The sequence below is a fragment of the Roseateles sp. GW821-FHT09G03 genome, from assembly GCF_059416045.1.
In genome coordinates, this window is record NZ_JBWKOK010000004.1 from 79,165 (window position 1) to 184,961 (window position 105,797).

General features: G+C 69.1%; 79 protein-coding genes and 2 tRNA genes. 35 read left to right on the top strand and 46 right to left on the bottom strand.

Annotated elements, in window-relative coordinates:
• Positions 1 to 2: 2 nt before the first annotated feature.
• From AC07OZ_RS15875 to AC07OZ_RS15900, 6 genes are all read right to left on the bottom strand, one after another.
• Positions 3 to 74, bottom strand: a tRNA-Val gene (locus AC07OZ_RS15875).
• Positions 75 to 149: 75 nt separating this feature from the next.
• Positions 150 to 224, bottom strand: a tRNA-Val gene (locus AC07OZ_RS15880).
• Positions 225 to 372: 148 nt separating this feature from the next.
• A complete protein-coding gene (gene dnaQ, locus AC07OZ_RS15885) occupies positions 373 to 1,089 on the bottom strand; it encodes a DNA polymerase III subunit epsilon (RefSeq protein WP_495468059.1) in 717 nt (238 codons plus the stop codon).
• Positions 1,090 to 1,117: 28 nt separating this feature from the next.
• Positions 1,118 to 1,954 carry a prolipoprotein diacylglyceryl transferase gene (gene lgt / locus AC07OZ_RS15890; protein WP_495468060.1) on the bottom strand — a complete coding sequence of 279 codons (837 nt, stop codon included), beginning with the start codon at positions 1,952 to 1,954 and terminating at the stop codon, positions 1,118 to 1,120.
• A 196-nt stretch (positions 1,955 to 2,150) separates the two neighbouring features.
• Positions 2,151 to 3,206 carry a tetratricopeptide repeat protein gene (locus AC07OZ_RS15895; RefSeq protein WP_495468061.1) on the bottom strand — a complete coding sequence of 352 codons (1,056 nt, stop codon included), beginning with the start codon at positions 3,204 to 3,206 and terminating at the stop codon, positions 2,151 to 2,153.
• A 145-nt stretch (positions 3,207 to 3,351) separates the two neighbouring features.
• On the bottom strand, positions 3,352 to 4,263 hold the full coding sequence (locus tag AC07OZ_RS15900) for a LysR family transcriptional regulator (protein WP_495468062.1): 912 nt from the start codon (positions 4,261 to 4,263) through the stop codon (positions 3,352 to 3,354).
• A 103-nt stretch (positions 4,264 to 4,366) separates the two neighbouring features.
• Here AC07OZ_RS15900 and ilvD point away from each other — a divergent pair, with 103 nt between their 5' ends.
• Entirely contained in the window at positions 4,367 to 6,100 is a 1,734-nt protein-coding gene (ilvD, locus tag AC07OZ_RS15905; protein ID WP_495468063.1) for a dihydroxy-acid dehydratase, read from the top strand.
• A gap of 22 nt (positions 6,101 to 6,122) precedes the next feature.
• On the opposite strand, the gene AC07OZ_RS15910 is transcribed toward ilvD, so the two are convergent.
• Positions 6,123 to 6,371: a TIGR04438 family Trp-rich protein gene (locus tag AC07OZ_RS15910; protein WP_495468064.1), complete on the bottom strand. Its 249-nt coding sequence runs from the start codon at positions 6,369 to 6,371 to the stop codon at positions 6,123 to 6,125.
• A 161-nt stretch (positions 6,372 to 6,532) separates the two neighbouring features.
• On the opposite strand from AC07OZ_RS15910, the gene AC07OZ_RS15915 reads away from it, so the two are divergent.
• The gene (locus tag AC07OZ_RS15915; RefSeq protein ID WP_495468065.1) at positions 6,533 to 6,844 is read left to right on the top strand and encodes a c-type cytochrome; all 312 of its coding nucleotides are present in this window, start codon (positions 6,533 to 6,535) and stop codon (positions 6,842 to 6,844) included.
• A gap of 100 nt (positions 6,845 to 6,944) precedes the next feature.
• Here AC07OZ_RS15915 and AC07OZ_RS15920 read toward each other — a convergent pair whose 3' ends face one another.
• Both AC07OZ_RS15920 and acs read right to left on the bottom strand, forming a co-directional pair.
• On the bottom strand, positions 6,945 to 7,472 hold the full coding sequence (locus AC07OZ_RS15920) for a helix-turn-helix transcriptional regulator (protein ID WP_495468066.1): 528 nt from the start codon (positions 7,470 to 7,472) through the stop codon (positions 6,945 to 6,947).
• A gap of 335 nt (positions 7,473 to 7,807) precedes the next feature.
• Entirely contained in the window at positions 7,808 to 9,793 is a 1,986-nt protein-coding gene (gene acs, locus AC07OZ_RS15925; protein ID WP_495468067.1) for an acetate--CoA ligase, read from the bottom strand.
• A 174-nt stretch (positions 9,794 to 9,967) separates the two neighbouring features.
• On the opposite strand from acs, the gene AC07OZ_RS15930 reads away from it, so the two are divergent.
• Complete coding sequence (locus AC07OZ_RS15930) at positions 9,968 to 10,582, top strand: TIGR00645 family protein (protein WP_495468068.1); 615 nt, start codon at positions 9,968 to 9,970, stop codon at positions 10,580 to 10,582.
• Positions 10,583 to 10,666: 84 nt separating this feature from the next.
• Here the strand turns inward: AC07OZ_RS15930 and nhaA are convergent, their stop codons facing one another.
• Positions 10,667 to 11,833, bottom strand: a complete 1,167-nt coding sequence (nhaA, locus tag AC07OZ_RS15935) for a Na+/H+ antiporter NhaA (protein WP_495468069.1) — start codon at positions 11,831 to 11,833, stop codon at positions 10,667 to 10,669.
• A 235-nt stretch (positions 11,834 to 12,068) separates the two neighbouring features.
• Between nhaA and AC07OZ_RS15940 the strand changes: the two genes are divergently transcribed.
• The 4 genes from AC07OZ_RS15940 to AC07OZ_RS15955 all read left to right on the top strand — a co-directional run bounded on the left by AC07OZ_RS15940 (position 12,069) and on the right by AC07OZ_RS15955 (position 16,444).
• Entirely contained in the window at positions 12,069 to 12,326 is a 258-nt protein-coding gene (locus AC07OZ_RS15940; RefSeq protein ID WP_495468070.1) for a hypothetical protein, read from the top strand.
• A 131-nt stretch (positions 12,327 to 12,457) separates the two neighbouring features.
• A complete protein-coding gene (locus tag AC07OZ_RS15945; RefSeq protein ID WP_495468544.1) occupies positions 12,458 to 13,996 on the top strand; it encodes a fumarate hydratase in 1,539 nt (512 codons plus the stop codon).
• Positions 13,997 to 14,124: 128 nt separating this feature from the next.
• On the top strand, positions 14,125 to 15,270 hold the full coding sequence (locus tag AC07OZ_RS15950; RefSeq protein WP_495468071.1) for a M23 family metallopeptidase: 1,146 nt from the start codon (positions 14,125 to 14,127) through the stop codon (positions 15,268 to 15,270).
• A 268-nt stretch (positions 15,271 to 15,538) separates the two neighbouring features.
• Positions 15,539 to 16,444, top strand: coding sequence for a c-type cytochrome (locus AC07OZ_RS15955; RefSeq protein ID WP_495468072.1), 906 nt, complete (start codon positions 15,539 to 15,541; stop codon positions 16,442 to 16,444).
• On the opposite strand, the gene AC07OZ_RS15960 is transcribed toward AC07OZ_RS15955, so the two are convergent.
• Positions 16,427 to 17,824: a mechanosensitive ion channel family protein gene (locus AC07OZ_RS15960; protein ID WP_495468073.1), complete on the bottom strand. Its 1,398-nt coding sequence runs from the start codon at positions 17,822 to 17,824 to the stop codon at positions 16,427 to 16,429. The genes AC07OZ_RS15955 and AC07OZ_RS15960 overlap by 18 nt on opposite strands.
• A 205-nt stretch (positions 17,825 to 18,029) precedes the next feature.
• A complete protein-coding gene (locus tag AC07OZ_RS15965; RefSeq protein ID WP_495468074.1) occupies positions 18,030 to 18,983 on the bottom strand; it encodes a histone deacetylase family protein in 954 nt (317 codons plus the stop codon).
• 117 nt (positions 18,984 to 19,100) lie between these two features.
• Here AC07OZ_RS15965 and AC07OZ_RS15970 point away from each other — a divergent pair, with 117 nt between their 5' ends.
• The 10 genes from AC07OZ_RS15970 to AC07OZ_RS16015 all read left to right on the top strand — a co-directional run bounded on the left by AC07OZ_RS15970 (position 19,101) and on the right by AC07OZ_RS16015 (position 31,037).
• Entirely contained in the window at positions 19,101 to 20,054 is a 954-nt protein-coding gene (locus tag AC07OZ_RS15970) for an AAA family ATPase (protein ID WP_495468075.1), read from the top strand.
• A gap of 16 nt (positions 20,055 to 20,070) precedes the next feature.
• Positions 20,071 to 21,108: a DUF58 domain-containing protein gene (locus AC07OZ_RS15975; protein WP_495468076.1), complete on the top strand. Its 1,038-nt coding sequence runs from the start codon at positions 20,071 to 20,073 to the stop codon at positions 21,106 to 21,108.
• 166 nt (positions 21,109 to 21,274) lie between these two features.
• The gene (locus AC07OZ_RS15980; protein WP_495468077.1) at positions 21,275 to 22,075 is read left to right on the top strand and encodes a CPBP family intramembrane glutamic endopeptidase; all 801 of its coding nucleotides are present in this window, start codon (positions 21,275 to 21,277) and stop codon (positions 22,073 to 22,075) included.
• Positions 22,076 to 22,275: 200 nt separating this feature from the next.
• Positions 22,276 to 22,494: a hypothetical protein gene (locus tag AC07OZ_RS15985; protein ID WP_495468078.1), complete on the top strand. Its 219-nt coding sequence runs from the start codon at positions 22,276 to 22,278 to the stop codon at positions 22,492 to 22,494.
• A 17-nt stretch (positions 22,495 to 22,511) separates the two neighbouring features.
• The gene (locus AC07OZ_RS15990; protein ID WP_495468079.1) at positions 22,512 to 23,327 is read left to right on the top strand and encodes a CPBP family intramembrane glutamic endopeptidase; all 816 of its coding nucleotides are present in this window, start codon (positions 22,512 to 22,514) and stop codon (positions 23,325 to 23,327) included.
• A complete protein-coding gene (locus tag AC07OZ_RS15995) occupies positions 23,306 to 24,025 on the top strand; it encodes a nucleotidyltransferase domain-containing protein (RefSeq protein WP_495468080.1) in 720 nt (239 codons plus the stop codon). Before AC07OZ_RS15990 ends, AC07OZ_RS15995 begins: the two co-directional genes overlap by 22 nt.
• 147 nt (positions 24,026 to 24,172) lie before the next feature.
• On the top strand, positions 24,173 to 26,233 hold the full coding sequence (locus AC07OZ_RS16000) for a transglutaminase TgpA family protein (RefSeq protein WP_495468081.1): 2,061 nt from the start codon (positions 24,173 to 24,175) through the stop codon (positions 26,231 to 26,233).
• Between the two features lie 16 nt (positions 26,234 to 26,249).
• Positions 26,250 to 27,482 (top strand): lytic murein transglycosylase B, encoded by a 1,233-nt coding sequence (gene mltB, locus AC07OZ_RS16005; protein WP_495468082.1) that lies wholly within the window; start codon positions 26,250 to 26,252, stop codon positions 27,480 to 27,482.
• 90 nt (positions 27,483 to 27,572) lie between these two features.
• Positions 27,573 to 29,723: a glycoside hydrolase family 13 protein gene (locus AC07OZ_RS16010; protein ID WP_495468083.1), complete on the top strand. Its 2,151-nt coding sequence runs from the start codon at positions 27,573 to 27,575 to the stop codon at positions 29,721 to 29,723.
• Between the two features lie 252 nt (positions 29,724 to 29,975).
• Positions 29,976 to 31,037 carry a hypothetical protein gene (locus tag AC07OZ_RS16015; RefSeq protein ID WP_495468084.1) on the top strand — a complete coding sequence of 354 codons (1,062 nt, stop codon included), beginning with the start codon at positions 29,976 to 29,978 and terminating at the stop codon, positions 31,035 to 31,037.
• A gap of 121 nt (positions 31,038 to 31,158) precedes the next feature.
• Here the strand turns inward: AC07OZ_RS16015 and AC07OZ_RS16020 are convergent, their stop codons facing one another.
• Together AC07OZ_RS16020 and glk are read right to left on the bottom strand one after the other, a co-directional pair.
• Positions 31,159 to 33,939, bottom strand: coding sequence for a TonB-dependent receptor (locus AC07OZ_RS16020; protein WP_495468085.1), 2,781 nt, complete (start codon positions 33,937 to 33,939; stop codon positions 31,159 to 31,161).
• A gap of 262 nt (positions 33,940 to 34,201) precedes the next feature.
• Positions 34,202 to 35,212 (bottom strand): glucokinase, encoded by a 1,011-nt coding sequence (gene glk, locus AC07OZ_RS16025; RefSeq protein WP_495468086.1) that lies wholly within the window; start codon positions 35,210 to 35,212, stop codon positions 34,202 to 34,204.
• A 332-nt stretch (positions 35,213 to 35,544) separates the two neighbouring features.
• On the opposite strand from glk, the gene AC07OZ_RS16030 reads away from it, so the two are divergent.
• From AC07OZ_RS16030 to AC07OZ_RS16045, 4 genes are all read left to right on the top strand, one after another.
• Positions 35,545 to 37,458 (top strand): glucokinase, encoded by a 1,914-nt coding sequence (locus AC07OZ_RS16030; RefSeq protein ID WP_495468087.1) that lies wholly within the window; start codon positions 35,545 to 35,547, stop codon positions 37,456 to 37,458.
• A 143-nt stretch (positions 37,459 to 37,601) separates the two neighbouring features.
• Positions 37,602 to 55,016, top strand: coding sequence for a C80 family cysteine peptidase (locus AC07OZ_RS16035; RefSeq protein WP_495468088.1), 17,415 nt, complete (start codon positions 37,602 to 37,604; stop codon positions 55,014 to 55,016).
• Between the two features lie 61 nt (positions 55,017 to 55,077).
• The gene (locus tag AC07OZ_RS16040; RefSeq protein ID WP_495468089.1) at positions 55,078 to 57,294 is read left to right on the top strand and encodes a type I secretion system permease/ATPase; all 2,217 of its coding nucleotides are present in this window, start codon (positions 55,078 to 55,080) and stop codon (positions 57,292 to 57,294) included.
• Positions 57,291 to 58,805 (top strand): HlyD family type I secretion periplasmic adaptor subunit, encoded by a 1,515-nt coding sequence (locus AC07OZ_RS16045; RefSeq protein ID WP_495468090.1) that lies wholly within the window; start codon positions 57,291 to 57,293, stop codon positions 58,803 to 58,805. The genes AC07OZ_RS16040 and AC07OZ_RS16045 overlap by 4 nt, the downstream gene beginning before the upstream one ends.
• Position 58,806: 1 nt before the next feature.
• On the opposite strand, the gene AC07OZ_RS16050 is transcribed toward AC07OZ_RS16045, so the two are convergent.
• Genes AC07OZ_RS16050 through AC07OZ_RS16065 form a run of 4 tightly spaced genes read right to left on the bottom strand, consistent with a single transcriptional unit; the run spans position 58,807 to position 63,867 of the window.
• Positions 58,807 to 59,937, bottom strand: a complete 1,131-nt coding sequence (locus tag AC07OZ_RS16050; protein ID WP_495468091.1) for a TIGR03364 family FAD-dependent oxidoreductase — start codon at positions 59,935 to 59,937, stop codon at positions 58,807 to 58,809.
• A 23-nt stretch (positions 59,938 to 59,960) separates the two neighbouring features.
• Complete coding sequence (locus AC07OZ_RS16055) at positions 59,961 to 61,694, bottom strand: putative 2-aminoethylphosphonate ABC transporter permease subunit (RefSeq protein ID WP_495468092.1); 1,734 nt, start codon at positions 61,692 to 61,694, stop codon at positions 59,961 to 59,963.
• The gene (locus tag AC07OZ_RS16060) at positions 61,691 to 62,773 is read right to left on the bottom strand and encodes an ABC transporter ATP-binding protein (RefSeq protein ID WP_495468093.1); all 1,083 of its coding nucleotides are present in this window, start codon (positions 62,771 to 62,773) and stop codon (positions 61,691 to 61,693) included. The genes AC07OZ_RS16055 and AC07OZ_RS16060 overlap by 4 nt, the downstream gene beginning before the upstream one ends.
• 11 nt (positions 62,774 to 62,784) lie before the next feature.
• A complete protein-coding gene (locus tag AC07OZ_RS16065) occupies positions 62,785 to 63,867 on the bottom strand; it encodes a putative 2-aminoethylphosphonate ABC transporter substrate-binding protein (protein WP_495468094.1) in 1,083 nt (360 codons plus the stop codon).
• A 123-nt stretch (positions 63,868 to 63,990) separates the two neighbouring features.
• Between AC07OZ_RS16065 and AC07OZ_RS16070 the strand changes: the two genes are divergently transcribed.
• On the top strand, positions 63,991 to 64,854 hold the full coding sequence (locus AC07OZ_RS16070) for a LysR substrate-binding domain-containing protein (protein ID WP_495468095.1): 864 nt from the start codon (positions 63,991 to 63,993) through the stop codon (positions 64,852 to 64,854).
• 56 nt (positions 64,855 to 64,910) lie between these two features.
• Here AC07OZ_RS16070 and AC07OZ_RS16075 read toward each other — a convergent pair whose 3' ends face one another.
• On the bottom strand, positions 64,911 to 66,977 hold the full coding sequence (locus tag AC07OZ_RS16075; protein WP_495468096.1) for an alpha/beta hydrolase family protein: 2,067 nt from the start codon (positions 66,975 to 66,977) through the stop codon (positions 64,911 to 64,913).
• A gap of 278 nt (positions 66,978 to 67,255) precedes the next feature.
• Between AC07OZ_RS16075 and AC07OZ_RS16080 the strand changes: the two genes are divergently transcribed.
• From AC07OZ_RS16080 to AC07OZ_RS16090, 3 genes are read left to right on the top strand one after another with little or no spacing between them, the layout of a single operon-like run.
• Positions 67,256 to 67,561 (top strand): hypothetical protein, encoded by a 306-nt coding sequence (locus AC07OZ_RS16080; RefSeq protein WP_495468097.1) that lies wholly within the window; start codon positions 67,256 to 67,258, stop codon positions 67,559 to 67,561.
• A 43-nt stretch (positions 67,562 to 67,604) separates the two neighbouring features.
• Positions 67,605 to 68,201 carry a hypothetical protein gene (locus AC07OZ_RS16085; RefSeq protein ID WP_495468098.1) on the top strand — a complete coding sequence of 199 codons (597 nt, stop codon included), beginning with the start codon at positions 67,605 to 67,607 and terminating at the stop codon, positions 68,199 to 68,201.
• 57 nt (positions 68,202 to 68,258) lie between these two features.
• Complete coding sequence (locus AC07OZ_RS16090; RefSeq protein WP_495468099.1) at positions 68,259 to 68,732, top strand: hypothetical protein; 474 nt, start codon at positions 68,259 to 68,261, stop codon at positions 68,730 to 68,732.
• A 37-nt stretch (positions 68,733 to 68,769) separates the two neighbouring features.
• On the opposite strand, the gene AC07OZ_RS16095 is transcribed toward AC07OZ_RS16090, so the two are convergent.
• Positions 68,770 to 69,753 carry a tripartite tricarboxylate transporter substrate binding protein gene (locus AC07OZ_RS16095; protein ID WP_495468100.1) on the bottom strand — a complete coding sequence of 328 codons (984 nt, stop codon included), beginning with the start codon at positions 69,751 to 69,753 and terminating at the stop codon, positions 68,770 to 68,772.
• Between the two features lie 155 nt (positions 69,754 to 69,908).
• Positions 69,909 to 70,838 carry a GlxA family transcriptional regulator gene (locus AC07OZ_RS16100; protein WP_495468101.1) on the bottom strand — a complete coding sequence of 310 codons (930 nt, stop codon included), beginning with the start codon at positions 70,836 to 70,838 and terminating at the stop codon, positions 69,909 to 69,911.
• Between the two features lie 302 nt (positions 70,839 to 71,140).
• On the opposite strand from AC07OZ_RS16100, the gene AC07OZ_RS16105 reads away from it, so the two are divergent.
• Positions 71,141 to 71,416 (top strand): DUF3817 domain-containing protein, encoded by a 276-nt coding sequence (locus AC07OZ_RS16105; RefSeq protein WP_495468102.1) that lies wholly within the window; start codon positions 71,141 to 71,143, stop codon positions 71,414 to 71,416.
• The gene (locus AC07OZ_RS16110; protein ID WP_495468103.1) at positions 71,416 to 71,841 is read left to right on the top strand and encodes a CopD family protein; all 426 of its coding nucleotides are present in this window, start codon (positions 71,416 to 71,418) and stop codon (positions 71,839 to 71,841) included. The genes AC07OZ_RS16105 and AC07OZ_RS16110 overlap by 1 nt, the downstream gene beginning before the upstream one ends.
• Positions 71,842 to 71,874: 33 nt before the next feature.
• Here the strand turns inward: AC07OZ_RS16110 and AC07OZ_RS16115 are convergent, their stop codons facing one another.
• On the bottom strand, positions 71,875 to 72,648 hold the full coding sequence (locus AC07OZ_RS16115) for a class II aldolase/adducin family protein (RefSeq protein ID WP_495468104.1): 774 nt from the start codon (positions 72,646 to 72,648) through the stop codon (positions 71,875 to 71,877).
• Between the two features lie 128 nt (positions 72,649 to 72,776).
• Between AC07OZ_RS16115 and AC07OZ_RS16120 the strand changes: the two genes are divergently transcribed.
• Positions 72,777 to 73,664, top strand: coding sequence for a LysR family transcriptional regulator (locus AC07OZ_RS16120; protein WP_495468105.1), 888 nt, complete (start codon positions 72,777 to 72,779; stop codon positions 73,662 to 73,664).
• Here the strand turns inward: AC07OZ_RS16120 and AC07OZ_RS16125 are convergent.
• The 18 genes from AC07OZ_RS16125 to AC07OZ_RS16210 all read right to left on the bottom strand — a co-directional run bounded on the left by AC07OZ_RS16125 (position 73,657) and on the right by AC07OZ_RS16210 (position 91,614).
• Complete coding sequence (locus AC07OZ_RS16125) at positions 73,657 to 74,649, bottom strand: alpha/beta fold hydrolase (RefSeq protein ID WP_495468106.1); 993 nt, start codon at positions 74,647 to 74,649, stop codon at positions 73,657 to 73,659. The two genes, AC07OZ_RS16120 and AC07OZ_RS16125, sit on opposite strands and share 8 nt — an antisense overlap.
• A 10-nt stretch (positions 74,650 to 74,659) precedes the next feature.
• The gene (locus AC07OZ_RS16130; protein WP_495468107.1) at positions 74,660 to 75,667 is read right to left on the bottom strand and encodes an alpha/beta fold hydrolase; all 1,008 of its coding nucleotides are present in this window, start codon (positions 75,665 to 75,667) and stop codon (positions 74,660 to 74,662) included.
• Between the two features lie 288 nt (positions 75,668 to 75,955).
• The gene (locus tag AC07OZ_RS16135) at positions 75,956 to 76,375 is read right to left on the bottom strand and encodes a hypothetical protein (RefSeq protein ID WP_495468108.1); all 420 of its coding nucleotides are present in this window, start codon (positions 76,373 to 76,375) and stop codon (positions 75,956 to 75,958) included.
• Positions 76,375 to 76,569 carry a hypothetical protein gene (locus tag AC07OZ_RS16140; RefSeq protein ID WP_495468109.1) on the bottom strand — a complete coding sequence of 65 codons (195 nt, stop codon included), beginning with the start codon at positions 76,567 to 76,569 and terminating at the stop codon, positions 76,375 to 76,377. The genes AC07OZ_RS16135 and AC07OZ_RS16140 overlap by 1 nt, the downstream gene beginning before the upstream one ends.
• Before the next feature lie 326 nt (positions 76,570 to 76,895).
• A complete protein-coding gene (locus tag AC07OZ_RS16145; RefSeq protein WP_495468110.1) occupies positions 76,896 to 78,089 on the bottom strand; it encodes an acyl-CoA dehydrogenase in 1,194 nt (397 codons plus the stop codon).
• 74 nt (positions 78,090 to 78,163) lie between these two features.
• The gene (locus AC07OZ_RS16150; protein ID WP_495468111.1) at positions 78,164 to 78,604 is read right to left on the bottom strand and encodes a RidA family protein; all 441 of its coding nucleotides are present in this window, start codon (positions 78,602 to 78,604) and stop codon (positions 78,164 to 78,166) included.
• A 13-nt stretch (positions 78,605 to 78,617) separates the two neighbouring features.
• Positions 78,618 to 79,061: an acyl-CoA thioesterase gene (locus tag AC07OZ_RS16155; protein ID WP_495468112.1), complete on the bottom strand. Its 444-nt coding sequence runs from the start codon at positions 79,059 to 79,061 to the stop codon at positions 78,618 to 78,620.
• 95 nt (positions 79,062 to 79,156) lie between these two features.
• On the bottom strand, positions 79,157 to 79,870 hold the full coding sequence (locus AC07OZ_RS16160) for an ABC transporter ATP-binding protein (RefSeq protein ID WP_495468113.1): 714 nt from the start codon (positions 79,868 to 79,870) through the stop codon (positions 79,157 to 79,159).
• Complete coding sequence (locus AC07OZ_RS16165; protein ID WP_495468545.1) at positions 79,867 to 80,667, bottom strand: ABC transporter ATP-binding protein; 801 nt, start codon at positions 80,665 to 80,667, stop codon at positions 79,867 to 79,869. The genes AC07OZ_RS16160 and AC07OZ_RS16165 overlap by 4 nt, the downstream gene beginning before the upstream one ends.
• Positions 80,668 to 80,677: 10 nt before the next feature.
• Positions 80,678 to 81,736, bottom strand: coding sequence for a branched-chain amino acid ABC transporter permease (locus AC07OZ_RS16170; RefSeq protein WP_495468114.1), 1,059 nt, complete (start codon positions 81,734 to 81,736; stop codon positions 80,678 to 80,680).
• A gap of 4 nt (positions 81,737 to 81,740) precedes the next feature.
• Complete coding sequence (locus tag AC07OZ_RS16175; protein ID WP_495468115.1) at positions 81,741 to 82,661, bottom strand: branched-chain amino acid ABC transporter permease; 921 nt, start codon at positions 82,659 to 82,661, stop codon at positions 81,741 to 81,743.
• Positions 82,662 to 82,729: 68 nt separating this feature from the next.
• Positions 82,730 to 83,953, bottom strand: coding sequence for an ABC transporter substrate-binding protein (locus AC07OZ_RS16180; RefSeq protein ID WP_495468116.1), 1,224 nt, complete (start codon positions 83,951 to 83,953; stop codon positions 82,730 to 82,732).
• A 45-nt stretch (positions 83,954 to 83,998) separates the two neighbouring features.
• On the bottom strand, positions 83,999 to 85,726 hold the full coding sequence (locus AC07OZ_RS16185; RefSeq protein ID WP_495468117.1) for an AMP-binding protein: 1,728 nt from the start codon (positions 85,724 to 85,726) through the stop codon (positions 83,999 to 84,001).
• 68 nt (positions 85,727 to 85,794) lie between these two features.
• Entirely contained in the window at positions 85,795 to 86,946 is a 1,152-nt protein-coding gene (locus AC07OZ_RS16190; protein WP_495468118.1) for an acyl-CoA dehydrogenase family protein, read from the bottom strand.
• An 8-nt stretch (positions 86,947 to 86,954) separates the two neighbouring features.
• The gene (locus AC07OZ_RS16195; RefSeq protein ID WP_495468119.1) at positions 86,955 to 87,794 is read right to left on the bottom strand and encodes an enoyl-CoA hydratase family protein; all 840 of its coding nucleotides are present in this window, start codon (positions 87,792 to 87,794) and stop codon (positions 86,955 to 86,957) included.
• A 91-nt stretch (positions 87,795 to 87,885) separates the two neighbouring features.
• Positions 87,886 to 88,461 (bottom strand): MarR family winged helix-turn-helix transcriptional regulator, encoded by a 576-nt coding sequence (locus AC07OZ_RS16200; RefSeq protein WP_495468120.1) that lies wholly within the window; start codon positions 88,459 to 88,461, stop codon positions 87,886 to 87,888.
• Complete coding sequence (locus tag AC07OZ_RS16205; RefSeq protein WP_495468121.1) at positions 88,461 to 89,249, bottom strand: SDR family NAD(P)-dependent oxidoreductase; 789 nt, start codon at positions 89,247 to 89,249, stop codon at positions 88,461 to 88,463. Before AC07OZ_RS16205 ends, AC07OZ_RS16200 begins: the two co-directional genes overlap by 1 nt.
• A 16-nt stretch (positions 89,250 to 89,265) precedes the next feature.
• The gene (locus tag AC07OZ_RS16210; protein WP_495468122.1) at positions 89,266 to 91,614 is read right to left on the bottom strand and encodes a bifunctional salicylyl-CoA 5-hydroxylase/oxidoreductase; all 2,349 of its coding nucleotides are present in this window, start codon (positions 91,612 to 91,614) and stop codon (positions 89,266 to 89,268) included.
• A gap of 232 nt (positions 91,615 to 91,846) precedes the next feature.
• Between AC07OZ_RS16210 and kynB the strand changes: the two genes are divergently transcribed.
• Genes kynB through kynA form a run of 3 tightly spaced genes read left to right on the top strand, consistent with a single transcriptional unit; the run spans position 91,847 to position 94,786 of the window.
• On the top strand, positions 91,847 to 92,518 hold the full coding sequence (gene kynB / locus AC07OZ_RS16215) for an arylformamidase (RefSeq protein WP_495468123.1): 672 nt from the start codon (positions 91,847 to 91,849) through the stop codon (positions 92,516 to 92,518).
• Positions 92,519 to 92,549: 31 nt separating this feature from the next.
• Complete coding sequence (kynU, locus tag AC07OZ_RS16220) at positions 92,550 to 93,857, top strand: kynureninase (protein ID WP_495468124.1); 1,308 nt, start codon at positions 92,550 to 92,552, stop codon at positions 93,855 to 93,857.
• Between the two features lie 8 nt (positions 93,858 to 93,865).
• On the top strand, positions 93,866 to 94,786 hold the full coding sequence (gene kynA / locus AC07OZ_RS16225; protein ID WP_495468125.1) for a tryptophan 2,3-dioxygenase: 921 nt from the start codon (positions 93,866 to 93,868) through the stop codon (positions 94,784 to 94,786).
• Positions 94,787 to 94,801: 15 nt separating this feature from the next.
• Here the strand turns inward: kynA and AC07OZ_RS16230 are convergent, their stop codons facing one another.
• Complete coding sequence (locus AC07OZ_RS16230; protein ID WP_495468126.1) at positions 94,802 to 95,683, bottom strand: hypothetical protein; 882 nt, start codon at positions 95,681 to 95,683, stop codon at positions 94,802 to 94,804.
• A gap of 253 nt (positions 95,684 to 95,936) precedes the next feature.
• Here AC07OZ_RS16230 and AC07OZ_RS16235 point away from each other — a divergent pair, with 253 nt between their 5' ends.
• Together AC07OZ_RS16235 and AC07OZ_RS16240 are read left to right on the top strand one after the other, a co-directional pair.
• Positions 95,937 to 97,754, top strand: a complete 1,818-nt coding sequence (locus AC07OZ_RS16235) for a M24 family metallopeptidase (protein WP_495468127.1) — start codon at positions 95,937 to 95,939, stop codon at positions 97,752 to 97,754.
• Between the two features lie 131 nt (positions 97,755 to 97,885).
• The gene (locus AC07OZ_RS16240) at positions 97,886 to 98,167 is read left to right on the top strand and encodes a hypothetical protein (protein WP_495468128.1); all 282 of its coding nucleotides are present in this window, start codon (positions 97,886 to 97,888) and stop codon (positions 98,165 to 98,167) included.
• 39 nt (positions 98,168 to 98,206) lie between these two features.
• Here the strand turns inward: AC07OZ_RS16240 and AC07OZ_RS16245 are convergent, their stop codons facing one another.
• The 4 genes from AC07OZ_RS16245 to AC07OZ_RS16260 all read right to left on the bottom strand — a co-directional run bounded on the left by AC07OZ_RS16245 (position 98,207) and on the right by AC07OZ_RS16260 (position 101,382).
• The gene (locus AC07OZ_RS16245; RefSeq protein WP_495468129.1) at positions 98,207 to 99,034 is read right to left on the bottom strand and encodes a LytR/AlgR family response regulator transcription factor; all 828 of its coding nucleotides are present in this window, start codon (positions 99,032 to 99,034) and stop codon (positions 98,207 to 98,209) included.
• Between the two features lies 1 nt (position 99,035).
• A complete protein-coding gene (locus AC07OZ_RS16250) occupies positions 99,036 to 100,127 on the bottom strand; it encodes a sensor histidine kinase (protein ID WP_495468130.1) in 1,092 nt (363 codons plus the stop codon).
• 250 nt (positions 100,128 to 100,377) lie between these two features.
• Positions 100,378 to 100,632, bottom strand: a complete 255-nt coding sequence (locus AC07OZ_RS16255; protein ID WP_495468131.1) for a hypothetical protein — start codon at positions 100,630 to 100,632, stop codon at positions 100,378 to 100,380.
• 165 nt (positions 100,633 to 100,797) lie between these two features.
• On the bottom strand, positions 100,798 to 101,382 hold the full coding sequence (locus tag AC07OZ_RS16260) for a hypothetical protein (protein WP_495468132.1): 585 nt from the start codon (positions 101,380 to 101,382) through the stop codon (positions 100,798 to 100,800).
• Positions 101,383 to 101,629: 247 nt separating this feature from the next.
• Between AC07OZ_RS16260 and AC07OZ_RS16265 the strand changes: the two genes are divergently transcribed.
• Positions 101,630 to 103,894: a RelA/SpoT family protein gene (locus AC07OZ_RS16265; protein WP_495468133.1), complete on the top strand. Its 2,265-nt coding sequence runs from the start codon at positions 101,630 to 101,632 to the stop codon at positions 103,892 to 103,894.
• A gap of 20 nt (positions 103,895 to 103,914) precedes the next feature.
• Here the strand turns inward: AC07OZ_RS16265 and greB are convergent, their stop codons facing one another.
• Positions 103,915 to 104,484, bottom strand: a complete 570-nt coding sequence (gene greB / locus AC07OZ_RS16270; protein ID WP_495468134.1) for a transcription elongation factor GreB — start codon at positions 104,482 to 104,484, stop codon at positions 103,915 to 103,917.
• On the opposite strand from greB, the gene AC07OZ_RS16275 reads away from it, so the two are divergent.
• On the top strand, positions 104,483 to 105,700 hold the full coding sequence (locus AC07OZ_RS16275; protein ID WP_495468135.1) for a CaiB/BaiF CoA transferase family protein: 1,218 nt from the start codon (positions 104,483 to 104,485) through the stop codon (positions 105,698 to 105,700). The genes greB and AC07OZ_RS16275 overlap by 2 nt on opposite strands.
• Positions 105,701 to 105,797: the final 97 nt, after the last annotated feature.

Sequence of the window (105,797 nt, forward strand, 5' to 3'; positions counted from 1 at the left end):
GGTGGGCGGTGCAGGGTTCGAACCTGCGACCCCTGCCGTGTGAAGGCAGTGCTCTACCGCTGAGCTAACCGCCCGGTATCTGGACCGGGTCTGTTCCGAGTTTTCGCCGAATTTCCAACAAGAACAAAGTGGCTTCGATGAAGAGACTTTGGTGGGCGGTGCAGGGTTCGAACCTGCGACCCCTGCCGTGTGAAGGCAGTGCTCTACCGCTGAGCTAACCGCCCGGTCTTGTCGTCCTCAACTGCTACTGAGCGCCTTGCTCAACTGCGGTTTTGGATGTCCGGGAAAGTCGAAGATTATGCCATGAGAATTTGACGCGATTCAAGAACTGTTTGACGCTCGTCTCTCGGACCCGTCTCCGGGTCGGGTGGCTCAAGCCGCGACGGGCACCTGCCAGATGCGCTTGCCGCCGCTGGCCTTGTCGAGGTCCGCCAGCGCCTTGTCGTGCAACGCCAGTTCCTCGGGCGTGGCCGCGATCACCGGCAGATCGAAAGCGCTGAAGTCGATGGCCACGACCTCCAGCTGACCGCCCTCGCCCGACGACGATCCGCCTTCGTCGATGACCAGCGAGTCCTGCCCGCGCGTCAGGCGGATGAAGACTTCCGCCAGCAGCTCCGCGTCCTTCACCGCGCCGTGCAGGCCGCGGTTGCTGTTGTCGACCTCGAGCCGGCGGCACAGCGCGTCCAACGAGTTCGCCTTGCCGGGGAACATGTCCCGCGCCATCAGCAGCGTGTCGCGCACGCTCTCCACGCACTCGTGCAGCGGCGCCTTCCCGCAGCGCTTGAGTTCGGCGTTGATGAAACCGACGTCGAAGGCCGCGTTGTGCGCGATCAGTTCCGCGCCGCGAATGAATTCGAGGAACTCGTCGACGATCTGCGCGAACTTGGGCTTGTCCGACAGGAACTCGATGCTCAGGCCGTGGACGCGGAACGCCTCCTCGGGCATGTCGCGTTCAGGGTTCAGATAGAAGTGCAGATGGCGGCCCGTCAGCTGACGGTTCACCATCTCCACGCAGCCGATGTCGACGACGCGGTCGCCCGATTCGGGATTCAGGCCGGTGGTTTCGGTATCGAAGAAGATCTGACGCATGTCTGGTCTCGAAAAGGATTCGCCCCGCTCAGCGGGCCGCGGGCGCCGCCTGCAGTCGCGCCGCGCGGCGATAGGCCCACAGCATCATGAGGATGCCGACGACGATCATCGGCGCGCTCAGCCACTGGCCCTGGCTCAGGTGCAGCGGCTGTTTGTCGAGCGTGAGGAAGCTGTCGGGCTCGCGGAAATACTCGACGACGAAACGCGCCACGCCGTAGCCGACCAGGAACAGTCCCGACACCGCCGCCATCGGCCGCGGCTTGCGCGCGAACATCCACAGCACGATGAACAGCAGCACGCCCTCGCCGAGGAACTGGTAGAGCTGCGACGGATGGCGCGGCGTCAGCACGGCGTCGTGCGCCTGCGGGAAGACCATCGCCCACGGCAGGCTGGGATCGGCTTGGCGGCCCCACAACTCGCCGTTGATGAAGTTGCCCAGACGCCCCGCGGCCAGGCCGGTGGGCACGCAGGGCGCGACGATGTCGCCGACCTCGAGGAAGTTGAAGCCCCGCCGCCACGCGAAGAAAGCCAGCGCGACGATCACACCCAGCAGCCCGCCGTGGAAGGCCATGCCGCCCTGCCAGACCGCCAGGATCTCGCCCGGGTGGCTCAGGTAGTAGCCCGGCTTGTAGAAGAACACGTAACCCAGCCGGCCGCCCAGCACCACGCCCAGCACGCCGTAGAACAGCAGGTCGTCGATGTCGCGGCGGGTCCAGCCGCGCGCCGCGTTCCAGGGCTTGCGGACCATGCGGTTGCCCAGCCACAGAAAGAGGCCGAAGGCGGCCAGGTACATCAGCCCGTACCAATGGATCGGCCATCCAAAGATGTTGATGGCGACAGGGTCGAACTGGGGATGGACCAACATGAAGAAGCTTTACCGCGTCGAGAAGGCGCGAATCATAAATGGCACCGAGGGAGCGCTCTGCACTGGAGCGCCCGCGAGGCAGGCCGGTGCCCCTTTCCGCTCAATCTCCTCCTCGCCGCTCGGAATTCGCTCCAAGGGGCCCCGGCCTGCCTCGCTCGGATCCACCGAGGTCATCGTCGGGGCACCGAGGTGGGCGTCAGGGGGCGCCCAGCGCCGCCAGCTGCTTGCGGCAGTCCTCGATGTCACTCTGGCTGCCTCGGCGGCTGTCCACGCAGCGCTGCAGCGCGACACGCGCGCCGGCCTTGTCGCCCTTGCCCGCCAACGCGCTGCCCAGGCGCCGGTCCAGGCCCAGTTGCTCGGCGCCCGTCATGCCGCGGGCGCGCTCGAAGGACGCCACCGCCTTGTCGTACTGACCCAGCGCGTCGTACGCGCGGCCCAGGCCGTAGGCGCCCATCGCCTGGTTGGGCTGGCTCTTGAGCAGTTCCTCGAACCACGGCACCGCCCGCTCCTTCTGCTCGCCGAAGAACAGGTTGCGGCCGTAATCGCTCCACAGCACGCGCAGCTCCAGCAGCAGCTCGGGCCGCTGCGTGTGCACCGCGCGCAAGGCCTTCTCCATCGCCGGCCAATCCTTCTTCGACGCCGCCACCCGCGCGCGCATCAGGCTCACCTGGGCCGGATCCTTCACGTCCTGCTCGAGCGCGCGCGCCTTCGACTCCCCACCGCCGACGAAGCTCGGCAAGGCCAGGTAGTACTGCTGCAGCGCGCTGCGCGGCTCGGGAGCGTCGGGCAGCAGCGCCATCGCACGCTGCGCCAGTTCGCTGACCCGCCCCAGCGAGCCCAGCGCCTTGAGCTTGCTACCACCGCGCGCCTGCATCACCAGCGCCAGCGCCAGCGCGTAGTGGCACGCGCCTTCGTTCGGCGTGCGCTGCACGCATTGCTCCAGCCGCTGGGTGTTCTGCTTCAACACCGCGCTGTCGGCCAGATCCAGCTGCGACAGCGCCAATGCGGCCACCGCCTGCGGATCTTCGGGATCAGCCTTCACCCGTTCCGAGGCCAGCTTCTCCAGATCGTCCGCGCGGCCGGCGTCGAGCAGCGCCTGCAGCGCCGGATCCTTCAACACCGCGGCCTGGGCCGATGTCGCGAAGGCCACGCTCATGAGCATCGAGAAACCGGTCACGACGCAGATCGCGCCGATCAGGCGTCGCCAGGTGCCGCGGCGCGCGGCTTCGTCGTTCTTGCGGGGAGCTTTCACGGGAAACGTCCTTTCATCCCCAGATGGTCGCAGAACTCCGCCGGGCCTGCATGCCCCTCGCATCCCGAATACGGAACTTCACCTTCGTCTTCATCATCGGCACAGACAGGCCGGAGCTGCCCCATCGGGCCGTGTCGGGCGAGGGTCACGCCTTGACTTTCGCCTGGCCCTTCATCTGACCGCGGACATGGTCGACGAAACGGTGCACCACCGGCGATGCATCCCGGCGCCAGATCAGGCTGGTGTCGCAAGCCGGCACGCGGACCGACGGCCACGGCCGGTAGCGCACGCCCGGCCGCTGCAGCGCGCAGACCGATTGCGGCACCCAGGCCACGCCCATGCCCGCCGACACCAGATTGACGATGGTCTGCATCTGGATGGCTTCCTGCGCGATGTGCGGCGTCGCGCCGTTCGCGCGATAGAAGCCCAGCAGCGCGTCGAACAGCGAGGGCGCGATCTCGCGCGGGAACACGACCAGCGGCTCCCGCAGCACCTCCTCGAGCGACGGACTGCGGCGCCGCGCCAGCGCCCAGTCCTCGGCATGCGCGAGCACCAGCGGCTCGGTCGACACGGTCAGGCAGTCGAAACCGGCGGGTTCGGCGCCCGGCGCGTGGATCGCGAAACCGGCGTCGAGTTCGCCCGTCTCGAAGCCGCGCAGCTGGACGTCGAGCGTCGCCTCGCGCAGCGCCAACTGCACGTCGGGCAGCGCCTCGCGGAACAGCCGCAGCCAGCGCGGCATGTCGCCGTAACCGACGGTGGACACGAAACCCAGGCTCAGCCGTCCGGCCTCGCCGCTGGCCGCCGCGCGCACGCGGGCGGGCACCTGGTCCGCCTGCTCGACGAGCCTGGCGGACGCCTCGACGAGCGCCTGCCCCGCCGCCGTCAGCGCGACGGCCCGGCGACCACGCTCCAGCAGCTGGACGCCGAGTTGCGCCTCCAGCTTCTGCACGGCCAGGCTCAGCGGCGGCTGCGTCATGTGCAGCCGCTCGGCGGCGCGGCCGAAGTGCAGTTCCTCGGCCAGCACCAGGAACTGGCGCAACGGACGGAGCTCGATCATCGATACATCACATGAATCAAAACGCCTTCGACTATATATTGGACCCGCAGGAAGGCCCGACGCATACTGGCCCGCTCCAAGCCTCGCTCGCCAGGACGACACCATGACCGACGCCAAGAACAACGCCTCCAGCAGCACCTCCGCCGCGCCTCACGACGACGCGCCCAACCGCCGTTCGAAGAACATCACCGAGGGCGTCGCGCGCGCGCCCAACCGCTCGATGTACTACGGCATGGGCTACGAGGAAGGCGATTTCGGCAAGCCGATGATCGGCGTGGCCAACGGCCATTCGACGATCACGCCGTGCAACTCCGGCCTGCAGAAGCTGGCCGACGCCGCCGTCATCGGCCTGAAGGCCGCCGGCGCCAACGCGCAGCTCTTCGGCACGCCGACGATTTCCGACGGCATGGCCATGGGCACCGAGGGCATGAAGTACTCGCTGGTCTCGCGCGAGGTCATCTCCGACTGCGTCGAGACCTGCGTCGGCGGCCAGTGGCTGGACGGCGTGATGGTGATCGGCGGCTGCGACAAGAACATGCCCGGCGGCATGATGGGCATGCTGCGCGCCAACGTGCCGGCGATCTACATCTACGGCGGCACCATCAAGCCCGGCCACTACAAGGGCCAGGACCTGAACATCGTCAGCGTCTTCGAGGCGGTCGGCCAGTTCAGCGCCGGCAAGATGAGCGAAGAGGACTTCTGCCAGATCGAGAAGCGCGCCATCCCCGGCAGCGGCTCCTGCGGCGGCATGTACACCGCCAACACGATGAGCTCGGCCTTCGAGGCGCTGGGCATGTCGCTGCCCTACTCGTCGAGCATGTCCAACGTCGAGGACGAGGTCGTCGAGAACACCAAGCGCGCCGCCGACTACCTGGTCGCCGCCGTCAAGGCCGACCTGAAGCCGCGAGACATCGTGACCAAGAAGGCCATCGAGAACGCCGTCGCCGTGATCATGGCCACCGGCGGCTCGACCAACGCGGTGCTGCACTTCCTGGCGATCGCGCACGCGGCCGAGGTGGACTGGACCATCGACGATTTCGAGCGCATCCGCACGAAGATCCCGGTGCTGTGCGACCTCAAGCCCAGTGGCCGCTTCCTGGCCGTGGACCTGCACAAGGCCGGCGGCATCCCGGCCGTGATGAAGCAGCTGCTGAAGGCCGGACTGCTGCACGGCGACTGCATCACGATCACCGGCAAGACCGTCGCCGAGAACCTGGCCGACGTGCCGGACCTGTCGCCCGACCAGCAGGTGATCCGCGCCGTGGCCGATCCCATCTACGCGCAAGGCCACCTGGCCATCCTGAAGGGCAACCTGTCGCCCGAGGGCTGCGTCGCCAAGATCACCGGCCTCAAGAACCCGGTCATCACCGGCCCGGCGCGTGTCTTCGACGACGAGCAGTCGGCGCTCGCGGCCATCATGGCCAACCAGATCAAGGCCGGCGACGTGATGGTGCTGCGCTACCTCGGTCCCAAGGGCGGCCCGGGCATGCCGGAGATGCTGGCGCCGACCGGCGCACTGATCGGACAGGGCCTGGGCGAGAGCGTCGGCCTGATCACGGACGGCCGTTTCTCCGGCGGCACCTGGGGCATGGTCGTGGGCCACGTCGCGCCGGAAGCCTACGAGGGCGGCACGATCGCGCTGGTGCACGAGGGCGATTCGATCACCATCGACGCACTGCAGCTGCTGCTGCAGCTCAACGTGGACGATGCGGAACTCGCGCGCCGCAAGGCGGCCTGGCGGAAGCCCGCGCCGCGCTACACGCGCGGCGTGCTGGCGAAGTTCGCGAAGAACGCCTCGAGCGCCAGCTCGGGCGCGGTGCTCGACAAGTTCGAGTGAGGGGACTGCGCCGGAAGCGCGCTCAGCGCTTCTTGCGCGTCTTGTCGCCCTGGCCGATGGCGTCGAGCTGGCGCTGCCGGCGCGACTCCTTCTTCTCGTCCATCTTGTCCATCTCCCGCTTCTTGGTGTAGCCCGTCTTGTCGGCGATTTCCCACCACACGACGGCCACCGGGAAGGGCGACAGCACCCACCACCAGCTCAGCGTTTCAAACGGGCCGACACTGGCCAGCTTGAGAAGAATCAACAGCACACCGATCACCATCAACCACATCGTCGTTCTCCTCGTCGGCGCACCCGGTGAGCGCGTCCCCAACACTACAATCGCGCGAGCCCGGAATCCCCCAGCCACTCTTCGCCCTGCGTCGCGACTCGTGATGCCGCGGCGGCGATTGTGGCGCCATTCGGAGGTCCGGCGACACCTGAAAGGATGCCATGAGAAACGCCTTGTTCATCTCCGCGGCCCTCGCCGCCACGTTGACCGCGCCCAGCGCCTTCGCCAGCCCCGAGCTCGCGCAGAAGAAGAACTGCATGGCCTGCCATGCCGTCGACAAGAAGCTGGTCGGCCCCGCCTACAAGGACGTCGCGGCCAAGTACGCCTCAGACAAGGATGCGGCGAAGAAGCTGGCCGAGAAGATCATCAAGGGCGGCTCCGGCGTCTGGGGTCCGGTGCCGATGCCGGCCAACACGCAGGTCAGCCCGGCCGAGGCCGAGACCCTGGCCAAGTGGATCCTGACGACGAAGTGACCGTCGACCCGGGCAGCCCGGGCGTCCGATGACGCCCCTGCCCGTCGGAATCTGCAGGCCCTTCGGGGCCTTTCCTTTTGGCGGGCCCTCGAACCTCCCGTCAGGCCACGAGCTTGAGCAGCTCGTCGCGCCGCCGATCGTCCAGGTGACGGCTCTCGCGGGCGAGGTTGACGGCCTTGGCCACCGTCGCGAGTTCGAGGATCGCCTCGTCGATCTTGTAGCCGCCGCGCCCCTGCATCCAGCGCAGCACGTCCCACAAGTGCCACACCGAGGACGAGTTGCCCTCGTGGATCGGCGACGGAAAGCTCATCGGGTGCGTCAGCATCAGCTTGCGCATGTTCTGGCGGGACACGCCCACCATGGCCGCCACGTCGGTCAGGCCGACCATGTCCGGCCCCGCCTCGATGAGCCGCGCGCCGGGAATGGCCTTGCGGACCTCGCGCAGCGCGCCGAGCAGGGCCTGGTCGGCGCGTTCGGCCCCTCGGGCGAAGCTCAGCATCACCCTGCCGCGCAGGCCCACGGCGACCCGCACGTCCTTGCAGCCGACGGACGCCAGCCGTTGTTTCAACGGCTCCTCCTCGCAGTCCGACGGCGGCATCTGGACCTTGAGCGTGAACGAATATTCCACAAACGACTCCTTCTGTGAGGGCGACGTCTGGCGCGCCGTGTCGCCCGAGCGCCGCCATGATCGCGGGCACCGCTCCTGACGGAACGGAGCCGGAATTCTTGGCCCGCGCGCCTTCGGGTTCCACAACCCGAGGGAGTGTGGCTGGCGCCCGCGCTGGCACGAGAAGGCCAGCCGCTCCCCAGGGTCGGGGCGTCGAGGCGGTTGTCGGCTTGCGCCAGCGCAAGAAAAAGCCCCGCGAAAGCGGGGCTGCACGTGTTTTCAGAGGAGAAACGGTCAAGGAACCGATGACAACCGGGATGCCACGCGCATCCCGCGCGTGACGTCGGCCGCGGTCCTCAATAGGCCTGTCCGAGCTGTTCCAGGATGGCCGGATTCTCGAGCGTCGACGTGTCCTGCGTGACCGTCTCGCCCTTCGCGACCGAGCGCAACAGGCGCCGCATGATCTTGCCGCTGCGCGTCTTGGGCAGGTTGTCGCCGAAGCGGATGTCCTTGGGCTTGGCGATCGGACCGATCTCCTTCGCGACCCAGTCGCGCAGCTGCTTGGCGATGGCCTTGGCCTCGTCGCCGCTCGGGCGCGCGCGCTTGAGGACGACGAAGGCGCAGATCGCCTCGCCGGTGGTGTCGTCCGGGCGGCCGACCACCGCCGCCTCGGCCACCAGCTCGGTGCAGCTGACCAGCGCGGACTCGATCTCCATCGTGCCCATGCGGTGGCCCGACACGTTCAGCACGTCGTCGATGCGGCCGGTGATCGTGAAGTAGCCGTTGTCGGCGTCGCGGATGGCACCGTCGCCGGCCAGGTAGTAGCCCTTGAGCTCGGGCGGGTAGTAGCTTTTCTTGAAGCGCTCCGGATCGCCGTAGATCGTGCGGATCATCGACGGCCACGGCTTCTTGACGACGAGGATGCCGCCCTGCCCGTTGGGCACGTCGTTGCCGGTCTCGTCGACGATGGCCGCGGTGATGCCGGGGAACGGCAGCGTGCAGGAGCCCGGCACCAGCGGCGTCGCGCCCGGCAGCGGCGTGATCATGTGGCCGCCGGTCTCCGTCTGCCAGAAGGTGTCGACGATGGGGCAGCGGCCCCCGCCCACGTGCTGGTGGTACCACTCCCACGCAGCCGGGTTGATCGGCTCGCCGACCGAGCCCAGGATGCGCAGCGAGCTGAGGTCGTAGCGCTTCGGATGCACGGCCTCGTTCGCTTCGGCGGCCTTGATCAGCGAACGGATCGCCGTCGGCGCCGTGTAGAAGATCGTGACCTTGTGCTTCTCGATCATCTGCCAGAAGCGGCCGGCGTCCGGGAAGGTCGGAATGCCTTCGAAGACGACCTCGGTGCCGCCCAGCGCGAGCGGGCCGTAGGTGATGTAGGTGTGACCGGTCACCCAGCCGATGTCGGCGGTGCACCAGAAGACGTCGGAGTCCTTCAGGTCGAAGGTCCACTTCGTGGTCAGCGCGGCATGCAGCAGGTAGCCGCCGGTGCTGTGCTGCACGCCCTTGGGCTTGCCGGTCGAGCCGGAGGTGTAGAGCAGGAACAGCGGGTGCTCGGCCTCGACCCATTCGGGCTCGCAGCTCGAGGCCTGGCCGGCGACGGCGTCGTGCAGCCATTCATCGCGGCCGGCGACCCAGGCGATGTTGCCGCCGGTGCGCTTGTAGACGATGACGTGCTTGATCGTGGGGCAGCTGTTGTCAGCGAGCGCCTCGTCGACGATGGCCTTGAGCGGCAGCGACTTGCCGCCGCGTGCCTGTTCATCGGCGGTCAGCACCATCACGGCGCCGGCGTCCTGGACGCGGTCGCGCAGCGATTGCGCCGAGAAGCCGCCGAACACCACCGAGTGCGTCGCGCCGATGCGCGCGCAGGCCTGCATCGCGACCACGCCCTCGACCGACATCGGCATGTAGATGACGACGCGGTCGCCCTTCTTCACACCGCGCGCCTTCAGCGCGTTGGCCAGCTGCGCCGTTCTGGCCAGCAGTTCGGCGTAGGTGACGCGGGTCGTGGTGCCGTCGTCGGCCTCGAAGATGATCGCGACGCGGTCACCGCGGCCGGCTTCGACATGACGGTCCAGGCAGTTGTAGGAGACGTTGAGCTTGCCGTCCTCGAACCACTTGAAGAACGGCGCGTCCGATTCGTTCAGCACCTTCGTGAAGGGCTGCTTCCAGCTCAGCAGCTCGCGCGCCAGACGGGCCCAGTAGCCCTCGTAGTCGTCCTCCGCTTCCTTGCACAACGCCTCGTAGGCGGCCAGGCCAGACACGTGGGCGCCCTGGACGGCGGATGCGGGGGGGTTGTAGACGATCTTGTCGCTGCTCTTGTCACTGATCGTATTGGTCATGGGCCTATGTCTCCGTACAGGCAGGGATCTTCGAACTCGGGTTCAGACTCGGCCGAACTCTCCGCTTTCACACTGACGATGTGCTTACTCTTGTAGAAGAGCCGATGCGATGCTCTCACTAAAATCGCCCGGTTTGGCGGTTCCCGCCAGTTACGACTTGAAGGACTTACCCCGATGACCGACAGCCCGAAGCCCCCGGCCGAGACCGCGCGCAAGCGCATGCACCCGCTCTCGCATCTGATGTTCGGGAGTCGCTGGCTGCAGTTGCCGCTCTACATCGGCCTGATCCTGGCGCAGGCGGTCTACGTCTTCCAGTTCTGGACCGAACTCGTGCACCTCGTCGAGGCCGCCTTCGGCAACCAGGAGGCGCTGAAGCTGCTGGTCAGCAGCGTCGGCTACAACCCCGGGATCACGGTCACCAAGCTCAACGAGACCATCATCATGCTGGCCGTGCTGGCGCTGATCGACGTGGTCATGATCTCCAACCTGCTGATCATGGTGATCATCGGCGGCTACGAGACCTTCGTGTCGCGGCTGCACCTGGAAGGCCACCCCGACCAGCCCGAGTGGCTGGACCACGTCAACGCCTCGGTGCTGAAGGTCAAGCTGGCGACGGCCATCATCGGCATCTCGTCGATCCACCTGCTCAAGACCTTCATCAACGTCGAGAACCTGAGCGAGAAGACGCTGATCTGGCAGACCTGCATCCATCTGGCCTTCCTGCTGTCGGCGCTGGCGATCGCGATGACGGACAAGCTGCTGTCGCACGGTCCGAGCGAGAAGCACTGAGCAAGGAAGCGCTCCGGCAGAGGGGCCGGTGCATGAACGACGAAGGGGCCCGCGGGCCCCTTCTTCATGGACGGATCGACGCGTTCAATCGCGCTTGCGCAGCAGGATCAGCGTCCCCACCACGCCCGACAGGATGGACCCGCCGAGCACGCCCAGCTTCACGCGGGTTTCCCAGTCCGGGCCGTGGCCCGCGAACGCAAGGCCGCCGATGAACAGGCTCATCGTGAAGCCGATGCCGCACAGCACGCAGACGCCGAAGAGCTGGACCCAGTCCGCGCCGCCCGGTTTCTGCGCCAGGCCCATCCGGATCATCAGCCACGAGCTGCCGAACACGCCGATCGCCTTGCCCAGCAGCAGGCCCAGCGCGATGCCCAGCGACACCGGATGCAGCAGGTCGCCGGCGTTCAGTCCAAGCAGCGACACGCCGGCATTGGCGAAGGCGAACATCGGCAGGATCAGGAACGCGACCCAGGGATGGAGCGCGTGTTCGAGGTCCTCGGCCGGCGAGTGGCCGTGGCCGTCGTCGTCGGACGGGATGAAGAGCGCGGTGGCCACGCCCGCCAGCGTGGCGTGGACGCCGGACTTCAGCACGCAGGTCCAGAGGACCAGGCCCACGACGATGTAGACGTCGGCACGCTTGACCTTCGCGCGGTTCAGCGCGAAGAGGATGACCAGGCAGGCCGCGGCGCCGGCCAGCGCCGTCAGCGAGAGCTGGCTCGTGTAGAAGAGCGCGATGACGACGATGGCGCCGAGGTCGTCGATGATCGCGACCGCCGTCAGGAAGACCTTCAGCGAGGCCGGCACACGACTGCCCAGCAGCATCACGATGCCGATGGCAAAGGCGATGTCGGTCGCTGCGGGGATGGCCCAGCCGTTCAGCGCGACCGGGTCGCCGAGGTTGAGGCCCGCGTAGATCAGCGCCGGGACGACCATGCCGCCCAGCGCGGCGACGAGGGGCAGCACGGCCTGCGAGCGCTCCGACAACTCGCCGCTGACGAATTCGCGCTTGATCTCCAGGCCGACCAGGAAGAAGAAGACGGCCATCCACAGGTCGTTGACCCAGACGAGCAGCGGCTTGGCGAGGACCAGCCAGTCGCCGCCGATGCGGACTTCGCCCTCGATGCGGGTGAAGGCGGCGTAGAACTCCCGCCACGGCGAGTTGGACAGGATCAGCGCGACGACGGCGGCGATGGCGAGCACGATGCCGCCGGCCGATTCGCTGGCGAAGAAACGTTTGAGTCCTGGGGTCAAGAAAGTGCCTCCCGAAAAGATGGATCTGCGGCGGCTGCGGGTAGTGATGCAGGGCCTCCCTGGGGGTGAGTCGGATGCTGCGTGAAGACGACATCATCGCCGGTGCGCACCGCGCTCCCTCGCAAGGGGGTGGGTCGCGTTCTCCCCAGGACGCCTGTCCGGGGGGCGTTGCTAGCATCCCCGGCTTCATCAATGTGCCGGGACTCGCATTCCGGCGCCACCAGGGAAGCCCGCCATGATCCGACTGTTGTTCGCCGCCGCACCGGTGCTCGCTCTCGCCGCCTGCGCCAGCGATGGCGTCACCGCGCAGACGACACAGACCGCGCAAGCCGAGAACGCTCCGAAGCTCGTCTGCGAACGTGAACAACGCACCGGCTCCATGCTGGGCAAGCGCGAATGCGCCCCGGCCATGACCGACGAGGATCGCCGCCGACTGTCCACCGAAGTGGGCAACATGGTCAAGCCGCGCGGGATCACGGCGCCGGGCAGCTGAGCGCCAGGTTGGCGCGCTGGCGCACAAGCGTGCGCAGCGCGTCCCGCCAACGCCGGCGGCGACGGGGATTTCACCGGGTAACGGGAGAAAAAGGATAATCGCGGTCTCCCGTGACCAGCCTGTCCACGACCATGACCACCATCCGCTACGCCGACCTCGTCGAAAGCGTCGCCGCCGCGCTGCAGTACATCAGCTACTACCACCCGGCCGACTACATCCAGCATCTGGCGCGCGCCTATGAACGCGAGCAGAGCGTGGCCGCCAAGGACGCGATCGCGCAGATCCTGACCAATTCGAAGATGTGCGCCGAAGGCCGCCGTCCGATCTGCCAGGACACCGGCATCGTCAACGTGTTCCTGAAGATCGGCATGGACGTGCGCTGGAGCGACTTCCCCGGCTCCATCCAGGACGCCGTCAACGAAGGCGTTCGTCAGGCCTACAACCACCCGGACAACAAGCTGCGCGGCTCGGTGCTCAGCGATCCGATCTTCGAGCGCAAGAACACCAAGGACAACACGCCCGCGGTGATCTTCATGGAGGTCGTGCCCGGCAACACCGTCGACGTGATCGTCGCGGCCAAGGGCGGCGGCTCGGAGAACAAGAGCAAGGTCTACATGCTCAACCCGAGCGACAACATCGTCGACTGGGTGCTCAAGACCGTCCCGACCATGGGCGCGGGCTGGTGCCCGCCGGGCATGCTGGGCATCGGCGTCGGTGGCACGGCCGAGAAGGCCGCGCTGCTGGCCAAGGAAGCCCTGATGGACGACATCGACATGTACGAGCTGCTGGAGCGCGGTCCGAAGGACAAGCTCGAGGAGCTGCGCATCGAGCTGTACGAGAAGGTCAACGCGCTGGGCATCGGCGCGCAGGGCCTGGGCGGCCTGACCACCGTGCTGGACGTCAAGATCAAGACCTACCCGACGCACGCGGCCTCCAAGCCGATCGCGATGATCCCGAACTGCGCGGCCACGCGCCACGCGCACTTCGTGCTCGACGGTTCGGGACCGAGCTACCTCACGCCGCCGAGCCTGGACCTCTGGCCGGACGTGAAGTGGGCGCCGGACTACAACAAGAGCAAGCGCGTCGACCTGAACACGCTGACCAAGGACGAAGTCGCCAGCTGGAAGCCGGGCGACACGCTGCTGCTCAACGGCAAGATGCTCACGGGCCGCGATGCCGCGCACAAGCGCATCCAGGACATGCTGGCCAAGGGCGAATCGCTGCCGGTGGACTTCACCAACCGCGTCATCTACTACGTCGGCCCGGTCGATCCAGTGCGCGATGAAGTCGTGGGACCGGCCGGTCCGACGACCGCGACCCGCATGGACAAGTTCACCGACATGATGCTGGAGAAGACCGGCCTGATCGCGATGATCGGCAAGGCCGAGCGCGGCCCGGTCGCGATCGAGTCGATCAAGAACCACAAGTCGGCCTACCTGATGGCGGTGGGCGGCTCGGCCTACCTGGTGTCGAAGGCGATCAAGCACGCCAAGGTCGTCGGCTTCGAGGACCTGGGCATGGAAGCGATCTACGAGTTCGACGTGGTCGACATGCCGGTGACGGTGGCCGTCGACGCCGGCGGCACCAGCGCCCACATCACCGGCCCGGCCGAGTGGCAGCAGCGCATCGCCGCGGGCAAGCCGATCAAGATCCCGGTGGCGGCAGGCTGAACGCCCTGCCCCTCGCGATCGCCAGCGTCGCGATCACGAACGACAAGACCACCCTCGGGTGGTCTTTTTCATTGGCGATGCCTTCCGACACTTCGCGCCGTGCGCCCATCGCGCGTATCACTGCGGGCATGAACGATCACATCGACGGGCTGGCGCGCCTTCCGCGCCGAACCTTCACGGGCGTCGCGATGGCGATGCTCGCCGCGCCGCTGACGTCCGTGATGGCAACGACGGCAACTGTCGACGCTTCGTCGGCGATGCCGCTCGCCCGCCCACGGCTGATCGCGCCCGGTGGGCCCGTGCGCGTGGAAGACATGGACGAGCTCGTCGGAGAAATCCATCTCGCTTGTCCCGCCGGCGAGCTCCCACCGACGGCGCTGCGGCTGCTCGACGCCGATCGCGGCGACACCTTCGCAGAGTTTCAGGACGAGGCGCTCACGCGACGTCTCGCGCGCATCGACGAGGACCGGCTCCTCATTCATGTGGAGTTGCGTTCGCGACCGGACCGGCCGCTGCCACCCCGCCTGTTGCCAGTCCTCGCGTGGGGTCCGGACCGCGAGGTCCGGGGCGATGCGCTCGTTATCTCCGCGCACGGTGCGACGGCCTTCGGTCCTCCTCTCGGAAAGGGCCTCTGGGTCGCGATCCACGATCCCAGCTGGGCGCGCGGTCACCGACGCGTCGGATTCCAGCAGGCGGGTCGTTGGACGATTCCCGGCCGGCATGCCATCGACTTCGTCCAGGTGGACGCGGACGGCCGCATCGCGCGGGGGGATGCCGATCGCCCCAGCAACCACTTCGGCTACGGCGCCCCGGTGCTGGCCGTCGCGGACGGCATCGTGAGCGCCACGCGGAACGACATGGCCGAGGCACCATCGATCGCCGCCAACCGCCGTCATCCGCTGATCGATGCGCCGGGCAACCATGTCATCCTCTCGCTGGCGGACCGGGGGCACGTCCTCTACGAGCACCTGCGCCCAGGCAGCCTGACCGTCCGCCCCGGCGACCGCGTGCGCAGGGGCCAGGTGCTGGGCGAGCTGGGATTCACCGGCGACTCCACCGGCCCTCACCTGCATCTGCATCTCGGCGACGAAGGCGCACCGAACACTGGGGAAGGCTTGCCGTTCGTGTTCGAGCGCTTCGAGCGGCTGGGCGGCTACGACGACCTCGCGATGCTCGGCCGCGCGCGGTGGCAAGCCGCTCCGGAAGGACTCTCCACCGTCCGCCTCCGTGAGAAACCAGCCTCCCATCGGGTGATCCGTTTCACCGCGGCGTAGCCCCTCCCCTAGTTCAAGGGTTAACCCACACTCACCTCCCCGTTCATCGCCGCCGATCGCGTCTGATCGCGCCTCACGCGCATTTCATCGCAGCCGCGATGGTGCGGCGCAGCCCCACTCCCAGAATCCGCCGCCGTGCCCTTGAGCCAGCCGACGAAGCCGCAGAAAGCTGCAGAAGGCCGTGGGCATCGTGCTTGTGCGCCGACCGATGGCGGCCCGCAGGCGCGCGACCCACGCGCATCGGATGAGAGTTTCGGGAGTGAGAGTGATGAATCGATGGATCCAGCGAGGCCTGACCGGCCTCGCCACCTTGGCCTTCCTGGCCGGCGCGGGCGCGCTGGCCGCCGTGCACATGGCCGACACGAAGATGAACCGCCGCATCGAGGTCGCGTCGCGGAACGTGCCCATTCCGGTGGACACGGTCAGCCTCGAACGCGGCCGCTACCTGTACGCGACGCGCGGCTGCGTCGACTGCCACGGCGCCAACGCCGCCGGGCGCCGTTTCATCGATGCCGACGGCATGCGCGTCGCGGGTCCCAACCTGACGACCGGTCCCGGCAGCGTCACGATGGGCTACACGCCGGCCGACTGGGAGCGCACGCTGCGGCACGGCGTGAAGCCCGACGGCACGCCGCTGCTGATCATGCCGAGCCAGGACTACAACCGGCTCACGGATGAGGACGTCGGCGCGCTGGTGGCCTACATCCGCTCGATGCCGCAGGCGCGCGGCGGGCCGGCGGAGATGCAGTTGCCGCTGCCGGTGCGGGTGCTCTACGGCCTCGGGCAGATTCCGGACGCGGCCTCGCGCATCGATCACACGCTGGCGCCGGAGGCGCCGGTCCCCGCGGGGCGCACGGTCTCGCACGGGCGCTATCTCGCGGCGATGTGCATCGGCTGCCACGGGGATCAATTGCAGGGCGGCCGCATTCCCGGCGCGCCGCCGTCGTGGCCGGAGGCGGCCAATCTCGCCGACGCCTCCGGGCCCATGGCCTCACGCTACGGCGACGCGGCGACCTTCGCCCGCATGATGCGCAGTGGCCAGCGACCGGATGGTTCGTCCATCGCGGTGATGCCCTTCGAATCGCTGCGCGAGCTCACCGACGACGACCTCGCAGCGCTGCACAGCTATCTGGCGCAGCGCGGGACGCAGGTCGCGTCAAACGGCGGGCGCTGAGCCCGCCACCGTCCCCGCTACCGCACCCGGTGTTGCGTCCGGTGCCGAACCGGGCGCGGCCGCTCCCGCGGCGCCTTCGACCACCGTCCGCACCACCCGCTGTGGGAACGGGATGTCGATCTCCAACCGGTTCAGCAAGCGCAGGATCGCGAGGTTCACGTCCGAGCGCACCCCGCCCTGCCCGTTGTGCGGATCGGAGATCCAGAAGCCGATCGTCAGCTCCAGTCCGTCGGCGGCGAAGTTGCTCAGCGACACCGACGGCGCCGGCTCGGACAGCACGCGCGGGACGCGCTTCACTTCCTCGATCAGCTGCGGGAACAGCGCATCCACGTCGGTGCCGTAGGCGACCTGCACCACCGTCGACACGTTCACCTGCGGGTCGGCGAGCGAGAGGTTCTCGACCCGCGTGGTGATCAGCGACTCGTTGGGCACGATCGCCTCGCGGCCGTTGAGCGCGCGGATCACCGTGTAGCGCGTCTTGATGTCGCTGATGCGGCCTTCGAAGTTGTCGACCTTCACCATGTCGCCGATCCGCAGCGAACGCTCGGCCAGGATCATGAAACCGGAGACGTAGTTCGCCGCGATCTTCTGCAGGCCGAAGCCCAGGCCCACGCCGACCGCGCCGCCCAGCCAGGACAGCGCGCTCAGGTTCAGGCCCACCATGTTCAGCGCCACCATGGCGCCGACCACCAGCAGGGCCGTCCGCGTCAGGTTGACCGCGATCTTGCGCATCGACAGGTCGAGGACCGACTTGCCGCGCAGCAGCCGCGACTCGACGGCGGACGACAGCCACAGCACGACCAGCATGACCGCGCCCACCTGCAGCGCGCCGACCAGCAGGTCATAGACGCTCGTGGACTGGCCGTTGGCGTTCTTCGGCAGGAACTTCGGCTTGTAGTCGTCGAGCTCGTCCATCAGGATCGGCAGCACGCCGACGATCCACAGGATCGAGCCCAGCCACGCGACCCACGACACGCTGCGCTCCAGCAGCTTGATGCCGATGGAATCGGGCATCGTCGCCCGCAGCACGCGCGCGACGAGCCGGATCACCACCAGCGACAGCAGCACCGGGATCACGACGCGGAACAGCGCCACCGGCTCGCCGAGCAGCGGCATCACCCGTCGCGCGCCCAGCGCCAGCAGCAGCGCGATGACCGGGAACAGGACACCGTCGAAGACGCGGTGACCCAGCAGCACCGAGTGATGACCCGGCGCCGTCGTCACATGCTTGCTGATGCGGTAGACGATCAGCCAGGACAGCGCCAGGCAGGCCAGCACGAGGCCGAACTCGATCAGCGCCTGCGGGCGCGCCAGCATCGTGAGCAGCGATTCGAGTTCCCGCAGGCTCAGCGTGTGGTTCAAGGAAGAGGTGGTACCCAAGGTAGCGTTCAAGGAGGAGATCAAGTCGGCATCCGGCGCGGGCCGGGTCGTTCAGTCGAAGAGGAATCTTGGTGGCCGCGAGGACACGGCGGGTGCGACGGAAGGATGCGGCAAGGGGCTGGCATCGACAGGGCGCAGGCGCGGTGATGGCGGCATCGGCAACAGCGGGAACGGCGGCGACGACGGCGTCAGCGGCATCAGCGGCTCAGATGCCGGCCAGCGTCCGCAGGTGCACGCCGACGCTGCGCGCCAGCGCGCCCAGGTCGTAGCCGCCCTCCAGGCAGGACACGATGCGGCCCTTCGCGTGGCGCCGGGCCACGTCCATGATGCGCAGCGTGATCCATTCGTAGTCCGCCTCGACCAGGCCGAGCTGCGCCAGCTCGTCGTCGCGGTGCGCATCGAAACCGGCCGAGACGAAAATCATCTGCGGCTTGAAACGTTCCAGCGCCGGCATCCAGAGCGACTCGATCATCTCGCGCACCTCGGCGCCGCGCGTGTACGGCGGCACCGGCACGTTGAGCATGTTCGCGCCCTTGGGCTCGGTGCCGGAGTACGGATACAGCGGGTCCTGGAAGATGCTGACCATCAGCACGCGATCGTCGCCGGCCAGGATGTCCTCGGTGCCGTTGCCGTGGTGGACGTCGAAGTCGATGACCGCCACGCGGTCCAGGCCGCGCACGTCCAGCGCATGCCGCGCGGCGACGGCCACGTTGTTGAAGAAGCAGAAGCCCATCGTCTGGTCGCGCGTCGCGTGGTGACCGGGCGGGCGGACCGCGCAGAAGGCGTTCTCCGCGCGGCCGTCGACGACCAGGTCGGTCGCCTGCACCGCCGCGCCCGCCGCGCGCAGCGCCGCGGACCAGGTGAACGCGTTGGCGCAGGTGTCGGGATCGAACGCCTTCATCGGATTGGGCACGCCCTGCTTCGCCTGCAGCTCGAGCGCCTCGAGTTCCGCCTTCAGCTCGGCGACGTAACGGGCGGAGTGCGCGCGCTCCAGCGACTTGAGCTCGGCGCGCGGCGCTTCATGACGGTCGAGCGCGACGTCGACGCCGTGCGCAATCAGCCAGTCCTCGATCGCGCCCAGGCGCTGCGGGCATTCCGGGTGACCGGCGCCCATGTCGTGACGATGACAGTCGGGGTGGCTGATGAAGGCGGTGCTCATGGTCGGATCATGGTCGGCTCATGGTCGGCGCTTGCACGGTCGGGACCCGGACGAGGCACGGTCGGGACATGTGCGGCGCTTCGTCGGAGCGAACGGATTCTGCGATATCGTGCGCCGATGAGTTCCGACGCGCCGACCCTCGCCTCCCAGCCGCTGACCGACCTGCGTCGGCAGATTAGCACGATCATCAAGGGCAAACAGGCGCAGACGGAGGACTGTCTGGCCTGCCTGCTGGCCGGCGGCCACCTGCTCATCGAGGACCTGCCCGGCGTCGGCAAGACGACGCTGGCGCATGTGCTGTCGATCTCGCTGGGGCTGCGCTTCTCGCGGGTCCAGTTCACCACCGACCTGATGCCCTCGGACCTGCTGGGCGTCAACATCTTCCAGCCCGGCGCGCAGGCGGCCGGCGGTAGCGCCTTCCAGTTCCACCCGGGGCCGGTGTTCAGCCAGGTGCTGCTGGCCGACGAGATCAACCGCGCCGGCCCGAAGACGCAGAGCGCGCTGCTCGAGGCGATGGAGGAGTACCAGGTCAGCGTCGACGGCACGACGCATCCGCTGCCGCTGCCCTTCTTCGTCATCGCGACGCAGAACCCCAGCGAGCAGCTCGGCACGCACCCGTTGCCGGAGTCGCAGCTGGACCGTTTCCTGATGTGCATCAGCCTGGGTTATCCGGACCGCCAGGCCGAGCGCGAGCTGCTGATGGGCGGCGACAGCCGCGAGCTGCTGCGCGCGCTCAAGCCGGTGATGACGCCGGACCAGCTGCGCGAACTGCAGCGCGCGGTGCTGGCGATCCATGTCTCGCCGGCGCTGCTGGACTACCTGCAGGCGCTGCTGGAGGCGACGCGTTCCGGCGAATGGTTCCAGGAGGGCCTGAGCCCGCGCGCCGGCCTGGCGCTGCTGCGCGCGGCGCGGGCGAAGGCGCTGCTGAGCGGACGCGACTACGTCTCCCCGGATGACGTGCAGGCGATCCTGCCGCAGACCATCGCGCACCGGCTGCGGCCGCGCGGCGGCAGCGCCCGGGGCGCGCGCGAACAGGTGCGCGCGATGATGGCCGCGGTGCCGCTGCCCTGAACTGCCCTGGACCGTCGTGCGTGTGCCTTCCTGGAAACTCCCCTCGCTGAAGCTGCCCGCGGTGCGCTGGCCGTGGCAGCGGCGCTGGGAGAAGTGGTGGCAGGGCCGCCACCCGGCCAGCGACACGACGGCGCTGACGCAGCGCAACCTGTACATCATCCCGAGCCGCCCGGGCGCCGCCTTCGTCGCAACGCTGCTGGTGCTGCTCCTCGCGTCGATCAACGACCAGCTGAGTCTGGGCTACCTGCTGACCTTCGTGCTGGCGGGCGCGGGCATGGCGTCCATGAACGCGACGCACGCCAACCTGCGCGGCCTGAAGCTGGACCTGAAGACGCCGCCCGCGACCTACGCCGGCCAACCCCTGGCGCTGGACATCCGGCTGCACAACACCGGCGCGGCGCGGTTCGGCGTCGGCCTGCGGCTGCCCGACGCCAAGGCGGCGGACATCGCCTACGCGGACGTCCCGGCGCAGGGGCATGCGCAGCTCCACCTGCAGCTGAGCTTCGCGACCCGGGGCCGGCATGCATTGCCGCGCCTGCGCATCGAATCGCAATTCCCGTTCGGGCTGTTCGTGACCTGGAGCTACTGGCGCCCGGCGGCGCAGGCCTGGGTCTATCCGACGCCGGAGCTCGACGCCCCACCGGCCGCCGCGGTCGAGGAAGGCCTGCCGCAAGGCCAGGGCCAGCCGGGCCTGGGCGACGACCCGGGATTGCGGCCGTACCGGCACGGCGACTCGCCGCGCCAGATCCTGTGGAAGAAATCGGCGCTCGCGCTGGCGCAACCGCAGCCGCCGTCGGGCAGCGGCGGAGGCGGCGCGGCGCTGCTGGTGCGCGAGCGTCTGGGCAGCCGCGCCAGCGAGCAGTGGCTGGACCTCGCCGCGACGCGCGGCCTGCCGTTCGAGCAACGCGTGTCGCGCCTGACGGCCTGGGTGCAGCGGGCCGAGGAAGAAGGCCTGCCGTACGGCCTGAAGCTGCGGGACATCGCGATCGCGCCGGACCTCGGGCCGGAACATTTCCGGATCTGCATGGAAGCGTTGACGCTGATCCAGGAGTAGTCCTGACGGCTGGCGCCGAGGTGCGCCAGGATCCGCCCCGGCGGAACGGCCAGCTTCCCAACCACAGGAATCAGTGGGTGACTTGGCTCAATCCGGTGGGATTCGCCGCCAAGTTGACCCTCATCAGCCATAGCCGGCAAGACCCGACCCCGCAAGACTGTGCGTCATGACTTTCCGTCAACGCACCGCCTCCCTGGCGCGGGTACTGCTCGGTCTCTACCTGCTCGGCAACGTCACCTGCAGGCTGAGCCTGTGGGTCTGCCTCCACATCTTCCAGATCCCGCCGATGCATGCGCCCCTGGGCGCGTCGGTGCTGACCTCCCTGCTGGACCTGTCCGTCGCCTACCTCCTCTTCGGACGGGTGCTCCTGGTGAGACTGGCCAGTTGCAGGGCCGACCGGCGCCCGGTGCCGCTCGGCGTGTTGACAGCCATCGGCATCGTCGCGTCCATGATCCTGGGGGCGATGTTCGGCGGGGTCCAGTGGATCCCGCACGGCACCCGCGAGGTCCAGTGGATCTACCTCCTCGGCTTTTCACTCCATGCCGCGGTGTCCGAAGAACTCCTCTGCCGATTCCTCGTCCTGGACCGCCTCGGACAGGTCGTTGGCCGCATGCCTGCCTTCGCCCTGCAGATCCTGCTCTTCGTCACCCTTCACACGTTGGCGTCCCCACTCGACCTGCGCGCGGCAAGCCACCTCGCGCTCGGCGCCGTCCTGATCGGATCCTTCTACCTGTGGAGCCGGTCGCTGCTCGGCGCGATGGCCTTGCACATGGCCTATGACGTGCTGGTGTCGCTGGCCTTCGGCGCGTCGTTGGACGGACTCGCCCTCTACCCGCTGGTCGTCGGCGACAACTTCTCTCAACTCCACAGCCATCAGGCCAGCGCGCTCTTCATGTCGGGCCTGTCGATCTGGATGTTGTGGAACGCCCGATGGCGTCGGCAGCCTGCGCACGGCTCCCGCCTTTGAAGTCGCATATTTCGGTGGGGCAAATGACCCAATCCGGTTGGGCCAGCAAGCAATTTGGCCTTCATCAGCCATAGCTAGCAAGTCCTGACCCCGCAAGACTGTGCATCAGCGCTGTGGCTCGAGCCTCGTCGAGTCGACGTGGCCGCAAACAGCGTCGGTGTTCGTGCGCCACCCTTCATGCGCCCTTCCTGGAAATCGACATGCAAGAACTCGAACTGCAAGAACTCGAACTGCAAGAACTTGAACTTCACGAACTCGAGATGGTGTCCGGCGGGGATGCCGCAGCAACGCGGGTGGAGGGGACCAACTCCTGGGGCGAAATCATCAATCAGCAGTACTTTGACGGAGCCCAATGCAAGGCGGCCGGACCGTGGAGCATCGCCTGCTTTGACTACGCCATGAAGTACGGCGGCTGGTAATCGCTGAGGCCCGCGCCATGCTGATCAGACAGAAACTGTCCGCGCTGGCGCGGGCTCTCATTGGCCTCTACCTCGTTGGCAATGTCACCTACATGTCTAGCGTGTGGTTCTGGGAGGTGGTCATCCGGCTCAATCCGATTCATGTACCTCTGGCGGCGTCGATCCTGAAGTCGATCCTAGACCTGCTGATCATGAGCGCCCTCTTCGGTGCGGCGTTCTTCGACGTGCTTCGGGGCCGTCGAGGCCCATCGCATGCGGTGCCTCTCGGCGTCCTGATCGCGATCGGCATCGTCACAGCGATGCTGCTCGGGACGGCGTTCGGCCAGATCAACTGGAGCGCATTTCACATGCGAGGGCTCCAATGGATCTATCTGTTCGGCTTCTCCTTTTATGCAGCAGTCGCCGAAGAACTCATCTGCCGGTTCCTTGTGCTCGATCGATTGGGGCAAGTCATCGGCAGGGCGGCAGCCTTCCTGTTGCAGATCCTGATCTTCGTCTATCTCCACATGTTCGGTCCGCGCCTCAACGCGCAGACGGCAAGCCACCTGGCCTTCGGCGCCATCCTCATCGGCGCCTTCTACCTCTGGAGCGGGTCGTTGCTTGGCGCCATGGCCCTGCACCTGACCTACGACCTTCTTGTCGTTCCCCTCTTCGGCGGCACGCTTGACGGGCTTGCCATCTATCCCATCGTCTCCGGCGACAACTTCTCCAACAGCTACAGCCATCGAGCTGCCGCGACGTTCATGCTCGCTTTGTCGTCCTGGTTGTTGTGGAACGTTTGGAGACGCCATCGCACCCAGATCCGACCTTCATGCTCAACCAAGACATCCTGACCTTCGCCGAAACACACCACCCCGGCTTCGAGTTCTTGTTGCATTTCGGGTCCACGGCCCATGGCTCTGCCCGGGAACATTCGGACATCGACCTGTTGCTGGTGTTCCCCGCAGCCATTCATCCGTTTCGCGAGACCAGGCGCTGGCAGGGACGGCTCTTCGACAGTTGGCTCTACGACATCGAGACGCTCAACGGCCTCATCCATGCCGGGCGCACGGGCCGCAATCACGTGATGCTAGACATCGTGCTGACGTCCCGGGTGCTGCCCGAGCCCACGCTGCGGTCCGATCTATTGAAGAAAGCCGCAACGCGGATCCGCGAGGCAGGGCCGCTTCTCGCGGATCGGAACGAATTCCGTCATGTGCTGACCAGTCTCATGGACGACTTGAAGCAATGTGACGATCCAGTCGAAGGCACTGCCGTTGCCCTCGATCTTCATAACGTGGTCCAGCAGATCCTGCTCAGCCTGCTCGGTGCCGGTGGCTTCCGAAAGTCCCACGCGATCACGAGGCTTCGCGACCATGACCCGGTGTACTTCACTGAACTGACCGATGCCATCGGACTCGCCGTCCATGGGAAGCACGATTCACTCCTCTCCGCTGCGGGACGGCTCCTCGCTCAACTCGGCGGCCCATTGCGAGAAGGGCATCGTGCCGCGTTGGAAGGAACGATCCGCATGCCACTCCCCGTGATCTGAAATCTTCCGAAGATTTTCTCGTTGCTCATCTCGCCTCGTTTCTCCGGCGCTGCCCGGCGAGTCGGTTCGAGGTGTGCTACGTTGCGTCCTTCCGATTCATGCCCCTGAACCGCTGCCGCGCCACCTCGCGACGCGGACGCCGACGCGATGAGCGCCTCCCTCCCCACCGCCGCCACCGGCGGTTCGATCAAGCACCGCAGCCCGCTGCCGCGCGAAGCGCGCGACACGCTGTTCCTGCTCGCGATCATCGCGGCCACGCTCGTCCCGCATGCCGGCCATCTGCCCTGGTGGTGCAGCCTGCTCACCGCCCTGATGCTGGGCTGGCGCGCGCGGCTGGCCTGGCGCAGCGAGGCGCTGCCCGGTCGCTGGAGCCTGCTGGCCGTGCTCGCGCTCGTCATCGGGCTGACCTTCGCGACGCACAAGACCATCCTCGGCCGCGAGGCCGGCATCACGATGCTGGCGATGCTGATGGCCCTGAAGACGCTCGAGCTGCGCGCCCGGCGCGACGCCTTCGTCGTCTTCTTCCTCGGCTTCTTCCTGGTGCTGACGCAGTTCCTGTATTCGCAGTCGCCGCTGATCGCGCTCTGGATGATCGGCTGCGTCTGGGCGCTGCTGTCGGCCCTGGTGCTGGCGCAGATGCCGCAGGGCGTCCCCAGCCTGAAGCTCGCCGCCCGCATCGCCGCCCGCAACACGCTGATCGGGCTGCCGGTGATGGTGGCGCTGTTCCTGCTCTTCCCGCGTTTCCCGCCGCTGTGGGGACTGCCGAAGGACTCGGGCGCGCGCACGGGGCTGTCGGACTCGATGAGCTTCGGCGCCTTCGCGGACGTCGCGGTGGACGACACCATCGCCATGCGCCTGCGTTTCGACGGCGCGCCGCCACCCCAGCCGCAGCTGTACTTCCGCGCGCAGGTGCTGACGCGTTTCGACGGCAAGACCTGGACCACGCCGCGTGTGACCTGGGCGCCCGGCGACGACGCGCCCGCGCTCGAGGGCCCCGTGTTCCGCTACGAGGTCACGATGGACCCGCTGCGGGTGACCGCGATCCCGCTGCTGGAGTTCAGCCCGGGCGGCACCGGGGCGCGGCTGCCGGTCGGACGCCTGACCGCGACCCGCGGGCCGCAGGGCCAGTGGCAGGTCGCGCTGCCGGTGGCCGAGGTCCTGCGCTTCCGTCATGAGGCCTGGCCGCGCGCGGCCGCGAGCACGCGTCTCGGGCGCGCCGACCGCAACGAATCCCTGAGTCTTCCGCCGGGTGTCAACCCGCGCGCCCGCGCCTACGGCGCCGCGCTCAACGAGCGTTTCGCCACGCTGGACGAGGACGCCCGCGCCCAGGCCGTGAGCCGGGAGCTGCTGACGCAGATCAGGCGCAACGGCTTCGGCTACACGCTGGCGCCGGGTATCTACGGCGAGACGACGCCCGATGCGATCGACGAATTCTGGTTCGACCGCAAGCTCGGCTTCTGCGAACACTTCGCGTCCGCCTACGTCGTGCTGATGCGCGCGGCAGGCGTGCCGGCCCGCGTGGTCACCGGCTTCCAGGGCGCCGATCCGAAACTGCAGGACGGCGACCTGATCGTGCGCATGAGCCAGGCGCATGCCTGGGCCGAGTACTGGACGCCTTCGCGCGGCTGGCAGCGCGCCGACCCGACCGCGGCGGTCTCGCCGGAACGCATCGAGGGCCGGCCCCTGCGACCCGAGCCGGGCCTCTTCACCGGCGCGCTCGACCAGTTGCGGCCCGGCTTGCTGACCGACATACGCGCCTTCTGGGAACGGCTCAACAACCGCTGGCAGCAGACCGTGCTGAACTTCTCCACCGGCGACCAGATGAGCCTGCTCAAGCGGCTCGGCTTCGACAACCCCGACTGGTCGACGCTGGGACAGGTCGCCGGCGCCCTGCTGACGGCGACGGCCGTGATCGGCGCCGGCGTCGCCGCCTGGCAACGCAGACCCCACGATCCCTGGTCGCGCCAGCGCCTGCGGGTGCGGCGCGAGCTCGACCGCCTCGGCCTGCCGACCCGCGACGACGAGACCCCGCGCCGCTGGGCGGCCTCGCTCGTCGAACGCCACGGCGCGCGGGCCGAGGCCGTGGCGGCCTCGCTGTTGCAATTGGAAGCGCAGCGCTATCGCCAGGACCTTGTCGCCGCCACGTCACAATGGCAACGCCAGTTCGCGGCGCAATGCGCCGAGCTCCGGCAAGTCCTGGCCCGCTGATCCCTTGACCGCCCGCATGACCGCTCTCCGTCGTACCCGCAGTTCCTCCCCCCGCCGTGTGTTCCTGCGCACGCTCCTGCAGACCGCGATGACCGCCTCGCCGCTGATGGCCGCGCTGGCCGCGACGCCGGCGATGGCGCAGTCGCCGGCACCGGCCGGGCCTCATGCCGCCCCGCACGCCGCATCGAAGGCGAAGCCCGCCAGACCAGCGAAGAAGCCCGCGAAGAAACCGGCCGTGCTGCCCGAATACGGCGATCGCGCCGACGTGATGGCCTTTGCCGACGCGCAGGCCGAGTCGCTCGGCTACCGGCGCGAGGAACTGCGCGCGGTGCTGGCGCTGGCGCGTCCGCAGCCGACGGTGCAGCGGCTGATCCTGCCGGGGCCGCCGGGACAGGCGAAGGACTGGGGCGCGTACCGGCAGCGCTTCGTCGAGCCCCAGCGGCTGCAGGCGGGCCTCGCGTTCTGGGCGACGCATGAGGCGGCGCTCGCGCGTGCCGAGGCCGCCTACGGCGTGCCGGCGGAGATCATCGCGTCCATCATCGGCGTGGAGACCTTCTACGGCCGCATCATGGGCGGCTTCCGCGTGCTGGACGCGCTGGCGACGCTGAGCTTCGACTACCCCTCGCCGCTGCCGCCCGGCGCGCGCGACCGCAGTCCGTTCTTCCGCGAAGAGCTGCGTCAGTTCCTGATCCTGACGCGTGAGAACGGCCTGGATCCGATGGCTATGAAGGGCTCGTATGCGGGCGCGATCGGCTGGGGTCAGTTCATGCCGGGCAGCTGGCGCCGCTACGCGATCGACTTCGACGGCGACGGTCACGTGGACTTGGTCAACAGCCCGGTCGACGCGATCGGCTCGGTGGCCAACTTCCTGCGCGAGCACGGCTGGCAGCGCGGCATGCCGACGCATTACGAAGTCCAGGTCCCCAACGACACGGCGGCGCGGGCGCAGCTGCTGATCAGCGACGTGCTGCCGCAACTGGACGCGCGTCAGTTCGAATCGGTCGGCGCGCAGCTGTCGCCGCAAGGCCGCGCGCACGCCGGGCCGCTGGCGCTGATCGAGCTCCAGATGGGCGGCGCCGCGCCGGTCTATGTGGCCGGCACGCAGAACTTCTACACGGTGACCCGCTACAACCAGAGCAGCTACTACGCGATGGCGGTCATCGAGTTCGCCAACACGCTGGCGAGCTGGAGGAAGGCGACCGGCGCGACCGACGCCAAGCCGGCATCGGGCGCGGCCAGCGGCAGCTGACGCCGGCGCGCTGGCGCCGGCCTGGCGGCGTGATCGGGATGCGGAGGAACACCAGCATCCATCCGCATCGCTTCGGGGTAGCGTCTGCGCATGACCGCCCTGCCCCGCTTTCCTCGCCGCCTGTCGTGCGTCGCGCTGCTGATGCTGCTGCTGATGCCGCTGCTGGCACTCGCTCAGACACCAGCACCCGCGCCGCAGTCCGTGGAGGCACAGGCCTCCGCGGCGTCCGCTTCAGCGCTGGCGCCGATCGCCGCGAGCCTGCGCTACGACTCGCGCCTCGCCGAGTTCAAGAAGCCTTTCGGCGCCTTGCCCGCCAAGACCTGGATCGACTTCCAGCTGACCGCCCTGCCCGGCGTCGAGAAGCTGGAGCTCGTCGTCGAGCGCCGCCGCGTCGAAGGCAATGAAGATCTGATCGCCTACGCCGAAGAAGCGCGGGTTCCGCTGCACAAGGCCGGCGCCGCCGCAGGCCGCGACGTGTGGAAGGCGCGTCACCGCTTCGGCGGACCGGGCGTCTACGGCTACTACTTCGTCGCCACGATCGGCGGCGCGCGCTACGTCGTGCAGAACAACACCGACGCCATCTACTGGACGAAGGAGAAGGGCTCGATGGGCCCGGCGACCGTTGCCCCGATGCCCGACGGACTCGATGGCAAGGGGCCAGTCCCGCCCTTCGCGATCCGCCGCTACCGGCAGACGATCCACGCCTCCGACTTCGCGGTGCCGGACTTCGCCCGCGATCTCGTCTACTACTACGTCTTCCCCGAGCGCTTCCGTAACGGCGACAAGACCAACGACCCGAAGGTGGGACAGGCGAAGTACCAGAACCACGGCATCGAGCGCCATCCGCGCTGGCTGGACCGGCCTTACAAGCCCGGCAGCGGCGACGGCTCGGACGCGGTCTACAACAACGACTTCTTCGGCGGCGATCTCGCCGGGATCATCGAGAAGCTCGACGACCTGCGCGATCTCGGCGCCAACGCGCTCTACCTGACGCCGGTCTTCCAGGCCGCGAGCAACCACAAGTACGACACCGGCGACTACAAGCGCATCGACCCGGCCTTCGGCAGCAACGCCGACTTCGAGCGACTCACCAGCGAGGCCGGCAAACGCGGCCTGCGCGTGATCCCGGACACCTCGCTGAACCACGTGGGCGCGGACTCGCCCTACTTCAACCGCTTCAGCAACTTCCCCGCCGGCGGCGCCTTCGACAACGGCAAGCCCAATCCGGCCTCGCCCTATGCGAGCTGGTTCAAGTTCGACCTCTCCAAGGCGAACGCCGACGACCAGTACGCCGCCTGGATCGGCATCAAGGACCTGCCCGAGCTGGACAAGTCCAGCCGCGCGTTCCGCGACTACGCCTTCGGCCGGGACGGGGTGATGCAGTTCTGGCTGGACCGCGGCGCGGCGGGCTGGCGCATGGACGTGGCGCCGTGGGTGCCGGACGATTTCTGGCGCGCCTGGCGCGTCGCCGTGAAGCGCCACCAGCCCGGCGCGCTGACGATCGCGGAGACCTGGTTCGACGCGAGCAAGTTCTTCCTCGGCGACACCTTCGACGCGACGATGAACTACATCTTCCGCAACACGGTGCTGGACTACGCGGCCGGCGGCAATGCGGAGCGCCTCTACCAGAACCTCGAACTGCTGCGCGAGTCCTACCCGGCGCCGTCGCTGTTCGCGTCGATGACGCTGCTGTCCTCGCACGACCAGCCGCGCGCGCTGCATCACTTCGGCGTGCGCGACGACAGCCCGCCGGAAAAAGTCGCCGACGGCAAGCGCCGCCTGCTGCTGGCGGTGTTCTTCCAGATGACGTATCCGGGTGCGCCGACGATCTACTACGGCGACGAAGTCGGCCTGGGCGGCGGCGAGGACCCGTACAACCGCGCGCCCTATCCGTGGGCCGATGAAGGCGGCCAGCCGGACCTCGCGCTGCGCGACCGCTTCAAGCGCCTGGTGGCCCTGCGCCACGCGCAGCCGGTGCTGCGACACGGCACGCTGTCGGCGCCGCTGTGGCTCGACGAACACGTCATCGTGCTGCTGCGCCAGGACGGCCAGCGCAACGCGATCGTCGCGATGAACAACGCCACCGAGCCGATGCGCGTCGAGCTCACGCTGCCCGCCGCGCTGCGCGGCATCCCGTTCATCGACGCGATGACGCCCGGCGCACCGATGAAGGCGGCGGGCAACGGGAAGTTGCTCGTGGAGATCGGACCGATGTCGGGACGGGTGCTGGTGGGGGATTGAGGTCCGGGCCGCCGGCCCACGGTTCCACGGGGTCGATGCCGAACGAGGCGGCACGCGGAACGAACCCGATGAGGAGAAAGAGGAACTAGCACGACAACCTCATGCCCTTGCCCGTGCGCGATGTCTTTCAGATTGCAGTTCCAACACTCCGGGGACCCATGGTCTCGCACAGCCGACTCGGACGCGGCGACGGAGACCGTCGATCCGGAGTCGCCGGCACCGGCGTCCGATCTCCCGAGGACGATCGACGCGATGGACCGCCCGTCCCGGTCGACCGTCGCCGCCGCTGGGCGGGCCCGCATCGCGCCGGTCGCCGCCGACATCGATCGGCGGCTCGAGGCGCTGCAGCGTCGCGACGATGCCAGGTTCCTCGCTGCGGAGATCCAGGAGATCCGGGCCCGGGTCGGGAAGTCCCTGCGACTCGCGCGTCAGCCGGACGGCGGGCGGAATGAGGCCGCCCATGAAATCAACTGCGCGAAGACGTGGCTCCTCCGTCTTGAAGGCGATCTGAAGCGGATGGACGGTGCGCCCCACCGATGGCAGGACCTCGTCACGGAGCGGCGTGCGTTGCCGGCCCGCGAATTGGCGGTCATCGAGCAACATGCGTTCCGGACCGCCCGGTTCATGGCGACCGACCGGTGTCCGCAGCGCGAAGCGACGGCGATGGCGCGGCGCGCGGAGCAGGCTCTCGCCGACGGCTGCCCGGCCACCTCCGCGCTCATCAACGAGCGCGTGCGGCTCGCGCTCCGGGCGCATCCCGACGGCATCGTCGATCCACTGGTGCGAATGCTCCGCCTGGACAGCGCCGCCACGCTCCACGACGCAGTGGCCGTCCTGCGTGCCCTGACCCGCCTGCCGGCCGCGATGGCCTGCCGCCTCGCCGACGCGGGCGTGACCATCCATCCGTCCCCGGATCGACTGGGCAAGGCGATGCCGGGGCTGCACGGAACGGCCGGCGACCGTTGCGACGGGTTCTACTGCAAGACCACGAAACGGCTCATCGTGAAGACGACCCGCCATCCGGCGGACGGCACCCGGACCTGCGCTCCTCGCGTGCCGCTCCACGAGGCGGCGCATGTCTACGAAAAACTGCCCGGAACCGCCACCCACGACGATCCCGATTTCATGGCCGCCCGCCAATCCGACATGGAGGGCGGCCGGATCGAGGCCCGACGTGACGACTACTACCGGGAGGCCGACGCGCTCATCGACACGGACCCAGGCGGAGAGACCTTCGCCGAAAGCCTGTCGATGTATCTGCTGGGCAACAGACGCTGGCCCGCGCTTCATGCGTACTGGGACCGGCGATTCTAGGCGGGCAGCATCCTCCCGTCGACGCCTCGCGCCGCGCCGCTCAAGCAGACAGCCCCGCCCGGCTCACGCCGGACGGGGCTGCAAAGATCGTTGAACCGGACCGAGCCGGTTCAGAGGCTCATCAGAACTTGTAGGTCGCGCCGATGAGGTAGGTGCGGCCCCACTTGATGTACTCCAGCGGACGATCCTTCGTGGCCGCGTAGGTGCGGTAGGCCTCGTCGGTCAGGTTGTTGACCTGCGCCAGCAGGCCCAGTCCCTTCAGCGGACCTTCGGTGAAGTTGTAGCCGATCTGCGCGTCGACGATGCTCTCGCCGACCACGTAGCGCAGCGTGCGCGCACCGTTGAAGTTGCCGATCTCGCCGATGAAGTCCGAGCGCTTGCGCTGGCTGATGCGGGCCTCGAAGCCGTTGGCCTCGTAGTACGCGGTCAGGTTGTAGACGTGCTTGGACAGGCCCGGCAGCGAGATGTTGCCCGAGCCCACGCTGCTCGCGCTCTCCGGGTCCTTGATCTGGATGTTGCTGCTGTTGAAGCTGGCGCTCGCGACGATGCCGAAGCCGTTCAGCGACTTGCTGATCAGGTTGAACGGCAGCGAGGCGGTCAGCTCCAGGCCGCGCAGCTTGCCGCCCTGGCCGTTGTACGGCGCGGTGTAGGTGCCGATCGGCAGCGCCGGCGGCTGGCCCGGCTGCGGCGTGTAGCCGGCGACGAAGCGCGAGAAGTCGTAGCGGTCGTTGCTCTGCGTGTAGATGTAGCTGCGCAGGTCCTTGTAGTAGCCCGCCACCGACACGTAGGCCTTGGAGCCGAAGTACTTCTCCCAGGACAGGTCGACCGCGTTGGCGCGCCACGGATCCAGCTCCGGGTTGCCGCCGCTCGCGCCCGGCTTGCCGGTGTTGGCGTCGACGCCGAAGTCCAGCGCCGAGCGCAGCTGGTCCACCTTCGCGCGGGCCATCTGCTTGGCCACTGCGAAACGCAGCGTCTGGTCATCCGCCAGCGACCAAGCCAGGTTCAGCGCCGGCAGGTAGTCGGTGTACTTCTTGCCGCCGTTCAGCGGCTTGACCTGCTGGCCCGCCGGGGCCGTGCCGTCGAAGTAGTTCGACTGCGACGACTGGTCCGTGTGCACCACCTGCAGGCCGATGTTGCCGCGCATCGGGATGCCGAAGGCCGACGAGTCGATGTTGCCCTTGAAGAACACCGTCGCCACCTTCTCCTTCACGTCCCAGGCCTTGGAGATCAGGTAGCTCTCCGTGTCCGTCGGGTTGAAGGTCATGTAGCGGCCGACCGCGCCCGGCACGTTCCACGCCGGGATCATGCCCAGGCCCGCGAAGCTCAGGTCCACCGGGCTGTACTGCAGGTCCGAGCCGATCGCCGTGTTGCCCTGCGCGCCGACGTTGATGTTGCCTTCGGGCTGGCGCTTCTTCTTCGAGCGGTCCGCGTAGTTCAGGCCGACGTCGAAGTCCGAGAACCAGCCGTTCACCACGGCCGGCGCCGGCATGTTGCCCGCCAGCTTGAAGCCGGTCAGCTCATCCTTGACGCTGGGCGTCTTGCCGTAGCCCGAGCCGTAGATCGTGTTCTGCAGGTACAGCTTGGTCGGGTCGGAATAGTTCAGGCCCGGCACGATCTGCGAGAAGTCGCCCGAGTTGAACGCCAGCTTGACGTTGTCCAGCGGGACCGCGCCCGGCGCCGACAGCAGCTGCGTGTTGTTCTCGAGGTTGATCTCGTTGCGCGTGGCGCGCGAGTAGTTGACGTCGGCCGTCAGCGACAGGCCGCTGTCGAACTTCAGCTTGTTGTTCCAGCCGGTGGCGACGATCTTGTCGTCGCGCTTGTTGTACATGCCGCGGACCAGCGGATAGGCATTCAGCAGCGTGCCGCCGGTCTGCGTGTTGGCGGGGTTGGTCGTGACGCCGGACCAGTCGAGCGGCGCGTTGTTGCCGTTCCAGGTCATGCTCATCTCGAACTGGTTGGCCGTGTCCTCCGCCTTGGCCTTGGTCCAGAAGCCGTCCACGACGCTGGTCCAGTTCTTGGTCGGGCGGAACTCGATCGTGCCCATCAGCGCGTCGCGCTCGGTCTTGCCGGTGCGGCGCAGCGCCTTGATGCCGCCCGAGTTGTAGGTGCCCGCGGGCAGGCCGGTGCGGCCCGAGGTGTCCCAGGGTTCGTACAGGCCGACCTGCTCTTCCTGCGTCGGCGTTTCCTGGTGCGCGTAGCCCAGCGACACGCCGATGGTGCGGTCGGCGAATTGGTCGATGTAGCTGGCGCTCAGGCGGTTGCCGGTGGCGCTGGCGTTGGCCGCCGAGCCCAGCGAGTTGCGCTGGCCGCGCGCGTTCAGCGTCACCACGCGGTTGCTGAAGTTGAGCGGACGGACCGTCTGCATGTCGATCGTGCCCGACAGGCCCTGGCCGATCAGGCCGGCGTCCGGCGTCTTGTAGACGACCACGCCGCTGAGCAGCTCGGACGGGTACTGGTCGAACTCGACGCTGCGGTTGTCGCCGGTGGAGACCAGCTCGCGGCCGTTGAGCAGCGAGGTCGCGAAGTCTGGCGACAGGCCGCGGACCGAGATCACCTGCGCGCGGCCGGCCACGCGCTGGGCCGACAGGCCGGGCAGGCGCGCGATCGATTCGGCGATCGACACGTCGGGCAGCTTGCCGATGTCTTCGGCCGACACGGCCTCGACGATGGAGTCGGAGTTTTTCTTCACCGAAATCGCGGCCTCGATGCCGCGGCGGATGCCGGTGACGGTCACGGTTTCCAGTTGGCGGTCGGCGGCGGCCTTCTCGGCGGCCTGCCTGTCGGCCTCCGTCTGAGCCTGCTGCGCATGCGCGGCGCCGGCCATCAGGGCCAGCGTCATCAGGCAACCGGCAGCGACGGGCTGCACCCGGAACAACTCGCGCGAGGTGGGCGATGTCTTCATTTCTTTGTCTCCTGTTTGAACGGCGGTACCCAACGTTCTGAAAAGAATTCTGTACTAAAACTAGATCACGATCCAAGCTCTCGCAAACCCTGGACAGCGCGAACGACAGCTTCCATGGCGGAAAAACGACGAAGTTACGTCGGGTTTCTACTGAGAAACCAGCGAATTAGGGAGAAGAAATGAAAAACGGCGGCCTCGTGGGCCGCCGTTAACAGGGTGTGATGTAGCTGGACTACAACCAGCCTCTCGCTGAACTACAGGCTCAGCGCACCGACTGCTCCAGCGCGAACGCCGCGCCCGCCAAGGCGGTCAGCGTGTCGGTGATCAGCACGCAGGGCACCGAGGCCAGATAGGGCGCGAAACGGCCCTTGTCTTCGAAACGCGCCCGGAAGGACGACTGGAAGAAGCGCTCGCCCAGGCGGGGCACGATGCCGCCACCGATGTAGACGCCACCGCGCGCGCCCAGCGCCAGCGTGACGCTGCCGGCGAAGCTGCCGAGGAAAGCGCAGAACTGGTCCATCGTCTTCGCGCAGATCGCGTCACCGGACAAGGAGCCCTCGACGATCTGTTCCGCCGTCAGGCGTTGCGCAGAAGGTTGGCCGGCGACGGCCGCCACCGCCGCGTGCAGCGTCGGCAGGCCGACGCCGGACAGGAATCGCTCGGCGGAGACATGCGGGAACTCCTTGCGCGCGGCGGCCAGCAGCTCGCTCTCGTAGTCGTTGGTCGGCGCCAGCGTCATGTGACCGCCCTCGCCCGCCAGCGCGACCCAGCCGCCGGACGTCTCGATCACACCGCCGACGCCCAGGCCGGTCCCCGGACCGATCACCGCCAGCGTGCCCCGCGGCGTCGACAGCGCCGGCCCCGGCACGGCCGACACCTGGTCCGCACGCAGGCCCGGCAGCGACAGCGCCAGCGCCTCGAAGTCGTTCAGCAAGCGCAGCTCATCCAGGCCCAAGTCGGCCTGCAGCTGGCTGCGCGAAAAGGTCCAGTGACTGTTGGTCAGCTCGATGCGGTCGCTGTTGATCGCCGTGGCCAGCGCCAGCGAGGCGCGCCGGGGCCGCGCCGTCACGCCCAGGCCGGCGAGCTCCTTCAGATAGGCCTCGGCCGCGGCCCGCAGCGACTCGTATTGAGAGACCGGCAGCTTGCGCACATGGTCCACGGTCTTGCCGGGCCCGTCGACCCAGGCGAAGCGGGCGTTGCTGCCGCCGATGTCCGCCACCAGCCACGGGTAACCCGCGGCATCCATCCCTTGCACACCCTGATCTGCTTGCACTGTTCTTGTCCTGCTCTCTGGCTGGGAGGCGCGCCGATCCGGCACGCCCGAGACCGCGTCCGCGGCGAATCCGCGCAAGGTAGCAAAACTACATCGCTCGCACAAGAGAGGTGTTGCCAAGTCGCTCCAGGACCCCTTCTCGCGCTGCGCCGCCGTTTCGCATCCCGCGTTCAATTGCTTGTCACTGAAGGAGTTTTTCCTTCGGCGACGGAGATTCTCGCTTGATTTTCGCGCTGTAGTCACGCTACACCACCCGACGCACCCACGCCGCCCCGCGGCTAGGGCGAACCCCTTCCGGCGGCGACGGGACGGCACGCCATAATCGCCGCTTCATGCGTGAATTCGACAGTCCACGGCTCATCGCCGACATCGGCGGCACCTTCGCCCGCTTCGCCCTGGAAACCGTTCCCGGAGAGTTCGAGCACATCGCGCTGCTGCGCTGCGCCGAACACGCCGACTTCCATGCCGCGGTGCGCGCCTACATGGACCGGCTGCCGCGCCAGCTGAAGGTGGCGCACGCGGCCATCGCCATCGCCAACCCGGTCGAAGGCGACCTGGTGCGCATGACCAACTACCACTGGCAGTTCTCGATCGAGGAAGCGCGTCAGCGCCTCGGCCTGGACACGCTGGTGGTCGTCAACGACTTCACCGCGCTGGCGATGGCCCTGCCCCGGCTGCGCGGCAGCGAGATCCGCCAGATCGGCGGCGGCGAGGCGCGCCCCCATAGCGTGATCGGCCTGCTGGGCTCGGGCTCCGGCCTCGGCGTCTCGGGCCTGATCCCCGCCGGCGAGGGCTGGATCTCGCTCGGCTCCGAAGGCGGCCACACCAACTTCGCGCCGCGCGACGAGCGCGAGATCGCGCTGCTGCGCTTCGCCTGGAACGAGTACGAGCACGTCTCCTTCGAGCGCCTGCTGTCGGGGCCAGGTCTTGAGCTGATGCACCGAGCGATGGCGGACTACCTGAAGCGCCCGTCGGAGCCGCTGACGGCGCCGGACATCACCGCCCGCGCGCTCGAGGCCGCCGACCCGGTCTGCGAGGCGACGCTGGATCTCTTCTGCACGCTGCTGGGCACCGCCGCGGCCAACCTCGCGGTGACACTGGGCGCGCTGGGCGGCATCTACATCGGCGGCGGCATCGTGCCGCGGCTGGGCGAGTACTTCGACCGCTCGCGCTTCCGTGAACGCTTCGAGGACAAGGGCCGCTTCTCCGACTACGTCACCGCGATCCCGACCTTCGTGATCACGGCCGAGCACGCGACTTTCAAGGGCGCCTCGGCGATCCTGGAAGCGCAGCTGCGCAGCCTGCAGAACAGCGGCGGCGCCTCGGCGATCGTCAGCCAGATCCGTCGCGCGCGCGACGGCCTCTCGCCGGCCGAGCAGCGCGTCGCGGACCACGTGCTGGCGCATTCGCGCAAGGTGCTGAACGACCCGATCGCGGAGATCGCCCGCGCCGCCAGCGTCAGCCAGCCGACGGTGATCCGCTTCTGCCGCTCGCTCGGCTGCGAGGGCCTGTCCGATTTCAAGCTCCGCCTGGCCTCGGGCCTGACCGGCACCGTGCCCGTCAGCCACACGCAGGTGACGCAGGCCGACTCGATGGTCGAGCTCGGCGAGAAGGTGCTGGGCAACACCGCCTCGGCGATCCTGCAGGTGCGCAGCCAGCTCAACCGCGACATGATCGACCGCAGCATCGAGCTGCTGCTCAAGGCCTCGCGCATCGAGTTCTTCGCGATCGGCCATTACGGCGTCGTCGCGCAGGACGCGCAGTTCAAGTTCCTGCGACTCGGTGTCGCGTGCAATGCGTATGTCGAGCCGCGGCTGCAGCTGCTGGCCGCGCAGACGCTGAAGGCGGGCGACGTCGCCGTGCTGATCAGCAGCAGCGGCAAGCTGCCCGAGCTGATCGCCGTGGCCGACGCGGCGCGCGAACGCGGCGCCTACGTGCTGGCGATCACCGCGAGCCAGTCGCCGCTGGCCAAGAAGGCCGACGCGGCGCTGATCGTCGATCACGTCGAGGATGTCGCCACGCACCTGCCGATGATCAGCCGCATCCTGCACCTGCTGGTGATCGACATGCTGGCGGTGGGCGTCGCGATGCGGCGTGACAACGCCGGCGCGTCGGGACTGGCGCTCGGCGCGGCGCATCCGGAGCTCGACGAGACCGACGCGGACGGCCAACCCAGCGCACGCCGCGCCGCGCCCGGCATCAGCCTGGCCTCGCCGCTGGCGAAGCTGACGGCGCACAGCCGCTGAGCGCGCGCCGGCGCGGCCGGCGCAAGGCGCGAAGCAGGCGGCCTGCCAGCGGCTGAAGACGCGGCCATGCCGGCGGAGGGTGTCATGCCGCCCCGCAGGCGTCATTCACTGAGGCGTTTCACTCTTTCGCGTGAGACGCCGCCATGACACATCCCCTCCCCGCTCCCCACGACCCCGTCGCTCCGTCCGCCGAGGCGGACGTGTTGTCAGCCGGCAGCGCCGCACCGCCGCTGGCCGCCGCGCGACCGTCCGATCGCCGCCGTGGCGCGGTGATCGCGGTCATGCTGGATCGGCTCACGGATTCGTGGCCCGACGACGAGGCGCTGCCGGACCCGCTGAGGACCGGACTGGTCGATGCGTTCGGACGCGCGGACCTGTCGACGATCGACGCACCGTTGGACTCCGTCGATCTGCGCCGACTGTCGAAGGCGCTGCTCAACGCCATCCTGGACGAGAAGCCGCTGGCCATGGGTCAGGTCCACACCGCGCTGCTCGAGTCCGAACAGGCGCACCGGGGCAGCGACGGCGCCGGTGCGCGCGCGACGAAGGTCTTCCGGGACCTGGTCGACAAGGCGGCGCAACTGCTCGTGATGCAGGCCGACGCCACGGCCCACACCCAGACCGTCCGGGGTCGCGAGCTCGCCGTCTTCTTTGGCGAGATGCTGGAATCGATCGGTCCCGGACGACCGTTCACGATCAGGCTGGATGACCTCAGCCATGCGCGCAACGTCGGCCTGGACCCGTCCCTGCGGATGCGCGCCGGCCTGCGGCTGGCCGCGCTGGAACGCTTGCGCCAGTTGAGCGTGATCGACGTCATCGGCCCGTTGCGGTATGCGGCAGCGGCCAAGCCTTCCGGCACCGGGACCGACAGCATCGTCTGGACGCCCATCGACGGCGGCCATGCGACCACCGCCGCCGGCGCGGACCACGCGCTGGCGGACTGCTTCTTCGATCCCGTGAAGAACCTGATCGTCCAGCAGGAGCGGGACGCCCTCAGCGACGCCCTGGTGGTGCCGTGGTCCGACTTCATCGTCGAAGTCGAGGACACCGCCTCGCCCGCAGACGACGCTTCGAAGATCGCGCTCAGGCGACTCGACGATCTGGCGGACAAGATGCTCAATGACATCTACCAGATGGACGAGCTGCCGCTGCTGGAGCGGGTCGCGGTGCTGGGACCGCAGGCCTGGGAAGCCCGGAAAGCCGAGGTGAATGCGTTGATCGCGGAGCTTCGCGCCGACGCCACGCTGGCGCCTGAGATCGGCCGTCTCATCGGGCTTCTGGAAGCCGTGACGGAGACCGAATTCCCGCGCCTGCTGAAGGGCGGGTGGGTACGGGAGTCCGAGCTCGGCTTGCACGTGCTGGAGCCCGCGACGCCCCGACGCCCCTTGCCCCTGCTGGCCGCGCTGGCGCCGGAGGTCGGTCAACGGCTGGATCGCTTCCTGGGCGAGGTCACGCTCGACCTCGGGGCGGCCGGCAAGCGGGTCTGGTACGTGGAGCCCTTGCTCACGCCCGGAGATCGCGCGGACCGGATCGCGCAGGCCAGGTCGCTGCGTCAGATGGACGTGGCGATCATCCGCCGCCATTGGCGCGGCGACGACGTCCGGTCGCTGGATGAAGTCCCCGAGGTGTTGAGCCTGTTCAAAGGCATTCTGTCAGTCGGTGGCGCCAACTCCGAGCGCCTCGCGGCCGTCCACGCCGCCACGACCTTGGCGGGCCCGCCGCTCAGGCCCTCCGCCGTTCCGCGGCCATGGGCGCTGCCGACGCCAGCGACCGAATCGACATCCGATGCAAGCTCCGATTCGACATCGGGTTCGGAGACGGAGTCGGTGACCGATGCGGCGCCGAAGCCGGATTCGGGCACGGGGCGGTATCCCGCGTTCGAGAAGATCTCCAGCGCCGACTCTGACACGGTGTCGGACTCCGATCCGGCGCCCGACTCGACGGCGGGCCGGCAGAAGGAAAAGAGCACGGGTGCGAGCGCCGTCAAGAGCGGCGACACGGACACGATGCGCTCCCGCTGGTCGCCGGACCCCACCGGCGCGCTGACCATCGAGCAGCGCACCACGACGATCGCGGCGGCGTTCCAGACGGTCACCGGCGCGTGGGACCTGGCGCTCGCCGATGCCGCGACCCTGCGCAAGGACCTGCTTCCGGAGCTGCTCAGCCTGCGCTCGGTGTCGTTCCCACTCAAGAAGGTGCCGAACAGCGCGCTGGACACGGCGTGCGCCCAGATACTGGACGCCCTGCTCCTGGGTTCGCCGCTGCATGCACGAGAGGCTTACCTCACCCTGCTCGACGCCGCCGATCCGTCGCGCCTGCGGACGCCGGCCCATCTGGCAAACACCTCGGCCCAGTTCACCGCACTCACGCAGCTGGTCTGGGATCGGGTCGTGGATGCGAGCCCCGACCTCCGGCTCTCCACGTCCCACGCGCTGGTCGAGCGTTACCTCACCGCCATCGACGCGCCGCCGGGCACGAGCCTCCCGCTCGACGTCGACAAGATGTACCTGTTCGACCGGGAAGGCCGACCGCCCCAGAGCGACTTCGCCGCCGGTGTCGTGTTCGAGTTGTACGACGTGCTGCGTCGACTCGAGCGCTCGGGACTGGTCGGACCGGTCGCGTGGACCACGGCCAAGCCGAAAAGCGAAGGCCCCTGGAGGCCGATCGGCGCCAGTTTCCAGTCGACGGACGACATGCCCGGGCTGCGGTCCCAGTGGCGGTTGGTGCCCACCGAGGGCCTCGCCCCCCGGATGCCCACCGTGTTGCCGGCGCTGACACCGACCGACGACGCCCGCCCGCTGCCCATCCTGGCGGCGCTGGCTCCCGGCGTGCAGCAGACGCTGGACCGGAACGCCGGGGTGGTGCGACTCGCCTGGACCTCGCGGGGCGCCCGCGGCTATGCCCACCTCACCTACGGAGGACAGTCCCCGGCCCAGGTCGCGCTGGCCGACTCGCAACTGCGCCAGCTCGACCTGCTGGTGTCCGCCCATGTCGCGCGCGCCGGTGCGGCCGACCTGGACGCGCTGCCGGCGAACCTGCTGCTGGCCGACGGGAAGTTCGTCGACAAGCACCGCGTCATCGCCCACAGCACCCAGTCAGGATGGCGCTTCGAGCAGTCGCCGCTCCAGGCGCCACGCCTCCCGGAGGCGGCCGGCGCCGCGGCGCCTCCGCCGAACGGCGGCGCCGGCCGCGTCGAGGTGATCACCTCGCTGCTGCACACGGCCAATGCCGCCTTGCCCGCACCGGTCGGCCTGACCGAGCAGGACAAGACGGCGCTCATCGACGCCTTCGGTCTCGAGCCCTTCAGCAGCAGCTTCGACGAGGCCAACCGCCCGTTGTCGATGCGCCCCGTGGCCGAGACCTTCCTGTCCGGCATCCTGGACGCGTCCGTGCCCACGCTGCGTCGCGCCTACGACCTGATCGTCCGCGCGGCCAGGACCGATCTGGATCCGGCGACCTTGCGCCAGCAGGCGGCCGAGGATTTCCGCAAGCTGCACGCGAGCGCCGACCGCTTCCTGGCGGGCCTGCCCGACGCCCGGCATGCGTCGATCAGCGGCATGCCGGGGCTTCCGCTGGCCAGCTTCATGGCGGACCTGCTGACGTCCTCCGCCCTCGACACGCCGCTCACGCTGAACGTCGAACGGCTGCGGAACGCGCTGGAACGCCCCTACGTCATGGATCCCGCGTCCACCCGCTATGCCGGTCTCGTGCTGTCCCTGCGCGACCAGCTCCGGGTGATGACGGCCACCGGCGTCATCGGTCCGGTCCGCTATGTCGCCAGGCTCGTCCCTTCCGACGAGGGTCCTGACTGGCGTCCCGAGGGCGACCGCTGGACGACGGAAGAGGACCTGCTCGCCGGACGATGGGCCAAGGCCGGCGTCAAGCCGGCGACCGGGACGGTCTGGGTGCTCCAGGATGAGGACCTGCTGGAAAAGTGGCAGACGTTCGTGGGCGAGTTGGACAGCCGGGCCTACGAGGACGACGAGGACGACAACGCCGCCTTGAACCGCATCACGGAGCAGGTCGAGGACATCGGCGACGAACTGGAGACGCTGATCGGGGAGCCGCCCGCCGACCGGTGGGCCGCGATGGACGAAGCGATGTGGTCCCGCCGCGTGGCCGGGTCGCGGGCGATCCGCGAGGAGATCCACCAGCAGGACGTGAGGACGGAGGCCCGCACCTACGCGGACAGGCTGGTAACGCTCACGGAAAAGGCAGCGGCCGCCGCGGCGACGCCCGCCCAGCAGGCCGCCTACGGGCGCGGCACGTGGCCGAAGGTCGATGACACCCAGCCGCTGCCCCTGCTGCGCCACATCGCGCCGGGGGTGTCGCAACAGCTGGATCGCGCCGCCGGTGTCGTCCATCTCACGCAGGGCCCGACCACTGTCACCTGGCAATTGCCCGTGAAGGCCGAGTCCGGCCCGGCGAAGACCTGGCAGCAGGACCACGCGCTGCGGGAGCTGGACGTCTTCGTCACCGTGCGGCATTTCCCGTCCGCCGAGCCGCTGAAGCTCGTCGACCTGCCGCCGGACCTGAGCTACGACGGCCACGACCTGCGCGCCGGAGGCGACGTGCTCGCCAGCCGCCGCGACACGCCACCGCCCCGTCCGCGGCCGACGGGCCTCGCCGCGCCGTCCCACACGGACACCGGCGCCGAGGGTGACTTCAGCGTCGTCGAGTCGACATCGGGCCCGGACACCACGGATCCGATCGACCGTGCGGAGGACACCGACGCCACGGAACCAGCCGGGGACACGGAAGAAATCGGCGTCATGGAGGCGGCCGATCCGACGCAGGACACCGAGGTCACGGCCCCGATCGATCTCCCGCAGGACACCGACCGCACGACCGCATCCCTCCCGCGACCGGCCACCGGCCCTCGGCCCGGGGGCAGCCGCGATCCGGTGGGCGACGGCGACACGAAGACCGCCGGTCCCGCGACGACCGCCGTCGACGGCGGTCCGCTCCGCGACAGCCTCCTCGCGACGGACGTGATGATCGAGGCGTGGTTCCTGAAACAGTGGCAACCGACGCGGCCCATGCCGTCCTGGATCGGAGGCCGCGAGGGAATACCCTTCCCGACCCGCGAACGGATCTGGGCGGCGCTGGCATCCTGCGGGCTGGTTCCTCCCTCGACGGCCGTCGTGCCCCTGTACGACCTCGGCGACGAGATCTACAGCCTGGTGGACCTGGACGCCCGGTTGCGCAGGTTCGCGGCCACGTCAGGACGGAGGCAGGTCTGGTCCAAGGCCGACACCGTCTCATTCCTGGACGCCCTTTCCGACGAGCACGGCGCGCCGTCCGTCCCCGGATCCCGCGCGGGCATGCGGGCGAAGCTCCTGTTCGACACGGTGGAGGCGGCGCGCCACGGGGCGGACCTGCACATCGACGTCGACGGCCTGACGGCGGGACGGGACCCGGGCGACACGATCGGCCAGGCGATCGCCAAGGACGTCGCCGACCTGGAGCCCGTCCTGCGCGACCTCTCGCGCCGCGGCGTCATCGGCAGGGTGTTGTGCACCTCCTCCGCGGAAGCTTCGCGCCGGTACGGCGTCTGGCGCGCGCAGGACGACCGCCACGTCTCCAGCAGCCCGCTGCATGAGATCCTTGGACAGGGTGCCGCGGAGTCCCACGTCTACGGCAAAGACAATGTGTTGCCCGGCCTCAACCTGATCGGGACGAACGATTGGCGCCGCTCCTACCGCTCGACCTTCCCCACCGCGCGGGACAGGCAGAAGCCTCGTCGCCCCGGCACCGTGAGCCTGGACGTCGTCCGGGACGGGAAGACCCACTACTTCGAGTTCGCCCTGCAGGACCCGCAGGCCATCGGCGCCTCGGCGATGGACCTGGACCTGGCGATCGCCCATGTCGTGGGCAAGGGGGCGGTGTCGCGACGCCTGCCCCATGGCATGTCCTGGGATGGCCCCCATCTGCTGGCGGTGCGGGCGGGTCAGAAGAACCTGCGCTTCACGCCGCCGCTGTTCGAGCGGCTGGAGGACGGCACGCTCGTGCCGAACGACGCGGAGATCCGGCGCTACCGCCATTTCGCGGACGACGTCGGCGCCTCCCCGGAGTCGCTCGCCCGCCCGGTCGCCGAATGGCGCGACACCCTGGCGCCCGACAGGCGGCTGTCCGCCAGCTGGGCCCTGACGGGCCAGGACCTGCTGTCGGCCGGGCCGACGGCCAAGCGGGCGCGTCTGGATCTGAGGGTCATCGTCCTGCAGATGGACGATTCGCCGCAGGCGCTGGAGGCCAGCCTGCGCCACGCCGCGCAGGTCAACGACCGGGGGCGCGTGCTCTGGTTGCAGGTGGACCGCCAGGGCGGGTCCCGGATCGTCGCGGGCGCGAGCCTGCTCGGCGCGACGCGCCGCCACAACCCCGTCAAGCTGGTCGTGATCGGGCAAGGCTCCACCGGCGACGATCAGTCGCGCCGACTGAGCGGCTACGACGGCACCGGGCTGTCGTCGTCCATCGACCGGGTCCTGGACAAGCATTTCGGCGCGGCGCGCCCCGTGGCCAGGAAGGTGACGCTGCTGGCATGCGATCTGGAATCGCCGTATTCACGCCACCGTTTCTCGCGGACCTTCGCCCAGTCCTTCCAACCCGACACCCGTTACGACCTCACCACCTTCCAGGGTCAGGTGCTGTTCTCCGCCGACGCGGCCGACGGCCCCGCGCTGACCCGGCGATGGACGCTGCCCTTCGGCGAACACCGGGCGCTGAACCGCGCGAGGGACGGCGTCTTCGTCACCCGGGTGCGTCTCGATCGAAGAGGTCCACTCTTCGCGAATGCCAAGTATTCGGAGAAGTTCCGGGATCGCCTGTCCGAGGCGGAGACCGCCGCCGCGCTCGACACCGCCCTGGACGTCGACCCCGCGGCGGCCGCGGCGAGGGCCGCGGCCCGGCTGACGCCGCAACAACTGACCCTTGAAACCCGGCGCGTGCGCCAGGCCCTGGCGGTGCTCGGGCAGATTCCGCTGGAAGAGCCCTTCTCCTGGCAGGTCGACGACGGTCAACGCGCCGTCGCCATGCGCACGGCGATCCTGCACCGGCTGTCCACCAAGCTGGGCCTGAAAGATGAAGCACTGCTGACCCGGCTGCGCCCGGTGGTCGACCAGATCACGCAAGGCGTGCTCTTCGACATGTCGCTGCTGCTGCCGGCCTATGACGCCGTCCTCGGCCTGACCGTCAACCAACGGCCCTACGACTCGCCGATCGCCTGGCGGGCCCGCGCGAACGACTCGCAGTTGGCGAAGGAGACCTTGAACCCGACCGTGCGCGACGACTGGGTCAGGATCAGCACCGGATCCGCCGTGTTCATCGACGCGCTCGTGGCGGCCCGGGACAGCGTCTTCGCCGCCGGTCCGAATGTCCGGGAGATCGACCACAGGATCTACGGACGCAGCGACCTGCTCAAGTCCGTCGCCGGTGCCGCGGCCACCGACGGCACGCTCTATGTCGACCTCTCCCGGATCAGGCCGGAGGACCATTCGGCCTGGCAGGAATCCAGGGACATCGAGCTCTTCCGTGCCCGCACGGCGCTTCGCCATCTGCAGGACGTCGGCGCGCTGAACCGGGTGGTCGCCATCACCTTCGATGATCCGCGACCGACCGGGCAAGGATGGAGCCCCCAGAAGGCCGTCCGTCTCCCCGCCACCCGCCGCCATGGCGCGCGCGACGTCCACGTCCAGGAGGCGCCCTTCACGGACGCCCTGATCGGGCAAGCCCTGCCCCCCATGATGCGTGGCATCCGGCAGGGGGCGGTCTACTGGTCCACCTTGGGGACCCAGACGATCGCCATCGACGTGATCCAGATGAAGCAGTCGCTGGCGGAGGCCGAGGAAGCGTTGCGGCGGTGGGAGACCGAAGCCCCCGCCGGCTCGACCGAAGCCACCACCCTCAAGACACTGGCCGACGACATCCGGGGGCGCCTCCAGCGTCTGCACGGCGCCGGAGAGCATGAGCGGACGTGGACGTTCGACGCGATCAAGGCAGAGATCCTGACGCACGGCGGCGTCCAGCCTCTGCATCGGGATGCGCTCGATGCGGCGACGGTCGAGCGACTGCTTCAGGACGTTGCGCCCGATCGGGTGGAACAGGTCAGGCGAACGTACGGCCGGACGATGAGGGTGCTCGAGACGCAGTTCCGGAAGTATTCCGGCTACCTGGCCGACGAGACACCGGCCACCCGACCCGAGTCTCTGGACCTGCTGCCCGAAGACCGGCCGCTGGCGGCGCTGGTGGAACGGGCGCCGATGGTGCGCCAGCGACTGGACCGCGCCACGGGCCTGATCCGGGTGAACTATCCGGCCACGCGTCTGGACACGGTGCTGCAGGTCGACCCGTTGAGCGCCTACCGATCGGACGGCGGGAGCGAACTGGCCGCCATGGCCCTTCAGGATGCCGACATCCGGACCGCGGAGGCCTTGATCATCCGCCACCTCGACACCACGCCGCTGGTGGCGCCCGACCTCGCCCATGCCCTGGGACACCTGCCGCGCCTCATGAGCCTGCGCAACGGCGAGTTCAGCGTCAACGAGACGGTGGTCGCCCGGCGGTCGAGCGATACGCCGGACGTCGACGACGTCACCGGCGTCGCGTCCTGGGTCGTCGATCCCGACGGCGTCGAATCGGCGATCCGACCCCTGCGCGCCACGCCGGGCCGGAGCGGTCCGTCATTCAGCGAAGAGCTGTTTGATCTGTCGCAACCCTGGCCCGTGGAAGCGCCATTGACCCTGAAGCTGATCGTCCAGGTCGGGCGCGACGAACACAGCGAGACGGCGGCCATGCTGCTGGCGAGGAAGTACCGGGGACAGATGGCCTGGGTGCAGATGGATCGGGGGGCCGCCCCCCACGATGTGCCCAACATGCACATCCGCGCCGGGCACGAGCTGAAGGCCAAGGCAAGCTCGAAGACCCAGGTCGACATCTACGTGGTCGGCCACTCCGTGATGCGGCTCGCGAAACAGCAGACCCTGAGCGACTGGACGCCGGGCGAGTTGGCCCGCGGGCTGGGCCAGCAGTTCCGCGACGGATTCCAGAGCTCGCCCAACCTGCGTCGCGCCAGCCTGGTCGCCTGCGACCTGCACTCGCCATCTCTGGAGAAGTCGTTTGCCGTCGAGTTCTTCCAGCACCTGACCGACGGGGCCATCTGGACGCGGGACGCCGAAGTGACGGCAAGGACGGGCCATGTCCATATGGCGGAAGTCGAGGTCGACGTCGGCGAGGACCCGACGGCGATCATGAAGCTGACGGGCCGCCTCGATGCAGAGGGTCGCCTGATGCTGAGGCACCGGCTGCCGGGCGACACGAAGCTGATCCGCAAGAACCCGGAGACCGGCGCCATCGAGATCACCGACAAGTACGTCGATCCCGAACTGGACTCGGTCACGCAATGGCAGCGACCGGCCGCCGAGATGCAGCTCCTGTACGACGCGGTCCTGCGCGGCACGGTGCCGACGGAGCTGGTCCGGCTCTTCACCGGCGCCGACGGCGAGGTCGACCTGGCACGGCTGCGTCGCATCGCCAGTGATCCCGCCGAAGCACGACAGCTCGAAGCCGATCTGGCGACGGCGATCGACGCCGTGCCCGAGGCCGAGCGCCCCACCGTCCCGGCGTACCAGCTGCTCGCCGACTCCTTCGCCGGGCAGGTGCTCGACATCGACGGCCGGGAGGTGCCGGTCATGAGCGCCCTGCGGGACGAGCGTCATCTGGACGAACTGGTCCGCCAGACGCTCGACGAGGACACCCTCGGCCTGGGCGAGACCTCGCGCATCACGCCGGAGGGCGCATTGCGCGTGTTGCTGGAGAACGGCGTCCTGGGCCTGGACGGCGACGGCGGCGTGCAGCTGATCGAGCCGCAACTGCAGGCGCTCGTCGCCGGCAACGACGACGCCGGCCTGATGCGCGCGGGCGCCGCGCTGCTGCACCTGCCCGAGGAGGTGTTCGACAGCCTGCGCGCCGGCGCGGGCCTGGAGGGGGAACGTCTGCTGGACAAGGCGCGCGACGTCCGTCGGGCTTTCTCCGAGCAGTCCGGCGGCATCGCGGACGCGGTCGCCGGCCACGGCGTGGGCGTGATGAACACGGTCATCGGCGCCGCGCAGCTCGTGCAGGGCTGGCGCCACATGGACGCGGCGATGAAGGGCCTGCTCACGGCCCAGACGTCCAGCATCGTGATCACGCCGCTGACGGTGAAGGTGGGCCAGTGGCTGCGCGAGCTCTCCGCGGCCTCGCAGCTGTCGGGCGGGGCCCGCGCGGCGACGACGCTGGAGTCCGCCCTCGCCACCATCGGCACGGCGCTGGAAGGCGGCGCCGCCGATCTGGGCCTGTCCGCGCTCGGCCTGGTCGTGATCGGGCTGCAGTGGGACGAGTTCCGCAAGAGCGGTCAAGGCACGGACAGCTTCGCCTTCCGCAACCTGGTCGCCAACACGACCATCATGACCTTCTTCACCGCGACCTCGCTGGTGTCGGCGGGCGTGCAGGTCGGCGCCGCCTTCGCCGGCGGCGCCGAGGCCATCGCGGGCACGGCGCTCGGCCTGGTCTCCGGCGTGCTGGCCGAAGCCGCGCTGCCGCTGGCCCTGTTGATGATCGCGGTCAACGGCGCGGTCGGCAGCTTCATGTGGACGGAGGAATTCGGCGACTACATCCGGACGTCGACCGACCTCGGCGACCTGATCGGCGCCAGCCTCGCCAAGTTCTTCGGCTTCGAGACCGACGTGTTCCGGCGCGCGGAGATCGAGAAGAGCGCGGAAACGGCCGCAGAGAAGCGCGCGTCGATGCTCGACCAGGCGCGTCGGGACTACATGTTCTTCCGCGGCGAGCAGCTCGCGAAGGCGGGCTACGGGACGGTGAAGTATCCCCGCCGGAAGCACGAGGTCGCGCATGCCAGCTTCCGGGTGCCCGGCAACGATCCCGGCTTCACTTTCGTCCTGCAAGACCGGGGGCTGCAGTCCCGGGACAATCCGCCGCTCACCTCCGACCGCTTCGACGCCTGGGAGGCGCCGCCATCGGCGGGCGATGCCCCGCGTACCGGAACAGCCTGGCTCGACCTGCGCAACGACTTCGGCACCGCCAAGCTGACGAGCAAGGGCGCGGCGGCGCAACTGTTCGAACTGCAGGGGGCCCTCGGCAACGTCGACGGCGGCAGCGAACGCGACCTCTTCCTGCTGGACGGGCGCAGCCGCGTGCATGTGAACGGCAAGGGCGGCGAGGACGAGGTGGACCTGGACGCCACCGGCCTGCACGTGAAGGTCGGCGCTCAGGCCATCGCCGGTGCGCTCACCCTCGCCAAGGGTCGCTCGGCGCTCCCGTCGGGCAGCCACAGGGTCCATTCCCTGTTCGGGATTGAAAACGTGACCATCCGGAACGCCGCCGAGGCGGACGTGACCGGCGGGCCGGGGGACGAGCGCTTCGACGTGGGCGCCCGCCGTTCCACCATCACCGGCGGCGGCGGGCGCAACACCTACGTGCTGCGCGAGGGCAACGACATCACCAGCGTGTCGGACGACGCCGCGATCTGGAACGGCACCGTGAACGCGGTCCTCCGCTTCGCCGGCGGGCGACCCGGCAATCTGCTCCTCAAGGTCGATGTGCCGCACGAGGACCTGTACTTCGAACGCGAGGACCGCTGCCTGATCATCAGCACGAACGCCGTGGTGCAGCTGAGGCTGGAGAACTTCTTCCCGGCCCTGCCGACGCTGACCCCGACGCCGGCCCCGGCGTCGCCTGGCGCGCCCGCTGCCGCAACGGCGTCCCTCTTCATCGTGGACGCGCTCGGCACCCATCTGACGCTGGTCGATCCGCGCCGCCTGCCCACGGGGCTGGCGTCGTCGTCCTCGGTGGACAAGCACCTCTACCTCGACGCGTCCACGCCGGCGTTCCGGAGGACGCTGAGCGGCGACCAGGCCCACACGCGCCACCACCTCGCGTCCGGCGCCGGCGACTTCAGGCTGCGACCCCGCACGTCCATGCCCATGGACGTCACGCTGGACCTGCCCGTCGACCGCCTGGGCTACCGCCGCGAAGGCGACGATCTGGTGATCACCGAAACCCCGCCCGCCGACGCGAAGGCCGGCTTCACCCCGTTGCGGCTGACGCTGCCCGGCTACGCCACGCGGGACTGGGCCGCGATGCATGGCCAGCTGGCGCTGTGGGCGCGCGGCAGCCAGGACAAGGGCGCGCGTGCCGCGATCAAGCTGCGCCATCCCGCGCCGGGCGATCCGGACCAGGGCCGGATGCAGGGCGCGGCACCGGACGCCCCCGAGAGCGGGACGACGAACGCAACGCCACCGACACTGACATCGACGACCACAACCACGAACACGAACCTGAGCACGAACACGAGCACGAGCACGGCCACGCCCACCGTCCCGGCGGACCATCGCACCGGCTCCGACGGGGCCGACGTCTACGAGATCGCCAAAGGCACTCACGTCGTGATCGACAACACCGCGCTCACGTCGACCCGTGACGTCCTGAAGCTCGCTGCCGCACCGCTGCGGCTGCGGCGATCAGGGGACGACCTGGTGATCGACACCTTAGACGGCAGCGTCACCGTGCGCCGCCATGCGGTGGATCCGCTGGCACGGCATCTGTCCATGGAGTTCGGCGGCAGGCGCTACGTCCTGCCGGTCATCAACGCCACTGGCGTGATGGTCTACGGGCCGGACGGCGGCAACGGCGACGGCGACGTCCTCGCCACGCTGCCCGGCATCCACGTCGTGCAGATGGCCGTCGATGCCGCATGGTCGACGACGCCGGTCCTCCGGTCCGTGATCATGACCTCCGTCTCGAAGGCGGGCCGGATCGGCCGCAGCATGGATCTCGAATCCGCCGGGACGGGCAGCCGGGTGATCCTGAAGGATCTCCCTTCATTCGCGCAGGAGGCTGGCGCCTTCCAACTCGAACAGCCGAACAGATCACCGCTGCGGCTCGCGCCCGAGATCCTCGACCCGGCCTGGCGTGAGGCCTTCGAACGCCAGGAGCAGGCGGGCCTGCCGGGTGGCATCCTCCAGGCGCGCGGGTTCGAGGACGCCGGCATCCGCGACGTGCCGCGGATGGAAGCCGTCGTCGAATTGAGACGTCACCTGGACAACAGCCGTGTCGAGCCAGAGAAGACCCATCCGATCGAAACCGTCCGCGACTACCTCCGCATGAGCGGCCTGCCCGTCGACATCGCCAACGCCGTCCGCTCGACGTCGATCGGCCAGGTGCGGCGGATGCGCAGGCTGCTGGCCGCCATGGCCGATGGCAAGACCTGGCCCCCGGCATCGCTGCTGGACGACTGCGCCGCCAGCCCCACCCCCCTGAGGGTCTTGGCCGCGCGTCATGGCACGATGCTGCGTCGCCTCACGGCGGCCGGACGGCCCTGGGCCTATCAGGAGGCCGTGGTGGGCGGCGGGCTGTCGCCGCACGCCCTGGACGCCTTCGAGACCTGGGCCGAGAGCCGGTACGCCGGCACCCTGGGCGACGACGCGTCGGCGACGCGCCTGCGGGAATTCAGCCGCCTGCTTGGCGGGTTCGGGAACGGCCACGCGACCACGGCGGACACGCACGAGCTGCTCCTGGTCGCGCTGAAGTTGAAAGGCCGTCCCGATGAGGTGGCGGCGCAGATGGCCCGGGCGATGGTCGCCGTGTCCCTGGACGAAGCCTGGATCGACGGCATGCACCAGGCCGGCGTCATCGATCACGCTGTGCTGCGCAAGCTGTGGGACGGGCGGGTCCCGGTGCGCGACGTCCTGCTCGCCAACGCCAACCGGCTGAGCTACGAAGGCAAGGGCAATCGCGGCGGCCTCATCCAGGTCAGCGTGAGCGACGCCTTCAGGACACCCGAAACCAAAGTCCCGCAGTACGAGGTGAAGCGCTACCTGGCGCTCGACGGCAACGGCAACAAGTTCGTCACGGCGCACGACATTCCGTTGTCCGGTATCGGTTACGACCTCATTCCCGGCATGGTGCTGGATGCGTCGGGACAATCGCCGGCGCTGCTCGACCGGGAAGGGCGCGACAAGCTCGAGAAGGACGCCAGAAAGGCCTTCGACCGCAAGCATGACGACCTCGAGAAGCCGGCGTCCAGGTCGTACTACGACTCTTCGAACATTCTCAGCACCCGCGATCAAAGGCCCGCTTCCGATCGCGAGAAGTACTGGCCCGAAGCCCGGTTCGGCGCCTACGCCAAACGCTCGTCGCTGTACGCGATGGGCGAGACGAAGATCAACGACAAGGCTCTGGTCACGGAGAGCGAAACGACGGTGCCCGGGAGCGACGGCTTCGGCCGCAGCAGTCCTGCCAACCTGGTCGACGGCGTCGACAAGGCGGGAGAAGCGACCGCCTGGCGGCCGCCGGCGGGTCTGCCCGCCGTGTCCTCGTCCTCCGGCGGTACGCAGGAACGCGCGATCCTGTTCGACTTCATGCATCCCGTCGCCTTGTCGGGCTGGCAGGTCGATCTCCAGCATGACGGCAAGGTCCCGGGCGGCGGCAGCGTCACCGAGGGCTGGACGCTCCAGGCGCAGGACCGCCACGACCGCTGGGTGCCGGCGGAAGACGGCGTCCCCTATCGACGCTACCGGATCGTCGGCATCCCTCACGATCTGCCGGGGGAACTCTGGCTCAAGGAGGTGAGCTTCACGACGGCTGAGGTCGGCGCCAGCCCGCTGCTCACGCGGCTGCAGGCGGGCGGATACGACCGGCGGGAGGCCGAGGCCCTGTTGACGCTGGGCGTGCAGTCCGAGGAGATGGTGCAACGGGCGGTCACGCTGCGCGGGATCTTCGGCGCGCTGCCGCCGGCTTTCGTCGCGCAGGATGTGCTGGCGCACGACCTGACCCCGCGCGACGGGTCGCTGCTGCGCCAGATGGCGAAGGTCGGCGAGACAGCCGGGAACGCCTTGGCGCTCCTCCGCGACACGGCGTCGCCCAGCCAGACGATGCGGCTGCTGATCGCATCGTTGCCGCACCGCGCCGGAACGCCTTCCGCGGTCCCACCCGACCTGCTGGCCTCTCGCCGGCAGCAGGTGATCGACTGGCTGAAGGAGGGACAGGACGGCCTGAAGATCGACGCCTTCACGCCGGTCCTGGCCGAGGTCGCCGACCTGCTGCTCCTGGCGGCGGCCGGCACCGATCGCGGCGCATTGGGCCGGGCCCTGCTGCGGCTGGAGGCACACACGCCCGCAGGCCTCGCCGCGGTCCCGACGCCGCCGACCTGGGGATCCGAGCCGGTGGCCAGGCTCATCGACGGCGTGCTGGAGGACCAGGGGCCCAGCCCGGTGCTCCGGACAGCGGCCGTCCATCTTGCCGTCACCACCTTCGCCCGGCTTGCGGACGATCTGTACACGCAGATCCGGAACAGGCAGGACAAGGGCGGCGAACGCGACGCCCTGGCGGCCACCCTGCCCTCGTTCCTGCTGCTTGCCGCGCTCGGCGCCGTGCCGGAAAGCGGCGCGACGACGCAGCCCCTGAGGCTCACTCTCCCAGCAGGCCCATCGCTGCGGGACGAGGCGATCCGGTCCCTGCTGAAGGACGCCGCCGCCGACCTGCAGACCGCCGAGGACCTCGGTCTGCTGAGGGTCGCGATCGCCTCGCCCCTCGCACCCGACCCGGCCTCGAGCCATTGGGCAGGGACCCACGGCGCGGGTGCGCACCAGAGGATCTACATCGGTGACATGCCCCTGCCGGACGCCATCGGGCAGGCTGAAGGCAGGCGTCTGGCGTCGCTCGCGACGTCGATGCCGGTCCGCTCCCCTGCGCAGGGCGATGCGGAAGGCGGCCTTGACGCGCAAGGCCTGACCCTGGACTTTCCCCTGCGGGAACTTTCATTCGCATCGTCTCCCGATGCCGAAGGTCCGTCCGTGCCGGGCCCGATCCAGCGGGCGATGGCCTTGATCGGCCACCTGTCCTACCGCGACTGGGGCTATGGCCGTCTCGAGATCCGCATCCTCGCCCCCTTCAAGCCCGACGTGAAGCGATCGCTGGCGGAGCGCCTGCTCGCGGGTATCGGGAGGCCGCCGTCGGCCCAGGTCGACGAAGCCTTGTGGCGGCTGTCCGACCTGGTCCTCCGATCGGCGATCGGCGACCGCGAGGCGCTGCTCGAAGCGGTGCCGCTGGCGGGCAGCCTCGCCCACCACCTCCGTGCGGGCGACGCTTCCGGCACGCGCCCCCTGCGCGACGTACCGGTCGACAAGGCGACCCAGGAGCTCGCGCTGTCGTCGCTGGGCGAGGCTCTCCGGACCGTGATGGGGCGGTGGCGATCCACCTTCGAGCACCTGAGCCTGCAAACCCATGCGATCTACACCCTCCCGGTGTCGATGGTCGCGGACATGCTCCAGGCCGTCGCGTCGGACACGCCGTATGAATTCCGACTGCCGTCCCCCGATCTTGCCGAGGTCCCGTTCAGGCGAAGGCATTCGGTCTCCGGCCTCCCCCTCGCGCCCGAACTGTCGCCGAACAATGTCGAACTCCTCATCCGGTCTCGCGGCGCGAGTGAGATCCAGGCCGCCCGGGAGACCGGTCTGCTCAGCGTGAGGGCGAGTGTGCAGGAGAAACCCGAATTCGGTGCGCTAACCTGGGAGCTGCGGACCGGTTCGAATGACTGGACCACCGACGCCCCCCTGCCCCTGGTGTTCCGGGAGCCCGCCCTCTACATGCTGACGCGATATTTCAGCGGCGCGCGCATCGAGGGGCTGCTCGCCGCGGGCATCCGCACAGCCGCGCTGGTCGACCGCTTCCTCGAGTTCGACGAGGCGTTGTCCGACGCGGATCTCGGCATCGCCTGGGCGCTGAGCGACACGCGCCCCGCCCTCGATGCCGACAACGTCGGCTGGATGCGTCGGATGCGGCACCTGGGACTGGCGCCGGCAGAGGTCTTCCAGATCCTCGGCGACGGCGTGTCGGACAAGGAAAGGGCGCGACTGGTGCTTGACCGGCTCCCGTACAGGACGTGGAGCGATCACGTGTTCGCGTCGGCGGACGTCGAGCCGCTGCGCGCCGACATCGCGAAACACCTCGCCGCCTCGATGAGTCCGCAAGCCTCGGCAGACATCGCGGACCTGATGCTCCAGGCGCTCTGCGGCGAGACGGCGGCCTTCACCGAGGCCCTCGAGCAGGCGCCGGCGGTGTCGACGATCCTCGATGCCGTGGCCGATCTGTACGAAGGGATGCTCACGCGGCTGAAGGTCTCGGCGGGGGAACGGAAGGCCGTCGAGGCGTTGACACCGTTGCGGCTCGCGGTGGAGGTGCTCCGGCGCGCGCGTGACGAAAAATCCCTCAGCCTGCCGATCGACGGCTTCGATACGCCACAGAAAATCGCCGAGGCCCGGGTGTTCATGCGCGCGGCGAACGATCTCCACCGGTTGAGCGTGGTCGACCTTCCGCGCGTCAGTGGCGTGAGCACGAAGCGGCTACAGGACGTGACCTGGCGGGAGCCCGTGACCTCGGACCGGCTGGCGGCCGTGCTGGCGCAGGAGATCGCCGCGCAGGGCGAGGACGGTCTGGTCAGCGGCGTCTCCGCGCCGTCGTCCCCGTCCCGTCCGGACGCGATGGCGATGTTGTCGACCTCATCGACCTGATCGCCGACCCGGAGGCCCGGTCGTCTGCACTGACGCGTCTTTCCCGAGACCGTGAGTCCCGATGGCCGATACGACTTTTCCTCCCCACCTGGCGCCGCCGCAACCGACGCCCGGGCACACGCCGCGACGGGTCTCCCCGCTCGCGGCGCTGTGCCTGGTGGCCGCCTTCCATGAGATCGCCGCAGAACCCGAAGCGCTGGCGCACCAGCTCGGCCTCGGGCCGAACGAACCCGTCGGGCCGGACGACCTGCTGCGCGCCGCGCGGCTGCTCGGCCTGAAGGCGCGCCGCCTGCGCGGCGACGCCGCCCGGCTCGCGCGCGTGCCCTTGCCGACAGTGATCTGGCTGCGCGACGACGGCGATCCGCCTGACGCCCCCGTGCACCCGGTCGTGCTGGGCCGCTTCGGCGCCAGCGAGGCCCTGATCGCCGATCCCGCCGTCGACGCCGGCCGCCCCGCCAAGCTCACCCGCGAGGCGCTGCTCGCGCGCTGGAACGGCGACATGATGCTGGTCGCCAGCCGCGCCAGCCTCGTCGGCGAGATGGCCCACTTCGACTTCTCGTGGTTCATCCCCGCGCTCGTCAAGCACCGGCGCCTGCTCGGCGAGGTGCTGCTGATCTCGTTCGTGCTGCAGGGCTTCGCGCTCGCGCACCCGCTGTTCTTCCAGGTCGTGATGGACAAGGTGCTGGTGCACCGCGGGCTGTCCACGCTGCACGTCATCGTCGTGGGCCTGGTCGTGGTGATGCTGTTCGAGAGCCTGCTCTCCGGCCTGCGCCACTACATCCTCAGCCACACGACCAGCCGCATCGACGTGGAGCTGGGCGCGCGGCTGTTCCGTCACCTGGCCGCGCTGCCGCTGGCCTACTTCCAGGCGCGGCGCGTGGGCGACTCGGTGGCCCGCGTGCGCGAGCTGGAACACATCCGCGCCTTCCTCACCGGCCAGGCGCTGACCGTGGTGCTGGACCTGTTCTTCTCCATCGTCTTCATCGCGGTGATGTTCCTCTACAGCGTGCCGCTGACGCTGATCGTGCTGGCGAGCCTGCCCGGCTACGTGCTGCTGAGCGTGCTGATCGTGCCGGTGCTGCGACGGCGGCTGGACGAGAAGTTCGCGCGCGGCGCCGAGAACCAGGCCATGCTGGTCGAGTCCGTGACCGCGATCCAGACGGTGAAGGCCGGCGCGCTCGAGCCCGCTTTCGCGCGGCGCTGGGACAAGCAGCTGGCGGCCTACGTCTCGGCCAGTTTCCGGACGCAGAACCTCGGGGCCTGGGGCCATGAGGGCGTCGGGCTGGTCGGCAAGCTGACGCAGGCCGCGACGCTCTGGTGGGGCGCGCAGGAGGTGATGGACGGCGCGCTGACGGTGGGCCAGTTCGTCGCCTTCAACATGTTCGCGCAGCACGTCGCGCAACCGGTGATGCGCATGGCCAACCTGTGGACGGACTTCCAGCAGACCGGCCTGTCGATGGCGCGGCTGGGCGACATCCTGAACACGCGCACCGAGGCGCCGCCGGCCAGCGCCGCGCAGCTGCCCGCGCTGCGCGGCGCGGTGGCGCTGCGCGACGTGACCTTCCGCTACCGGCCCGAGGCCGCGCCGGCGCTGCGCGGCGTCGACCTGGCGATCCGCGCCGGCGAGGTCGTGGGCATCGTCGGCCGCTCCGGCAGCGGCAAGAGCACGCTGACGACGCTGGTGCAACGGCTGCACCTGCCGCAGGAAGGCCGGGTGCTGATCGACGACGTCGACAGCGGCCTGATCGACGCGGCGCAACTGCGGCGCCAGATCGGCGTGGTGCTGCAGGACAACGTGCTCTTCAACCGCACGCTGCGCGAGAACATCGCCATCGCCGACCCGGCCGCGCCCATCGAGGCCGTGGTGCGCGCCGCGCGCCTGGCGGGCGCGCACGAGTTCATCAGCGAACTGCCCGAAGGCTACGACACGATCGTCGGGGAACAAGGCGGCTCGCTGTCCGGCGGCCAGCGGCAGCGTGTCGCGATCGCGCGGGCGCTGTTCACCGACCCGCGCATCCTGATCTTCGACGAGGCCACCAGCGCGCTCGACTACGAAAGCGAAGCCGTGCTGCACCGGAACATGGCGCAGATCTGCCGTGACCGCACGGTGCTGATCATTGCCCACCGATTGAGCGCCGTGCGCCACGCCGACCGCATCGTGGTGATGGAACGCGGCCGCGTCGTCGAGCAGGGTTCGCACGACGAGCTGCTGGAGGTGCCCGACGGCCTGTACCGGCGCCTGTGGTCCATGCAGGACGGACCGGGAGCACGCGCATGAGCCCGCGTTGGAATGCCCGATGGAACGCGGCGGCGGCCTCGCGGATGAAGCGCCTGAAGTACGTGCAGCGGCTGAAGGACCTGGGGGCCGCGCTGTCGCATCGAATCGCGGCGCCGGTGGAAATGCTGCGCCGCCACCGCGAGGTGCTCGCCGCCGCGTGGGCCGCGCGCCGCGAACTCGTCGGACCGGCGCGCCACGCCGAGGAGGCCGCCTTCCTGCCCGCGGCGCTGGCGGTGCGCGACACGCCGCTGCATCCGGCGCCGCGGCGCACGGCCTTCGCGCTGATCGCGCTGGCGGCGATCGCGCTGGTCTGGTCCCTCGTGGGCCGCGTGGACATCGTCGCCGTGGCCGAGGGCAAGCTCGTCGTCAGCGAGCGCAGCAAGGTGATCCAGCCGCTGGAGCGCTCCGTGGTCCACCGCGTGCGGGTGCGCGACGGCGAGCAGGTGATGACGGGGGAGACCCTGGTCGAGCTCGATCCGACCTCGCCCGCCGCGGACCGCGAAAGCCTGGACGAGCAGCGCCTGGCCGCCCTGGCCGAGGCCTGGCGCGCGGAGCGGCTGCTGGCCTCGCTGACGACCGCGCAGGATCAGGCATCGCCGCCGGACGACTGGCCCGCCGCGCGGCGGCGTGAGGCGCTGGCGATGCTGCGCGCCGAATGGTCCGACCTGCAGGCCCGTCTGGACCGGCTGGACGCCGAGGCCGAGCGGCGCCGTGCGGAACGCGATACCGCCCTCGCCGCGGCGACGCGGCTGGCGGCGGCGCTGCCGCAGGCCGCGCGGCGCGAAGAGGACCTGCGCGCGCTCGCGGGCGAAGGCTTCGCCTCCACGCATGCGTGGGAGGACCGGCGGCGCGAGCGGCTGGACCTGAGCGGTGAACTCGACACCCAGCGCGCGCGATCCCGCGAGACCGACGCCGCGCTGACCGAGACCCGGGCGACCCGGGCGGCGCTGATCGCCGAGGTCCGCCAGCGCTGGCACACGATGCGCGAGCAGGCCGCCACGCGGCTGGCGCAGATCGAGGCGGAGCGTCGCAAGGCGGGTCGGCGCGAGGAACTGACGCGGCTGGTCGCGCCGGTGGCCGGCACGGTGCAGCAGTTGGCGATCCACACGCCCGGCGGCATCGTGACCGAGGCGCAGGCGCTGATGGTCATCGTGCCCGACGACGCGCCGGTGACGGCGGAGGTCATGCTCGAGAACAAGGACATCGGCTTCGTCCGCGTCGGCGACGCGGCGGCGATCAAGCTGGAGGCCTTCCCGTTCACGCGGCACGGCACGCTGCAGGCGACGGTCACGCGGGTCAGCGCCGACGCCATCGACCATGAGCAGTTGGGGCCGCGCTTCGCCGTGACGCTGACGCTGGACGCGCGCGACATCGAGATCGACGGCACGCGCGTGCCGCTGCGTCCCGGCATGGCGCTCAGCGCCGAAGTGCGCACCGGGAGCCGGCGCGTCATCGGCTTCCTGCTGAGTCCGCTGGAGCGGGTCCGGAGCGAGAGCTTGAAGGAGCGATGAGCTACCAGCCGGCCAGCACCTCTTCCGCCAATCCGAACGCGGTGCTGGCGCCGGTGCCGCTGGTGACCATCACGAGCCGGGTGCGCTCGTCCGGTGCCTCGACGAGGCACGGCGCGGTCGCGCTGACCGGATAGACACCGGTCCAGCGCTCAACGACTTCCAGCGACGGCAGCGCCAGCTGGCGCTGCAGTTCGTCGAGGACCAGCCGGTCCACCGCCTCGCTCGCGAACGGCGGCAGCACCGGGCCGTAGTGGTGCGAGTCGCCGACGACCAGCGTGCCGTCGGCGCTCTGCACCGCGATCAGGTGGATGCCGTGGGCCAGCGCGTCGTGGCGCTCCGCGGACAGCCGCCGCAGCAGCGGCTGCGCCTCGGGCAGCGCCGAGTAGCCCTCGTAGCGCACGAGACTCAGGTCGGCCATCAACGCGGCGTTCAGCCGGAAGCCCGACGGCGGTCTCACGCGCAGCATCTGCAGCTGGCACAGCGACAAGGCGTGCGGCGTCCATCGATCGGCGAAGAGCCCGTGCAGCTCCGCACCCGAGCACACTGCAACGCGCTCGGCGCGATAGCTCGCGCGGGAGGTGCGCACGTGCGGGGCTTCGACCTCGAGCACCGATTCGCCGAAGCGGAACTCGACGCCGTGCTGCTCCGCCAGCCAGGCGGCGATGCGCGGGATCGCGTCGCGCGATTCGACGCGGAGTTCATGCGGACTGACCAGGGCACCGAGCAGGCGGCCATCGCCGGACGCCCCCTCAGCGCGCAAGCCGGGCTGGCGCGCCATCGCGCCGGCAGCATTGATCCGCTCGCAGCCCTCGCCCATCTCGGTGGCGAGGAAGGCATCGAGCAGCGCTTCCGATTCCTCGCAGCGCGCGGCCAGCAGCAGGCCGGCGTGCTCGATGCGCAGGCCGGCCTGGGGCGCGAGCTCGGCCCACAGATCGCGCGAGCGCCGCGCCCGCGCCCAGTGCGCGCCGCGCTGCTGGCCGGTCACGGTGACGAAGCCGAAGTTGCGGATCGATGCGCCGATGCAGGCCGCGTCGCGCTCGACGACGACGACGCGCCAGCCGCGCTTCGCGCCGGCCCAGGCATGGGCCAGGCCGACGATGCCGGCGCCGACCACGAGGAGGTCATGAGTCATGAGGATGGATGGATTGGAGAGGGCTATCGCGCGCGCCAGCGTTGGGTCCGCTGAACGAGCACGTGGCCGATGAGCCCGATGACGCCGCGTCCGACCGCCGCCGTCACGAACAGCAGCGTCGCCATCGCGGCCGCCGGCGCGGTGTCGCCGGCGTCGTCCATCGCCAGCACGGCGATCGCGGCCAGCGTCGTGTCGGGCGAGTACAGGAACACCACCGCCGACACCGTCGTCAGCGCGCTGACGAAGAAGTAGCCCGCCACCTGGATCAAGGTCGGAATCGCGATGGGCAGGTGCACGCGGCGCAGGTGCGTCCAGAACGGCAGGCCGAGCGACTCGGCGACACGCTCGTATTCAGGGTCGAGCTGGCGCAGCGCGCCCAGTTGCGTCAGGTGCGCGACCGAGTAGTAGTGCGCCACCGTGCACAGCACCAGCAGGCCGAGTCCGCCGTACCAGCCGCGCAGCGGATTCCACGGCGCGTTGAAGAACAGGATGTAGCCCAGACCCAGGGCAAGACCCGGCACCGCCATCGGCAGTGTCGCCAGCGCGTTGAGCACGCCGCGCGCGGCGGCGAAGCCGCGCGGCTTGTCCACCAGCCAGGCCAGCACGAAGCTCAGGCCCGTGCCGGCGAGCGCGGTCCACACCGCCAGCCGCAGCGAATTCCCGTAGCTGGCCCAGCCGCCGCCATCGCTCATGTCGAACTGGTAGTGGGACAGCGTCGGCGCGAGCTGATACGGCCAGTACTGCGCGAACGACGCGTAGACCGCGATGCCGAAGACGCCGACCAGCGCGGTCGCGATCAGCGCGCAGTACAGCAGCGCGGCGAGGTCCCGCCCGGCGCTCGGCGACGGCACATGCGGGACGGCGCGCAGGCTCAGCACGGCGCGTTGACGCGCGCGCAGGCGCTGCTCCAACACGAAGGCGCCCAGCGCCGGCAACAGCAGCAGGAGCGCGACGACCGCGCCGCGGTCCAGACGCTGCTGGCCGACGACTTCCTTGTAGATGTCGGTCGCCAGCATCGCCGTCTGTCCGCCGACGACCTTGGGCACGCCGAAATCGGTCAGCACCAGCACGAACACGACCACCAGCGAGATGAGCAGGCCGTAGCGGCTGGCCGGCAGCGTCACCGTCCTGAACACCCGCCAGCCGTCAGCGCCCAGGCAACGCGCGGCCTCGATCGTCCGCGCATCGCTGCTGGACAGCGTGGTGACGAGGATCAGCATCGCGTGCGGGAAGGTCCACAACACGGAGCCCAGCACGATGCCGGCCGGGCCGTAGATGCTGGCGATGCCCAGCGCCTGCATCGGGCCTTTCAGCAGCCCCTGGTTGCCGAAGGCGTACACCAGGCCGATGGCCGCCAGCAACGACGGCGCGAGCAGCGGCAGCAGCGCGAGCGCGCGCCACAGGCCCTTGGCGGGCAGCGCACTGTGCGTCAGCGCCCAGGCGTAGCCGTAGGCCAGCGCGACACAGACGACGGCCGAGACCGCCGACAGCGCGACGCTGTTCCACAGCGCGCTCCATCGGCCGGTCGAGAAGTACGCGATGAAATGCGACGCGCCGACGAAACGCCCCTGCCCATCGAGCACGCTCTGCGCCAGCAGCGACACCAGCGGCAGCAGGATGATCAGCGTCAGCACGACAAGCCCACTGACCAGCAGCCCGCGCAGCACCCACGCTTCGACATGCCGGCGACGCGCGCGCGGCAGCGGCACCTGAGGGACCTCGGGCACCCGCGCCGTCGGGTCGAAGACCAGGCTCACGCGGCTCTCCGCATCGACAGCGGCGCGTCGAAGAGCTGCAGCGCCGCGGCGGGCAAGCGCAGGCCGCGGACCTCGCCTTCAGAGAGCCCGGCGGCTTCGCCGCTGGGAACTTCGAGCATCAGCGCACCGTCGACGCCCGCGCTGGATCCCGCGCCCAGGGCCTCGCAGCGCAGCAGCACCTGCGTCACCGCGCCATGGAATTGCAGCGCGTCGATGCGGGCGCGGATCATCGCGCCCTCCCCGTCGACCAGCCGCAGGGCTTCCGGCCGGATGCCCACGCGCACGACGCTGCCGGTCTTGTAGAGGCGGCTGTCGCAGTCGAGCAGCGTGGTGCCGACGCGCACGCGTCCCTCGGCGACCACCTGCCCGTCCATCCAGTTCATCCGGCCGACGAAGCCCGCCACCAGCGCGCTCGCCGGCTGGTCGTAGAGCTGCCGCGGCGCGCCCTGCTGCGCGATCTGGCCCTTGGCGAGCAGGACCACGCGGTCCGACATCGCCAGCGCCTCGTCCTGGTCGTGCGTGACCATCAGCGTCGTGATGCCCAGGCGCTGCTGCAGCGCGCGGATCTCGGTGCGCAGTTCCTGCCGGACCTGCGCATCGAGCGCCGACAGCGGCTCGTCGAGCAGCAGCAGCTTCGGTCCCGGCGCCAGCGCGCGGGCCAGCGCCACGCGCTGCTGCTGGCCGCCCGACAGCTGCGCGGGGAACTTGCCGGCCTGCTCCAGCAGGCCCACCAGCGCGAGCATCTCGTCGGCGCGGTCGGCGGCCTCGCGCCGGGGCAGCTCGCTCAGGCCGTAGCGGACGTTCTCGCGCGCCGTCATGTTGGGGAACAGCGCATAGGACTGGAACACCACGCCGAAGCGCCGCTGCGACGCGGGCCAGGCGGTGATGTCCACGCCGTGCATCAGCACCTGGCCGGCCTCCGGCGTCTCGATGCCGCAGACGATGCGCAGCAGCGTCGTCTTGCCGCAGCCCGACGGGCCCAGCAGCGACACGAACTCCCCCGGCACGAGGTCGAGGTCGATGCCTTGCAGCACCGTCTGCAGGCCGAAGCGCTTGGTGATCTGGCGCAGATGCAGCATGGAAGATCCGCTTACTTCTTTTCGGCCTTGGCCTCGTAGCGGCGCGACCACTCGGCCAGGATGCGATCGCGGTTCGCGGCGGCCCAGTTGAAGTCGTTCTTCGCCAGCAGCTTGTCGAGGTCGGAGGGCACGAACTCCAGCTGCTCCTGCACCGTGGGCAGCGCCAGCACGGCGAAGTTCTTCGCATAGAGCTCGTTGGCCTTGCGCGTCACGGACCAGTCGGCCAGCGCCTTGGCGGCGTCCAGCTTCTTCGTCGTCTTCATGACGGCGGTGGCCTCGACGTCCCAGCCCAGGCCTTCCTTCGGGAAGACGATGTCGATCGGCGCGCCTTCCTTCTTGGTCTTGTTGGCGCGGTACTCGAAGGACAGGCCGACCGGGAACTCGCCGGCGCCGGCCTGGCGGCAGGGCTTGGAGCCGCTGTGCGTGTACACGCCCATGTTCTGGTGCAGCGCGTCCATGAAGGCCCAGCCCTTGGTCTCGCCCATCATCTGCAGCCAGGCGGAGACCATCAGGTAGCCGGTGCCGCTGGAGGCCGGGTGCGGCATCGTCAGCAGGCCCTTGTAGACGGGCTGGGTCAGGTCGGCCCAGGAGGTGGGCTTGGGCAGGTTGTGCTTGGCGGCCTCGGCGGTGTTGAAGCAGACGGCCGAGGACCACAGGTCCATGCCGACCCAGGTCGGCTGCGGGCGCGGATCGCGCATCGTGGCGCGGACCTGCTCCAGGCCCTTGGGCGCGTAGGCGGCGAGCATGCCTTCCTTGTCCAGCAGCATCAGCGAGGTCGCGGCCAGGCCCCAGACGACGTCGGCCTGCGGGTTGGCCTTTTCGGCCAGCAGGCGGGCGGTGACGATGCCGGTGGACTCGCGGACGAACTTCAGCTCGATGGCGGGGTTGTCCTGCTCGAAGGCGGTCTTGTAGGCCTTGATCTGGTCGGCCTCGAGCGCGCTGTAGACCAGCAGCTCGGTCTTGCCCGGGGTGCCCTGGGCGTGGACTTCGGGGCTGGTGAACGCGGCGATCGCCGCCAGGGCCAGCGCCGCGGCGGCGTGGAGGACGGTCGAGAGGGACGTCGACCGGGAGGTCGGCAGGGAAGAGATCGGCATGGGCGCTCCAACGGGGGGATCGATGGGGGACACTGTAGGAATGGCATATGTCATTGACGCGTCAAACGCCCCAAGTTCGCGGAAACCGGTATTGGCCGTTTTGGGGGATCCGGGAGGCCTGCCGTGCTCGTGAACCAGTTGAAAGCCTTCTTCGCCGTGGCGAGGCTGGGCTCGATCACCGGCGCGGCCAAGCAGTTGGGCCTGTCCCAGCCGACGGTGACGACGCAGATCCGGGCGTTGGAAGAGCAGTACGGGGTGGAGCTGTTCCACCGCGGCAGCGGGCGCCTGAGCCTGAGCGACGCGGGCAGGCGGCTGATGCCGCAGGTGGACGCGCTGCTGCAGCAGGAGCTGGACATCGAATTCGCGCTGCGCGACTCGGCCGAGCTGCGCGGCGGCACGCTGCGGCTGGGCGCGACGGCGCCGTACTACACGCTGACGCTGGCGCAGCGGTTCCGGACGCGGCATCCGCGGGTGGAGCTGAGCATCGCGGCCGGCAATTCACGGCAGATGGTGGACGCGCTGCTGGCCTACGAAGTGGACCTGGCGACCTCCAGCCACCTGGTCGACGACGCGCGCCTGCACCGCGTCGATCTGGGCGCCGATCCGCTGGTGCTGCTGCTGCCGCGCGGGCACGCGCTGGCGCGCCGCGCGGCGGTGCCGCTGACGGCGCTGGCGGAGGAAACGCTGCTGGTGCGGGAGCGCGGCTCGATGACGCGCGCGCTGGCCGAGCAGGCGCTGGACGCGGCGGGCGTGCGCCCGAAGGCGCAGATGGAGATCGCCAGCCGGGAGGCGCTGCGCGAGGCGGTGGTGCGCGGGCTGGGGCTGAGCATCTTCGCGGCGCACGAGACCGGGCAGCACCCGGCGCTGATCGCCCTGCCCTTCGAGCAGGACATGCCGCTGGTGCGGGAGTACCTCTACTGCCTGCGGGAGCGGCAGGGGGCGACGCTGGTGGCGGCGATGCTGGCGTGCGCGCTGGCGGAAGACTGAGGGAAGGCGGGGTCTTCCGCTGCTCGCGGTGACGGGGGCAAGGCGAGCGAGTTGGCTTACTGCCCGCCTTGTTGCGTCCCCTGCCCGTCCTTCAGGTGCTTCGCGAGGAAGACCTCGACACGCTTGGCGAAGTCGACACTGTTGTCCAGATTCCCGAAGCCATGCGCTTCGCCGCGGTACGTGACCCATTCGGGCGGGCGGCCCGCCTTCACGAGCGCCTCGCGCATGCGCTCGCCGTGCTCGATGGGGACGCGGACGTCGCGTTCGCCGTAGGCCAGCAGCAGCGGCGCACGGATGCGGTCGGCCAGCAGCACCGGCGAATTGGCCTTGAGCATGTCGGCGTCCTTGACCGCATCGCCGATCATGGCCGGCGCCATGTAGCTGCGGTAGGAGCTGCCGAGGTCGTCGTCGACCCAGGTGTCGCCCTTGACCAGCAGCATCAGGTCGGTCACGCCGAGCCAGGCGACGCCGCAGCGATACAGCGCGCCGTCCTTGGCCAGGCCCATCAGCGTGGCATAGCCGCCGTAGCTGGCGCCCGCGATGCAGGCGCGGTCCGAGGCGAGCTTCTGCTGGCGCGCCCAGACCAGCGAGTCGGCGATGTCGTCCTGCATGGCCTGGCCCCATTGGCGGAAGCCGTCGCGATAGTGCTTGTCGCCGTAGCCCTCGCTGCCGCGGAATTCGGGCTCGATGACGAGATAACCGCGCGAAGCGAGGAACTGCGCCCAGCCGTCCCATTCCCAGACGCGGCCGCGCACGAACGGACCGCCGTGGACCAGCACCACGGCCGGCGCGGGCTTGCCCGGGGCGACGCCGCGCGGCAGCGTGAGCCACACCGGCAGGTCGGCGCCGTCACGGGCCTTGATGCGGTGCAGTTCCTGGCCGGCCATCGCGCGCGGGTCGACGTCGGGGCGCTGGCGGCCGACCGGCTGCCAGCGGTCCGCCTCGGCGGCGACGGCCCGGTAGATCCAGTACTCGCCGGGCTCTCGGTCCGAGAAGTTGCGCACCACGGCAACCATGTCCGCCTTGCCGCACCGCGCGCACTGGACGACGTTGACGCCTTCGGTGAAGCGCGCGTCGACCAGTTTCTGGAAGTCACGCATCGCGGGGTCGAACCACGCCGTCGCCTGCGCGTCGGTCTGGTAGCGCAGGCCGACCGTGCGCCCCGCGTCCCGGATCACCGCGCTCTGCGCGTCGAATCCCGGGGCACTGAGCAGGGCGCGAGGTTCCGGTTTGCCGGTCTGGAAGTCGAAGCGGGTGAGCACCTCGTAGCGTTGCGCGCCTTCGAGTCGCTTCACGAACAGACGGCCGGTGTCGTCCACCGCGACGGGAACGAAGGGCAGACCCAGCAGATCGCCGCGCGTGAGTTCGGACCAGGTCTTCTCGCCCGGTCCGCGCCAATGGACGACCTGCACGTTCTCCTGTTCGGTGATCACGAGGCGGGCCTCGCCATGACTGTCGAAGAGGAAGCGCACGGCGCCGCGAGGTTCGTCGAAGGTCGCCGGCAGCGCGCGGCCGGTGTCGACGTTCAGCCAGAACGGGGTGTAGGCGCTGCGGTTGTTGGAGCGGTTGAGGCCGAACTTGCCGACGAGCACCCGATTGCCCGGTTCGCCCTCATGGGGGAAGGGCACGGTGAGGAGCCGATGATTCCAGGTCAGCGCGCCGCCGAAGGCTTTGCGCTCGCCTTCGGTCTCGTGCTCGCGCTGGACCAGTTGCCGGATGCCGGAGCCATCCGCCGCGACCGAGAACAGCCCGCTGGCCTGGTAGTGCGTCCCGGAGGCGATGCGCCGATCGGTGGCGGAGAAGACGATCTTGTCGTCATTGACCCAGTAGAAGTCGCCGACGTCGTCATTGGCGAACTGCACCACGCGGCGGGCCTCGATCTTGGCGCCGAGCTCGAACACGTAGAGCCCGACTCGCAGCCCGGGGCCGCCCGGCGCCGCGACGGCCAGGCGCTTGCCGTTCGGCGAGAGCTTGGCCTCGTTGAGTTCAGCGTTCTTGAAGAACACCTCGGGCGGCACGGAGGCCGGCGCGGGCGCCGGTTGCGCCTGGGCGATGCCGTGCAGTCCGGCCAGCGCAAGGGCGAGCGACAGCGCGCAGCGGCGCGCAAGGGAAATCGGTGTCATCGGTGGCTCCCTGTTCCGCCAAGCCGCGCAGGCGACCGGGGATGGTCTTTTCTTGGCGGAGGATGCTAGCCGCGCCGCGAGGGGCGATGTCTGGGGGATGTCCCGGAGCGGGTGGGCCCTCTTTGGTGGGAAACCAACCTCTTCATCGATGCCCATCCCCCCGTTTTCAGTTGCGTCCACCTCTGAAGTTGGACACGTTTCGGCATTGATTTTTCGCAGAGACCGGCGACTCACGTGCGGCAACGATGCAGGCCTCCAAACTCAGTTCAGCGCACACCATGAACCCAACTGAATCCACGCCAGCACTGGACGAGGATGCCGACTACGAGAGGCTCTTCGATGGAATCTACCGTGAGGTCAATCGCCGGGTCGACATGAACAACAATGACATGGTCGACCTTGTCCACTCGGTCGCCACCCATGGGTCAATCTCGGAAGGTCGGCGCCGTCGATTGATTGAAAAGGGGCATCCCCAATCTCTTGTCGATGCCGCTGCGCGCGTTGCCGGAGAGGCGTATGCAGCGTGGACGCTTGCCCATATCGGGCCTCCGGTCCGCCTGACGGCGTCAGCGAACACGGACTGACCGGACGACGTACCCCTGCGTTGGCATCGCAGAGAATCCTACGATGCGCATCGCCTCCCGTCATATGCCGAAAGCCCGTCACGAGCCGCCCACCGGCTGGCGGAGGGTCGCCGGTTCCCTGGTGTGCTGGGGTTTCCCCCTAGCCCTTGCCGGGTGGTATCTGTGGATGCTGATTCGCGATCCCATCGCCGTGCTCACGGGCACCGCCGTGATCGCCGGCGTGTCGGCCGCCTGGTACTTCGGGCGTGGCCTCCCGCAGCTCAGGCGGACGAAGGCCAGTCTGCGCGCAGTGGCGGCCACCCGCGCGGGCCAGTCGATCTGCGAGTTCTCACGCGACTTCGATCTCCGCGCGGTCGATCCGTGGATCGTGCGAGCGGTCTACGACGAACTCCAGAGCGAGATCGAAGTGGCCTACGGTCTGACCGGGTTCCCCATCCGGGCCGACGACCGCATGGTCGCTGATCTCCACATCGATCCCGAGGAACTCGACTTGGGTGTCGTGGAGACCGTCGCGGACCGCGCGTGCCGGTCGCTGGACAACTGGGCCGCCAACCCGTTCCACAAGGACACCGCCACCGTGCGCGGGCTGGTGCTGTTCCTCAACGCCCAGCCGCTGGTCCGGCCGAAGGTGGCCGCGTAGATACTCGGCGTCCGCGGCGAAAAGCGCCGCGTGCCAGCCTCACGGAGCAAGTCCCCGATGTCGATCCAACTGCGCCACCCGATGAGCTCGCTCGTGATCGGCACGATCAGCGCGGCGTTCTTCTTCTGGCTCGCGGCGGTGTCCTTCACCACCGGCAAACACCCGGTGGCCACGGTCGGGACCGCGCTCTGCTTCGTCGTGCTCGGGCTGATGGCGCTGCCCATGGTCGCCGACTACTTCTTCGCCCGCCATCAGCTGTCGGACGAGGCCATCGCCTTCGGCCGCCGCTTCGGGGGCCACGGCACGATGCGATGGGCCGAGGTGCGACTCGTGCGTTTCTCGCCGACGATGAAGTGGTTCGTGCTCGAAGACCAGACGCGAATCAAGGCACGCGTGTCGGCGAGCCTCGCCGGCCTGCCGGAGTTCGCGAGACTCGTGCTCGCCCACGTGCCGCCGGAGGCGATCGACAAGAAGACGCACAAGCTGCTCGTCGATGCGAGCCTCGGCCGGCGACCGCGCGTGTGGCTCTGAACGGGGCAAGACCTGGCGCTCGGAGGAGCGCTCGGCATCAGTCCGCCGTGATTCCCCGCTCCTTCACCAGCTTCGCCCACTGCGGCAGTTCCTTCTCCAGCCGCGCCCGCGCCTGTGCCGCCGTCGACGGCGTGGCCTCGAAGCCTTCCTTCGCCATCCGGTCCTTGAGGGCTTGCGCGGTGAGCACCGCATTCAGGGTCGCGTTCAGCTTGTCGATCACGGGCCGGGGCGTGCCGGCCGGCGCGAAGACCATGAACCAGGTCTCGAAGGAATAGCCAGGAACGCCGGCTTCGGCGATCGTCGGCACGTCCGGCATCAGCGGCGAGCGCTTCGGACCGGTCACGCCCAGCGCGCGCAGCTTGCCCGACTGCACGTGCCCTTGCGCCGCCGACAGCACCGGGAAGGACATCTCGACCTGTCCGCCGATCGTGTCGCTCAGCGCGGGGCCGCCGCCGCGATACGGGATGTGGACGATGCTCACGCCAGCCACCGCCTTGAACAGCTCCGCCGACATGTGGAAGGTGCTGCCCGTGCCGGCCGACGCGTAGGAGAGCTTGCCGGGCCTGCTCTTCGCCAGCGCGATCAGTTCCTTGACGTTCCTCGCCGGCACCTGCTCGTTGACGACGAGCACGTGCTGCGAGCTCGCGACCATGCCGATGGGCGCGAGGTCCTTGAGCGTGTCGTAGGGCATCTTCGGCGTCAGCGCCGGATTGATGGCGAGCGAGACCGTCTGCAGCCCGATGGTGTAGCCGTCGCCGGCGGACTTCGCGACCTCGGCCACGCCGACGTTGCCGCCCGCGCCCGCCTTGTTCTCGACCACCAGCGGCTTGCCGAGCGCCTTGCCCCATTCGTCCGAGATCAGGCGCGCGACGATGTCGGCGCTGCCGCCGGGCGCATACGGCACGATCAGCCGCACGGGGCGGTCCGGGTAGGTCTGCGCGAGGGCGGTCGCCGGCAGCAGTGCCGCGGCCAGCGCCGCCGCGCCGGCCACGCCCGAGGCGATCAGGGATCTGCGAATCATCTTGTCTCCTGTGAAGCCCCGGTCGTGCGCCGGGGTCGGCCCATGCTAGGCCGAGGACGGCCGTCCGGAATGTCGACCCGGATCATTCTTTCGTTCCTGGAGGTTATGAAAGCACCGCCCGCTCTGACGTCCGGGCATCGCCGGCGGCAGCCGCATCACCGCGTGCCAAAGCTCTTGCGGTAAGCGCTCGGGCTGACGCCGGCGAGGCGCTGGAACTGGTTCCGGAAGTTCGCGGCCGATCCGAGGCCGACGGCCTCGACGATCTGCTCGATGCTCGAGGAGCCGGTCTCCAGCAGCTCCTGCGCGCGGCGCACGCGCGCCTGGATCAGCCACTGCACCGGCGCGACGCCGAACTGCTCCTGGAATCGTCGGTGCAAGGTGCGCGGACTGACGCAGCCCTGGCTCGCGAGCTCGGTCGTCGAGATCGGACGGTGCAGTTGCTTCAATGCCCACGCGATCACCGGCTGCAGGTCGCGATCCGGCGGCAGGTCGGCGGGCTGGATGAACTGTGCCTGGCCGCCCTCGCGCTGCAAGGGGACGACGGACAGGCGCGCCATGCGGGCCGCGACGGCCGTGCCGTAGTCGCCGCGCACCATGTGCAGGCAGAGGTCGATCCCGGCGGCCGCGCCGGCCGAGGTGAGGATCTGCCCGTTGTCGACGAAGAGCACCGAGGGATCGAGGTCGACCTCAGGATGCAGCTGCTTCATCCATGACGCTGCGGCCCAGTGCGTCGTCGCGCGCAGGCCGTCCAGCAGTCCCGTCTGCGCGAGCACGAACGCGCCCGTGCAGATCGACGCGATCCGCGCGCCGCGCGCATGCGCGGCCACGAGCGCGCGCTTCACGGCCGGACTGACCGGCGTCGTCGGCGACTCGATGCCCGGCACGACGATGGTGTGCGCGTGCCTGAGCGTCGCGAGGCGGCGCTTCACGCCGATCGTGAAGCCGCCGGTGTCGATCTCGTCCTGCTCGCCGCAGACGGTGACCGTGTAGCCCTTGCGCCCGTCGTCGAGCATCGTGCGGCCGAAGACCTCGCCGGCAATCGTCAGGTCGAAAGGCACCACGCCAGGAAGCGCGAGCACGGCCACCAGGGGTTGGCCCTCACCCCCCGCCCTCTCCCGCGTTGCGGGAGAGGGAGTTCGGAGCGACGAGCGAGGAGATCGCGAGACGGGCATGGGGAAGAACTCCGGGCGTGAGGCGTGGGGCGGCGACGATTCGTCATTCTCCATGTGTCTGGCTGAAAACAGTCGAAGGCAGTCGATTCAGCCACTTTCAGTGAAGTCGTCCGATGGGAAGAATCCATCTGTTGTTCACGGACCTCATGGAGTGCCAGTTGCCTCATTCGTCCCGCTCCCATCCGCCTCGCCCCGGTGCCCTCCTTCGTCTCTCCATGCTCCGACGCCTGTGCCTGCTGGAGGCCTTCACGCTGCTGGCGCTGTTGCTGGTGGCGGTGCCCCTGAAGCACCTGGCGGGTCTGCCGATCGCGGTGTCCGTCATGGGACCGGTGCATGGGATGGCCTTCCTCGTCTTCTGCTGGCAGCTCGCGCAGGCCGCGACGGAGCGGGCCATCGATGGCGCCGCCACGTGGCGGCTGCTGCTCGCCGCCTTCATTCCACTGGGCGGCCTCTACAGCTGGTTCATGCTAGGTCGCGAGGCGGCGCGGTGATGTACCTCTGGCTCAAGGGGTTGCACCTCGCCGCGGTGCTCACCTGGGTGGGCGGACTGGTGCTGCTGGGCGTGACGACCGCTGCACTGCGCCCCGTCGGGGAGACGGTCCTGCTCCCTCACGAGAAGCGTCTGGCGACGGCCATCCTGAAGTGGGACCGGCGCGTGACCACGCCGGCGATGCTGGCGGTCTGGGCCCTGGGCATCGGCCTTGCGAGCTGGGGCGGCTGGTTCGGCGCGCTCTGGCTGAACGCCAAGCTGCCGATCGTCGTGGGGTTGTCAGCGCTGCACGGCATCCTGTCGGCGACGCTGCGCCGGCACGTCGGGCAGGACGAGCGCCCCGCTCCGGCCTGGATCCGTCACGCGCCGGTGATCGCGATCGCCGGCGTTGTCATGATCGCGCTGCTCGCAACGATCAAGCCCTGATCGGTTTCGTCATGAGCGCTCGCGCCTCGATGTTCAGACGTCGAAGCCTGCGCACTGCCGCTGTGCCTGTCGGAGCAGCGTCGGCCACACGAAGGCGCCGCCAAGGCCGCCGGTCTGCACGCGCATCGACTCCGCGGTTCCGCGGATGATGGCGTCGTGGACGGGCGTCAGCTCGACGCCGCCGGCCTGCGCCGCGATCTGGATCTGGCAGGCGCTCTCGAAGGTGTACATCGACAGGAAGGCGTCGCCGATCGTCTTGCCGACGGTCAGCAGGCCGTGGTTGCGAAGGCAGTAGAAGATCTTGTCGCCGAGGTCGTTCTGCAGCCGCGGCTGCTCGTCGGGACGGATCGCGACGCCTTCGTAGTCGTGGTACGCGAGCGAGGCCAGCACGAAGGTCGACTGCTGCGAGATCGGCAGCACGCCGCCCTTCTGCGCAGACACCGCCACGCCGGCGCGCGTATGCGTGTGCAGCACGCAGCCCACGTCGGGCCGCGCCGCGTGGATGGCGGAATGGATGATGAAGCCGGCCTGGTTCACCGGGAACGGCGTCTCCTGCAGCTTGTTGCCCGACGCGTCGACCTTGATCAGGCTGGAGGCCGTGATCTCGTCGAACATCAGTCCGTAGGGATTGATCAGGAACTCGTGCGCGTCGCCGGGCAGCCGCGCGCTGATGTGCGTGAAGATCAGGTCGCTCCAGCCGTAACGGGCGACGAGCCGGTAGCACGCGGCGAGGTCCACGCGCAGCTGCCATTCGGCGTCGCTGACCTGGCCCTTGAGCGAAGGGATGCGGGCGGTGATGTCGTCCATGAGCGTCTCCTGATCGCGCCGAACCATCGAACGGGGCCGGTCAGCGGCGGATCGTGCTACTGGAGCTTCCATGTCGCTGTCGCATGCACGACAGATCCCCATCGCGAATCGCCAGCGACAATCCCCGCATGGATCAACTGCACTCGATGCGCGTCTTCACCGCCGTCGCGGAAGTCGGCGGTTTCGCCGGCGCGGCGCGCAAGCTGAATCTCTCGCCGGCCACCGTCACGCGCGCCGTCCTCGAGCTGGAGCAGCACCTCGGCGTGTCGCTGCTCACGCGCACGACGCGGGTCGTTCGGCTCACCGATGCCGGCTCGAGCTACCTCGAGGACTGCCGGCGGCTGCTGGGGGACCTCGAAGAAGCGGACAACGCCGTGGTCGGCGTCCACGGCACGCCGCGCGGCCGCGTCACCATCACGGCGCCGGCGATGTTCGGCAACCTCTACATCGCGCCGCTGGTGACCGACTACCTGAGCCGCTACGCCGAGACCCAGGCCGTGTGCCTCTTCGTCGACCGCGTGGTCAACATGGACGACGAGGCCGTGCGCATCGGCGAGCTGCCCGACTCCTCGCTGCAGGCCGTGCGCGTCGGCACCATCCGGCGCGTGCTGTGCGCCTCGCCGGACTACCTGAAGCGCCGCGGGACGCCACGGCATCCCGAGGAACTGGCGCAGCACACCATCATCTCCGCGACCGGCCTGACCGCCACCACGCGCTGGCGCTTCGCCGAGCAGGACGAGGCCCGCGTCTACGACCTGCGCCCCACCCTGATGACGACCACCAACGAAGCGGCCATCACCGCCGCAGTGAACGGCCTGGGCATCACGCGCCTGATGTCCTACCAGGTGCGCGAGCCGCTGCGCGACGGCCGCCTGCGGACCGTCCTTTCCGACTACGAGTCCGGCCCTGTCCCTATCCACGTCCTGCATCGGCAGGGCCGTCGCCCGAATGCGAAGGTGCGCGCCCTGCTCGACCTGCTGATCGAGCAGCTGCGCGCGGACCCCTCGCTCACTTGAGCGAGCGCGCCAGGAAGTCCCGCATCAGCGCGCCGATCGTGGCGCTGTCTTCCTCCAGGGCGAAGTGCCCCGTGTCCAGCAGGTGCAGCTCCGCCTTGGGCAGGTCGCGCAGGTAGGGATGGGCGCCGGCGGCCGGGAAGGTCTTGTCGTTCTTCCCCCAGACGATGAGCATCGGCGGCTGGTGCTCGCGGAAGTAGCGCTGCCACTGCGCGTACTTCGGCGGGTTGGTGCCGTAGCTGTAGAAGAGCTCCAGCTGGATGTCCTTGTTGCCGGGCCGGTCCATGTAGGCCTGGTCCAGCGTCCAGGTGTCCGGGCTCAGGTGAGCGACGTCGCGCGCGCCCTCGGTGTACTGCCAGCGCGTCACGTCCAGCTCGAGGAAGGGCCGCAGCTTGTCGCGGTTGGCCTTGGACTTGTCCGCCCAGTACGCCTTCAACGGCACCCAGAAGTCGTTGTCGATGCCCTCCTGGTAGGCATTGCCGTTCTGCACCACGATCGCGGTGATGCGCTCCGGATGCGCGGCGGCGATCCGATAACCGATCGGCGCGCCGTAGTCCTGCACATACATCGCGAAGCGCGTCAGCCCCAGCGACTCGGTGAACTTGTCCACCACGGTGGACAGATGGTCGAAGCTGTACTCGAACTTGTCCATGCTCGGCATGTCGCTCTGCCCGTAGCCGGGATAGTCCGGCGCGATCACGCGGTAGCGGTCGGCCAGCTGCGGGATCAGGTTGCGGAACATCTGCGACGACGTCGGAAAGCCGTGCAACAGCAGCAGCACCGGCGCGTCCTTCGGGCCGGCTTCGCGATAGAACACCTTGACGCCGTCGATGGTGACGGTACGGTACTGGATGTCGATGCTCGATGGCGCACGGGCGGCGGTTGCAGCGGCTGCAGGCGCCGCGATGGCGACCTGCGCGGGGAACTGCGCGGCGACCGACACGGCGAAGGCGGCGCCGATGGCGCGGATGAGGCGGGATGTCTTCATTTGGATGTTCTCAGCGATGGGTGGAAGAGACGCCGTTGTCGAGGCCGGCGTGCGGGGCTTGCGGGTCGAAGGCGCGGCGATGCGCCCGCATGTACTCGTCGGTCAGGCGCGCGACCTCGTCGAGCCGCGTGTCCATGACGAAGTGGCCGCCGTCGAGGATCTCGACGCGCGCCTTCGGCAGGTCCCGCTTGAACGCCAGCGCGCCGGGCACGATGAACGCCGTGTCGTACTTCCCCCAGACCACCAGCGTCGGCGGCTGATGGGCGCGCAGCCACTGCTGCCACTCGGGGTATCGCGCCAGGTTGGTACGGTAGTCGTAGATCAGTTCGGACTGGATCTCCGCCTGTCCGGGGCGATTCAGATACGCGTGCTCGTCCGTCCAGAGATCGGGGTCGTAGGCGTCGACATCCGGATCGGTGCCGACGTGTCGTGCGCGGGTCGTCGCGAGCGTCAGGTGGCCGGTTCGGACCTCCTGCTCATGCGCGGCGCGATCGGTCCAGAACGCCTGGCGCTTGGCCCACAGCGGTCCGAGTCCGTCGTCGTAGACGTTGCCGTTCTGGAACACCATGCCCTGGATGGCGGCGGGACGTTCCATGGCGAGGCGCATGCCGACGGGCGCGCCGTAGTCCTGCATGAAGAGCACGTAGCGGTCGAGCTTCACCGCGTCGGTGAACTTGCCGACGACCTCGCCGAGGTGGTCGAAGGTGTAGGTGAACTGCGCTGGCGACGGCGCATCGCTGTGACCGAAGCCCGGATAGTCCGGCGCCACGAGGTGGTAGCGGTCGCCCAGCCGGCGCATCAGCGCGTCGTACATGCGGGAGGAGCTCGGCACGCCGTGCAGCAGCAGGATGGCGGGCTTGCTGGCGTCGCCGGCCTCGCGGTAGGCGACCTGCACACCATCGACGGTCACGGACCGGTAGTGGATGGGCGCCGCCGACGCCGTGCCGGCGATGGCGGCGGACAAGGTCAGCGCAGCGGCCGCGACGGCGGCACGTGGAGCGATGGATTTGCGGTTCATGGATGCACCTTCGTGATCTGAAGAGGAGAACTCTCCGGACCGGTCTGAAGGCGCATCAGGGACCGCTCAGTGGCGACGGTTTCCCGATTTCGACTCGCTGTTCAAACCCGTCCGATCGATGGGTTGAATGCTCGTCGAGAGGTCCCGGGAAGAGAATCCGAGCGCGGTCGAAAGGACCATTTCGAGAATTGAAATGGTGGGGCCGCGCATCCCGCGCGGCGCCGGCCCGTTCCCCGACGACACGCAACTGGCGATCGTCTCTCCATCATTGCGTCCGACGCTCTTCGCCTATTCGCCGAGGTACTTCAGCAGATTGGCCCAGAAGTTCAGCTTGCTGCCGAACACCAGGACGACGAGCAGGATCGAAACTGCCGCCGCGATGAGATTTGCGATCACGTTGGACAAGACACCGGACCAGAAGCCCTGTGATCGTGTGACCTGCTTCAGTTGCCGCAAATGTTCAGACTCTGCGTCCGCCAGAGCATCGGAAAGCGACTCTTCCGCCATCTCTTCCAACATGCTCATCGCTTCGGTGCGGTATGCCTCGATCTGCGAAGGCAGATTCATGCTGAGCACGAAACCATGCACATCCCTGTCGGGGTGCGTCTTCATGAAGTCGAGCTTGTCCGCCTTGTAGAGAGCGTATGCGATCAGGCCTGCGAGGTCCTGGCGGCTATCGACAAAGGTTTGAAAGGTTTGATGAAGCATCAAGCGATGACCTTGGCTTTCGCCAACCATCGCTCGTAGGCATTGTTTGCGGCCTTCACGATCTCCTCCCTGCTTGGCATCAGAGCGCGCACGGTGGGCGACGGCTCATAGTCGCGCCCACGAGCCATCAGCCGCTGATTCGCGCGCCTGATCGTGTGAACGGTGATGTACTTGCGAGCGGCCGAGTTCTTCATGAAGGGCAATGCCGCAGCCGCGAGGCTGCCGGAGTGAGGTGGGCGTGATCGGTTTTGCAGACCTGAAGATTCCAATCGTCCGGGACGTTGGTCAGGTGAGGAAGTGCAGCAGCTTCGCATCGGCGAAATGCTCGATCAATGACCCGTATCGGTAGCCGTTGCTGAAAGACTTCACCCCCTCCGTCGAAGCCTCAACCGCCATCAGGCCCCCATGAGGGGTATTGCCCAATCCATATGCAGAAACACGCAAATCTGCAAGTTTCTGCATACAACTTGGGCACGAAAAAGGGCGCCTCAGCGCCCTTCCCTGTTGAGCAGGCGCGGCTTCAGAACGCCGCGATCCCCGTCTGCGCGCGCCCCAGGATCAGCGCATGGATGTCATGCGTGCCCTCGTAGGTGTTGACCACCTCCAGGTTGACCAGGTGTCTGGCGATGCCGAACTCGTCGCTGATGCCGTTGCCCCCCAGCATGTCCCGCGCGGTGCGCGCGATGTCCAGCGACTTGCCGCAGCTGTTGCGCTTCATGATGGAGGTGATCTCCACCGCCGCCGTGCCCTCGTCCTTCATGCGGCCCAGCCGCAGGCAGCCTTGCAGGCCCAGCGTGATCTCGGTCTGCATGTCCGCGAGCTTCTTCTGCACCAGCTGGTTGGCCGCCAGCGGCTTGCCGAATTGCTGGCGGTCCATCGTGTACTGCCGCGCCGTGTGCCAGCAGAATTCCGCCGCGCCCAGCGCACCCCACGCGATGCCGTAACGCGCGCTGTTCAGGCACGTGAACGGTCCCTTCAGGCCGCGCACGTCGGGGAAGGCGTTCTCCTCCGGGCAGAAGACCTCGTCCATCACGATCTCGCCGGTGATCGACGCCCTCAGACCCACCTTGCCGTGGATCGCCGGCGCGCTCAGGCCCTTCCAGCCCTTCTCCAGCACGAAGCCGCGGATCTGCCCGCCGTCGTCCTTGGCCCAGACCACGAACACGTCCGCGATCGGGCTGTTGGTGATCCACATCTTGCTGCCGCTCAGCGCATACCCGCCGTCGACCTTGCGCGCCCGCGTCACCATCGAGCCCGGGTCCGAGCCGTGATTCGGCTCCGTCAGCCCGAAGCAGCCGATCCACTCGCCGGTGGCCAGCTTGGGCAGGTACTTGCGCTTGGTCGCCTCGTTGCCGAATTCGTTGATCGGAACCATCACCAGCGAGCTCTGCACGCTCATCATCGAGCGGTAGCCGCTGTCCACGCGCTCCACCTCGCGCGCGATCAGGCCGTAGCAGACGTAGTTGAGGCCGGCGCCGCCGTACTCCTCGGGGATCGTCGGGCCCAGCAGGCCCAGCGCGCCCATCTCGCGGAAGATCTCCGCGTCGGTCTTCTCGTGCCGGAAGGCCTCCAGCACGCGCGGCGCCAGCCGGTCCTGGCAATAGGCCGCCGCCGCGTCGCGCACGGCGCGTTCGTCGTCGGTCAGCTGCTGGTCCAGCAGCAGCGGATCTTCCCAGTGGAATGCGGCCTTCGCGGCCTTGGATGCGTGGCTCATGTGTCTCTTCCGTTCTTGGATGCGTGGGGTCTGACGGGTTGCGCTGGCGTCGGCGGCGCAGGTTGGAACCGATCCTAGTCCCGTGCCGGCACCACCGCTGTCACCTCGATTTCAAGCTTCGCACGGTCCTCGATCAGACCGGCGACCTGGACCGCGGTCATCGCGATCGCGTACTCGCTGCCCAGCACCTCGCGGTAGGCCTGGCCCACCTCGCGGCCGCGGGCGACGTACTCGCGCTTGTCCAGCAGGTACCAGGTCATCCGCACGATGTGCCGAGGCTCCGCGCCGGCCTCGGCCAGCACCGCCTTGATGTTGATCAGCGCCTGGCGGCACTGGTCGATGAAGTCGTCGCTCTCGAACTGGCATTGGCCGTTCCAGCCGATCTGCCCGGCCACGCTGACCACGGTCCCGGTCGCGGCCACGCCGTTCGCATACCCGCGCGGCGGCGCCCAGCCCGCGGGCTGAAGCACGCGCTTGCCGGCGCCTGTCTTCTCGTTGTCGGTGTTGTCGCTCATCGTCGTGACTCCTCTACTGCTCTGACGATTGATGGGATTGCTGCTGCTGGACGGCCCGCACCAGCGCGGCGCGGACGTCCTCGGGAAAGGGTTGCGACTGGTGCGTCTCCAGCGAGGTGCACACCAGCACCTGCCCGAAGCTCACGCGCGGACCGTCCGCGCCGTCGAAGCTGACGCGCAGCGACAGCGAGCTGCGCCCGACGCGCTCGATCCACAGCCGCTGCACCAGCCGCTCGCCCTGGCGGCTGATGCGCTCGAAGTTGGTCTGCAGCTGCACCGTCGGCAGACCGACGCGGCGCGGGCCGAGCAGCTCGGCGTACGGGACGCCGAGGCCTTCGTTGAACCAGTCCTCGACGAAGGCGTTCAGCATCTCGAAATAGCGCGGGAAGAACACGATGCCCGCCGGGTCGCAATGCCCGAAGCGGATCAGCACCTCGCGCTCGAAAGCAGCCGTCATGTCGTCCTCCTGGTCATGTCGTCCTCCTGGTCATGTCGTTCCGAGTCTCGCCGTGTCCTGTGGTCTCGCTGCGTTCCGCTGGGTGACGCGTTCCGTCATACGCCCAGGTGGCGATGCCACAGTCCGTGATCCGCCGCCAGCGCCGCCGAGTCCCCGCGCCACACGACCTGCCCGCGCTCCAGGATGCTGTGCCGGTCCGCCAGCCGGATCAGCCGCTTCACATACTTGTCGACCACCAGGATCGTCTGCCCGGCCTGCCGCAGCGTGTCCAGGCAGCGCCAGATGTCCTCGCGGATCAGCGGCGCCAGGCCCTCGGTCGCTTCGTCCAGCACCAGCAGCCGCGGATTGGTCACCAGCGCGCGGCCGATGGCGAGCATCTGCTGCTCGCCGCCCGACAGCTGCTGGCCCATGTTGGCCGCGCGTTCCTTCAGCCGCGGGAAGAGCGCGAAGACGCGCTCGACGGTCCACGGCTCCGATGCGCGGCAGCGGTTGGCCTCGAAGGCCTTCAGGTGTTCGAGCACGCTGAGATTGGGGAAGATCTGCCGCCCCTCCGGCACGATCGCCAGCCCCAGCCGCGCGATGCGGTCGGCGCGCCAGCCGGTGACGTCCTCGCCGGCGAAACGGATGCGGCCGCCGCTCGGCGCCAGCCAGCCGGTCAGGCAGCGCAGCGTCGTGCTCTTGCCCATGCCGTTGCGGCCCAGCAGCGTCGCGACCTCGCCCGGCGCGATGCGCAGGTCCAGGCCGAACAGCACCTGGCTGTCGCCGTAACCGGCGCGCAGGCCGTCGATCTCGAGCAGGGCGTCGCTCATGCGGCCTCCTCCATCGATTCATCACCGAGGTAGGCCTGTTTCACCGCCGCATCGTTGCGGATCTCGTCCGGCGTGCCGGTCGCGATCACGCGCCCGCTCACCAGCACCGAGACCCGGTCGGCGAGCTTGAACACGGCGTCCATGTCGTGCTCGACCAGCAGCAGGGTCAGGTGTTGCGCCTTCAAGGCGGACAGCAGCTCCACCATGTGCGCCGATTCGTCCGGTCCCATGCCGGCCATCGGCTCGTCCAGCAGCAGCAAGCGCGGCCGCGCGGCCAGCGCGAGGGCGAGCTCCAGTTGGCGCTGCTCGCCATGGGCCAGGCTGCCCGCGATACGGTCCGCCATCGCGGCGAGACCGACCAGCGTCAGCATCGCCTCCGCGTCCGCATAAGCCGCCTCGTCCGCGCGCGCCGATCGCCACCACGACGGCGCCGACGGCCGCCGCGCGAGCACCGCCAGCACGACGTTGTCCAGCACCGTGAAACGCTTGTAGATGCTCGTGATCTGGAAGGAGCGCACCAGGCCCTCGCGCACGCGGCGCGGCATCGGCAGCGCGGTCACGTCCTCGCCGTCGAAGAAGGTGCCGCCGCCGTCGGGCGCCAGCGCGCCGGAGATCTGGTGGATCAGCGTCGTCTTGCCGGCGCCGTTCGGGCCGATCAGCGCGTGGGTTTCGCCGGCGCGGACGTCGAAGCTCGCCTCGTCGGTCGCGGCCAGCGCGCCGAAGCGCTTCACGAGCCGATGGACCTGGAGCAGCGAGAGCTCGGGCAATGCGGAGGGCAGCGCCGCAGCCATCGACATCGTCGTGAGGTCAGGCATGGGCGGCTCCCTTCGACTTGGCCGAGGACGTCGAGGAGGTCGATGAGGTCGACGACGCCGGCGCTGCCGAGGTCTTCCTTGACGTGAAGCGGTCGAAGAGGCCCGCCAGTCCGCGCGGTGCGAAGAGCACCACGACCAGCAGGATCGCCCCGAGTGCGAACTGCCAGTGGATCGTCACGCCGGACAGCAGTTCCTCGAGCAGCAGGAACACCGCCGCGCCGAGCGGGCCACCCCACAACGCGCCGGCGCCGCCCAGGATCACCATCACCATCAGCTGTCCCGACTGCGACCAGTGCATCAGGTGCGGCGACACCAGCCCGTTGAGATTCGCCAGGAGCGCGCCCGCGAGTCCCGCGATCGCGCCCGCGACGACGAAGGCCGTCCACTGCACCGCGAAGACGCGGCCGCCGGTCGCGGTGACGCGGGTCTCGTTCTCACGCGCGGCCTGCAGCAGCCAGCCCAGCGGCGAGTTGACCAGCCGCCGCAACCCCGCGAAGACCAGCGCGAACAACACGAGCGCGACCCAGTAGAAGGACGCGTCGTCGGCGAGGTTCACCGGCAGGCCGTTCAACGCGGACCGCGCCGGCACCGGCAGGCCGTCGTCCCCGCCGTAGGCCTTCAGCGAGACGGCCAGGTAATGGAACATCTGCGCGAAGGCCAGCGTGATCATGATGAAGTAGACGCCGCGCGTGCGCAGGCTGATGGCGCCGATGACGGCCGCCGCCGCGCCGGACACGGCCATCGCCGCCGGCCACGCGATCCACGCCGACGCCACGCCCGCGTCCGCCAAGACGCCCACCGTGTACGCACCGATGCCGACGAAGGCGGCGTGACCGAAGCTCACCAGGCCGCCGAAGCCGAGGATCAGGTTCAGGCTCGCTGCGGCGATCGCGAAGATCAGCACGCGCGTGGCGACCACCGTGTAGAACTCCAGGCCCAGCATCTGCAGCAGCGGCGGCAAGGCCGCCAGCGCGAGGAACAGCGCCCAGATCCAGGCACCGCCGGCGCGGTGGTGCAGCAGGGTGCGACGGGGACGCAAGGGGTCGGTCATCGGATCAGCCTCTCGCGGGGAACAGGCCGCGCGGTTTCCAGAACAGCACCGCCGCCATCAGCACGTAGATCAGGATGGCCGCGATCGACGGGCCCAGCGTGGACGCCACCTCCGGCGACGCGACCTGCCGCAGCAGCGCCGGCAGCAGCGTGCGCGAACCCGTGTCCACCAGCCCCACCAGCAGCGCGCCGACCAGCGCGCCACGGATCGATCCGATGCCACCGATGACGATCACGACGAAGGCGAGGATCAGGATGCTCTCGCCCATGCCGACCTGCACGGCCAGCAGCGGCCCGAGCAGGGAGCCCGCCAGCGCGCACAGCGCCGCGCCGATGCCGAAGACCGCCGTGAACAGCCGGTCCGCGGGCACGCCCATCGCCGTGGTCATCGCGCGGTTGGACGCGCCGGCGCGCACCCACATGCCCCAGCGCGTGCGCGTCACCAGCAGATAGAGGCCCACCGCCACCGCGAGTCCCACGCCGATGATCAGCAGCCGGTAGGCCGGGTACATCAGGCCGGGCAGCAGCTCCACCGGACCGGACAACGCGGCCGGCGTGTTGAGCAGCAGCGGCTGCTCGCCCCAGATCATGCGCACGCCCTCGTTGAGCATCAGGATCAGCGCGAAGGTCGCCAGCACCTGGCTCAGGTGATCGCGCTGGTAGAGCCGGCGCAGCAGCGTCACTTCCAGCAGCATGCCGAAGAGCGCCGTGCCCGCGACCGCCGCGAGCACGGCCACCAGGAAGGACGCGCCCGCCGCGATCGCCGCGGCGGCCAGGTAGGCGCCGATCATGTACAGCGAGCCGTGCGCGAGGTTGATCAGGTCCATGATGCCGAAGACCAGCGTCAGGCCGGCGGCCAGCAGGAACAGCATCAGCCCGAACTGCAGGCCGTTGAGGGCCTGCTCGGCGATCAGGATCAGATCCATGGCGGAACGCTCCGGGAAGGCGTCATCGCGAACGGCGGTCGTCGGGTCACGTCAGCGTTCCTGCGCCATCACTTCATCTTGCACTGCGGCGCGTACGCGTCCGCGTGCTGCTCGAAGATCTTGCCCAGCGTCCGGTTGGTCACGCGGCCCTGCGGGTCCTTGGTGATCACGCGCAGGTAGTAGTCCTGCACCGGGTACTGGTTGTGGTTGAAGCGGAAGGGACCGCGCACCGACTCGAACTTCGCCGCCTTCAGCGCCTTCAACAGCGCGGGCTTGTCCTCGATCTTCCCCTTCACGTCGCGCACGGCGGCGGCTATCAGCAGCGCCGCGTCGTAGCCCTGGCTCGCGTACAGCGAGGGCAGCCGGCCGTAGGCCTTGACGAAGTCCGCGACGAAGCGCTTGTTGGCCGGGTTGTCCAGGTCGTGCGCCCAGTGCGAGCTGTTGAACATGCCCAGCATCGGCTCGCCGACGGCCTTGATCACGTCCTCGTCCGCCGAGAAGCCCGGCCCGAACAGCGTGATGTCCTTGGACAGCCCCGCGCCGACGAACTGCTTGATGAAGTTGATGCCCATGCCGCCGGGCAGGAAGATGTACATCGCATCCGGCTTGGCCGCGCGCGCCTGCGCCAGTTCGGCCGAGTAGTCGAGCTGGCCGAGCTTGGTGTAGATCTCGTCGGCGACGGCACCCTTGTAGTAGCGCCGGAAACCCGCCACCGCGTCCTTGCCCGCCGGATAGTTGGGCGCGAGCACGACGACCTTCTTGAAGCCCTTGTCCATCACCGTCTTGCCGATGGCCTCGTGCAGGTTGTCGTTCTGCCAGGCGACGTTGAAGAAGTAGGGGTTGCACTGCTCGCCGGCGTACTGCGACGGGCCGGCGTTGGCGCTGATGTAGGGCACCTGCGCGGCGAAGACGCTGGGGCCGACCGCCAGCATCACGTTGGAGAACACGATGCCGGTCATCACGTCGACCTTGTCGCGCTTGAGCAGCCGCTCGGCGGACTGCTTGGCGACCTCGGGGTTCTGCTGGTCGTCGGCGATGACGGTCTCCACCGCCAGGCCGCCGAGCTTGCCGCCGTTCTGCTGCACCGCGAGCGCGAAGCCGTCGCGGATGTCGACGCCGAGACCGGCGCCCGCGCCGGACAGCGTGCTGAGCATGCCGACCTTGAGCTTGTCGGCCGCGTGCGCGGCGGGCATGGTCGCGGCCAGCGCGGCGGACGCCGTGAGCGCGGCGGACGCTGCGCGGACGACGGTCTGGGAAAGCAGGAACGCGGGGGACTTCGACGGCATCTTCATCGGCTTCTCCGGGAAGGAAAGGGACGGTCGGTCGGAAGACTGCGGTTACTGCTCACGCAGGCGGAAGCGCTGCAGCTTGCCCGTTTCGGTGCGGGGCAGACTGGCGCGGAACTCTATCGCACGGGGGTACTTGTACGGGGCGATCGTGGCCTTGACGAAGTCCTGGATCGCCTTGATCAGCACGGCCTCATCGGTCACGCCGCCGGCAGCGGTCACGCCGGCCGAAGCAGTCGCGGCGGCCCCGCCGATCGCGCCCGGCTTGAGCACCACGAAGGCCTTCACCACCTGGCCGCGTTCGTCGTCAGGCACGCCGACCACCGCGCACTCGGCCACCGCCGGATGCGCGAGCAGCGCGGACTCGACCTCCGGGCCGGCGATGTTGTAGCCGCCGGAGATGATCATGTCGTCGGTGCGCGCCTGGTAGACGAAGTAGCCGTGGGCGTCGATGAGGTAGGCGTCGCCGGTGAGGTTCCAGCCGTGCTGCACGTACTTGAGCTGGCGGTCGTCCGCGAGGTAGCGGCAGCCGGTCGGCCCCTGCACCGCGAGCTTGCCGACGCTGCCTTGCGGCACGTCGTTGCCCTCGTCGTCGACCACGCGGGCGCGGTAGCCCGGCACCGGCTTGCCGGTCGCGCCGGGGCGCGCCGTCTCCTCGGTGTGCGAGACGAAGATGTGCAGCATCTCGGTCGCGCCGATGCCGTCGATCATCTCGATGCCGGTCGTGTCCTTCCACAGCTGACGTGTCGCGGCGGGCAGCGCCTCGCCGGCGCTGACGCACTTGCGCAGCGAGGACAGGTCGTAGGCCTTGCCCGCGCCTGCACTCGAGCCGCCCCCCGAGGCCGCCGCTCCGGCGGCGATCGCCGCGGCCATCGCGCGATAGGACGTCGGCGCGGTGAAGCAGACGGTGGCGCGGTGCCTCTCGATCGCCGGCAGCAGCGCGTCGGGCGAGGCCTTCTCCAGCAGCACCGCCGTCGCGCCGACGCTCAGCGGGAACAGCAGCAGGCCGCCCAGCCCGAAGGTGAAGGCCAGCGGCGGGCTGCCGATGAAGACGTCGTCGGCCCGCGCGCGCAGGCAGTGCACCGGCCAGCAGCGGCAGATCGCGATGACGTCCCGATGGAAGTGCATCGTGCCCTTGGGCTGCCCCGTCGTGCCGGAGGTGAACGCGATCAGCGCGCAGTCGTCGGACGCGGTGTCGACGTTGTCGAAGCGCGCCGGCTGGCACTCGGCCAGCGCTTCGAGTCCATCGGCCGCGTCGCTGCGGAACAGGCAGACCCGCTCCAGCACGGGGAACTGAGCACGCGCCGTTTCCAGCTCCTCGGCCAGCGCCGCGTCGCACAGCGCGTGCGAGACACGTGCCTTCTCGATGACCTGGCCGAGTTCCTTCGCCCGCAGCAGCGGCATCGTCGCGACCGCGATCGCACCGGCCTTCATCACCGCGAACCAGCAGGCGGCCATCTGCGGCGTGTTGGCGCCGCGCAGCAGCACGCGGTGGCCGGGCACGACGCCCAGCTCGTTCACCAGCACGTGGGCGATGCGGTTGGCCTGCGCCTGCAACTCGGCGTAGGTCCAGCGGATCTCGCTGCCGCGACCGTCGCCGCCGATCACGCACGTCCGATCGCCCTGCCCCTCGGCCACCCACCGGTCCAGCAGGTCCCACGAGCAGTTCATGCGCTCCGGGAACTGCAGCTCCGGCAGGTCGAAGACCAGCGCCGGCCACTGGTCCTGCGGCGGCAGGTGGTCGCGAGCGAAAGTGTCCTGGTGGGCGGTGCGATGCATGAGGAAGTCCTTGTCCGTTCCTGTCCGTGCTCGTGCTTGCGTGCTCGTGCTTGCGTGCTCGTTCGTGCTCAGCCGTTCTTCAACAGGTCTCGTCCGATGATCAGCTGCTGGACCTCGCTGGCCCCTTCGTAGATGCGCAGGGCGCGGATCTCGCGGTACAGGGACTCGACGATCTCGCCGCGCCGAACGCCGCGGCCGCCGTGCAGCTGCACGGCCGCGTCGATGACGCGCTGCGCGCCCTCGGTGGCCATCAGCTTGGCCATCGCCGCCTCGCGCGTGATCGTGCGGCCCTGGTCACGCTCCCACGCGGCGCGGTAGACCAGCAGCGCGCTGCTGTCGACCGTGCAGGCCATGTCGGCGAGCTTGGCCTGCGTCAGCGGCAGGTCGGCCAGCGTGGCGCCGAACATGGCGCGCTCCTTGGCCTGATTCAGACCTTCCTCGAGGGCGCGTCGTGCGAAGCCCAGCGACGCCGCGGCGACCGAGGTGCGGAACACGTCCAGCGTCCGCATCGCCACCTTGAAGCCCTCGCCCGGCGCGCCGACCATCGCGGTCTTCGGCACGCGGCAGCCGGTGAAGCGCAGGCGCGCCAGCGGATGCGGCGCGATCACGTCGATGCGCTCGGCGATCTCGAAGCCCGGCGTGCCGGCGTCGACGATGAACGCGCTGATGCCGCGCGAACCGGGAGCCTCGCCCGTGCGCGCGAACACGACGTAGAAGTCCGCGATCCCGCCGTTGGAGATCCAGGTCTTCTCGCCGTCGAGCACGTAGTGGTCGCCGTCCTCACGCGCTGCGCATTGCATCGCGGCGACATCGGATCCCGCCTCCGGCTCGGAGAGCGCGAACGCGGCCAGCGCCTCGCCACGCGAGACGCGCGGCAGGTAGGCCTCACGCTGCGCCGGCGTGCCCATCAGCGAGATCGCCCCCGAGCCCAAGCCTTGCATCGCGAACGCGAAATCCGCGAGGCCGTCGTACCGCGCGAGCGTTTCCCGCAGCAGACAGATGGCGCGCGTGTCGATGGCCTCGCCCTCGCCCGCCACGGCGTGCCGCAGCCAGCCCCCGGCGCCGAGCGCCTTCACCAGCGACTTGCAGCTCGCATCGACATCCTCATGATCGACCGATCCGTGCGCCAGATTGCGCGCGCACCAGCCATCTAGCTCGCTCGCGAGCGCGCGATGACTGTCCTCGAAGAACGGCCAGTCCAGATGCTTCAGATGATTCATGGCCGTCCTCAATCGCCCTTGAACTCAGGGCGCTGTTTCGCGACGAACGCGTGGTACGCGCGGTGGAAGTCCTGCGTCATCATGCAGATCGCCTGCGCCTGCGCTTCAGCCTCGATGGCCTCGTCGACGCCCATCGTCCACTCCTGGTGCAGCATCCGCTTGGTCATCGCATGCGCGAAGTTCGGACCGGCGGCGATCTCGGCGGCCCAGGCCACGGCCTGTGTCTCCAGCACGTCCGGCTCGGCGATGCGGTTGAAGAAGCCCCACTGGAGCGCCTCTTCGCCGCCCAGGCTGCGACCCGTGTAGAGCAGGTCCGACGCGCGCCCCTGCCCGACGATGCGCGGCAGCAGCGCACAGGCGCCCATGTCGCAGCCGGCCAGGCCGACGCGGGTGAACAGGAAGGCCGTCTTGCTGCGCGCCGTGCCGACGCGCAGGTCCGAGGCCATCGCCATGATCGCGCCGGCGCCGGCGCAGACGCCGTCGATCGCGGCGACCACCGGCTGCGGGCAGGCGCGCATCGCCTTGACCAGGTCGCCGGTCATGCGCGTGAACGCCAGCAGATCCGGCATGGCCATCTTCGTCAGCGGGCCGATGATCTCGTGCACGTCGCCGCCGGAGCAGAAGTTGCCGCCGGCACCCTGCACGACGATCGCGTTCACCTCGTCCACGTAGGCCAGCGTGCGGAACAGGTCGCGCAGCTCGGCGTAGGACTCGAAGGTCAGCGGGTTCTTGCGCTCGGGACGGTTCAGCGTGATCACGCCAACCGCACCTTCATGCCGCCAACTGAAGTGCTTCGGCTCGAAGCCCTTCAGGCTGCGCGTGTTGCCGCTGATGAGGTGGCTGTCCATCGATGGGTACTCCTGGTTGTCCTGGGTTCGCGTTCGGTGGTCAATTCCCGGCGACGGTCATTGGCCCGCGGCGGTCATTCGCTGATGATGTTCACTTGCGGGCGGCATCGAGCTGCGCGAGATGGCCCTTGAGCCCCGCCAGCAGCTCGTACACCTGCGTCTTCTGTTCGGGCGGCCAGCCGGCCAGCAATTCGACGATCCAGCCCTCGTGCGTCGCGGCCATGCGCTTGAACTGGCGCCGGCCGGCCGGCGTCAGGCGCACCGTGACGCTGCGCCGGTCCGAGGGATGCGGCTCGCGCACGACGTGGCCCTCGGCCTCCAGCTGGTCGGTGATGCCGGTGACGTTGCCGCCCGTGACCATCAGCCGCTGCGACAGCTCGCGCATCGTCAGTCCATCGGGACTGCGCTCGAGCTGCGCGAGCAGGTCGAAGCGCGGCAGCGTCGTGCCGAAGTCGTTGCGCAGGCGCTGACGGATCTGGTCCTCGATGCGCGTCGTGCAGGCCAGCAGGCGCAGCCAGAGCCGCAAGGCCTGGTGATCGCCGTCGTGCATGCGGGATTCCAGGTCAGGTCCGAACTCCGCGCCGGAATCGTCGTCGATGTCCGGTGTCGTTGCCTTTGCCGTAGCGCGCGTCGCGCCGTTGGTGGCATCTCGTGCAGCATCGCGCATCACATCACCTCCCCGCCGGCGACCGCGATCGCCTGTCCCGTGATCGAACCGCTGTCGCGTCGCGCCAGCCATGCCACCGAAGCGGCGACCTCCGCCGGATCGACCAGCCGCCCCTGCGGATTGACCGAGGCCAGCTCCGCGCGCGCTTCGTCGGGCGTGCGCCCGGTCTTGGCGACGATGGTGTCGATCGCGCCGGCGACGATGTCGGTCTCCGTGTAGCCCGGGCAGACCGCGTTGACGGTCACGCCCTTGCGCGCCGTCTCCAGCGCCAGCGCGCGCGTGAGGCCGAGCACGCCGTGCTTGGCCGCGCAGTAGGCCGCGACGTAGGCATAGCCCTTCAGCGCCGCGGTGCTCGCGACGTTGACGATGCGGCCGAAGCGGCGCTCGGTCATCGCGGGCAACACCTCGCGGCTGCACAGGAAGCTGCCGGTGAGGTTCACGTTGAGCAGGCGCTGCCAGGTGTCCAGCGAGGTCTTCGCGAGCGGCGCCGTCTCGACCTGCCCCGCGTTGTTGACCAGCAGGTCGACCGGCCCCGCCGCGGCCACCGCCGCTGCGAAGGCCTGGCGCACGCTGGCTTCGTCGCCGACGTCGCACACCTGCAGCTCGACGGACGGGCCGCCGTCGACGTTCAGCCGGTCGCGCTGTTCCTTCAGCCGGTCGATGCGCCGGCCCATCAGGGTGACGCGCGCGCCGTCGGCGATCAGCGCCTGCGCGATCGCCGCGCCGATGCCGGAGCCGCCGCCGGTGACGACGGCGTGCAGGCCTTCGAGCGGGTATTTGTTGCTCATGGCTATGCCTCCCGCTTCAGACGCCGAGCGCCTTGTTGGCCTGTTCCTGCGCCGCGGCACCGCCGCCGGTGGCGCGCTGGCGCTCGAACTCGCGCTCCATCTGGCTCTTGCCGGAGAGGTACTGGACCGGCCACTCCAGGCCGGGACCGGACAGGTAGCCGATCCTTGCCGCCTCCGTCAGCGTCCAGGCCGGGTTGGCCAGATGCGGACGCGCGATCGCGCACAGGTCCGCGCGGCCGGCCGCGATGATGCTGTTGACGTGATCCGCCTCGGAGATCGCCCCCACGGCGATCGTCGCGATGCCGGCGCGATTGCGCACGCTCTCGCTGAACGGCGTCTGCCACATGCGGCCGTACGTGGGCTTCTCCCGCTTGCTCACCTGGCCCGAGGACACGTCGATCAGATCGGCGCCCGCGGCCTTGAAGGCCTCCGCCATGGCGACCGCGTCGTCCGTCGTCGTGCCGCCCGGCACCCAGTCGTTCGCGGAGATCCGCACCGACATCGGTCGGTCCTGCGGCCACACGGCACGCATCGCGGCGAAGACCTCGAGCGGATAGCGCAGGCGGTTCTCCAGCGAGCCGCCGAACTCATCGCTGCGCTGATTCGTCAGCGGCGACAGGAAACTCGACAGCAGATAACCGTGCGCGCAGTGCAGCTCCAGCCAGTCGAAGCCGGCCTCGGCGGCGCGACGCGTGGCGGCGATGAAGTCGGCCTTGACGCGATCCATGTCCGCGCGCGTCATCTCGCGCGACCACTGGCTCACACCGTCGAGGTACTGCTGCGGCGACGCCGAGATCAAGGGCCAGTTGCCCTCGTCCAGCGGCTGGTCGATGCCGTCCCAGGCGACGCGCGTCGACCCCTTCGCACCGGCGTGGCCGAGCTGCATCGCGATCTTCGCGGTCGAGCTGCGGTGCACGTGATCCACGATGCGCTTCCAGCCGTCGCGTTGCGCGTCGCTCCACAGGCCCGGACATCCCGGCGTGATGCGCGCGTCGGGAGAGACACAGGTCATCTCAACGAACACCAGGCCCGCGCCCCCCATTGCGCGGGCGCCCAGGTGAGTCAGGTGGTAGTCGCCGGGCTGGCCGTCCTCGCAGGAGTACTGCGCCATCGGCGACACGACGACACGGTTCTTCAAGCTCACGCCGCGCAGCGTGAACGGGGTGAACATCGGCGGTGCGGCGCGGTCCAGGCCCGAGCGGTGCGAGAGCCACGACTCGTACTCACCGACGTAGCGCGCATCGCGCAGCCGCAGGTTCTCATGCGAGATCCGCTGCGAGCGCGTCAGCAGCGAGTACGCGAACTGCTCCGGCGCCAGGCGCGCGTGGCGCTCGACGTTCTCGAACCACTCCGTCGAATTGCGGGCGGCGTTCTGGATGCGCAGCACGTCGATCGAACGCGTGGCCTCGTATTCCTCCAGCGCGGCGGTCAGGCTGTCGACACCGCCGCCGTGGCGCTCGATGTCGCGCGCCAGTGCGATCGCATCCTCCAGCGCGAGCTTGGTGCCCGAGCCGATCGAGAAATGCGCGGTGTGCGCCGCGTCGCCCATCAGCACGACCGGCGCGCGGCCGTTGTGATGCACCCAGCGCTTGCAGACGACACGCGGGAAACGGATCCACTGCGCCGAGCCGCGCAGGTGCGCGGCGTTCGAGATCAGCGGATGGCCGTCGAGCACCTTCGCGAAGAGCTTCTCGCAGAAGGCGATGCCCTCCTCCTTGCTCGTGTCCTCGAGGCCGGCGGCCTTCCAGACCTGCTCCGGCGTCTCGACGATGAAGGTCGAATGCGTGTCGTCGTAGCGGTAGGCGTGCGCCTGGAACCAGCCCCACTCGGTCTTCTGGAAGTCGAAGGTGAAGGCGTCGAACAGCCGGGTCGTGCCCAGCCAGACAAAGCGGCAGTTCCGCAGATCGACATCGGGCTGGTAGGTCGCGGCGTACTTCTGGCGCAGGCGGCTGTTGAGGCCGTCGGCCGCGATGATCAGGTCGGCATCGATGTCGGCGTCGTCGGCGACATCGGTTTCGTAGCGGAGGACGACGCCCAGTTCCTCGCAGCGCTCGCGCAGGATGTCCAGCAGCTTGCGCCGGCCGATGCCGCAGAAGCCGTGTCCGCCGGACACCATCGTGCGGCCGTCGATGTGGACGGCGATGTCGTCCCAGTGGTTGAAGGACTGCAGGATCTGTTCGGCCGTCTTCGGATCGGCCTCGCGCAGCGCCGCCAGCGTCTGGTCCGAGAACACCACGCCCCAGCCGAAGGTGTCGCCGGCACGGTTGCGCTCCAGCACCGTCACGTCGTGCGCCGGGTTCTGCCGCTTCATCAGCAGCGCGAAGTACAGGCCGGCGGGACCGCCGCCGATGCAGGTGATACGCATGATGGAAAACCCGGCGAGCGTCGGGCGAGGACTGCTTGACGGAATCACTTTAGGTCTGGATAGTTGAAGTGTCAACGATGACGGTCCGCCTGATAACCCTGAGTCCATCGCCGTCGTCGGACCGGGCGGCTTGCGCAAACGGTCCGGCCTTGTTGGAATTAACCGACACCACGGCCCAGGACCCCGCGCTAAGGTGCGCGCCGTCGTGCCACCGGCCCGGCAGGAGCAGCAGATGAAGTCAACAAGCCCATCCTCCCCACGATCGTCCCAACGATCCTCGCAACGAACGCTGTGGGACATCTCGCCGGTGGTGGCGCCCGACGCGCCGATCTTTCCCGGCGACGAGCCCTACGCCTTGACGTGGACCGCCCGCCTGTCGCCGGACTGTCCGGTGAACCTGAGCGCGATCACGATGTCGCCGCATGTGGGCGCGCATGCCGATGCGCCGCTGCACTACGCCGACGGCGTCGCGAGCGCGGCGGAGGTCGCGCTCGATCCCTACCTCGGTCCATGCCGTGTGATCCATGCGATCGGCTGTGGTCCGTTGATCCGCGTCGAGCATCTGGAGCACGCCGCGCAGGACCTGCCGGCGCGCGTGCTGGTGCGCTGCAACGAGCGCGCGGACACGGTCTGGAATCCCGAGTTCAGCGCCTACGCGCCCGAGACCGTCGAGTGGCTGGCCGCGCGCGGTGTGAAGCTGATCGGCCTGGACACGCCCAGCGTGGATCCCGCGACCAGCAAGACGCTGGACAGCCATCAGCGTCTGCTGCGCCTGGACCTGCGCGTGCTGGAGAACCTCGTGCTCGACGACGTGCCCGAGGGTGACTACGAGTTGATCGCGCTGCCGCTCAAGCTCGCCGGCGCTTGCGCGTCGCCGGTGCGCGCGGTGCTGCGGGCGCTATGACCCCTTCCTTCTGAATTCATCTGGATCATCGATGACAACAAGACAAGACTGCCTGGCCCTGGATGCCGCCGATCCGCTGGCGCCGCTGAAGGACCAGTTCTCGCTGCCCGCGGGCACGCTCTATCTGGACGGCAACTCGCTCGGCGCGATGCCCAAGGCGACCGCCGCGCGCGTGCAGCAGGTGATCGCCGACGAATGGGGCCGCGACCTGATCAAGAGCTGGAACACGGCCGGCTGGATCGATTTGCCCTCGCGCATCGGCGACAAGATCGGCCGCCTGATCGGCGCGAAGCCGGGCGAGACGATCGTCGCGGACTCGACCTCGCTCAACCTCTACAAGGTGCTGAGCGCGGCGCTGCGCATCGTCAAGGCCGGCGACGCCGAGGGGCGTCGCACGGTCGTCGTCTCCGAGCGCAGCAACTTCCCGACCGACCTCTACATCGCGGAGAGCCTCGCCGAGCAGTTCGGCATGGCGCTGCACCTCGTCGATCACGTCGACGAGATCCCGGCCCTGCTGAACGACCGGCTCGCCGTGCTGATGCTGACCGAGGTCAACTACCGCACCGGCCGCAAGCACGACATGAAGGCGGTGACCGCCGCGGCCCACGCGGCCGGCGCGCTGACGGTGTGGGACCTTGCGCACTCCGCGGGCGCGATCCCGGTCGATCTGAACGCCGCGGATGCGGATTTCGCCATCGGCTGCGGCTACAAGTACCTCAACGGCGGGCCCGGCGCGCCGGCCTTCGTCTGGGCGCATCCGCGCCACGCCGACCGTTTCTGGCAACCGCTGTCGGGCTGGCTGGGCCATGCGGCGCCGTTCCAGTTCACGTCGAACTACGCGCCCGCGCCCGGCATCAAGCGCTACATCTGCGGCACGCCGGCGATCCTGTCGACGGCGGCGCTGGAGTGCGGCGTCGACACGCTGCTCGCGGCCGAGCCCTTCGGCGGCATGGCGGCGCTGCGCGAGAAGTCGATCGCGTTGACCGAGCTGTTCGCACGACTCGCCGAGGAGCGCTGCGGCGGGCAAGGTGTCTACGTCGTTTCGCCGCGCGACGCCGCGCAGCGCGGCAGCCAAGTCTGCCTGGCACTGAAGGCCCCACTGCATGAGACGACGGGCTACGCGGTCGTGCAGGCACTGATCGAGCGCGGCGTGATCGGCGATTTCCGCGCGGGCGACCCGGCGCGTCTCGACGAGGTGCCGCACATCCTGCGATTTGGCTTCACGCCGCTGTACATCGGCTTCGCCGACGCGTGGGACGCGGTCGAGCATCTGCATCAGGTGCTGGCCACCGAAGAATGGCGCGAGGCGCGCTTCAACAAGAAGGCGGCGGTGACATGAGTTGCCCGATGGGACATGGATCCGGCCCGGCCTCTGAAGCCGGCGACAAGGGCGCTGAAGGCGTCGGGCAAGGCGGCGCGCAAGGCCATGCACAAGGCGGTGAATCGATCGTCCGCGAGGAAGGCGCGCAGCTCGACTTCTCCAAGGACATGAGCTACGGCGACTACCTGCGCCTGGACCAGGTGCTGAGCGCCCAGCATCCGCTCTCGCCCGACCACAACGAGATGCTCTTCATCATCCAGCACCAGACCTCGGAGCTGTGGATGAAGCTGATGCTGCACGAGCTGCACGGCGCGGTGACGCACGTGGCCTCGGACCAGTTGCCCGAGGCCTTCAAGATGCTGGCCCGGGTGTCGCGGATCATGGAGCAGCTCGTCCACGCCTGGGACGTGCTCAGCACGATGACGCCGCCGGAGTATTCGGCCATCCGGCCCTACCTCTCCAACAGCAGCGGCTTCCAGAGCGCGCAGTACCGGCGCATCGAGTTCATGCTCGGCAACAAGAACGCCGCGATGCTCAAGCCGCACGCGCATCGGGCCGATCTGCTGGCCGAGGTCCAGGCGGCCTACGAAGCGCCCTCGTTGTATGACGAAGTCCTGCGGCTGCTGAAGCGACGCGGCATCGACGTGCCCGCCGCCGCGCTCGATCGCGACTGGACTCAGCCCCGCAGCGCCGACGACGGCGTCAAGGCCGCGTGGCTCGAGGTCTACCGCGATCCCAAGGCGCACTGGGACCTGTACCAGATGGGCGAGGAACTCGTCGATCTCGAAGACGCGTTCCGGCTTTGGCGATTCCGCCATGTCACCACCGTGGAACGCGTCATCGGCTTCAAGCGCGGCACCGGCGGGACCGGTGGCGTCAGCTATCTGCGCAAGATGCTCGACGTCGTGTTGTTCCCGGAGCTGTGGGCGCTGCGCACGGAGCTTTGAAGCCCGAGTCGCTCGTCAAGGCTTGGGCAGCTCCGCAAAGGATTCGACCGCCTCCAGGCGTTCGAGTCCTGCCTTCAGCCGGTCGAAGCGCCAGCGGTCCTGCTTCAGTTGCGCCTGCATGCGCACGAGGTCGTTCTTGAGTTCGTCGCCCCGTGCGGCAGGGTTGCGGTCGGACAGCTTCGCCATCAGGATGGTTTCCTGGCGCAGGTTGATGTTCTCCAGCTTGGGCACCGCGTCCCGGGCCAGCCAGTGGCGCGGGAACTGCGGCGCGAGGCGGTAGGCCGCCGCCGGATCGGCCACATTCACCCGCACCCAGAAGCGGACGTAGCGCTTGTCCGGATCGATCGCAACGAAGCGGCGCGGCTGCGCGCCCGCCACGGGCACGCCGGCGCGCCAGACCTCCGCCGCCTCGCCCCAGGTGCGGAACTCCGCCGTGTGCGGGCGCAGGCGGAAAGTCTCGACGGACTCGAAGGCGGCGCGCTGCGCATCGAAACGCTCGTAGGCGAAGGTGCAGGCGCTGTCGCCGGCGAGCAGCGGCGTCGGGCCGCCATCGAGGCCGGCCTCGACGAACACCAGCTCCGCCACCACCGGCACCCGCGCGACGACGGGCGCGCCAGTCGGGCCTTCCTCGAATTCCGGCGCGCCGCGTTGTTCGATCGCCCGGACGATCACGGTGAGGTCGCAGTCCTGCAGCGGTTCCCCCGCATGCGCGACACGCGGCCTTCCACGCGCTTGCAGGATCTGCTTCGGATCGGCGTCGGCCGCCAGTTGCGCGGAGACGAAGCGCACGGCCGCCTGCAGCCGGTCCGCGTCGCTCGCCTCGGACGCGGGCGAGGCCGCCGCGTTCGTCCCCATCATCAGTATCAGCAGCAGGCCACTGACCAGTCTTTGACGCACCGCGTCACCGGCTCCACCTGACATCCTCATCGCGTGCTTCTCCAATCTTTCCCCTCTTTTCCAAGCGCGAGATGTTAGGGCGTCCGCACAGCGCCGCCGCCCTCCGCCCCCCGACCTGCGGTGCGCGCCGTGCGCCCTGGGCCTGGCGCGTCGGACAGAAGTCATGGAGGCGTCACTTCTACAATCGGCGACTTCACGCGCGCGACCCACCCGGCCGCTGCGTTCCACGCCCGCCAACCCGCCGAGGCCCGCCATGGACACCCGCCTTTCCCAGATCAAGCTGCGCATCTCCAGATTGCGCGACGCGCTGCGCAATGCCGGCGCCCACGCCATCCTGGTCCCCTCGGCCGATCCGCATCTCTCCGAGTACCTGCCGCGCCGCTGGCAGGCTCGCGAAGTCTTCTCCGGCTTCACCGGCTCCATGGGCACCCTGGTCGTCACGCTCGATGACGCCCAGCTCTTCGCCGACAGTCGCTACTGGACCTCCGCCGAACGCGAACTCGCCGGCAGCGGCATCGCCCTCTTCAAGATCCCCACCGGCGCCTCCAGCCAGCACATCACCTGGATCGCGGACACGCTGCAGAGCGACCAGACGCTGGTCGTCGACGGCCAGGTCCTCGGACTCGCCGTCGCGCAACAGTTGCGCAACGCGCTCGGCGCGAAGGGCGTGCTGATCAACACCGCGCTCGACCTGATCGACCAAGCCTGGGACGACCGCCCCGGCCTGCCCGACGCGCCCATCTACGAACACGCCTCGCCGCAAGCCACCGTCAGCCGTGCGGACAAGCTCCTGCAGGTGCGCGAAGGCATGGCCAAGCAGGGCGCTTCGCATCATCTGATCTCCAGCGTCGACGACATCGCCTGGCTGTTCAACCTGCGCGGCTCCGACGTGACCTACAACCCCGTGTTCCTCGCGCATGCGCTGCTCGACAGGAACGGCGCGACGCTGTTCGTGCAGCCCGGCAAGATCGATGCGGCCCTGGAGCAACGGCTCGCGGCCGATGGCGTGCGTCTCGCGCCCTATGCCGACGCCCGCGCCTCGCTCGGCGCCCTGCCTTCGGACGCCAAGGTCCTGATCGATCCGCGACGTGTGACGCTCGGCCTGCGCGAGGCATTGCCCGCGTCGGCGACCGTCGTCGAAGCCATCAACCCCAGCACGCTGCTGAAGAGCCGCAAGAACGCCGCGGAAGCACAGTTCATCCGCCAGGCGATGGAACAGGATGGCGCCGCGATGTGCGCGTTCTACGCGTGGTTCGAGGCGGCGATGGCGCGCGGCGAGAAGATCTCCGAACTCACCATCGATGAGCGCCTGACCGCCGAGCGCGCCAAGCGTCCCGGCTTCGTCGGCCTGTCGTTCTCGACGATCGCCGGCTTCAACGCCAACGGCGCGATGCCGCACTATCGCGCGACGCCCGAGTCCTTCTCCCAGATCGAAGGCAACGGCCTGTTGCTGATCGACTCCGGCGGCCAGTACCTCGGCGGCACGACCGACATCACCCGCGTCTGGCCGATCGGCATCATCACCGACGACCACAAGCGCGACTACACGCTGGTGCTCAAGGGCACGATCGCGCTGTCGCGCACCGCGTTCCCGCGCGGCACGCTGAGCCCCATGCTCGATGCCATCGCCCGCGCGCCGCTGTGGGCCCATGGTCTGGACTACGGCCACGGCACGGGCCATGGCGTCGGCTACTTCATGAACGTGCATGAAGGCCCGCAGAGCATCTCGAAAGCTGTGCCCGATGCGAACATGGCCATGGAGCCCGGCATGATCACGTCGATCGAGCCCGGCCTCTACCGCCCCGGCCAATGGGGGGTGCGGATCGAGAACCTGGTGCTGAACGTGGCCTTCGACACCCCCGAAAAGGGGCAGTTCGGCGAGATGCTGGCGTTCGAGACCTTGACGCTTTGCCCGATCGACACGCGTTGCATCGCGGTGGCCTTGCTGTCGGAAGACGAACTCGCGTGGCTGAATGCGTATCACGCCGACGTGCGCCGCCGTCTGGCGCCGCTGGTCGAGGGCGATGCGCTCGCGTGGCTGAACACCCGCACCGAAGCGCTGCAACGTTGAGCGTCCTGCCGTCCATGCGACGGACAGCGGAAAAGCGCGGCTGAGCCGCGCTTTTTCACGTCCGGCTTTGCTGGAAGCGCTCCCGGTCGCCACCTAGACTTGTTGCAGGTTGTCGACGAGGAGCAGAGACCATGGACACCCGACTCTCTCAAGCGTGGAACGGCTGGCGCGCACTGGCACGACACCGGCCTTCGGCCAACGACGAACGCGAGATGCACCGCTTCTCCGACGGTGCGATGCACACCGCGTTGATGGCGGCGATCATCGCCGTGGCGGTGATGGCCGTCGTGCAGATGGTCAACGTCGCCGCCCCGATGTGGCAGCTGGAGCCCGTCGTCGTGCAGGGCAAGGCGCAACAGGTGCCGCTGCCCGCCGCACCTCAACCCCTGGAGCAGGCGCAACCCGGGCGCTGAGTCCCTGGGGACCGGCCTGGCCGGTCCTCGAGGGCTGTCTCACATCTGCCGGAACAGGTGCAGGTAGCTGCGGCTGACCGGCAGCACCTCGGGCCGCGCCTTCAGGTGGAGGTCGGCCGTTTCATTGGGGCCACGCGTGACGTGGCTGATCGCGTGCAGGTTCACGACCACCGAGCGATGGACCTGCACGAAGCGCTGCGCATCGAGCCGCTCGATCAATTCGCGGATCGGCGTGCGGATGAGCGCCTCCCCCTCCGCGGTGACGACCAGCGTGTACTTCTCGTCCGAGCGCAGGAAGAGGATCTCATCGACCGGGATCAGCTTCAGCGTCGAGCCCACCGAGGCACGGATCCATTGCAGCGGCCCCGTGTCGGTCGCCAGGCCGCCGGCGGCCGGCGAGGGCACACCCGGCTGCCGGGCCATGCGCCGTGCGAGTTCGTCGATGACGGCTTCCAGCGTCGCCTGATGACCCTCCCCGCGCGAACGCCGGGGCAACTCCGCCAGGCGCTCCTTCAGCCGACCGACCGTGTCGGCGAGGCGGACCTCGTCAACCGGCTTGACCAGGTAGTCGATCGCACCGCGCTCGAAGGCTTGCAAGGCATAGTCTTCGAAGGCGGTGACGAACACGACCTGTGCCTGACGCGCGATCTGACGCGCCGCCTCCATCCCGTTCAGGCCCGGCATGTGCACGTCGAGGAAGGCGATGTCGGGCCGGTGGGCCTCGAACAACTCGACCGCCTCGCGGCCGTTGCGCGCCTGACCGACGATGCGCAATTCGGGCCACAACAGGGCGAGGCTGCGCTGCAGGCTGTCGCGCAGCAGCGGTTCGTCGTCGGCGATCAGGGCGGTCGGCGCGGAAGCGGTCATGTCATTGCGGAGTGAAGCGCACTTCGGCGCACAGGCCGTGCGGGAGATTCTCGGTCAGCGCCAGCGTGGCGCCGAGGCCGTAGAACAGCGTCAGGCGCTCGCGCAGGTTGCGCAGCCCAGTGCCGCTGCCCATGCTCTGCGTCATGCCGACACCGGTGTCGCTGACCCAGAGCCGGACCTGCCCGTCGCGCAGCGCGCCGCCGACCTCGATGCGGCCGCCCTCCTCGCCCGGGTCGATGCCGTGACGCACGGCGTTCTCGACCAGCGTCAGCAAGGCCATCGGCGGAAAGCGCAGGCCGCCGAGTTCCGGCGGCAGGTCGACGACGTAGTCCAGCCGGTCCGGCATCCGCAGGTGCATCAGCTCGAGGTAGGCGCGCACCAAGGCGACCTCGTCCGACAGCGTCGTCGCATCGCCTTGCAGCCGCGGCATCGCCGCCCGCAGGTAGGCGATCAGGCTCCGCAGCACCGGGGCCGCCTGCGGCGAACCGGTCTCGACCAGCGCGCGGACATTGGCCAGCGTGTTGAACAGGAAATGCGGCTCGACCTGCGCCTGGAGCAGCCGCAGCCGGGCATCCAGCGCCTGGCGCCCGAGCTCGCTGCGCTCGAGCTCGAAGCTGAGGGCCTGGCTGCGGGCCTCGGCATCGCGTTGCCTGTACAGCGCGCCCATCGCCAGCAGCGGCCCGACCACCAGGCCCGACCCCGCGATCCAGAGGAAGCCGAGCATCCGGGACTCGGATTCGACAAAGCTGGAGAAGTCACCGCCGACGGCGACCATGTAGACCGCCAGCGTGGCCAGCGGCACCGCCGCCGCGACGACGACGACCTGGAACAACCAGCGCGCCCACCAGCGCGGCAGGCGGCGCGGCCATTGCCCGGCCGCGGAGAACGCCAGCAGCGCCAGCATGCCCACGAACATCGTCCGCCCCAGCAGGACCGGGAACGGCGTGATGAAGATCGGTTGCAGCGCCAGCGCGAAGACGGTGGCCAGCGCCAGGGCCAGCAGGACCCGCTGCGGCGTCAGGTACGAGACGAAACCGTGCCAGGCCGGATGCGGGGGCTCGGGTGGGCTGACGGGGAGGACCGGGGTCGACATGGTCGCACGATAGCGGCCCCGTCGCGACGATCCAAGCGCGGGAGGGCGATGACGCGACGAAGCACGGGATGAGCCGCTTGAACCACGTTCGCCACGTTTGCCACGTTCGCCCCGTGCGTCACGCGCGCCGGACCGGCCATCGCCCCCCGCCGCGGGGCGGCAGCCGCGGAGACCCGGGGCAGCGTGGCGAGGAAGTCCTCGAACAGGTCGTCCTCGAACAGGCCGGCTCCGCTCATGTGCGAGCCCCCGTTCATGCGTACATCCCGATGCGGCACATCACCGCTTCCTTGCCGGCGTTGATGGCGAAGCGCAGCGCCTCCGCCGGCGTCGCCCAGCCGTAGCCGCCGGCCAGATTCTCGTCACGGAAGGCCTCACGCTTGTTCATCGCCTCGCTGCGCCCCGTCCGCACCACGACGACGGCCGCCACGTAGCCGAACTGGCGGGGGCGCTCGATCGCGCCGGCGTAGATGCGGTAATCCCCGGTCTCGACTTCGGCGAAGTGCATGGCTGACTCCTTCAACGACAGGCAACTCGTCACGAGCTGCGATGGAGTCAACTTTGCGCGCTCGAACGCGCGATGCATACCCAACTGAGGAGGGCCCTCGGAAGGGGGAGTCCGTCCCGGATCCCCCTATCGGGCGATAGGAAAAACGCTCAGTCGCTCAGTCGCTCAGAACTGGTTCTTGGCGATCGAGGCGTATTCGCGCAACTCGGCATCGACGACGCGCTTGGGCGGCACATCGGCCGGGCGCTGGCCCAGCGTGGGATGCAGGATGTCGTAGGAGCGACGCTCCGATGGCGAGATGACGCCGTTCTGGTCCGAATCGGCCTCGGCATACACCAGGTTGGGAACCAGGCTGATCGGCTCGGGGAACTTCTCGTCCTGGGAGACCACGGCCGCCCGGGCATTCGACGGCTGGAAAGAGGTGCTTTGCGCCGTCACGGTCTGCGGCGCGGCAGCAGGCGCCGGAGCCGGCGCGGGGGTCGGCGCTGGCGCCGGGGCTGTAGCCTGAGTCTGGGCCTGGGCCTGGGCGGGTTGAGTCTGCACGGTCGAGGTCTGCGCCGACGCTGCCTGCGTCTGGGTGTCGGAGGCGGCCAGGCTCGCCGCCTGCGGCGACAGGCTCACCACGGCGGAGGCCTCGGCCTGGGAAGCGGTCGATGCATCGTAGACGTCGGCTTCGCGCACGCGTGCCGACTGCCCGGTGCTGGCACCGGGTCCGTTCAAATTCGTCGTGTTGTTCAGGGCAGCAATCATGGCGAGCCTCCCGCGAGGTGTCCGCACATTTCGGCCAGCGGATGCCGGGGCCGGGACACTTCCCGGGCCATCGCCCTTCCAGGGCATGTTCGGTTTATCGGCGGGCGATCTCCGGACTTTAGGCCTCAGTCCGCGCCTTTCGTGTTTTCTTGATAGGGATAAACCCCTAATCCGGGGCCCGAAGGAGCTTCGAGCCCGCAAGCCCTCTCACCGGAAACCCCTGTCGCCATCGGTTAAATTGCACCGCATGGGTCTCCGCTCCTTCGCAACCGCTCACATTCCAGGCCTGACCGGGCTGGCCGGCCCCAAGGCCACGCCGGACACGGCCGCCGAGGCGTCCTCGTTCGACGCGCTCGTCGATCGCCTGCACTATCTGCCCAAGGCCGACGTCAAGCGCATCCGCGAGGCTTACAAGTTCGCGGACGAGGCGCATCTGGGGCAGTTCCGCGCCAGCGGCGAGCCCTACATCACCCATCCGATCGCCGTTGCCGGCCTGTGCGCGGACTGGCGCCTGGACGCGCAGGCCATCATGGCCGCGCTGATGCACGACGCGATGGAGGATTGCGGCGTCACCAAGACCGAGCTGATCGAGCGCTTCGAGGCGCCGACCGCGGAACTGGTCGACGGCCTGACCAAGCTGGACAAGCTGCAATTCTCGACCCGCGAGGAATCGCAGGCGGAGAGCTTCCGCAAGATGCTGCTGGCGATGGCGCGGGATGTCCGCGTGATCCTGATCAAGCTGGCCGACCGCCTGCACAACATGCGCACGATGCAGCACATGGCGTTCGACAAGCGCCGCCGCATCGCCCGCGAGACGCTGGACATCTACGCCCCGATCGCCCACCGGCTCGGCCTCAACGAGATCTACCGCGAACTGCAGGAACTGTCGTTCCAGTACATCCATCCGTGGCGCCACGGCGCGCTGGCCAAGGCCGTCACCAAGGCGCGCGGCCATCGGCGCGACCTGGTGGCGCGCATCGAGCGCGACGTGCAGAAGGCCTTCTCCGAGGCCAACCTGCGCGTCGAGATCCAGGGCCGCGAGAAGACGCTGTTCAGCATCTACAAGAAGATGAGAGAGAAACACCTGAGCTTCGCGCAGGTGAGCGACATCTTCGGCTTCCGCGTCATCGTGCAGGACCTGCCCCAGTGCTACTGGTCGCTGGGCGTGCTGCACCAGCTCTACAAGCCGCAACCGGGCCGGTTCAAGGACTACGTCGCCATCCCCAAGCCCAACGGCTACCAGTCGCTGCACACGACGCTGGTCAGCCCGATGGGCACGCCGGTGGAATTCCAGATGCGCACCGAGGCCATGCACATGGTCGCCGAGAAGGGCGTGGCCGCGCACTGGCTGTACAAGAGCAAGGGCGACGCCAAGGGCGCGCAGCAACTGGGGTCGCGCTGGCTGCAGTCGCTGCTGGACATCCAGGACGAGACCCGCGACGCGACCGAGTTCCTGGAGCACGTCAAGATCGACCTGTTCCCGGACGCGGTCTACGTGTTCACGCCGAAGTCCAAGATCATGGCGCTGCCCAAGGGCGCGACGCCGGTGGACTTCGCCTACGCGATCCACTCGGACGTGGGCGACCATTGCGTCGCCGCGAAGGTCAACGGCGAGCCGGTGCCGCTGCGCACCGAGCTGCGCAGCGGGGACGTGATCGAGGTCGTCACCGCCGCCGGCGCGAGGCCGAATCCGGCCTGGCTGAGTTTCGTGCGCACCGGCCGGGCGCGCTCCAAGATCCGGCACTTCCTGAAGAACCTGGAGCAGGAGGAGTCGCGCGAGCTCGGCCACAAGATGCTGGCGCAGGCGCTGCGCGCGGAAGGCCTGGCGCTGCCCAGCCTCCAGCCCGAGGACGAGACCGCCGCCGCGCTGTGGCAGGACCTGGCGCGCTGGGCCGGCAACCGGCAGGTCGACGAGTTGCTCGTCGAGATCGGCCTGGGGCGCAAGATCGCGACGATCGTGGCGAAGAAGCTGGCGCGCACCTTGTCCGACCAGGGCCAGCGGCCCGACGCGGTGCTGCTGACGATGGGCCGCTTCGCCACCGACGACGCGCCGGCGCAGGGCCAGGTCCTGATCGACGGCAGCGAGGGCGCATCGGTGCGGCTGGCCACCTGCTGCCGGCCGATTCCCGGCGACGACATCAAGGGCTACCTCGGCCGCGGCGAGGGACTGGTGGTGCACACGGCCGAATGCTCGGTCGGCAGACGCCTGTTCCAGCGCGACAGCGAGCATTGGATCGCCGTCGGCTGGGGCGAGGAACTGAGCCGCAGCTTCGAGGCGGAGGTCGGCGTGCTGATGCGCAACGGCAAGGGCGTGCTCGCGCAGATCGCCACCGCGGTCAGCAGCGCCGAGGCCGACATCACCCACATTGCCATGAGCGACGACTCGCAGCAGCGCGAGACGGCGGAGATGACGCTGCTGCTGGCGGTGCGCGACCGGCTGCATCTGGCCGACGCGTTGCGCACGCTCAAGCGCTCGAGCGCCGTGATGCGCGCCTGGCGCGTGAAGCCCTGATCAGGCCTCAATCACACGCATCAGTCAGGCTTCGCGGGCTGCGGGTAACGGACTTCGACGACCTCGATCGGTTCCACGCCGACCGGCGTCACCAGCTGCAACTCGTCGCCCTCGCGCGCCTTCAGCAGCGTGCGCGCGATCGGCGACACCCAGCTCACCTCGCCCGCGAGGCTGTCCGACTCGTCGATGCCCTTGATGGTGATGGTCCGCTCCTCGCCTTTCGCGTTGGCGTAGGTCACCGTGGCGCCGAAGAACACCTGGTCGCTGCCGTGATGGGCACTGGGGTCGACGACTTCTGCGATGTCCAGCCGCTTCGTGAGGAAGCGCAGGCGGCGGTCGATCTCGCGCAAACGCTTCTTGCCGTAGAGGTAGTCGCCGTTCTCCGAACGATCGCCATTCTTCGCCGCCCAGGACACGATCTCGACGATCTTGGGGCGCTCGACGTCGAGCAACTGCATGAACTCGGCGCGCAGCCGGGCGTAACCCGCCGGTGTCATGTAGTTGCGCGAGCCCTGCGGCAATGCGGGCAACGACGGGCCGTCGTCATCGTCGTCGCCGCTCTCGGGTTCCTTCGTGAATGCCTTGCTCATGGCGGCTATTGTGTCGCGCCACGGCACCCTGCTAGCGCACGGGCACGGAGACCCGCGCGCCGACGCGTTATGGTGTGACGATCCCAGCCTCGCAGGACAACCCGGCATGAGCGACACCCCAGAGACCGCTGCAAGCGGTCCTTTGAACGGCCTGAAGATCGTGGAGTTCGCCGGCATCGGCCCTGCGCCGTTCGCGGGGCTCGTGCTGGCGGATTTCGGAGCCACGGTGACGGTCGTCGAACGTCCGGGCGGGGAGACCCGGCTCGGTGGCGGCGCGGCACTGAATCGCGGGAAGACCGCCGTGCAGGCGGATCTGAAATCGCCCGCCGGACTGGCACGGGTGCGTGAGCTCGTCGCAGGCGCCGACGCGCTGATCGAGGGCTTCCGCCCCGGCGTGATGGAAAGACTCGGCCTGGGACCGGACACGCTGCTCGCGGCCCATCCGAAGCTGGTCTACGCGCGGCTCACCGGTTGGGGCCAGACCGGGCCGCTGGCGCAGAGCGCCGGACACGACATCAACTACGTCGCGTTGAGCGGCCTGATGCCCTTCGCGGCACGCCCCGGCCAGCCGCCCGCGCTGCCGGCCACCTTGCTCGGCGACATCGGCGGCGGCGCGTTGACGATGCTCTTCGGACTGATGTGCGCGTTGTGGGAGTCTCGCCGCTCGGGACGGGGCCAGGTCGTCGACGCCGCCATCCTCGACGGCGTCGGCTACATGGGGACGCTCATCCAGGCCCTGCGGGCCGGCGATCGCTGGGACGACGACCCGTCGCGCAACCTTTTCCTCCACCGCTCGCACTTCTACGATTGCTTCGAATGCGCGGATGGCCGCTGGCTGTCGCTCGGCGCGATCGAGGCGCCTTTCCATCAGGAACTCATGGAGCGACTGGCCCTGCCCGCACCGTCGCAGGACGATCCCACGCATTGGCCGGCATGGCGCGATGCGGTGTCGGCCCGGATCCGCCAGCAGCCGCTCGCGCACTGGGTCGCCATCTTCGAGGGAAGCGACTCCTGCGTCGCGCCGGTGCTGACCGCCGCTGAAGCGCCTCTGCACCCCCATCAGCAGGCGCGGCGCAACTTCTTCATGCAAGACGGACTGGCGTGGCCGATGCCGGCGCCGAAACTCTCGCGCACACCAGCCCGGCCCGGACTTCCGGCGACGGCCAATCATCTCCAACAAAAGTTATTCGACCCGGACGATATTCGCCCAAGATAATCGGGCACGGCGATTCAAACTCGTTGCCGAATCAAATCGACAAACGGTTCAGGCAAAGAAAAACGCCAGCGTCTTTCAACGCTGGCGTTTCGATTTG

Excerpts from the sequence above, each read along its gene's own strand:
- kynB (WP_495468123.1), top strand. The coding sequence starts at position 91,847 with ATGAAGTCAACAAGCCCATCCTCCCCACGATCGTCCCAACGATCCTCG.
- greB (WP_495468134.1), bottom strand. The coding sequence starts at position 104,484 with ATGAGCAAGGCATTCACGAAGGAACCCGAGAGCGGCGACGACGATGAC.
- AC07OZ_RS16180 (WP_495468116.1), bottom strand. The coding sequence starts at position 83,953 with ATGAAGATGCCGTCGAAGTCCCCCGCGTTCCTGCTTTCCCAGACCGTC.
- AC07OZ_RS16115 (WP_495468104.1), bottom strand. The coding sequence starts at position 72,648 with ATGGACGACATCACCGCCCGCATCCCTTCGCTCAAGGGCCAGGTCAGC.
- AC07OZ_RS16145 (WP_495468110.1), bottom strand. The coding sequence starts at position 78,089 with ATGAGCCACGCATCCAAGGCCGCGAAGGCCGCATTCCACTGGGAAGAT.
- AC07OZ_RS16205 (WP_495468121.1), bottom strand. The coding sequence starts at position 89,249 with ATGAGCAACAAATACCCGCTCGAAGGCCTGCACGCCGTCGTCACCGGC.
- AC07OZ_RS16110 (WP_495468103.1), top strand. The coding sequence starts at position 71,416 with ATGTACCTCTGGCTCAAGGGGTTGCACCTCGCCGCGGTGCTCACCTGG.
- AC07OZ_RS15915 (WP_495468065.1), top strand. The coding sequence starts at position 6,533 with ATGAGAAACGCCTTGTTCATCTCCGCGGCCCTCGCCGCCACGTTGACC.
- AC07OZ_RS16235 (WP_495468127.1), top strand. The coding sequence starts at position 95,937 with ATGGACACCCGCCTTTCCCAGATCAAGCTGCGCATCTCCAGATTGCGC.
- AC07OZ_RS16105 (WP_495468102.1), top strand. The coding sequence starts at position 71,141 with ATGCTCCGACGCCTGTGCCTGCTGGAGGCCTTCACGCTGCTGGCGCTG.
- AC07OZ_RS15995 (WP_495468080.1), top strand. The coding sequence starts at position 23,306 with ATGCTCAACCAAGACATCCTGACCTTCGCCGAAACACACCACCCCGGC.
- AC07OZ_RS16260 (WP_495468132.1), bottom strand. The coding sequence starts at position 101,382 with ATGATTGCTGCCCTGAACAACACGACGAATTTGAACGGACCCGGTGCC.
- dnaQ (WP_495468059.1), bottom strand. The coding sequence starts at position 1,089 with ATGCGTCAGATCTTCTTCGATACCGAAACCACCGGCCTGAATCCCGAA.
- AC07OZ_RS16040 (WP_495468089.1), top strand. The coding sequence starts at position 55,078 with ATGGCCGATACGACTTTTCCTCCCCACCTGGCGCCGCCGCAACCGACG.
- AC07OZ_RS16030 (WP_495468087.1), top strand. The coding sequence starts at position 35,545 with ATGCGTGAATTCGACAGTCCACGGCTCATCGCCGACATCGGCGGCACC.
- AC07OZ_RS15910 (WP_495468064.1), bottom strand. The coding sequence starts at position 6,371 with ATGTGGTTGATGGTGATCGGTGTGCTGTTGATTCTTCTCAAGCTGGCC.
- ilvD (WP_495468063.1), top strand. The coding sequence starts at position 4,367 with ATGACCGACGCCAAGAACAACGCCTCCAGCAGCACCTCCGCCGCGCCT.
- AC07OZ_RS16125 (WP_495468106.1), bottom strand. The coding sequence starts at position 74,649 with ATGAAGACATCCCGCCTCATCCGCGCCATCGGCGCCGCCTTCGCCGTG.
- AC07OZ_RS15950 (WP_495468071.1), top strand. The coding sequence starts at position 14,125 with ATGAACGATCACATCGACGGGCTGGCGCGCCTTCCGCGCCGAACCTTC.
- AC07OZ_RS16275 (WP_495468135.1), top strand. The coding sequence starts at position 104,483 with ATGGCGGCTATTGTGTCGCGCCACGGCACCCTGCTAGCGCACGGGCAC.
- AC07OZ_RS15940 (WP_495468070.1), top strand. The coding sequence starts at position 12,069 with ATGATCCGACTGTTGTTCGCCGCCGCACCGGTGCTCGCTCTCGCCGCC.
- AC07OZ_RS16240 (WP_495468128.1), top strand. The coding sequence starts at position 97,886 with ATGGACACCCGACTCTCTCAAGCGTGGAACGGCTGGCGCGCACTGGCA.
- AC07OZ_RS16085 (WP_495468098.1), top strand. The coding sequence starts at position 67,605 with ATGCGCATCGCCTCCCGTCATATGCCGAAAGCCCGTCACGAGCCGCCC.
- AC07OZ_RS16135 (WP_495468108.1), bottom strand. The coding sequence starts at position 76,375 with ATGCTTCATCAAACCTTTCAAACCTTTGTCGATAGCCGCCAGGACCTC.
- AC07OZ_RS15970 (WP_495468075.1), top strand. The coding sequence starts at position 19,101 with ATGAGTTCCGACGCGCCGACCCTCGCCTCCCAGCCGCTGACCGACCTG.
- AC07OZ_RS16060 (WP_495468093.1), bottom strand. The coding sequence starts at position 62,773 with ATGCTGCATCTGCGCCAGATCACCAAGCGCTTCGGCCTGCAGACGGTG.
- AC07OZ_RS16120 (WP_495468105.1), top strand. The coding sequence starts at position 72,777 with ATGGATCAACTGCACTCGATGCGCGTCTTCACCGCCGTCGCGGAAGTC.
- AC07OZ_RS15955 (WP_495468072.1), top strand. The coding sequence starts at position 15,539 with ATGAATCGATGGATCCAGCGAGGCCTGACCGGCCTCGCCACCTTGGCC.
- acs (WP_495468067.1), bottom strand. The coding sequence starts at position 9,793 with ATGACCAATACGATCAGTGACAAGAGCAGCGACAAGATCGTCTACAAC.
- AC07OZ_RS15930 (WP_495468068.1), top strand. The coding sequence starts at position 9,968 with ATGACCGACAGCCCGAAGCCCCCGGCCGAGACCGCGCGCAAGCGCATG.
- AC07OZ_RS16150 (WP_495468111.1), bottom strand. The coding sequence starts at position 78,604 with ATGAGCGACAACACCGACAACGAGAAGACAGGCGCCGGCAAGCGCGTG.
- kynU (WP_495468124.1), top strand. The coding sequence starts at position 92,550 with ATGACAACAAGACAAGACTGCCTGGCCCTGGATGCCGCCGATCCGCTG.
- AC07OZ_RS15980 (WP_495468077.1), top strand. The coding sequence starts at position 21,275 with ATGACTTTCCGTCAACGCACCGCCTCCCTGGCGCGGGTACTGCTCGGT.
- AC07OZ_RS15990 (WP_495468079.1), top strand. The coding sequence starts at position 22,512 with ATGCTGATCAGACAGAAACTGTCCGCGCTGGCGCGGGCTCTCATTGGC.
- AC07OZ_RS15985 (WP_495468078.1), top strand. The coding sequence starts at position 22,276 with ATGCAAGAACTCGAACTGCAAGAACTCGAACTGCAAGAACTTGAACTT.
- AC07OZ_RS16065 (WP_495468094.1), bottom strand. The coding sequence starts at position 63,867 with ATGCCGATCTCTTCCCTGCCGACCTCCCGGTCGACGTCCCTCTCGACC.
- AC07OZ_RS16185 (WP_495468117.1), bottom strand. The coding sequence starts at position 85,726 with ATGCATCGCACCGCCCACCAGGACACTTTCGCTCGCGACCACCTGCCG.
- AC07OZ_RS16075 (WP_495468096.1), bottom strand. The coding sequence starts at position 66,977 with ATGACACCGATTTCCCTTGCGCGCCGCTGCGCGCTGTCGCTCGCCCTT.
- AC07OZ_RS16250 (WP_495468130.1), bottom strand. The coding sequence starts at position 100,127 with ATGTCGACCCCGGTCCTCCCCGTCAGCCCACCCGAGCCCCCGCATCCG.
- AC07OZ_RS16095 (WP_495468100.1), bottom strand. The coding sequence starts at position 69,753 with ATGATTCGCAGATCCCTGATCGCCTCGGGCGTGGCCGGCGCGGCGGCG.
- AC07OZ_RS16130 (WP_495468107.1), bottom strand. The coding sequence starts at position 75,667 with ATGAACCGCAAATCCATCGCTCCACGTGCCGCCGTCGCGGCCGCTGCG.
- AC07OZ_RS16000 (WP_495468081.1), top strand. The coding sequence starts at position 24,173 with ATGAGCGCCTCCCTCCCCACCGCCGCCACCGGCGGTTCGATCAAGCAC.
- AC07OZ_RS16090 (WP_495468099.1), top strand. The coding sequence starts at position 68,259 with ATGTCGATCCAACTGCGCCACCCGATGAGCTCGCTCGTGATCGGCACG.
- AC07OZ_RS16020 (WP_495468085.1), bottom strand. The coding sequence starts at position 33,939 with ATGAAGACATCGCCCACCTCGCGCGAGTTGTTCCGGGTGCAGCCCGTC.
- AC07OZ_RS16265 (WP_495468133.1), top strand. The coding sequence starts at position 101,630 with ATGGGTCTCCGCTCCTTCGCAACCGCTCACATTCCAGGCCTGACCGGG.
- mltB (WP_495468082.1), top strand. The coding sequence starts at position 26,250 with ATGACCGCTCTCCGTCGTACCCGCAGTTCCTCCCCCCGCCGTGTGTTC.
- AC07OZ_RS16010 (WP_495468083.1), top strand. The coding sequence starts at position 27,573 with ATGACCGCCCTGCCCCGCTTTCCTCGCCGCCTGTCGTGCGTCGCGCTG.
- AC07OZ_RS16190 (WP_495468118.1), bottom strand. The coding sequence starts at position 86,946 with ATGAATCATCTGAAGCATCTGGACTGGCCGTTCTTCGAGGACAGTCAT.
- kynA (WP_495468125.1), top strand. The coding sequence starts at position 93,866 with ATGGGACATGGATCCGGCCCGGCCTCTGAAGCCGGCGACAAGGGCGCT.
- AC07OZ_RS16245 (WP_495468129.1), bottom strand. The coding sequence starts at position 99,034 with ATGACCGCTTCCGCGCCGACCGCCCTGATCGCCGACGACGAACCGCTG.
- AC07OZ_RS15965 (WP_495468074.1), bottom strand. The coding sequence starts at position 18,983 with ATGAGCACCGCCTTCATCAGCCACCCCGACTGTCATCGTCACGACATG.
- AC07OZ_RS16155 (WP_495468112.1), bottom strand. The coding sequence starts at position 79,061 with ATGACGGCTGCTTTCGAGCGCGAGGTGCTGATCCGCTTCGGGCATTGC.
- AC07OZ_RS15900 (WP_495468062.1), bottom strand. The coding sequence starts at position 4,263 with ATGATCGAGCTCCGTCCGTTGCGCCAGTTCCTGGTGCTGGCCGAGGAA.
- AC07OZ_RS16210 (WP_495468122.1), bottom strand. The coding sequence starts at position 91,614 with ATGCGTATCACCTGCATCGGCGGCGGTCCCGCCGGCCTGTACTTCGCG.
- AC07OZ_RS16165 (WP_495468545.1), bottom strand. The coding sequence starts at position 80,667 with ATGTCGATGGCTGCGGCGCTGCCCTCCGCATTGCCCGAGCTCTCGCTG.
- AC07OZ_RS16080 (WP_495468097.1), top strand. The coding sequence starts at position 67,256 with ATGAACCCAACTGAATCCACGCCAGCACTGGACGAGGATGCCGACTAC.
- AC07OZ_RS16175 (WP_495468115.1), bottom strand. The coding sequence starts at position 82,661 with ATGGATCTGATCCTGATCGCCGAGCAGGCCCTCAACGGCCTGCAGTTC.
- AC07OZ_RS15945 (WP_495468544.1), top strand. The coding sequence starts at position 12,458 with ATGACCACCATCCGCTACGCCGACCTCGTCGAAAGCGTCGCCGCCGCG.
- AC07OZ_RS16015 (WP_495468084.1), top strand. The coding sequence starts at position 29,976 with ATGGACCGCCCGTCCCGGTCGACCGTCGCCGCCGCTGGGCGGGCCCGC.
- AC07OZ_RS16140 (WP_495468109.1), bottom strand. The coding sequence starts at position 76,569 with ATGAAGAACTCGGCCGCTCGCAAGTACATCACCGTTCACACGATCAGG.
- AC07OZ_RS16050 (WP_495468091.1), bottom strand. The coding sequence starts at position 59,937 with ATGACTCATGACCTCCTCGTGGTCGGCGCCGGCATCGTCGGCCTGGCC.
- AC07OZ_RS16035 (WP_495468088.1), top strand. The coding sequence starts at position 37,602 with ATGACACATCCCCTCCCCGCTCCCCACGACCCCGTCGCTCCGTCCGCC.
- AC07OZ_RS16200 (WP_495468120.1), bottom strand. The coding sequence starts at position 88,461 with ATGCGCGATGCTGCACGAGATGCCACCAACGGCGCGACGCGCGCTACG.
- AC07OZ_RS16045 (WP_495468090.1), top strand. The coding sequence starts at position 57,291 with ATGAGCCCGCGTTGGAATGCCCGATGGAACGCGGCGGCGGCCTCGCGG.
- AC07OZ_RS16255 (WP_495468131.1), bottom strand. The coding sequence starts at position 100,632 with ATGCACTTCGCCGAAGTCGAGACCGGGGATTACCGCATCTACGCCGGC.
- AC07OZ_RS16160 (WP_495468113.1), bottom strand. The coding sequence starts at position 79,870 with ATGAGCGACGCCCTGCTCGAGATCGACGGCCTGCGCGCCGGTTACGGC.
- AC07OZ_RS16170 (WP_495468114.1), bottom strand. The coding sequence starts at position 81,736 with ATGACCGACCCCTTGCGTCCCCGTCGCACCCTGCTGCACCACCGCGCC.
- AC07OZ_RS16195 (WP_495468119.1), bottom strand. The coding sequence starts at position 87,794 with ATGGACAGCCACCTCATCAGCGGCAACACGCGCAGCCTGAAGGGCTTC.
- lgt (WP_495468060.1), bottom strand. The coding sequence starts at position 1,954 with ATGTTGGTCCATCCCCAGTTCGACCCTGTCGCCATCAACATCTTTGGA.